Genomic DNA, 113,347 nt, shown 5'->3' with positions numbered 1-113,347 from the left:
CAGGCCGAGCGCCATCACGATGCCGCCCACGCACATGATCGGCGCCGACACCATCAGCGTGAACGTCATCAGGGCCAGCATCTGGACCTGCTGCACGTCGTTGGTCGTCCGGGTGATCAGCGAGGGGGCGCCGAAGTCGCCCACCTCGCGCGCCGAGAAGGACTGCACCCGGTCGAAGACGGCACCCCGTACGTCCCGGCCGAGGGCGGCGGCCGTGCGCGCGCCGTAGAAGACCGCGCCGATGTTGCACACCACCTGGGCCAGCGAGATGCCGATCATCAGGGCGCCGTAGCTCAGGATGTAGCCCGAGTCACCCTTCACGACACCGTCGTCGATGATGTCCGCGTTCAGGGTCGGCAGGTACAGGGAGGCGCAGGTCTGCAGGAACTGCAGCGCCACCAGCAGGGCGATGGGTTTCTTGTAGGGCCTGAGACAGGTCCGCAGGAGTCGTATGAGCACCGTGGGTCTCTCGGAGTCGGCGAAAGGGGCGGCGGTTGGTTGCCCCTGGCCCCTATCGTCGAACACTCCACCCGCGTTACCTCAACCGAATTAACCCAAGAGCGCGGCAAATTCCGGCCTACGAGGGGTGCGGCCCGCCCGCGCGGGCCGAGGTCACCCGCGCAGCGCCCCCGGATGCGTCTGCTCCCGCACCGCCACGAACTGCTGGCGCACCGCCTGCCCCACCGCCAGCTCCTCGCCCGGCTCCAGCACCTGCGCCACCGCGCCCTGCCAGACCGGGGGAGTGCGCGGGTCCAGCACGCCCTGGGAGACGCCCAGCGCCCAGGCCGCCTGCCGGGCCGAGCCGATCGCCGCGTAGTCCGCGGGCTGCGGCACGACGACCTGCGTCCCGAACAGCGCCGGCGCCGCCGCCTGCACCGCGGGCAGCTCGGCCGCCGCGCCCAGCAGGAACACCCGGCGTACGTCCACGCCCCGGCCGCGCAGCACGTCCAGGGCGTCGGCGAGACCGCACAGCATGCCCTCGAACGCGGCCCGCGCCAGGTGCTCCGGCCTCATCGACTCGCGCCGCAGACCGGCCAGCGTCCCGGCGGTGTGCGGCAGGTTCGGCGTCCGCTCGCCCTCCAGGTAGGGCAGCAGCACCAGCCCGTGCGACCCGGGTGTCGACTTCATCGCCAGCTCGGACAGGCCCTCCAGGTCCGCCGCGCCCAGCAGTTCGGCGGCGCCGCGCAGGGTCCGTACGGCGTTCAGGGTGGTGACGACCGGCAGGTGCATGCCGGTGGCGTCGGCGAGGGCGGTGATCATGCCGGACTGGTCGACGAGCGGCTCGTTGTGCACGGCCATCACGGACCCGGACGCGCCCAGCGACACCACCGCGTCGCCGAGGCCGATCCCCAGTCCGAAGGCGGCGGCCTGGGTCTCGCCGGTCCCGGCGGAGATCAGCAGCCCCTCCGGCGTCGTACCGGCGGCCTCGGCCGGGCCGATCACCTCGGGCAGCATCACCTGGTGGCCGAGCGCCAGCTCGACCAGGTCGGGCCGGTAGCCGCCGGTCGCCGCCGACCAGTAGCCGGTGCCGGACGCCCCGCCCCGGTCCGTGGTCCGCCGCGCCGGCCGCCCGAGCAGCTGCCACACCAGCCAGTCGTGGGCCTGGAGCAGGACGGCGGTGCGCGCGGCGGCCTCCGGTTCGGCCCGCGCCAGCCAGCGCAGCTTCGTCACCGGCTGCGCGGTCTGCGGCACCGAACCCACGGCCTGCGCCCACGCCTCGCGGCCGCCGAGCGCGTCGATCAGGTCGGCCGCCGCCACCTGGGAGCGCCGGTCGCCGCCGACCAGGGCCGGACGCACGGTGTTGCCCTGCGCGTCCAGCGGCACGACCGAGTTGGCCTGCGCCGACACGCCGATGGCCTGCACGCCCTCAAGGAGGCCGCCGCCGGCCGCCTCCCCGAGGGACAGCAGCCAGGCCTGCGGATCGACGTCCGCGGGACGGCCCCCGCCCTCGGGGCTCTCCAGCGGGTGCGGCGCGTAGCCCTGGCGCAGCACGGCACCCGTGTCCGAATCGCAGACGACGATACGAGTGAAATCGGGCGAACTGTCCAACCCGGCGACTATCCCCATACCCGAAATTCTGCCGCACCGAGGCGGTGACCGTACCCGGTGGGGGCACAGGGTCCGGCGGGCGGCCGGGACCCCGGGTGCCCCCTCAGGTGTTGCTGGTGCCCCAGTCGTCCGGGCCGCTGCCGTTCGTACCGCGTTCCCGCAGCGAGCGGACCCGGTGGGCCACCGAGTCGGGCATCCGGTCACCGACCTTGTCGCTCACCACGTGGTACGCCTTGTCGGCGAAGTGCCTGCCCTGCTGGGCCGCCGACTCGGCGGTGTTGCGCACGGCCGGGTTCTGCGCGACCTGCCGCGCGGACTTCCGCAACTGCTCGTAGCGCTCCCGCCCGGCCTTGGTGCCGAGCACGTAACCCACCGCTACTCCGACGACGAACGTGAGCCGGTAACGCATGTCGGCCACCCTTCCCTTCACTGGCTCCGGGGTGCTGGCGAGTACCGATTGGCGGAGCACCCCCCTGCTTGCGCTAATGTATGTGTCGCAGCGAGCGCGCGCCCCCTGGCGAATACCCAGGCAGACGCGTTCGATGCGACACGAGACCTTCCTCGGTAGCTCAATTGGCAGAGCAGCCGGCTGTTAACCGGCAGGTTACTGGTTCGAGTCCAGTCCGAGGAGCTCGGTCCTCCGTAGCTCAATTGGCAGAGCAGCCGGCTGTTAACCGGCAGGTTACTGGTTCGAGTCCAGTCGGGGGAGCACGGTGAACGAGGGCCCTCAGGGGCCCTTTTTCATGTCCGCCCCCCGCCCGGGAACCATGCGGCACGCTGCGGAGTCCTCAAGGTCATGAAGGCAGCCGTGGAAGCCGACCATCCGAGGCAGCAGATCGTATGAGCGGCTATGCTGCGGCAGACGGCGCGCACACATGTACGCGACACGCCGCTATGGGGCGGTAGCTCAGCCGGTTAGAGCAGCGGACTCATAATCCGCCGGCCGTGGGTTCGAGTCCCACCCGCCCCACCATGGCCTCTCGGCCGCAGGAACGTTTTTCACTTGCGTGTCCGCTCGAAACATCGCCGGGCGCGGAGTCCCTCGACCGTCGTCGGCCCGCGGCCCTCCCCTCGAAGCGGCGTGGGGCGATCGGTGCCGGAGGCTCACCGGGCACCTCGGGGCGGGGCGGGGTCTCATCGGGAGGTGGGGCAGGCGTCGTCGTCGATGCCGATGCTGACGAACTCGTAGCCCCTCGCCGACTTTCGCTTGGCGGCCGTGACGTCGAGGCAGAAGGAGGCGTCCGTGCCGTCGGCGGTGACCGTGTAGTCGGCCTGTTCCAGGCCCCCGTCGATCAGGCCGGAATCCGCCGGTTCAGAGGCGAGCGAGACGGTCGGCGCGGCCTTGGAACCACCGCCGTGTCTGGCGATGGCGGCCTCCAGGACGTCCTCGAACGCGGTGCCCCCGGGCCCGAACTCGGACTCGCGTGACAGTTCGGCCGTGGCGTCGGTCACAGCGGACCGCAGTTCGCTCCCCTCCCAGCCGTCGCTGCTGCTGAGAAGGTCCGGATGACGGATCAGGTAGACGCCGCCGACGACGAGCAACAGGGAGCCGACTATGAGTGCGCGGCCGACGGGGCTGTGCGGGTTGTAGACGTAGCGGTTCGTGCCCCATTTGCTGCGGATGAATGGGCGGTCCGCGTCATCGTCGCCGGTGGTCATGACGGCATTCTGGACGCCGGAGGCCCCTCGTGGCCAGGAAGGGGAACCTGGCGCACCGGGCGCAGGTCCTGCCTCTGAGGGGCGCCGCGTCAGGGGCTGACGGACGCCGGCAGCCGGACGACGGAGCCGGTCAACCCGGATGACAAATGGATCACCCGATTGGTTACAGTGGCCGTTGGTCATGGCCGAAAACTTCACGGGGGCGAAGAACGTGGCTTGGGGCGAACAGGACCGGAGCGAAGCCGACTCGGGTACGCGGACGCGGCTGAATCAACTGGCTCCCGCGGGTGGCGGCGGGTCTCTCCCCGACCTGGCGTCGTCACCCGCGCAGAAGAAGGCCGCGGCCAAAGCCATCGAGGAGCATCTCGAGCCCGACACCAAGAAGGCCGGCGACACGGCCGAGGAGGACACGGGCGCCGCGGTCAGGGAGTTCAGCGGCAAGGACGGGGAAGGCTGGGACACCTCGGCGGCGCTGAAGAAGGCGCACGAGGCGTGGGAGAAGCAGGTCAAGGCCCTGATGGACAGGCTGGCATCGGAGAAGGGCGCCCTGCGCCAGACCTCGCTCCTGTTCCAGAACAACGACCTCGGCATCGCCGCCCAGGTCCGTCGGTCCTCCGTGCTCGACACCCTCTGAGTCCGACGAGGCCAAGCCCGCCCATCCACCGGCTCCAGGGGGACCCGTGCCGACCTACCACGAAGTGATGACCACAGACCTGTCCAAGCTCACCACGGCCGCGGGCAAGTGGGACGACATGGCGGCCGAGTTCAAGAAGCTCGAAGCTCAGTACAGACGTGACGTGCACGGGATCACCTTGGGGCAGACGTGGCTCGGCGTGAGCGCGAACGCCGCGAACGGCCGGTTCACCGTGACGCTCAACGAGTACAAGGCCGCCCAGAAGGAGGCCAAGGCCATCGCCTCCCTGCTGCGCGACGCGCATACGCAGTTCGCCGACTTGCGGAACAAGGTGGAGAGCGTCCGCGACGACGCCGTCAAGGCCCGGATGAAGGTCTCCGAGCAGGGCTACGTCTCCTTCGACACCTCGCGGCTCAGCGAGGGCGAACGCACCGCCTATGTGCACGACCCCAGTTACCAGGAGTCCGCACGCAAGGCGGCAGGCGAGTGGAACCAGGCCATCACCGCGGCGGTCAAAGCGGTTTCCGATGCCGATGACGGCGTCCGGATCGCCCTGGAGGCGGTGGTCGTCGACGCCAACCCGATGGACGGCACCTTCAACGGCTTCAACGGCCAAGCGAAGGACGACGTTGAGGAGTACGAGGCGGAGCACGCGAAGGACATCGCCACCAGGATCAACGGCGGTGAGAAGGTCTCGGCGCAGGACCTGGCCGAACTCAAGCGATCGTTCCGGGACAACGCCGGCAGCAAGGAGTTCAGCCGGACCTTCCTCGACGGCCTCGGCGCATCCGGCACCCTCAAGTTCACCAACAGCCTGAACGACTTGGCGTACGGCGGCGACCCGGGCCGCAAGAAGGACTATCTGGGCCTTCAGAAGAGCCTCGCGAACACGCTCTCCGTCGCGACGCGGGACACCGGGTCCGAGTTCTACAAGAAGTTCCGTGACGACCTCCGGAAAGCGGGCGTCCAGAAGTTCGACCTGGACGTGGCCGGTGACAAGATCCCGGTCGGCACCGGTCACGGACAGCAGGTGCGCGGATATCAGAGCCTGATCACTCTCATGCAGCAGGGGGACGGGTACTCCGGCCGGTTCCTGGCGGACGTCGCCGACGACATCCGCGCCGCCGAGGACAAGAAGCAGGGGGGCGACCCGGACATCTGGGACCTGCGGGGACGGTTCGAGGGCAAGGAGGACGGCTGGTTCGCCAACGATCCCCTCGACGGTGTCCTCGGCATCATGTCCAGGGATCCGGAGACGGCCACCTCCTACCTGGACCCGGGGCCCGGCGACAAGAACGACAACCTCAAGTACCTGCTCACCGAGCGGGACTGGAACCACGTGGACACCAGCACCTGGACGGGGAACATCGAGAGGACCGGGAAGGACACCTTCGACCAGGATGTCCGTGCGGGGCTCGGACTCGCGCTGGAGGCGGGAACCACCGGGAACAGGCCCGGCGCCGAAGGGACGGAGTTCGGCCGGCACTCGGCCGAGCAGGCGCGCATCATGCACGACGCCGTCAACTACCTCGACTACGGGGCGGCCGACGGCAAGAGCGGTGAGGACAAGGACCACCCGCGCGTCGGCAAGGCGGACGAGTTGCTCGCGACCGACGAGTACGCGGCCGTACGCGAATCACTCGCCAACGCCCTGGCCGACTACTCGCCCGACATGGTGGACATCATCGACGGCGACGCGCCCGGAGGCAGGGCCGGCGAGAAGGACGCCTACGCTCAGGGCGACGACGACTCAAGGATCCAGAACAGCAGGAGCAGTCTGCTGCGCGTCATGCGGGGCGTCTCCGAGGCGGACGACGTCAGCAATTTCGAGCGGATGTACCAGGCACAGCAGGGGTACATGTCGCAGGAGCTGATGAACGGGGAGTTCACCAGCGACACCGCGGTCACCAACCAGGCACGCAAGGTCGGAGAGGTGACGGGCGCGCTCAACGCCGTCGGCGGCGACGTCAGGATGGACGTCCACGACGAGAAGATCAGCGACGCCACGGACAAGCGGTTCTACGGCTACCACCTCGGCGGTGGCCTGATCACCGGAATCCCGGTCATCGGCGACGGGGCCCAGCGTCTGGTGGACATCTCCCTCAACGAATGGCTCTCCGGCGTACAGGCGGAAGAGGGCTCGCTGTCCAAGGAAGAACTCAGCCGGGGCAACGACGTCGCCGAGGACAAGCTCGACGCCTACTTCGACAAGTGGGGCGAGGAGCGCCACATGAACCCCGACTGGACGGATGCGGCAGCGGGAGAGGCCGGGCAGAGCTACTACAAGGGCCGCGAGACAGCGTACGAAGCTCTGCGCTCACGCACCTGAGCTCAGCAGTCCCCGACGCAAGGAATCGGTAAGCACACGACCATGGGTACCCAGACGCGAAGGAAACGGCCGACGATCATCGGGGCCTGTGCTCTTGTCGTGATCGCCGTTCTCGTCTCCCTGTACTGCTGGTGGAACACGAACGTGCTGGGCGCGGAGTCCTTCTGCGACGGTCGGGTGGACTCCGGGGACGTGCGGCAGGCTCTCGACTCGCCCGGCCGGGTTTCCGAGGTGCTGGTCCGGGCCGCGTCGAGCGGGCCCGAGTTCGAGTGCTCCGTCGAACGGACCAGCCGTTTCGTCGGGGGCGAGGACCAGCGGCTGAGCCTGACGACCGCGGCCGAGAAGGGGGCCTTCCCCTTCACCACCGGCGTCTGGAAGAACCCGGCGGCCAGGTCCTACTTCAAGGACGGTGTCGCGGGGGCCGTGTCGGAGACAGGCGGCTACGTCGTGCTGCCCCGGGCCTGCTGGGAGACAGTGGGCGGGCTCCGGGGCAACCGGGTCGCCGGGCAGGGCGAGGGCACGGTGGCCGCTGTCGAGGCCACCGTGGAGCGGGGATCGGCCGACCGGGCGGGCCTGGCGCACCTGCTGAGGCAGACGGCCCGGAAGGTGGCCGAGGAGGCGGGCTGCGGCACGCCGGAGCAGGCTCGGAGCAGCGGCCTCTCCGCGCCCTCGGGCCCGCACGACACCGCTGCGCGGAGCGTGTGCGGCCTGCCCGGTTTCTCGCTTCCCGCGAACGCCCTCGTCAAGGGCGTGGCCGACGTGGGGCGGGAACAGGTGAACAGCGGCACCTCGCACACCTGGGCGTGCGACCTGGACCTCGCGGGGACGGGCAACGCCGGGGTGTCGTTCGTGGCGACGTCCGATGCCGCAGTCGTCGCCGCGGCGCTCCAGGATCCGGACGCCCTGAGGAAACTCCCCGGGAACACCGGCTCCGCGGCCACCGGACAGGCCGTTCTCCACTGCGAGGGCGGCGACACCTACTTCGGCGCCCGTTGGAACACCGGGTACGAGGGCGCTCTCCTGGACAGCACGCATCACTCCGCGGCGGAGTACGCCCAGGTCAGACGGGCCACATTCCAGAGTTTCCTGGACGCGGCCGCCGAATCCCGCGCCTGCCCGCGGGTGGACCTTTCCGCGGTTTAGGGGCCCCGTGTCTCCTCCGCGGATCCCTCCACGACGTCCTCGGTCCCGTCGTCGCGTTCGCCCTCGGCCTGGGACGGCGTGGTGTGCGGCACGTCCGGGGTGTCCGGCTCGTCGTCGCGTTCGCCCTCGGCCTGGGACGGGGTCGGCTCGCTCATCGTGGTACCTCCTCCTGCCGGGCGGGCGGGTCGCGCTCCGGGTACCCCGTCCCGGCCGCCGGCACCACCGGATGCGGGCCGGGTCAGCGTCCGAGGCGGGCCAGTGCCGTCCGCAGGGCCCTGCGCACCTCCGCAGGCGGGGGCGGTCCGTCGCTCTCGGCGCCCGCGGTGACGGCGGCGGCGACGTCGCGGAGCTTTGTGTTGGACAACTGGGACGTCTCGCGCAGGAGGTGCCACGCCTCGTCCGAGGTGCAGGCGTGCAGCGCCATCAGCACGCCCCGCGCCTGGTCGATGACGGGACGGGAGGCGATCGCCCGGCGCAGCTGGGCCACCTCCTCCTCGAGGACGTGCAGCCGCTCGGCGGGCGCCTCGGGGGTCTCGGGGGCGGGCCGGGGGTCCGGCCGGGGCCGGTGGACCGCGGTGTTCAGGGGGTCGGCGGGGTCCAGGCCGGCCAGTTCCAGGACGCGCAGCGGCTGGCCGTGCCAGTTCGTGGCCGTCACCGGCACCGCCTGCCGTCGGCCGTAGCCGCCGAGCTGGTCCAGGAAGCGCAGACCGGCCGTGTCCATGAACACCACGTGTCCCATGTCCAGGTTCACCCGGTCCACGTCGGCGGGCAGTTCGGCCAGCGCCTCGGCGAGGACGTCCGCGCACCCGTGGACGAGCTCTCCCCGTGGGACGAGCAGCGCCCGGCCCGCCTCCACCCGGCCCTCGACGGCCAGGGCGGCCGGCTCACCCGCCGGTCGTACTGGTGCCGCTGGGGTCATGTCACCGCCCTGTCCGTCCATTGCTTCGTTCCCCGACAGACGTCAGCGGCGTCGCACGGGCCTCGCCGGCCCCGCCGCTGCGGGTGCGCCTGCCCGCCGCCGAACGGAATACACCCGGCCGCGGGGAATGGCCAGGCCAAGGGTGGGTAATGTCTATCGCCGCTCACCGGTCCGGGCCCCCGCCGCGCCCGGGCCGAGCGGCGCCCACCAGCAGACCGTCGTCCCCCGGCCCTCCCTGCCGCCCCCGTCCTTCTCACCGTCGTCGAAGACCGTCAGACGTACCCCTTCCCGCCCCTGCGGCGACCGGGCGGGCGTGTCGACGACGACCTCGACGCGGGAGACGCCCGCGCGGGCGGACGCGTCGGTCAGGGCGCGGCGCAGGACGGTGAGGAGGCGGTCGGCGACCCGGTCGGGTACGCGGGTGTCGACGGCGCCCCGGAAGTGCGTGGACGGTGCGACGCCGAGCCGGGCGGCGGCGGACGCGGTCTCGCGCAGCACCCGGCCGCGCAGCCCCGTCGGCGGGTCGGCCGGGGGCTGCTGCAACGCGAAGATCGCGGTACGGACCTCCTGGACCGTGGACCGCAGCTCGTCCACCGCCCGGCCGAGGATGTCGCCCACGTCCCGCGCCCCCGGCCTCCGCTGCGTGGACTCCAGCATCAGACCGGTGGCGAACAGCCGCTGCACCACCAGGTCGTGCAGGTCCCGGGCGATGCGGTCACGGTCCTCGTACACCGCGAGCCGCTCCCTGCCGCGCCGGGCGTCGGCGAGCACGAGGGCGAGGGCCGCCTGGGAGGCGAACTGCGTCGCGAGCAGCCGTTCCACGTCCGTGTAGGGCGGCCCGCCGCGACGGCGGGGCAGGGCGAGGGTGCCGATCAGGCGGCCACCGGCCTGCAGCGGCAGCATCATGCTCGGCCCGAACCGGTGCCGCACGTGCGTGGTCATCCGCGGATCGGTCGCCGAGTCGGCGATGAACACCGGCTCGCCGCCGAGCAGTTGCTCCAGTACAGGACTGCCCGGTGCGATGGTCGCGCCGACGATGCCGTCCGGGTCGTCGGGCGTCGAGGCGGTCACGATCTCCATGCCGCCCTCGGCGGTCGGGTGCAGGATGACGCCCGCGGAGGCGCCGGCCAGCAGCCGGGCCCGTTCGGCGACCGTCGTCAGGGCGTCGTCGGCGCCCTCCTCGGTGAGCAGCGCGGTGGTGACGGCCGCCGCGCCCTCGATCCAGCGCTCGCGCTGCCGGGCCGTCTCGTGCAGCCGGGCGTTGCCGATCGAGATGCCGGCCTGCGTGGCCAGGACCCGCAGCAACTGCTCGTCCTCGGTCGTGAACGGGCCGGCTCCGGGCCGCCCGGTCAGCCGCAGCTCGCCGAACTCCGCGTCGTGCACGTGGACCGGCACCCGCAGCCGGGGCGCCGCCTCCGGCGCGGGGCCCGGGCCCGGGGTGCGGATCCCGGCGAGGCCCTCCACGTCGGGGCCGGTGAGGGCCAGGGCCGCGCAGCGGGCGCCGGTCAGTTCGGCGGCGCCGTCCACGATGCGCTGCAGGACGCCGCGCAGGCCCCGGTCGGTACCGGCCTCCAGGACGACTTCCAGCAGGCGGGTCAGTCGGGGCGCGGGGCGCGCGGTCATCCGTCCGGCTCCGTCGGCTTCCTCGGTTCCCGCGGGCGGCGGCTCAGTCCGCGGACGTCGGGTGCAGCACCAGCGGCTCGACCCGGCCCTCCAGCATGCTGCCGAGGCCCTGGACCGCGCACACGTCGGGCCGCTCCGCGATGTGCACCGGCATGCCCGTGGCCTGACGCAGCATCTGGTCGAAGCCCGGCAGCAGCGCGCTCCCGCCGACCATCATGATCCCGCGGTCGGCGAGGTCCGCGACCAGATCCGGCGGGCAGTCCCGCAGCACCTTGCCGATGCCGTCGAGCACGGCCGTCAGCGGCGTCTGGATCGCGTTGCGCACCGTGGCCGTGTCGACCCGCACACTGCGCGCGAGGCCGGTCGCCACGTCCCGCCCGTGGATCTCGGTGGTGGACGGCCCCTGCGGGGTCAGCCCGTTGCCGGACAGGGCGAGTTGCAGCGGGCGCACGGACTGGCTGGGAAGCACCAGTTCGTGCTGGTGGCGCAGGAGCTGCACGATCGCGTGGTCCACGGCCTCACCGCCCACCGGGATGCGTACGGCGGTCACGATCGAGCCGAGGGAGAGCACCGCGACCTGCGTGGCGTGCGCCCCGCACACCATGATCATGGTCGCCTCGGGCTGTTCCACGGGCAGTCCGCAGCCGACCGCCGCGGCGATCAGCGTGTCGACGAGTTCCACCCGGCGCGCGCCGAGCCCGACCAGCGTCTCGATCGCCGCCCGCTGGGACAGCGGGTCCGCGTCGTGCGGAGTGCAGACCGCGGCGCGCAGCCGGGGCTTGCGGCGCAGGGCCCGGCGGACCCGGTCGCCGAGCAGGTGCCGCAGCATGCGCTGGGCCATCTCGATGTCGACGACCGTGCCGCCGGAGACGGGCCGTACGACGCGGATGTAGCCCGGGGTGCGGCCGGTCATCTTCTCCGCGAACTCGCCGACCGCGATGAGCGCGCCGGTCCGGGTGTTGATCGCCGCGGCGGACGGCTGGTCGACGACGAGCCCGGCACCCTTCACGTACACGCGGGTCCGCGCCGCGCCCAGGTCGACGGCGAAGTGGCAGCGGCGCAGCGCCTCCAGGCTGGGGGTACTGGCGGTCATGGCGAATCCTCCCGAGAGCGCGGACCGTGCGGGGCCGTCCGGAGTCCGGCCTCTTGGGCATCCTGCGCGCCGCGGGGGAAGGGCGCCCCCTGGAGGGGGCCGGGCGGGGGGCCGCCGAACGGGCGGTGTGCGGGCGGTCTGCGGTCCCGGGCGGGCGCGCGCGGCGGACGCGGCTCCGGTACGAGGGGTACGCCGCCGTCCGCCTCGTCCGCTTCGTCTGCCGCCGTCCGCCGCGGTCAGCTCCCGCCGGCCCCGTCCGCCGGGCCCTCGCCCGGGGCGCCGGCGCCGGCGCCGTCGACCAGGCGGTACCAGCCGGTGTCGTCGGGCAGCGGCCGGAAGAGGTCCGGCGGGAAGGCGGGCCCGTCCTGGCCCTCCTCGCACACCTCGTCGTAGTAGAGGGAGTCCGAGAGGGCGACGACCGCCTGCGCGGGGGAGGCGTCCAGGACCGCGCCGACCGACTCCTCGGCGGCGCGGAAGGCCTGCTCCCCGGTGCCGTCCAGCCAGAACTCCGTCTGCCAGAACTCCGCCCGCAGCCGCCGGCCTCCCAGGTGCGGCAGCAGCCCGGGCAGACCCGCCACGGTCGCCCTCAGCAGCGGGGCGGCCTCGGCGCGCGGCGACAGCAGCACCAGCAGGCCGCCGTCGTCGTCCAGGAGCTGGTAGGAGGCGCCGTCCATGCCGCTGTCCGCCAGCAGGTCCGTGACCACGCCGTGCAGGGCCGCGCGGGCGTCGTGGTCGGCCGGGTTTCCCGGGCTGCGCGGGCTGCCCCGGCCCGCCGGCTCCGCGGCGAAGGCGTAGCGGGCGCAGCCACGGAAGGCGGTGTCGAGGTCGTCCTCCGGGTCGTCCGGCTCCCCGGCCGCCGGGCCGGGTCCTGGCTCCTCGTCCCGTTCGGGTTCCGGTTCCGGTCCCTCGTCCCGCAGCGCGTCCCGCCGCGCCGCGCGTTCCTCCCTCTCCTCCCGATCCTCCCTCGCCGCCCTGCGCTCGTGGGCCCGTGCCGTGTCGTGCTCCGCGTCGTCCGACAGCAGCGGCGTCCACAGACGGTCCTCGGTGGGGAAGGGGCCCTCCGGCAGCTCGTCCGGCGCGGCCACGACGGACTCGGTGCCGTCCGGGCCCTGGGGCCGCTCCTCGTACTCCGACCACGGCGCGTCGTCCACCGGCCCGGCGTGCTCCTCGCGCAGCTCTTGGCCCAGTGCCGTCAGGGCCGGACTGCGCCCCCCGGACAGCTCGTACTCCTCGTACACCTCCAGGGCCTCCTCGCCCCGGCCCTGGCGGCGCAGCGCGATCAGGTACAGGCGGCGGAAGTCCTCCCGGTGGGGGTGGGCCCGCAGCAGTCCGGACAGTTCGGTGGAGGCCCGGTCGTACTCGCCGAGGGCCAGGTCGAGTTCGGCGCGCTTGGTGTGCAGGGCGAGCCGCAGCCGCAGCAGGCGGGTGCGGGCGGTACGGGCGGCGGGACCGGGCACGTCCGCGAGGGGCTCGGTGCCGCGCCACAGCGCCAGCGCCTCGGTGAACAGGCGGTGGGCCTCGGCCGGCGCGTCCTGGAGACCGGCCGCGTCGGCGCGGCGCACCAGTTCGTCGCAGCGCACCAGGTCCAGGTCGTCGGCGCTGGTGTGCAGGGCGTAGCCGTGGGCGGACTTCGCGAGGACGCCCGGGCCCAGGACGTCCGCCAGGCGCGTCGCCAGCCGGGTCACCTCGGCCTTCGGGTTGCGGGGCTCGTCGCCCGGGTCCCACAAACCCCACCGCAGCTCCTCGTGCGTCACCGTGCGGCCGTGCTTGAGCAGCAGCATCGCCAGCAGCGCGCGCACGTCCGGGTCGGGGCGGGGCGGGGCGTCCAGAAGGTCGACGCGCAGCGGGCCCAGGGCACGGTACCGGCGCGGCGTGTACGCCTCCTTCGCCCGGGCCAGCAGCCGCGGGTCCGCGAGCAGTTCGAGCCCCCGGGCCTGCGCCGCCGACGAGGTGGACATCAGCTGGTCGAAGGCGTGCGCGTAGTGGATGCGCAGGTCGGCGGGGAGCCGGTCCAGGCGGCGGGAGTCGATCGGGGCGGTCGGGTGCGAGGCCCCCGAGGTCAGGTGCAGCATGAGGGCGCACAGACCCCTCAGGTCCGCGGAGCGACCCGCGGGGCCCGAGGCCCGTCCCGGTTCGAAGAGGCTGAGCCGGACCGTGCCGTCCGGCAGCAGGACCACCCGGGACGCCTCCAGACGTCCGTGCGCGACGCCCGCCCGGTGCAGGGCGGTGAGTGCCCGTGCCAGCTGCGCCCCCGCCGACACCGTCAGCGGCAACGGCAGCCGCCGTTCACCCGACCGGGTGAGGGCGCTCAGCGCCATGCCGTCGAGGTGCTCCATGACGACGTACGGCACGTCGTCCTCGATACCCGCGTCGAGGACGGTCACGACGTTCGGGTGGGCGATCCGCGTCAGGTGGCGCGCGTCCCGCAGGAACGCCCGGCGCGAGGCCGGGTCGGCGTCCGTGTCGTGCAGGCGGATCGCCACCGTCCGGTTCGCGGCCGTCCGGTCCGCCGTGGTGTCCTCCGCCAGCCACATCCTCCCGGCCGGCGCGAGCCGGCGCGTCGGCCGGTAGCGCGCGCCGAGGGCGGCCGGGAAGGGCGAGGGGGGCGAGGGGGGCGAGGGCCGCTCCCGCACGGCCAGCTGCCGGGCGCTCTCCTGGCTGATCGCGGCGAACGACTCGCTCGCGTCGGCCCGCTCGGTGCCCTCCCGGGACGGGATCAGCGCGCGGAACTCGCCGGGCGAGCGCCCCGCCCGTTCGTCGATCAGGCCGCCGGTGCGCAGCAGTAGTTCGTGTGTGCGGTTGCGGGCGGTGCGGGGCAGCCCGCGCAGCAGGAGGTCGCGCACGCCGGGGCGGAAGGCGTAGGAGCCGGGCGGCCCGGCGACCGCGGTGAGCAGTCCGCCGAGGATGACCTCGGCCAGGTGCTGGGGCCGCGGGTCGGGCTCGACCGCGGCCTGCACCAGCCGCATCACGGGCAGGTCGGGGCGCCCCAGCGCGAGGTGTCCGGCCAGCCGGTAGGCCTGTGGGGACGCGCTCGCGCGAAAGCGCAGGACGAGTTCCTCGGCGGACAGCCGCGCCGGGTCGGCACGGTCGTCGGCGTCGGCGGGCAGCGGGCGCCGCAGCGTGGCCGCCGCCCCCGGGTACCGGGTGCCGCCCGGGCTCGCGACCAGCGCGGCCCAGTTCGCCAGCCACTCGGGGCCCGGCTCCAGCACGGGCACGTGCACCGCCCGTCCGGGGTCCCGGGGCGCCCCGTCGTCGTAGGGGGTGAAGGCGAGCGAGGCGCTGGGCGCGGCCCGGTGCGGGGCCGACAGCCGGCCCGGCACCGGCGGCAGGGCGGTGTCCCGCCACAGCTGCTCGGGCAGCGGTTGCAGGACGGCCAGGGGCGTGCGGTGCGCCCAGCGGCGCAGGGTGGCGAACCAGCGGGTCCCGGCCCGCCCCTCGCGCCACTGCGGGCCCATGCAGTCGCTGATCAGCAGCGTGACCGTACGGCCGTCGGCGGGGACCTCGGCGCCGTCGCCGCGGACGGTGCCGTCGGGTTCCGCGCGGTGCAGGGCGACGGTGCGGAAGACACCCGACTGGGCCAGCGCGGCGTGCAGTTCGCGGACGAGGGGCTGCCAGACGGGCATCGTGGGACCCGCGTCGTGCACCAGGTGCAGGCGCAGCCACCGCTCCCGCACGGGGCGCAGTACGGGCAGCCAGTGCTCGGGGTCCGCACCCAGGCGCGCGATGCGGTCGGCGGTCGCGGACTCGTCCACCTCCCGGCCCACGGGCGCGTCGGTACGGCGCTTCAGCGGACGCAGGGCACGCTGCAGCGCCAGCGTGCGGCGCAGCATCGGCGGTGCGGGCGCGAGCAGGGCACTGTGCGGCTGGGCCGCCGAGGTGCCCGGGGCGGGGGCCGGGGAGGGCAGGCGCAGCGGGGTGCGGGGCGCCTCGGCCCGGTGCGGGGTCTTCGACGGGCGGTCGCCCCCGGACCGGCGGCCCTGCCACGGCTCCCCGTCCTCGTGCCGGTCCCGGTCGTCGTGCCGCTCTCCGTCCTCGTGCCGGTTCCGCTCCGCACCGTGCCGACGCCCCGGCTCCCGGTCCCGCTCCGGTGCGGCCCCCGGCGGTCCCTCGGGCCGGGCTGCGGACGCCGGGCCGTCCGGCGGGTCCTGCGCCGGGGGCTCCATGTGGCCGGCGAGCCACAGGAGTTCGGCCAGTTCGAGCGGGGTGGGACGGTCGCCGGAGGCCGCCGTCCTGCCGAGGATGCCGGCCAGGCGGGGCAGCGGAGGGGGCTCCGGTGGGCCGGTGCGGCCGGTGCGGTCGGCGGGCATCAGAAGGCGTCGGGCTGCGCGGACCTGCCCAGGTACGGCATCAGCTGCTCGGCCAGCTCGTCCAGGGAATCGGTGCCGAGGCCGGAGGAGCGGGCCAGGTAGATGGCGTTGAGCAACTGGTCCGTGGCCAGTTCGCCGCTGCCCACCCGGGACAGGAACCGGTGGATGAGCTGCTGCGCGTACCCGTCCGGCTCGCCCAGGTGGGCGCGGACGATCTCGGCGAGGTGGTCGTCGTCGGGCTGCCGCAGCCGCAGCGAGACGCAGCGGCGCAGGAACGCGGGCGGGAACTCGCGTTCGCCGTTGCTGGTGAGGACGACGAAGGGGAAGGCCTTGCAGCGGACCCGGCCGCGCTCCACCGGCACCCGCCGGTCGGTGCCGTCGATCAGCACCTCGGCCCGCCCGCCGGGGATCTGACGGGAGGCCCGGACGAGTTCCGGGATCTCGTACTGGCCCTCCTCCAGGACGTGCAGCAGGTCGTTCGGCAGGTCGAGGTCGCTCTTGTCGATCTCGTCGATGAGCAGGGCGCGCGGCCGGGCGTAGGGCAGCAGGGCGGTGCCGAGCGGGCCCAGCCGCAGGTGGTCCTCGACGCCCGGTGCCTCCGCCGCGGCGTCGTCCCGCTGCGGGGCGTGGCGGGCCGCGTACAGCCGGGAGAGCGGGTCGTAGGTGTAGAGGCCGTCGCCCAGCGTGCTGCGGCTGGTGATGTTCCACCTGAGGACCGGGCCGAGCCGCAGCTCACGGGCGACCGCGTAGGCCAGGGAGGACTTGCCGGTGCCGGGCGGGCCGGTGACCAGCAGCGGGCGCCGCAGGTACAGGGCCGCGTTGACCAGTTGCACCGTGTCCTCGGTGGCCTGGTAGGTCGCGGCGCGGTGGACGCGGTCGGGCGAGGCGGCCGGGGCCTCGCCGTCCGTGCCGGGCGGATCCAGTACGGGGCCGCCGTCGAAGTCCCGCCAGGGCGGGGGCGCGGGCAGCCGGGTGATGCCGTCGTGGGGGGCCGGCGCGCCGGTGTAGACGGGCCACAGGGGCATGGGTTCTTCTCTCCGAACGATCGGTACGGCGGTCGGTTCGTCGCGTGCACGGCGGGGGCGGGGGCGGGGGCGTCCTCGTGGCCGCGGCTCATCCGACGGGGGAGTGGAGCAGGGCGGGGGGCTCGGTGAAGCAGCGGGGGTCGTCCCACAGGAGCTGGACGTCCCGCGCCCAGTGCCGCTCCGGGGTGTCGGACGCGTCCGCCGTCTCGCGCAGCTCCATGACCAGGCGGGGGAGTTCGGCCGGGGGCACGCCCGCCACGGACAGGGCCAGTTCGTCGAGGAACTCCGCGCCGGAGCACGGGCCGTCGGGGCCGTCGGGCCCGTCGTGTCCGTTGCCGTGGCAGCCGTGACGGGGCCACAGCAGGACGGGGACGGGGAGGTTGAGGCCGACCTCGAAGTACTCCGGTGCCGCCGTGGGCGCGGTGGCGAAACCGGCCAGCTCCGCGTCGTCCCGCAGCCGCTTGCGCAGCCCGGCCGGCCGCTCGCGGGTGCCGCAGTCGACGCGGTGCAGCGTGCCGCCCGGACTGGCGCCGAGCTTGCGCCACTTCTTCCGGAGCTGGTGGCGCAGGCGTCCGCTGCGGTGCCGGTACCGGTCGGTCACCACGAGCGGGTAGGCGCAGCCCAGCGGCGTGGAGTCGTCCTCCCCGCACGCCCAGTGCGCCACCGGCTCGTTCAGCCACTCGCGCGGGAGGACGAAGGTGAGCAGTTCGTCGGCGCCGGGGTCGAGCTGCGCGAACGCCTCGTCGATGCACTCCTGTACGTAGGCCCGCACGGCGCCGCGGGCCAGTCGGCGCGAGCCCACCGGGCGGCGCTGCCCGTCCCGGTAGGCGGACACCTCGACGGTGACCTGGTCGGCGCCGGCACCGCTGTGGTCGATCTCCACGACGATGGGCGACCAGGCCGCGGCGGGCGGCGGCGGCGCGTGCAGCCGCCGCTCCAGCCGGTCGGCGAACCGGGCCACGGCCGCCGGCTCCGGCACCTCCCACTGGACGTACGCGGCGACCTCCCGCAGGGAGGCGAACCCCCCTTCCGGGGGCGGCGGGTCGAACGCGTCCATGGCGGAGACGTACAGCCGGTTCGGGTCGCAGTCCAGGCCGGTCTCCTCGGCCCGCCGCACCAGCGCGTACAACCGTCTGCGGGCGTCGGCCCGATGGCCGGGCGTGGGCACCAGCTCGCCCAGCTCCGGCCAGTAGCGGGCCATGACCTCGACGGGCAGCATCCTGCCGACGCGCACGTCACGGGCGCCCGCGACCGCGGAGACCATCCCGACGACCGTGCCGTCGGCCAGCGTCAGCGCCGCGCCGCTGAACCCGGCCGCCAGCGGCTGCCCGTGCCCCGTGAGCGCCTCCAACTGCACCCACTCGTCCGAGATGAGCGGTCCGGGCAGGGCCCGGTAGGAGGCGAGCATGCCCTCGTCGTACCCCTTGGGGAAGCCGTAGGCGATCAGTTCGGGGGCGGGCGTGGTCCGTTCGGCGCCGGGCGGGGCGAAGGCGGCCGGGGCGAGCGGCACCTCGCGGTCCAGTTCCAGTACGGCCAGGTCGCCGGGGTCGGCGGGGCCGTCCCGCCAGCCGCCGTGCACGGCGACGGTGCCGGACAGCTCGCCCAGCTCCCGGCGGCCGGGGAAGGACACCGTCACCGGCGCACGGTCGGCCCATCGGACGACGTGGGCGCAGGTGAGCAACCGGCGGGCGGAGACCAGGAATCCGGCGCCGACCTCCTTGCCGCACTCCACGCGGGCGTGCCACGCGGCACCGCTCATGACAGCGGGGCGGCGTCCGGGGTCTCGGGACGCGTCGAAGCGGGCTCCGGCTCGGAGCGGGTCGGGGACGGCTCGGGCGACCAGCTCAGCTTCACGACCAGATGGCCCTCCGCCGAGCCCTTCGCGATCACGGCCCCGGCCTCCGCGCTCAGCTTCACCCCGAACTCCAGCTCCACCGAGTCGGGTCGCAGCGAGCCGTCCCTGAACACCCGCAGCGCGGAGGCGGCCGCCGCCCGCACCCCGTCCAGCGACTCCTCGAACGTGCGGGCCGCCCGGGCCGGTCCGTCGCCGCGCGAGACCAGCCGCGCGCCGTCCTCGTCCTCGACGCCTTCCACGACCACCCGTACGCCGTCCTCGGTCTTGAACTCGACCAATCCGTCCATGACGTCGCTCGCTCCCCGTGTGCCGTACGTGTCCGTGCGCAGCACCATTGTGACGGACGGTACTCGGCCGTGTCCCGCCCCATGCCGCCGGAGCGCCGGGCCACTGGCGGGAACCCGCCAGGGCGACTAACCGCCGCCTCCGCCCAACTCCCTTGTCCCACAGGGCCCCTGAGACTGCTCACAGCACTCGTCACAGCACTCTACGACGACACGAAGAGAGACGTGGATGAGCACAGGACCAGTCAGACGTGGGGCGGCCCTCCTGTCGGCGGGGCTCGTGATCGCGCTGCTGCCCGCCTGGACGGCGGCCGCGCGGGAACCGGCCCCGCACCCGGCGGACACCCCGGCGGCCTCCGTCCGCACGGCCACCGCGGCAGGCGCCGCCCGCACCGTCACCCTCGTCACCGGCGACCGGGTGACCGTCACCGACCTCGGCGGCGGCCGAAAGACCGTCACGGTCGACCGGCCCGAGGGCGCCACCGGGGCCGTGCGCACCAGCGGCTCCGGCGGCCGGACCACCGTCGTACCGGACGAGGCCGTGCCCTACCTGCGCGACGGCAGCCTCGACGAACGGCTCTTCGACGTCGGTGAGCTGCTGGACCAGGGACTCGCCGACACCGAGACCGGCGAACTGCCGCTGATCGTGACCTACGGCGGGAGCGCACGGGCCGCCACCCCGAGGGGGACCGAGCGGACCCGGGCGCTGCCCAGCGTGCGCGGAGCGGCCGTGGAGGCCGACAAGAGCCGTGAATTCTGGCGGGAATTCACCCGTGGCGGCGCCGGTGTCGACCGTGTGTGGCTCGACGGGCGGGTCACCGCGGACATGGCCGAGTCCAACGCCCAGATCGGCACGCCCGAGGCCTGGGAGGCGGGGCTGACCGGCAAGGGCGTCACCGTGGCCGTCCTGGACAGCGGCGTGGACGCCGGGCATCCCGACCTGGCGGGGCGGATCGCGCGGAGCCGGAGCTTCATTCCCGGCGAGGAGGTCGCCGACCGGCACGGTCACGGCACGCACGTCACCTCCACCGTGGGCGGCAGCGGCGCGGCCTCCGACGGCAAGGAGAAGGGCGTCGCCCCCGGTGCCACGCTCGCGGTCGGCAAGGTCCTGGACGACGAGGGCTTCGGCAGCGAGTCGGAGATCATCGCGGGCATGGAGTGGGCCGCCCGGGACGTGGACGCCGACATCGTGTCCATGAGCCTCGGCTCGACCGAACCCAGCGACGGCACCGACCCGATGGCCGAGGCCGTCAACACCCTGTCCCGCGAGACCGGCGCCCTGTTCGTGATCGCGGCCGGCAACACCGGCGCCCCGTCCTCCATCGGCTCGCCCGGCGCGGCCGACGCCGCCCTCACCGTGGGCGCGGTCGACTCCGCCGACCAGGCCGCCTGGTTCACCAGCGCCGGGCCCCGTTACCGGGACAACGCCCTCAAGCCCGACCTGTCGGCCCCGGGCGTCGGCATCCTCGCCGCCCGCTCCCGCCTCGCCGAGGGCAGCGGCGACTACACGTCCATGGACGGTACGTCGATGGCGACGCCGCACATCGCCGGGGTGGCCGCCCTGCTCGCCGAGGAGCACCCCGACTGGACGGGCGCCCGGCTCAAGGACGCGCTGATGTCCACGTCGATGGAGCTGGACGCCTCCGCCTACCAGCTGGGCGCGGGCCGGGTCAGCGTGCCGGACGCCGTCCACGCCGACGTCACCGCCACCGGCAGCGCCGACCTGGGCTTCTACTCCTGGCCGTACGACGGCAACGAACCGGTCACCAGGACCGTCACCTACACCAACTCCTCCGACACGGACGTCGAGCTGACCCTGTCCGTGCGGGGCGCTCCCGAGGGCGTCGCCACGCTCGCCGACACCTCCCTCACCGTGCCCGCGCACGGCACCGCCGCCACGACCCTCACCGGGGACGGGGCCAAGGCGCCGGTCGGCAGCACCAGCGGGCAGGTCGTGGCGGCCGACGCGAGCGGGACCACTCTCGCGCACACCGCGTTCGGCCTGGTCAAGGAGGACGAGCGGTACACGCTCACCGTGCACGTCAAGGACCGCTCCGGCGCCGCCGCCCCGGCCGACCTGACCGTCCAGCGGCTCACCGAGGGCGTCGACCCCTTCCCCGCGCACGTCGGTGACTCCGGCACCCTGGAGCTGCGGCTGGCGCCCGGGACGTACAGCCTGGCGTCCTTCCTCGACGTGCGCGGCAGCCACGGCGCCGACTCGCTCGGCCTCGGCTTCCTCGCCGCCCCGGAGGTCGTCCTCGACCGCGACCGCGAGATCACCCTGGACGGCCGCGAACTGCGCGAGATCAGCGCGGACGTCGGCCGGCGCACCGAGACCCGGCAGCTCCTCATGGAGTACGACCGCGAGGCGAACGGCTCCGACCTGTTCGGCGCCGTCCAGGTGCCCCTGACGTACGACAGCGTCTTCGCCGCACCGACGGAGAAGGTCACCGAGGGCGGCTTCGAGTACCGGACCGTGTGGCGGCTCGGCAAGCCGCTCCTCGACGTGAAGGGGATCGACGAGGCCGTCGTCCAGGCCGGCGGCACCCTGCTCGAGGGCCGCACCCGGCTGCCGCTGGTCGACGCGGGTGACGTCGGGGACGGGGCCCTCCCGGACGGCGTACGCGGCAAGGCGGTCCTCGCCCGGCTCACCGACGGGAGCGCACCGACGGCGCTCGCGCGGGCCGCGCAGGACGCGGGCGTCAAGGCGCTGTTCGTGACCGACGACACGCCAGGACGGCTGACGTCGTGGTGGGGCACGGACGACAACGCCGACCGGCCGCTGCAGATCGCCACGGTCGACGCGGCCGACGCCCGGCGACTGCGCGAGGCCGGGCGGGTCGACATGACCGGCACCCGCGACACGCCCTACGTGTACGACCTCTCCGAGGGGCACCCCGGCGCCGTGCCCGACCGGGACCTCACCTTCGAGCCCGGACACCGCGACCTCGCCGTGCTGCGCACCAGGTACCACGGCGACGCACCGGCGAGCGGCGGCGAGTTCCGGTACTCGATCACCGACACCTTCCCGATCGGCCTCGGCTTCCGCGAGCGGATCGGCTACCCCGTCGAGCGCACCGAGTACGTCTCCACCGGACCCGGCCAGCGGTGGCACGAGACCGTGACCAGCGCGGGTGACGCGCTGGAGGAGCGCGGCGGACTGGTCGAGTACCGGGGCGGCTCGCACACGGAGCTGAACTGGTTCAAGCCGGTGTGGCACCCCTACCTCGGCACCGGGCTCGGCTGGGGCCAGCAGCGTGCCGGGAACCGGCTCCAGTTCAACGCGCCCGGCTGGGGCGACTCCGGCCCCGACCACACCGGCTTCGGCGACGTGTGGAACGAGGACAGCGGCATGACGCAGACGACGTCGGTGTACCTGGACGGCGAACTGGTCGACCAGGGACCGAGTTCCGCCGCCTACGTCTCAAACGCGCCCGCCGACGAGCACACGTACCGGCTCGTCACCGACACCGCGCTCGACGCGGCGCGCTGGCCGTCGGCGACCGAGGGGCACGCGGAGTGGACCTTCCGCTCGGCGGCCACACCGCAGGACCGGTGGACCTACCTGCCGCTGATCAACCTCTCCTTCGACGTGGACACCGACCTCGCGGGGAAGGTGCGCGGGGGGAAGAAGCTGCGCGTCGGGCTCGGCGCGCGGTACGTGGCGGGCGCCCCGGACACCGGGACCCTCGGCGGCGGGAAGCTGGAGGCGTCCTACGACGACGGGAAGAGCTGGCACCAGGTCCGGCTGCGCGGCGGTGGCACCGGAGGGAAGGCGTCCTGGCAGGGGACGCTGAGCGTGCCGCGCGGCGCGGAGCACGTCTCACTGCGGGCGTCGGCGCGCGACGACCGGGGCGGCTCGGTCACCCAGGAGATCGTGCGGGCGGTGGCCGTGCGGTAGGCCCGCGACCGCTTCCGTGCGACGGCACGCGGACGGCGCCGCCTCCCTGGGACGGGGAGGCGGCGCCGCCTGGGTTCTCGGACCGTCAGACCAGCCAGCCGACGAAGTGGACGATGCCGGCGAGGATGTCGGTGAGAAGGTTCATGATCGTGCAGCTCCTTGCGCTGTTCATGTGCGGGACCCGCCGGGCCCCGCCGGGACTACTCGGGACATGTGCGTCAACTACGGTCTGCAGCCCGTCGCTTGCACACCGTAAGTATCGTTGGTCTCGGCAGTCACATACGCTCTTCAGAGCGACGATCACCTGTTCCAGGGAACAACTGCTCGTTTGTTCGGATCACGCCAAGTTCGGCCAAGTCCTGCGGACGCAGCCGCAGTTGGTCGGCCGTCTCCTCCACCTCCGTCGGCGGGCGCTTCAGGATCGCCGCCGCCGACTCGGGTGCGATGACGGAGAAGTAGCTGTCCGGGGTGGCCCAGGTGCGGCCCGGTGCGGCCAGCGCCAGCGCCCCGCCCGAGCCGCCCTCGCCGATCACCAGCGTGGTGACCGGCGTGCGCGCCGAGGCCACGGCCCCGAACAGGTCGGCGATCGCCGGGCCCACCCCCTCCCGCTCCGCCGCCGCGTCGTTGGCCGCGCCCGGCGTGTCCACCAGGGTCAGCACCGGGATGCCGAGCCGGTCCGCGAGACCGATCAGCCGGGTCGCGGTGCGGTACCCGGCGGGCCGGGTCGCCGTCCCGGTCTGGGCGGCGTACGCGACGGCCCGCCCCGCGTGCGTGCCGAAGCCGCACAGCATGCCCTCCGGGTCGGTGCCGCCGCAGCGGTCGCCGGACAGGGCGACGCGGTCGGTGAAGTAGGCGTCCAGGTACGCCCCCGCGCGCGGACGTCCGGCGGCGCGGGCCCGCCGGACCGCGTCCCAGCCGCCGGCCGGCAGGTCCCGCGCGCCCAGCGGCTCCGGCACCGGCGCCGGACCGCCGGACGGCGCCGTCAGCAGCCGCAGCCAGCGCCCCAGCGTCGCGCGCAGCTCCCCGGCCGGTACGACGGCGTCCGCGCTGCCCGCCGCCACCTGCGCCTCGGCCGTGTACGCGGCGGGGTCGGCGTCCGGCGGCCGGACCCGGGAGCCGGCGAAGCCGACCTGGGCGCCGGGCAGGGCGAGGACCACGTCGGCGCCCGCGCCCAGCGTCGCCCAGCCGCCCCCGGTCGCCGGGTCCCGCACCACCGCGATCTGCGCCAGCCCGGCCTGCCGGGTGAGCGCCGACTGCCGCGCCACCCGCTGGAGCTGGGTCAGTGCGAGCATCCCCTCCTGCATCCGGCTGCCCCCCGTCGCGACCAACGGCACCACGGGCAGCCGCTGTTCGCGCGCGTGCGCGTAGGCCGCCTCCAGCCGGTCGCCGGTGCGGCGGCCCAGCGAGCCGCCGAGGAACCCGAACTCGAAGGAGACGAGCACGGCCCGGACGCCCTCGACCAGACCGGTGCCGCAGACGACGGACTCCTCCTCACCCGTGCGTTCGGCGGCGCGGGCCCGCAGGGCGTCGTAGCCGGGCCAGCCGAGGGGGCCGTCGGGCCGCCACGCGCCGTCCGGGTGGGGGAGTTCGGCGAAGGAGGCGTCGTCCGTGACCAGGGCGAGGAACTCCCGGGCGCTCAGTCGCTCAGCCACGGTCCAGCGCCCGCTTCATGATCTTCCCCATGTCGTTGCGGGGCAGCGCCTCCAGGTACCGGACGACGCGGGGCCGCTTGTGCGGGGCGAGCCGGCCCGCGACATGGCCGGCCAGCGTGTCCAGGGCGGGCGGCGCGGCGGGGTCGGCCGGCACGATCCACGCCACGATCCGCTCCCCGAGGTCCGGGTCGGGCTCCCCGGTGACCGCGGCCTCCCGCACCCCCGGGTGTTCGAGCAGGGCGTTCTCGATCTCACCCGCCCCGATCTTGTACCCGCCGCTCTTGATCAGGTCGGTGGCCTTGCGGCCGACGATGCGGACATAGCCGTCGGGGTCGCGCACCGCCATGTCGCCGGTGCGGAAGAAGCCGTCCTCGGTGAAGGCGGCGGCCGTGGCGTCGGGACGGTTCAGGTACTCGGTGAACAGGTTCGGGCCGCGCACCTGGATCTCGCCGACGCTCTCCCCGTCCAGCGCCGCGATCGGCGTACCGTCCTCCTCCACCAGCCGCAGCTCCACGCCGGGCAGCGGCACGCCCACCGCCCCGGCACGCGGCTCGCCGTCGGCGCGCACGCTGGTGTTCATCAGCGTCTCCGTCATGCCGTACCGCTCGATCACCCGGCGGCCGGTGGCGGCGGCGATGCGCTCGTGGTCGTGCACCGGCAGCGCGGCCGACCCCGACACCAGCAGCCGCGCCCCGGCGAGGGCCTTCGCCAGCTCCGGGTCGCCGGGGAGCGTCTCGGCGATCCGGTGGTACATCGTGGGCACGCCGAACAGCATGGTCGCGCCGTCGTTCAGCTCCCGCGCCGCGCCCTCGGTGGAGAACCGGCCCAGGTGCCGCACGGACCCGCCCCGGCGCAGCGGACCGAGGATGCCGAGGACCAGCCCGTGCACGTGGAACAGCGGCAGCCCCTGCACCAGGACGTCGTCGCCGGTCCACTGCCACGCGTCCGCCAGCGCGTCCAGGGTCGTCGCGAGCGCGCGCCGGGGGATGACGGCGCCCTTGGGCGGTCCGGTGGTGCCGGAGGTGTAGACGACGAGCGCGGGGTCGCCGTCCCCGGCACGGTCCTCGGGGACGGCGCCGCGGGCGCGCACGTCGACGTCGACGCGCTCCAGGGCGCCCAGGGCGGGCGGGAGTTCGGCGCCCGGGGGCGCCAGGACGAGGGAGGGCGCGCTGTCGGAGAGGATGTGCGCGAGTTCCTTGTCGCCGGACTTCGGGTTGAGGGGCACGGCCGCGACTCCGGCCAGCAGCGTCGCCACGACGCCCACCGCCGTCTCCATCGCCGGGGTCGCCCAGACGGCGACGCGTCCGGCGCCGCCGATCCTCCCGGCCGTGGCGCCCGCCGCGGCGGCGAGTTCCGCGTACGTCAGGGAGCGCTCGCCGAACCGCAGCGCGGGCCGGTCGGCCGGAGCGCCGACAGGGGCCGGGGAGAGGGCCGGGAAGAGAGAGGACACGCGTCGTACTCCTTAGCTGTTGCCCGAGAGCTGTCGCTCAAGGCTGCCGGATCCTGCCGGATTTCCACTGGCGTCTACCCGAAGCCGGGCACCACCAGGACGAGCCAGGCCAGCGCGGGCACGGCCGCCACCACGATCCCTCCGTACACCATCAGCTGCCGGAAGAAGCGGTCGCGGTCCACGTCCGGCGCCGCCGCCAGCACCAGCGCGCCGTTGGTCGAGAACGGGCTGACGTCCACCACCGTCGCCGACACCGCGAGCGCCGCCACCATGCCGACCGCCCCGATCTCGCCCTGCGCGAGGAACGGCACCGCCAGCGGGATCAGCGCGCCCATGATGCCCACGGAGGACGCGAAGGCCGACACGATCGCGCCGATGTAGCAGAGCAGTACGGCGGCCAGCAGCGGGACGCCGATGCCGCCGACGCCCTCACCGGCCCAGGTGATGGTGCCCATCTCCTCCAGTACGCCGACGTAGGTGAGGACGCCGCAGATCAGCAGCACCGTGGACCAGGCGATCTCGCCGACGGCGCGGCGGCTGTCGTCGGGCCAGGCGGTGCTCAGCACGACGGCGAGGCTGACCGCGGTCAGACCGGCGTCCAGGTCGAAGCCGAGGACGGCCACCACCAGGGCGACCAGGGCGGCGAGGGTGGCGATGCGGGCGGGGGTGAGGCGGACGCCGGTGCCGTCGGCGTCGCCGGTCTCCCGGTCGGGACGGACGGCCACCGCGGTGGGCGCGGTGCCGCCGCCGGCGGGGGTTGTGCTGGGGCCGGTGCCGGTGCCGTCCTTGCCCGTGCCGTCCTTGCCGGTGCCCGTCCCGCTGCCCCGCTCACTGCTGCTGCCGCCGCCGCTCGGCTCCGCGCCCTCGCCGAGGCCGCCGCCCGCCTCCGGCGTCACCGCCCCGCGCGCCCACAGCTTCCGCCCGCCGAGCACCGCGAACAGCACGGCCGCGATGAGCAGGTTGGCGACCAGCGAGGCGAGGAACAGGCCGACCTCGCTGCCGGGGAGCTTCTCGCGCTCCACGATGCCGTTGACGATCGAGCCGTAGATGCTGATCGGCGAGAACCCGCCGGCCTGCGCGCCGTGCACCACCATGGTGCCCATCAGCAGCGGGCTGATCGAGTACCGGGTGGCGAAGCTCAGGGCCACCGGCGCGACGATCGCCACCGCGGCCGGGCTGACCGCGCCGATCGCCGTGAGCGCGCCGGTGAGCGCGAACATCACCCACGGGATCAGCGCGACCCGGCCCCTCACCAGCCGGACGGCCGCGTGCACCAGCCAGTCGGTGGTGCCGTTGGCCCGCGCGATCGCGAACAGGTAGGTGACGCCGACGAGGACGACGAACAGGTCGCCGGGGAACCCGGCGAAGATGCCGTCCGCGTCGAGGTCGGCGACGAGCGTGCCCACCCCGAACGCGGCGGCGAAGGCGAGCGCGCCCATGTTGACGGAGCGGGTCGTGGCGATGACGAACACCACGACGAGGACGAGGATCGAGATGAGTTCGGGGGACATGCGGGGGCTCCCGAGTGCTGACCTGACTGCCGATAGGAGTGGCTGAGTGGCTGAGCCACTTGGATGGTGCGGTTGGCAGGTCAGCGTGGGCCCGGCCCGGTCCGGCGTCAAGGGGTCGCGCAACAATTGGCTCAGCCACTCGTCCATCGGCCCGCCGTCGGCCCGGTGTTACGCTCCCGTCGAGAGGGGGGACCTCATGACCGACGCCCTGCGCCCCATGACCAGGCAGCGCCTGTACGAACAGGTGCTGGAGCGGCTGCGTCAGTACGTCACCGACGGCGGCCTGCGGGCCGGCGACCGGCTTCCGCCCGAACGGGACCTCGCCCAGCGCCTCGGCGTCAGCCGTGCCTCGGTCAAGCAGGCGATCGTGGTCCTGGAGGTGCAGGGCCTGGTGGAGGCGCGGCACGGCGGCGGGACCTATCTGGTCCGCGACAGCCTGGACGTCGAGCCGGTCGAGAAGATGGTCGAACGCCGCCGGCGCCTCCCGGACGTCCTGGAGGCCCGCGAGGCCCTGGAGACGAAACTCGCCGAACTGGCCGCCGAGCGCCGCACGGACGACGACCTCACCGCGATGCGGTCCGCGCTGGACGTGATGGCCGAGGAGATCGACCGGGACGGGCACGGCGTCGAGGGCGACCGGCTGTTCCACGCCGCGGTGACGGCGGCGGCGCACAGCAGCCTGCTCGCCGAGTTCATGCGCTCCATCGCCCACCAGATCGCCGAGAGCCGCACCGAGTCGCTGCGCCAGCCAGGCCGCCCCGGCCGCTCCCTGGCCCAGCACCGGGCGATCCTGGACGCCGTCGCCGCCCGGGAGCCCCGGCAGGCCGCCGCCGCGATGCGCCGCCACGTCCGTACGGTCGCCAAGGTCCGCCTGCTGGACTGGGACCCGGAGGACGAACGCTGACCGCCCGCCCCCGCCGGACGGCCCACCCCCGCGGGGCCCGCGTCAGCCGCCGACCGCCGTGCGCTGCAACAGCCCCCAGGTGAACTCCGCGACCACCTCGTGCCGTACGCCGTCGCGGTCCGGGGCGGTGAAGGCCAGCCCCCAGCGGGTCGGGGCCGAGCCCTGGAGCGGCCGGGCGGGGGCGAAGGCGCGGGCCGCCTCGTCGACCGTGCACGACCAGGGCGTGAGGTCGTCCAGCGTGCGCAGCTCCGGACCCCGCGCGCCGGGCGCGCGCACCAGCCACTCGTTCCAGACCACGCCCCTGTCGGCGACGAGCACCTCGAACCGCAGGTCGGGCCAGAGCGGCAGCGCCCACTGCCGGGCCTCGCACTCCAGGTCGCCGATCCGGCGGGGCGCCACCGACTCCGGTTCACCGAGGACCGAGCGGTACCGGGAGGCGGCCGAGCGGGAGCGGGGGGAGCGGAGCATCGCCTGCCAGCGCCTGTTGGCCTCGCGCATGTCCGCGACCGAGGCGCCCAGCGCCCGGCGGGCGTCCTCCACGGGGCCCGGGTTGTGGTCGGCCATGCGGCGCAGCAGGACCAACTGGAGGTCGCGCGGGGTGAACGGCCCCGCGGGCCGGTTTCCGGTGGGCATGGGCACCATCATCGTGGACCACGGCGGATCACGCGGGCCGCGGGGAGCGGAGCGGCGCCCCGCCCGCCCATTGCCCAGGCAAACGCGATGTGAGTAGCCTGTGTTCGCGATTCCGATCGACTGTTGAAATTTCGAACACACCTAGGGAGGGGGCTGGACATGGGACGTCTCGTGCCGGCCGTGACCCGGGCTCTCGACATACTGGAGCTCTTCCTCGACGGGGACGGCACGCTCTCCGCCCCCGACATCGTGCGCCGGCTCCAGTTGCCGCGCACCACCGTCCACGAGCTGGTCACCACGCTCGCCGCCCGCAAGTACATCGTCCCCGTCGCCGGGCAGCCCGGACGGTACCGGCTCGGCGTGCGCCCGTACCAGCTCGGGGCGCGCTACGCCGAGCACCTCGACCTCGCCGCCGAGGGCCAGCAGGTCGCCCGCACCGTCGCCGAGACCTGCGACGAGACGGTGCACGTGGCGATCCTGGAGGACACGGACGTCATCTACATCGCCAAGGTCGACTCCACGCACGCGGTGCGCATGGTGTCCGCGGCCGGACGCCGACTGCCCGCGCACTGCACGTCCGTCGGCAAGATGCTGCTCGCCTCCCTCCCCGGGCCGGAGGTCGCCGCGCGCTTCCCCGACGGCGCCGAGCTGACCGCGATGACGCCGAACAGCATCACCGACCCCGCCGCCCTGCGCGAGGCGCTGGCCGCGATCCGTGAACGCGGCACCGCGGTCGAGAGCCGCGAGTCCAACCCCGACGTCTCCTGCGTGGCCGCCCCGGTCCGCGACCGCACCGGCCGTGTCGTCGCCGCGCTGTCGATCTCGGTGCCTATGATCCGCTGGAGCGAGGAACGCCGCGCCGAACTGGAGCAACTGGCCGTCAAGGGCGCCGCCGACCTCTCCGAGCGGCTCGGCCACAGGAGCGCGGCATGACGACGACCGGCACGGCCTTCGAGGTGGCCGTCCACCACGAGGCGACCCTCGGCGAGGGGCCCACCTGGGACCCGGCGACGGAACGCCTCCTGTGGCTGGACATCCTGAACTCCCGCGTCCACACCTACGACCCGGCGACCGGCCGGCGCACCCTGCGCCGCACCGACCAGCACGTCGGCGCCGTCAAGCCCCGCGCAGGCGGCGGCCTCGTCCTCAACCTGCGGGACGGGATCGGCCTGCTCGACGCCGACGACACCTTCCGCTGGCTGCACCGGGAGCCCGTCCCCGGCCGCCGCGGCAACGACGCCGCCGTCGCCCCCGACGGCAGCCTCTGGGCCGGCACCATGCGCTACGACGAGGCGCCGGGCGGAGGCACGCTCACCCGCTTCACCGGCGACGGCACGGCCGACACGGTCCTCGACGACGTGACGGTGAGCAACGGCAACGGCTGGAGCCCGGACGGCCGGCTGATGTACTACGTCGACACCCCGACCCGCCGCATCGACGTCTTCGACGTCGCCGCCGGGGACGGCCGGGTCACCGGGCGCCGCCCCCTGGCCGTCGTCGAGGAGGGCGCGGGCTTCCCCGACGGCCTGTGCGTGGACGCCGACGGCTGTGTGTGGGTCGCCCTGTGGGACGGCGGAGCGGTACGCCGCTACACCCCGTCCGGCGCCCTGGACCGGGTGATCGCCCTGCCCGTCCCCCGGGTCACGGCCTGCGCCTTCGGCGGCCCGGACCTCACCGACCTGTACATCACCACGGCCCGGGTCGGCCTGGCGGCCCCGCACCCGCTCGCGGGCTCGCTGCTGGTGGTACCGGACGCCGGTCGAGGGCTGGCGCAGCCGGCGTTCGCGGGCTGAACGCCGCCGCGGCCAACCAGGCACCGAGTCCACCGGGCACCGAGCCCGCCGGGACCGGCCCCGTGCCGCGCGCTCGGCGCCGTCCGGCCGCGCTCACACCCCCGTGCGGTCGAGACCGGTGAGCACCTCGCGCTCGGCCGGGGTCAGGGGCGGGCCGGTCAGCAGCGGCAGCGGGGGGCCGGTGAGGGCCGCCAGGACCGCGGCGGGGTGGAACACACGGGTCGGCGGCGTGCGCATGCTGGTGACGTCCCAGAGCGCCGACGCCGCCGCGAAGGAGCCGGTGGCCGCCCTCGTCATGCGCCGCGTGTACGCCGTCACCGCCCGGTCGGCGACGCCCGGCCGCCCACCGCGCACCCCGGGGTAGAGGACGTCCTGGCCGACGGCCACCGACCAGGCCGCGTCCACCGGGCGTGCCGCGCCCCGCAGCACCCGCCGGGCGAGACCGGGCGCGTCGGGACCGCCGGCCCGCTCCAGCTCGCGGGCGAGGACGCGGGCGCCGAACGCGGCCACCGACATGCCCTGCCCGTAGGCCGGGTTGAAGGTGCCGAGCGCGTCGCCGAGGACCACGAGGCCCTCCGGCCACTTCCGTGCCTTGTCCACGTAGTGCCGCACGTTGCTGGTCGAGCGGCTCAGACGCACGTCGGTGAGCGGCTCGGCGCCGGAGACCAGCCGGCCGACGATCGGGTCGGGCAGGTCGAGCGTGTACCGCAGGAAGCCGTCCGGGTCGGCGGGCGGCTCACCGCCGCGCGTGCCGCCGCAGCTCACCAGCCAGCGGCCCCCCTCGACCGGCATGACCATGGCGCTCCGCCCCGGCCGCGACACGTACGGATCGGCGTGCACGACCGTCAGCGGGAACCGCTCCGCCCCGGCCGGTACCCGGTACAGGCGCGACGCGTTGACCAGACCCGAGTCCACGGTCCGCGTCCGGACGCCGGACAGCCCGAGCCCGTCCAGCCACGGGACGATCCGCGTACCGCGCCCGCTGGCGTCGACGACCAGGTCGGCGTCGAGGACCGCCTCGCCGTCGGGCCCCGAGACCCGCACGCCCCGCACCCGCTCCGGGGACCCGGCCAGTGCGACCACGGCCGCCCTGCGCACCTCGACCCGCGTGTGTCCGAGCACCGCGGCCCGCACCGTCCAGTCCAGCAGCGCCCGGGTGCAGGTGAGCATGGTGGGCCCCTCGCGCCGCCACCTGCGCAGCCAGCCCTCGGGGGTGAGGGCCAGCATGCCCGAGCTGAGGGACACCTCGTGCGCCCCGGCGGCGAGCAGCGCCGCACGCAGGCGCGCGCCCGGCACCGTCTCCTCCATGGCGCTCAGCCCGCCGGCCATCAGCAGGTGCGCGTGCCGTCCCTGCGGCAGCCCCCGGCGCGGACGGGGCCCGTCGGGCAGCTCGTCGCGGTCCACCACGACGACCTCCACGCCCGCCCGGGCCAGCACGGCCGCGGCCAGCATGCCGGCCAGTCCGGCGCCGACGACGACAGCTCTACGCGACATGGGGCTCCTCGGGTTCGGAAACGGTACCGGTCAGGGAGGACGGACGCGCGCCGCCGGACGCGGTGCCCCGGCCCGGCGGACGGCGCAGTGCCTGGGCCAGCTCCACCAGGCCGCTCGGGCCGGGCACCTCGGTGGCGTGCAGGCGGTAGCTGCCGGCGGTGTCGGGCGGTTCCTCGCGGGCCGCGGCCCGGCGCGCGGCGTCGGCGAGCATCGCCGCCTCCGCCGCCAGCCGGGCCGCGTGCGCGGAGCGGCCCGCGCCCAGGGCCGCGTCCCGCACCCGGGTGCGCAGGTCGTGGTCGAAGTACGGCGCCAGGGTGAGCAGGGCGTCGTGTATGGAGACCTCGCGCCACTGGAGCCGGGCCCGGGGGAGCTGCCACCAGGAGGCGGGCGGCTTCGGCGCGGTGGAGACCGACCGCACCAGCGACCACAGCGGATCCAGCCGCCGGTAGTCGTCCAGTCCCCGCCAGTGGGCGAGCACGGGCGGCAGCAGCCGGGGCAGCACGAACCCGGCGGAACACAGCAGCGCGGCCAGCGAGGCCATCGGCGGGGCCACCGTGGTGGACAGGAAGTCGAGGTCGTGCCCGGCCCAGCGCGCCACGACGGCCGTGTACTTGGTGAGCTGGAACCCCACCACGTCCAGCAGCGCGCCCAGCAGGATGAGCCGCAGCCCGGCCCGCAGCAGACCGCCCACCTCACGGCCCCACTTGACGCAGACGGCGCACATCACCAGCATCGCCGCGCTGTGCCCGAGCAGGTACAGCAGGATCATCTCCCGCATGAACGGCGTACCGGCGTAGTACGTGTCGAGGTCGGTCAGCCGCTCGGTGTCCGCGTCGGCGAGCAGGAACAGCACGACGACGGCGGCCACCAGCAGACCGTAGGCGGCCATGCTCCGCAGCACCATCCGCCGCACCAGCGGCCGCGGCCCGCCGCGCCAGTTGATCAGCAGCACCAGCACCGCGCAGCTGTACGCGGAGAGCATGCCGTACGTCAGCGGCGCCCCGAAGTTGGGCACTCCGGTGAGGTCGTTGACCGTGCGCAGGGTGGCCGGGGCGGCGCACACGAAGACCAGGGCGCCGAGGAGGACCGCCGCGCAGGTGGACAGGGTCAGCGGATCGCGCATGGCGGTGCGGGGGCGGCGGAACAGCAGCACGGAGGTCATGCCGAACACCAGGGCCGCCAGGTAGACGACGAGACTCACGCCGGACCACTCCTCTCGTGCGGGGCCGCCCCGCCGGGGCCCCGCCGGTCGCCCGTGCGGCGGGGCCCCGTCACGCGGTGCCCGCCGTACTCGTCCCGCTCGGCACGGCCGGGGCGGCCGGTACGCGTACGGCGTCCGCGAACACGTCGGAGATCCGCGCCAGGTCGGCCGGGTCCGGGGACGGAGCGGGCAGCGGCCCGGCGCCGGGGGCCGACGGCGCCGCCCGCCCCGGGCCGGCCTCGTGCCGGAGCGCGTCGGTGATCACCGCGGCCCAGGCCCGCGCCCCGGCCAGGGCCGGGTCGCCCGTCGCCGTCAGCGCGTCGGCGCGGGTGCGGTCGTACAGGTCCCGGTCGGCGTACGCCTCCAGGTGGCTCAGCGCGTTGTGGATGCTGGTCCGGCGCCACATCAGGAGGGTTTCGGGCGAGGCCAACCGCGGGCGCGGCAGCCGCAGCGCCCGCCGGACGAGCAGGTCGTCGAGCGCCCGCTCCAGCGGCTCCAGCCGGGCGTACGCCCGTACCGCCCGCCGCCGCCCGGCCAGCCGCGGCGCCACCAGCGGCACGAGCACCCCGACGACCGTCACCAGCGCGCCGAGGCCCGCGGCGGCCGGGGAGACGGTGGTGCCGAGACGCGACCAGTCACGCCCGGACCAGCGGGCGCCCACCGCGACGAGCTTGGTGACGCTGTACCCGGCGCCGCACAGCGAACCGGTCCCCAGCAGCAGCAGTCCCGCCCGCAGTCCGCCGCGCACCCGCCGGGCCCAGCGCAGCGCCGACACCGTCGTGACACTCGCCGCGGTGAGGTGGGCGAGCAGGTACAGCACGATCATCTGGGCGAGGTACGGGGTCGTCGCGTAGTAGGTGTCCAGGTCGGTGCGGCGTTCCGCGGGCGCGTCGCCGAGCGCGAAGGCCACCGCGATGCCCAGGACCACGGCGGCGTAGGCGAGTGTCCACCGGCGGGCGGTGCGCCGCACCCGGGGTCCGCCGCGCCAGTGGACGACGAGGACCTGGGAGGCGGCGCAGTAGCCGGTGATGGCCGCGTAGGTGAGCGGAGCCGCGAGGTTGGGCACGCCGCTCAGCCGGTTGACGGCGCCGACCGTGGGCGGCGCCCCGAGCAGGAAGCAGAGCCCGGCCAGCCCCAGGACCGCGCAGATCGCCCGCAGATACGGATCGTGCCGGTGCCGCAGCAGGTCGGGGGCGCGCACCGCGAGGCCGAGCCACAGGGCGCCGCAACTCGCGTAGTTGATCACGCTGTTCATCTGGTCGTCCCGCGGTAGTTGAGCGCGGCCCCGATGCGCCCGGCGAGGTCCCGGGGGCTCTCCGGGCCGCCGCCCTCCGCGGCGAACACCGAGTCGGTGGAGGCGTCCAGCCACACGCGCAGCCGACTGCCCATCAGCATGCCGAAGCGGTCCGCCTCCTGCTCCTCGGCCAGGGAGAAGTCGGTGCGCGCGGCCACCGGCCGCGGACCGCCGGCGTCCCCGGCGCCCGCTTCCGCCGCCGCCCGGCGGTTCATGTGCCACACCTCGTGGCAGAGGATCACGATCTGGTGCCACACTGCGGCGCGTTCGTCCACCACCACGTCGTCGTGGCTCTCGCGCTCCAGCCACAGGCCGCTCGCGGTGTGCGGCGGGAAGGCCGCCCGGTGCACGACCACCTCGCGTCCCCGCCACGCGCCGACGGAGGCCACGAGTGCCTCGAACAGCACCTCGGGATCGGCCGGCACGGTCACCCGGATGGGGTCGATGAGGGCGTCAGCGAGGCGACGCATCTCCTTCCTGGTCCGCACCGTCGTCTCCTCGTTCCCCCGGCCGCCGTTCGGTCACCAGTGCAATATGCCAAGAGGGTTGCCGTCCCGGCCAGTTCCCGGGGCCGCCCGGTGCCGCGGCCCCCCGGTTTCCGGAGAGTCCTGCCGGAGTTCCTGCCCGAACCATTGACGCGCAAGCGCCGCACACCTACGTTTCCCGTCCGAAGTCACGGGCGCCGTCCGGAATTTCGGACAACATGTCGCCCGCACGGGCCTGGCCGGCCAGTGGAGCGCCCCGCAGGACGCCCCCGTCGAAAGGAACAGATGCGCGCCGCCCGCTTCACCCTCGACCCCGCCTTCACCGTCGGCGAAGTCAACCCCCGTCTCTTCGGCTCCTTCGTCGAACACCTCGGTCGCTGCGTGTACACCGGCGTCTTCGAACCCGGCCACCCCGCGGCGGACGCCGAGGGCCTGCGCCAGGACGTGCTGGAACTCGTCCGGGAACTCGGCGTCACCGCCGTCCGCTACCCCGGCGGCAACTTCGTCTCCGGCCACAGGTGGGAGGACTCGGTCGGCCCGCTGCGGGACCGCCCGCGCCGCCTCGACCTCGCCTGGCGCTCCACCGAGACCAACCGCTTCGGCCTGTCCGAGTACATCGCCTTCCTCAAGAAGATCGGCCCGCAGGCCGAGCCGATGATCGCCGTCAACCTCGGCACCCGGGGCGTGGCGGAGGCCCTCGCACTCCAGGAGTACGCCAACCACCCCGCCGGCACGGCGCTCTCCGACCTGCGCGCCGAGCACGGCGACAAGGACCCCTTCGGCATCCGGCTGTGGTGCCTCGGCAACGAGATGGACGGCCCCTGGCAGACCGGCCACAAGACCGCCGAGGAGTACGGCCGCGTCGCCGCCGAGACCGCCCGCGCCATGCGCCGGATCGACCCGGACGTCGAACTGGTCGCCTGCGGTTCGTCGAGCCGGGCGATGGATACCTTCGCCGCCTGGGAGGCGACCGTCCTCCAGGAGACCTACGACCTGGTCGACCACATCTCCCTGCACGCCTACTACGAACCCCACGACGGGGACGTCGACTCCTTCCTCGCCTCCGCCGTCGACATGGAGTCGTTCATCGAGAGCGTCGTCGCCACCTGCGACCACGTCGGCGCCCGACTCAAGTCGACGAAGCGGATCGACCTCTCCTTCGACGAGTGGAACGTCTGGTACATGTCCAAGGCGCAGGCCGAGGTCAGCGCCCTGGACTGGCCCGAGGCGCCCCGCCTCCTGGAGGACAACTACAGCGTCCTGGACGCCGTCGTCCTCGGCTCGCTCCTGATCGCCCTGCTGAGGCACGCCGACCGCGTCACCGTCGCCTGCCTCGCCCAGCTCGTCAACGTCATCGCCCCGATCATGACCGAGCCGGGCGGCCCGGCCTGGCGCCAGACGACGTTCTTCCCCTTCTCCCAGGCCTCCCGGTACGGCCGCGGCGAGGTCCTCGACGTCCGCGTGGACTCACCGACGTACGGGACGGCGAAGTACGGCGAGGCCGACCTGCTGCACGCCACCGCCGTGCGCGCCGAGGACGGCTCGGTCACCGTCTTCGCCGTCAACCGCTCCCGCACCGGGGCCCTCCCGCTGGAGGTCGCCCTCAGCGGCCTCCACCTGACGGACATCGTCGAGCACAGCGCCCTCGCGGACGCCGACCCCGACGCCCGCAACACCCTCGCCGACCCCGAGCGCGTCGCCCCGCACCCGGTGGACGGCACCGCGCTGAGCGGCGGCAGGCTCACCGCCGCCCTGGAGCCGCTGTCCTGGAACGTGATCCGGCTGCGCTGAGCGACCGCCCGGGTCAGCGCGCCCCGGGGGAGGGGACGGGCTCCACCGGCACCCCTCCGGCCGCGCTGCCCAGCGCCTCCAGGCGCACCGCGCCGGGCCCCGGCGCGCTCTCGCCGTCGGACAGCACCGCCAGGGCCAGGGTGTTGGCGGCGGCACGGGTGCGCAGGACGCCGTTCGGCAGCACGAAGGTGTGCGGGGCGCCGCCACCGACGTACTCGCCCAGGTTCCAGCCGTTCAGGAAGACCTGGACGCGCGAGGCGCGGCCCGGGCCGTCGTCGAGGAGCAGCCCGACCGAGGCGTCCACCTCCGGCGGGACGTCCAGCCGGAACCCGGTCCGGTACCAGGTCACGCCCTGGCGCCGGTCCCCGCGGGACGGCGACGACACCGGCTCCCAGCCGCCGTCGTCGTAGCCGGGCAGGTGCCAGCCGTGGCGCTCCCCGTACAGCCCGCCGTTGTTGAGCGGCCCGCGCACGGGGTCGGCGGCGGCCGCGCCCATGATCCGCCAGCTCACCCGGGGCGAGGCGCCCTCGAACCGGGCCGCCGTCAGCCCGCGGGCCGCGCGGGGGTCCTCCTGGGCGTGCTGGGTGCGCCGGACCAGGACGGAGAGCACGGCCGCGGTGTCCTCGCCGCGCCGCTCGCCCAGCGCCTCGCGCACCGCCGCCGGAAGCCGGAGGTCCGCCGTGCCCGTCCAGGTGCCCTTCCCGTCCCCGTCGTCCCCGTCCCCCGGCCGGTGCGTGCCCAGCGGCTCCCCGTCCAGCCAGGCCATCAGCAGCCCGTGCGCGCCCGTGCTGTACGACAGGGACACCGACTCCAGGCCGGCGGCGCCGGTGAGCCGGCCCCGGTACCAGACGTCGCCGTAGTGGAAGCCGTAGTCGTCGGCGAAGAGCACCGGCTGCCCGTCGGGGACCGGTGTCGTACTCGCGGACGTGCGCCGGTCGGCGGCCGTCCAGCCCTCGTCGCCGTACTCGGGCCGGGACTCGAAGTTCTCGGTCCGCTGCCGCCAGCCGTCCAGCGCGGGCAGCTCCGGACCGGCCGCGCCGGGCAGCGGCCACACGGTCATCAGGCTCAGGGCGCGGCCCAGGCCCGACTGCACCGCCTCGCCGTTCCAGGTGACGTCGGTGATGCCGGGCGGCGCCCACACCTCCAGTTCGCGCTCGTCGACGGTGTCGCCGGTCAGCCGGATCACGGCACCGTCGAGGGCGGCCTCGCGCAGCAGCTCGGGGCCCCGCACCAGGACGCGGCCCGACGGGGTCTCGTACGGCCACAGCCGCAGGGAGGCGGCGTCGTCGGCGACGATCAGCAGCAGGGTGCGGTCGGTCTCGCCGCTGCGCACCCGCACCCGGGTCAGCCGGTCCTCCTTCAGCGGCACCGACACGTGCAGCCTGCCGTCGTCGAAGGCCCAGGCCGCCTCCTCGTCCAGCCGGGTCGGCCACGGCTCGTTCGGGCAGTCGAGGACCACGTGCGCCATCTCCCCGGCCCGGCCCACGAACGCGGCGACGTCCAGCCGCCCGACGCTCATCGTCAGCATGGGCTGCACGGTGGCGTGGGCGAGCTTCCGGCCCGCGCCCAGGTGCAGCCCCGTGGCGAACAGCTTCGCGTCCCGGGCGGGGACCGCGACCTCCACGTCGGTCCCGCCCATCGGCAGCGTCGAGGTGACGTCGGCGGCGGAGTCGTTGCGCACGACGTACGCGTGGGCGCCGGTGTCCGGGTTGGCCAGATGCCGCACCCGCAGGCGGGCGTCCGCGGCCCGGACCGCCGGCGCCCCGGTCATCCGTGTGAAGTCCGGAACGTGGCGCAGCAGGTGCCCGAGCTGGTGGAGCGGGGCGAGCTTGTCCGTCGGCCGGCGTGCCTCGTCGATCGCCGCCGTGGGGTCGTACGTCGGCGACGGCGCGGACGGCGCGGGCAGCCACCCCCAGGAGGTGCCGCCGAACGCCATGTGGACGTTGTGCAGCGTGCTGCCCCGTGCCAGCCGGGCGAGGTGGAGCCGCCGCGCCTCGGCGGCGTCCCGGGTCCGCTCCGGCTCCTCCCAGGCGAGCGGGGCGCCCGCGTGGAGCAGGGGCACCTCGATGCCGTCGGCGCGGAGCCTGGTGCGCAGGTGGTCCAGGTCGGCGCGTTCGGGGGTGTCGGCCCGGTAGAGCAGGACCGTGCCGGTGCCCCGGGTGAACTGGTGGCGGGCGACGACGGCGTTGACCCGGCTCAGCCACTCGTCGGCGTGCCGCAGGTACGCCGGGTCGGCGGCCCCGGCCCCGGCCCCGACGGTCGTCAGCCAGCCGGGCAGGCCCCCGGCGTCCACGTCCGCGCCGATGTACGGGCCGGGGTGCAGCACGACGTACAGCGCGCACTCGGCGGCCGTGCGCAGGAACAGGTCGAGGTCGCGGACGCCGGAGAAGTCGTACACGCCGGGCGCGGGGGAGTGCTGGTTCCAGGCGAGGCGGACGCTGACCGCGTTGTGGCCGTACGCCCGCATCTTCTGCAGCACGTCCCGCCACAGGGAGGGGCTCGGCAGCCGGAAGGGGTGCAGCTCGCCCGACCACAGCGCCAGCCGCCTGCCGTCCACCAGCAGGGAGTGCCGGTCCATGGCGACCTGGTGGCGCACCCCGTCGGCGGCGGGCGGCCCGGGCGGCGGCCCGGTGGGCACGGGGCCGGGAGCACCGGAGGCGGGCAGCGCCGCGCTGCTCACGCTGCCGCCCAGCGCGAGACCGAGGACGGTGGTGCCCGCGAGGGCGCTGAACGCTCGTCTGCTGAACCCGCTGTGCTCCAAGGGAGCCTCTCCTGTTGCCTGTGCCTCCGGTCCCGTCGCCGTGCGCGGGACCGCCCGTGCCGGGCCATTGTCCCAGCGGACGCCACAATGGTCGGCATGAGGATCTCGGCGCGTGCGGACTACGCGGTACGGGCGGTAGTGGAACTGGCCGTGCGGCAGGGCCGTTCCCAGGTCGGTTCCCCGGAGGGTTCGCAGGCCGGCTGCCCGGCCGGTGCCCCGGTCAGGGCGGAGGACGTGGCCGCCGCACAGGACATTCCGCACAAATTCCTGGAGGGGATCCTCGGGGACCTCAGGCGCGGCGGCGTCGTCGAGAGCCGGCGCGGCGGGGGCGGCGGCTACCGGCTGGCGCGCGAGGCGACGGGCATCACGGTGGCGGACGTCATCCGGGCGGTGGACGGCCCGATCGTCTCGGTGCGCGGGGAACGGCCGACGGGCCTGGTGTACACGGGCACGGCGGGGCCCCTGCTGCCGCTGTGGGTGGCGCTGCGCGCCAATGTGCGCGAGATCCTGGAGGGCGTGACGATCGCCGACCTCGCGGCGGACGCCCTGCCGGACCCGGTACGGCGGCTCGCGGCGGAACCGGCCGCCTGGGAGAACCCGTAGCCGCGGGCCCCGCGAGGGCTCACCTCCCGTCCGGCCGGCACAGCAGCGGCTCGTCCAGCTCGGCGCAGGGGCGGTGGCCCTGGGAGCGGATGACGTCCTTGCCGACCTCGTCGGCGAGGTAGCGCAGGAAGCCCGCGGCGATCGAGTCGGCCGGCGGTTCGCCGTAGGTGTAGGCGATCTCGGTCTCCCAGTAGGGGTACGCGCCCTGGTCGGCGCCCTCCAGCGTCGCCGGGAAGCCGTCGATGCGGACCTGCCGCACCCCCCGGTGGGCGGCCGCGGCGCCGACCTCGCTGTGCCCGAGCGCGCCGGGGACCGAGGCGACGGTGTCCAGCAGGACCGGGGTGTCGGCGACCTCGCAGCGTCCGGCCCGGCCGGTGTCCAGGCTCCGGCAGTCGTTCGCCGTGACCGCGGGCAGCGGCCGGTCGTCCAGCACCCGCCGCTGCAGGGCGGTGCGGGTGCCGGAGCCCGGGTTGCGGCTGACGAGCCGGACGGGCAGGTCGTCGCCGCCGACCTGCCGCCAGTTGGTGATCCGCCCCGCGTAGAGGTCCCTGACCTGCCGCAGGGAGAGGTCCCGGACGCCGGTGTCCGGGTTCACCACCAGCGTGAACAGGGACAGGGCGACGGGCCTGGGCAGCAGCCGAGGGCGGCCGTCGGACTTCGGCCCGTCGCTGAACGCCAGCCGGTCGCCCAGCCCCGCACCGTCCGCCGGGGCGGCCGCGTCCCCGGCCGCGGCCAGCGTGTCCAGCCCCGGGACACTGCCCTCGAAGGAGCCGTCGGACAGCGGGATCCGCGCGTTCGGACAGGTCTTCGTGTACTGCTCGGCGGCCAGTTCCAGGACCGGCCGGAACGCGGTGGAACCCGACAGGCGCAGGGTCCCGGCGGCGCAGTCCAGCGGCGCGGCCGCGGCCTCCTCGCCCCGCGCGAACGTGGACACCGACTGGGCGACGCTCACCAGGACGAGGACGGCGAGCAGCCAGCGGACCGGCCGGGAGGCGAACGGGGAGTACTCGGTCTTCCTGGCGGTCCCGCCCCGCACCCCGCCGACGACGCCCGCGGTGACCTCCGGATCGGGGAACTCGGTGTCGTCGAACCCCGCCTCGCGGTCCAGGACCGCCAGCACCTTGTAGTGGGCCCGGCGGTTGAGTATCACCTTGGGCAGCCTGATCACGCCGTCGGTGGCGGCGAATCCCGGCCGGTCGGGCGTGAAGAAGCTGCGCGGCACGTTCCGGCTGCGCTCCGTCACGGCCATGCCGACGACCCGCCGGCCCGGGAAGGCGATGCTGACGCCCACCGGATCGGTGGCGGGCGCCACGTAGTCGCTCTCCACGATCGGGGACCAGCCCGCGTTCTCGATCCGCAGCAGCACCACGGACGGGTCGGTCAGCGTCCTGCCGTCCCACTGCATCCGCTGGAACACCCGGGTCTCGGGCCCCGAGGTCGACGAGTCCCGGACGGTGGTGTCCATCTGGACGCGGTAGCCGAGCCGCTTGCGCCCGGCGAGGAAGAACTCCCACAGCGCGGCGGTCACCGGCACGGCGAGGCCGAGCACGGCGATGACCGACTCCCACGAAACACCCTTCACGCGGCCCATGGTGGCGGCAGCGGGACACGGCCGGGGGCGGGAGCGCCGACCGTCCGCCAGGAGTTCACCGGTGCGTCATCCGCGGCGGGTCACGTCGCGTCGTCGTGGCCGCGCAGGTGCAGCGAGCGCAGGGCCACCTCGATGGCGAAGCGGTGGTCGGGGTCGGCGAGCCGGTCGCCCAGGTAGGCGTCCAGCGTCCGCAGCCGGTAGCGGACGGTCTGGGCGTGCACGCCCAGCACCTCGCCGACCTGCTCCGCGGGCGCCCGGGTGGAGACGTGGACGCGGAGGGTCTCCACGAGCCGGTCGCGCCGCCTGGCGGGCAGGTCGTCGAGCGGGGCCAGTTCACGGGCCGCGACACGGTCCACGAGGGCGGAGTCGGACAGCAGCCACAGCGTCGTCAGGTGGTCCTCGCAGCGGATCAGCGGGGCGTCGGTGATGACATCGTCGTCAACGAGCTGGAGGATCCGGCGGGCCCAGCGGACGGAGTCGGCGGCCTGTTCGAGCGGGACGGTCAGGCCCACCGCGGCGCGGGTGCCGGCCAGGGCCGTGCGGATCATGTCGAGGCGGGCGGGGGTGAGATCCCCGGGGACCAGCAGATGCGGCTGCGGGATGTCCAGGTCGGCGAGGACGTCGCGGTCGAGCCCCAGCTGGATGTGTTCCGGCACCGGAGGGCGCAGGGCGACGAGGAAGCACGACCGGGGCAGTTCCCAGGCGGCGGCCTTGCACAGCTCCGAGACGGTCGTCCGGGGCAGCGGGGAGGAGGCCAGGAGGAAGTGCAGTAACTGTCTTCGTAACGCGGACTCCTCGGAGGCCGCGCGCTCGCGCACCTCCGCGTACCCCTCGCGGGTGATCGCCTCCAGCTCCTCGACGTAGGCGAAGAGGGCGTCGGCGAAGGCGAGGATGAGGGTGGGGGAGAGGCTGTACTGCCGTCCCAGTGTCTTGGCCCGGCGCAGGGCGATGCGGGCGCCGAGCCGGTAGGCGCCCTGGAGCACCTCCAGGTCGCGGCCCTCGTAGGCCTCCACCCGGCCGAACCTGCGCAGCAGTTCGTCCCGCAGCTCGGAGCTGCTGGAGGGGTCGGCCACCCGGTCCACGAAGGCGGTCAGCGCCTGCTCGACGCCCTGGCGGATCGCGTCGCCGTCCGGGCCGTTGAGCAGCCTGCCGTAGACCGGGTAGGTGCGGGTGACCTCGGTCCGTATCTCGTTGAGCAGTCCCGGAAGCAGCGGTCGCATGAAGGCGGCGAACTTCTTGGGGAGCGGGTCGAGCGGTTCACCGAGCACCGAGGGACGCGCGATTGAGGGCATGAGTGATCCCTTGCCGTCGACATGTCCGGTGGGGTGGCCGGCCGGGCCCCGCCCGCGACGGGCGGGGCCCGGACCGGTCCACCGGGCGTTCACCGGTCTGGCAAAGCTGACGGTAAATCAACTTTGGTGCGGTGTACATCTCTTGGGGAGGAATCGTGTCACGGTTGTGTGTGCCCGTGACCGTTACTTCACGGCGGAGTGCCAGTTCTCGGCCATGGTCTTCCCGGCGTCGGGGACGACGGTCCCGGGAGCGTTGAGACCGGTGAGGTGGGTCCGCGTGTCGTTGAGGGTCAGGCTGTTGTCGCCGGCGGCGGAGGGCAGCCCGGTCTTCGCGTTCACCGCCAGGTTGATCAGTCCGACGTTCAGGCCGCAGCCGGTGGCGCCGGGCACCGCGAAGGTGCTGTCGTTCTGGGTGGCGCCGCTGAGGTTGATCCGGCTCATCTCGCCGGCCGCGTTCACGGTGCCGTCACCGTCGTAGAAGGTCATCCCGAACTCCGGGTAGTTCCGGTTCTCCGGGCGCAGCACGATCGGGTTGGCCGCCGAGCCGATGTAGCAGTTGGAGCCGAGCAGCGGGTTCTCCAGGTGGATGCGGACCGGCAGGGCGACGATGGGCATGTCGGTGAGGACACCCGCGGTCTGGTCGAAGGCGTAGGGGGCGCCGGCGGACTCCATGGTGGCGGTGATCTTGTTGAGGCTGGAGTTCTCCAGCGACTCGCAGATGCCGGTGATCACGAATATGTCGCTCGGGCACATCAGGCCGAGCAGTCCGCCGGGCACGGTGGCGGGCTCGGCGACCAGCGCGCCGGAGGCCGGGGCGACCACGCTGCTGGTGCCGTCCGCGTTCTGGACGACCCCGATCTGGAGGTTGGTCCTGCCGGTCGTCACGGTGGTGTCGCCCAGTTTGATGGAGCCGCTCGCCGAGGTGGACACCACGCACTGCGGGGTCTTGTCGAAGCCGTCGGCGGCCAGCATCGCCGGGGCGTCCACGGGACAGCGGGTGAAGGGGGCCCACTCGCCGTTCAGCGCGGGGTCGGCGGCGGTCGCCGTGCCCAGGGAGGCGAAGGCGCCGAGCGCGGTCAGCGCGGAGACGGTGGCGAGCCGGGTGCGGGCGGAGATCGGGCGCATGGTGGTGGCCTTCCGTGGAGGTGGGAGGGGAGGTGCGGGGCTGGGTGCCGGGTCAGCGCTCGGCGACCGGGATCTCGAGGGGCTGGAGGTCCTCGGTGCACTCCTGCACGTTGACGTTCATGACCGCGCACGTCTGGCCCTGGACCTGCTTGATGTAGTTGCCGGGGCCGGAGACGGAGGCGGTGAGCAGCCGGTCGAGATCCTCGCCGTCGGTGCCGCAGCCGGTGAAGGCCGGGATGGACACCTCGCCGGACAGCACACCGCCCGAGGTGAGCTGGTAGCCGACGACGACCTGGCCGTAGACCTGCTCGCCCCGCCCGAACACCACCAAGTGATCACCGGGGAAGTTCGCCGGGTCCGGCTCGGCGGAGGTGAGGGACGTCTCGGTCCGGCACTCGGAACCGACGTCCAGGGGTGTCCCGTTGACCTCCAGGGCGGTCACCTGCAGGGTCAACGGAGCGCGGATGTAGGTGTCCATCGTGGTCACCGAACCCTCGAACGGGATCAGCGGCGTCTTCAGGAGCGAGTCGATCCTGACGGGGCCCGTCTGCTTCAGCACCATGGTGGCCTTCACCGGGACGAAGTCGAAGGTCAGGAAGGTGCTCTGGAAGGGTGGTGTCTCCTGGCGCTCCCGGTAGTGGAAGTTGCCGTACGACACCGTGTTGAAGACCATCGACTCCGCGTCGATGGAGACCAGTTCGGGGATACCCTGCTCGATCAGCATGCAGGACACCGGGAGGTACGAGGCGCCCTTCATCTTGTTCACGTTGGTGTAGCCCGTGATGTAGGCGTTCAGCGACTGCGACGCGGGCGGGTGCTGCTCGTCGTAGCGGCACGGCGGCACGTCGCGGTCCGCGGCGGCACCGGGCGAGTCCTCCAGCACCTTCGGCGACCGCTCCCCCTGCCGCTCCTCCGCCTGGCCCCCCTGCCCGTCCCGCGGTGGGCCCGACGCCGTCGCGGACCCGGACGGGGAGGGCGAACCGCTCGCCCCGGGGCCGCCCGTGCCGACCGGCACGGTGGCCAGCAGCCCCTGGTCCGGGGCGTCATCGGCGAGGGAGCAGTCGACGGTCAGCGAGCCGGGGGCGTCGGCGGCCGTGTCGGTGGCGGCCCCGTCCGCGGCGCCGAGTGCCAGGTCGATCGAGAGGTCGCCCGCCGAGAAGGCCAGGTCGCCGTCGCTCTGGCCGGCCACCGAGGGGACGTCGCCCTTCGAGACCAGCGTCAGCGGTCCCGACGCGGGCAGTGCGACGGGCCCGCTGCCGCCCCGCCAGGTCGCCGCGGCCGTGGCCGCGTTCTGGGTGAGGCCGATGCCGAGCCGCGTGGCCGCCCGCACCTCGGTCGCGTCGGGCGCGGTCGCCGTGAGGTCCGCGACCGCCTCCGCGGGCAGCTCCACGGTGGTGGTGACGGCGTCGGGCGTGAACGTCTCGCCCCGGTCCGCGCGTTCCGGGAGGTCCGCCGAGATCCGCACCGTCGCCGGCAGCCCGCCCGAGGGGAGGGCGCAGACGTAGGGGAGTTCCGCCTCGGCCTGCTGGGTGCCCGAGGCGGAGGCCGTGGTCGGGATCAGCGCGGCGAGCACGACGAACGCGGCGATCGACGTGGTCCGGGCGCGGATCCGGGGCGGCCGCGGGGCGGCGGTTCCTTGGGCTTTCATGCGACTCCGCTCGGGTGGCTTGGACGGGGCGCCGGTGCCGGGAGGCGGCACGGGCTCGCGAACGCCCGGCCGGGATGCCGGCCGGGCGGACATGAGCGGGAGCGGTCTACGGGTTGGAGCCGACGATGGTCGGGATGACGCTGCTGCCCGCCTGCTTGACGGCGTAGTTGCCCTTGAAGGTGGGCTTGGTGGTGGGCGTGACGATCGCGCCGCAGTTGACGGGGTTGGTGACCGCCAGCTCACCGGAGACGCTGTTGACCGCGAGGACGCCGGTGGAGTTGGTGTAGGTGGCCGAGGCCTTGCCCGTCACCGTGAACTTGCAGGCGCCCGCGGTCACGTTGGCCTTGACGTTGCCGACGTAGCCGGTGGTGACACCGGTGGAGGCGTTGTAGTCCTGCGCGACGACGTCCCAGGGGGTGACCGAGGTGGTGGTGACGTTGCCCAGGACGCTGGTGCACGGCGAGCCGGAGGCACCGAAGTTCATGGTGTTGATGTCGGCGACGTCCCCGGGGTTGCCGGTCGCGCTGTTCATCACACCGGTCGCGTTGGAGGCCGTGCAGGTCATCGGGATGGTGGCGGTCAGCACGATGTTGCCGACGTTCGCGGCCTGGAACGAGGCCGGCGAGGGGGTGACGGTCCACACCGTGGACGGCACCGCGGAGGACGGCCCGGCGGCGAGACCCAGCGCCGACGCGGCCGCACAGACCACGATGGCCGACCTTCTCGTGTTCTTCTTCATGACTCGGGACTCCTTGAGGGTTGACCGGCAGTGAGCGGTGACGTTACTCGCCGGAAACTTAGCCGAACAATGAGCCCGTCCATGATTCTTTTAAAAGTGGAACAAGCTGTTTCCCCAGTGAGTGATTCGCGGTTCGCCTTAGTCACGCGCTGCCAAGACCGAAACGTCCGGCCGACGGCGGTCCCGTTTCCCGCACGCCGCGTGTTTGAGGGTCGGAATGCTCACCTGCCGACAAGGTTCCGGCCGGTTCTTGTGTCCTCCGTGACAGGTTCCGGATGGCCGGAGTCGGTATCCCGGAAAACTCGGATTCCGGTGTTGCCCGCCGAGGTTACTCGGCCGTAACGTGCCGTTGCGGTGCTCGGTTCCAGGTCGGTGGCCCCCGTCGGCCGGAACCATGACGGATGCTTTTTGGCCCACCCTTCCATCGGGCTCGGGTGTCCGTCGGCGGGGTATCGCGGGACCACACCCCCCGGAACCGCGAGACCCCGCCCTGTCTCGGCGGAGACAAGTTCGGGGCCGGCGTGTTGTCTGCGCGGTGACAAGTTCCGGAGGGCTGCCGAAGATCCGGTGCACGCCCGTTGTCACTGCGCTCCGTGCCGACTTAACGTGCGCCCGCGGCACATATCCGATTGACGTCCGCTGGAGGTGATATGGGAATCGAAGTGGTGGTCGAGGGCCTGACCAAGTCCTTCGGTAAGCAGAGCATCTGGCGGGACGTGTCACTCACTCTTCCTGCCGGTGAGGTGAGCGTGATGCTGGGCCCGTCCGGCACCGGGAAGACCGTTTTCCTGAAGTCGCTCATAGGGTTGCTCAAGCCGGAGAAGGGCCGTGTCCTCATCAACGGAGTGGACATGGTGAACAGTCCCGAAAGGGACATCTACGAGACCCGGAAACTGTTCGGCCTCATGTTCCAGGACGGAGCCCTCTTCGGGTCCATGTCCCTCTTCGACAACATCGCCTTCCCGCTGCGCGAGCACACCCGCAAGAAGGAGTCCGAGATCCGCCGCATCGTCATGGAGCGGATCGAGGTCGTCGGACTGCTCGGCGCGGAGGGCAAGCTTCCGGGAGAGATCAGCGGCGGCATGCGCAAGCGGGCCGGACTGGCCCGCGCGCTCGTCCTCGACCCGCAGATCATCCTGTGCGACGAACCGGACTCCGGACTCGACCCGGTCCGCACCGCCTACATCTCGCAACTGCTGATCGACCTGAACGCGCAGCTCGACGCGACGATGCTGATCGTCACCCACAACCTCGACATCGCCGCCACCGTGCCCGACAACATGGGGATGCTCTTCCTGCGCGAACTGGTCACCTTCGGCCCGCGCGAGGTGCTGCTCACCAGCGAGGAGCCGGTCGTCTCCCAGTTCCTCGGCGGGCGGCGCGAGGGCCCGATCGGGATGTCCGAGGAGAAGGACGCGGCCACCCTCGCCGCCGAGGCGGACGCCGCCCCCGCCGTCCCCACCGCACCCCGGGCGATCGTGCCGCAGCTGGAACCGTCGCCCGGCCTCCCGCCGCGCCGGGCCGTCGCCCGCCGGCGTGAGCGCGTCCTGGGCGTGATCGACACGCTGCCGCCCGCCGCGCGCTCCGCCATCCGGGAGACCTACGCGAAGGACGCCGAGGCGGCCACCGTGCCGATGCCCGCCGCCGGGAGCGGCGCGTGATCACCGGCGCGCTGCGGCAGACGGGCCGGCTCTTCGCGCTGGCCCTCGAAGTCGGCCGTGCCGTCTTCCGAAGACCCTTCCAGTTCCGGGAGTTCGTCGAGCAGTTCTGGTTCGTCGCGAGCGTGACCATCCTGCCCGCCGCCCTCGTCTCGATCCCCTTCGGCGCCGTCATCGCCCTCCAGGTCGGCTCCCTGACCGAGCAGCTCGGCGCCCAGTCGTTCACCGGGGGCGCCAGCGTCCTCGCCGTCGTCCAGCAGGCCAGCCCGCTCATCGTGGCCCTGCTGATCGCCGGCGCGGGCGGCTCGGCCATCTGCGCCGACCTCGGCTCCCGCAAGATCCGCGAGGAACTCGACGCGATGGAGGTCATGGGCGTCTCCCCGGTGCAGCGACTGGTCGTGCCCCGGGTCCTGGCCGCCATGGGCGTCGCCGTCCTGCTCAACGGCCTGGTCTCCGTCGTCGGCATCCTCGGCGGCTACTTCTTCAACGTCATCATGCAGGACGGCACCCCCGGCGCCTACCTCTCCAGCTTCTCCGCCCTCGCCCAGCTGCCCGACCTGTACGTCAGCGAACTCAAGGCGCTGGTCTTCGGGTTCATCGCCGGCATCGTCGCCGCCTACCGGGGCCTCAACCCGCGCGGCGGCCCCAAGGGCGTCGGCGACGCCGTCAACCAGTCCGTCGTCATCACGTTCCTGCTGCTCTTCTTCGTCAACATGGTGATGACGGCCGTCTACCTCCAGATCGTCCCGCCGAAGGGAGGCTGAGGACCGATGGCCTCCCCGCTCGTCTGGCTCGACCGCTCCGGCGACCAACTGCTCTTCTACGCCCGGGCCCTGCTCTGGATCCCGCGGACCCTGCGCCGCTACCTCAAGGAGGTGCAGCGCCTGCTCGCCGAGGTGGCCTTCGGCTCCGGCGGTCTCGGCGTCATCGGCGGCACCATCGGCGTGATGATCGCGATGACGCTCTTCACCGGGACCGTCGTCGGACTCCAGGGCTACGCGGCCCTCGACCAGATCGGCACCGCCGCGTTCACCGGATTCGTCTCCGCCTACTTCAACACCCGCGAGATCGCCCCCCTCGTCGCCGGACTCGCCCTCTCCGCCACCGTCGGCGCCGGCTTCACCGCCCAGCTCGGCGCCATGCGCATCAACGAGGAGGTCGACGCCCTCGAAGGCATGGGCATCCGCTCCATGCCCTACCTCGTCACCACCCGCATCATCGCCGGCGTCGTCGCCATCATCCCGCTCTACGCCATCGGCCTGCTCTCCTCCTTCCTCGCCTCCCGCTACGTGACCGTCCTGTTCAACGGCCAGTCCCGGGGGACGTACGACCACTACTTCAACCTGTTCCTGTCCCCGACGGACGTACTGCTGTCCGTACTGAAGGTGCTGATCTTCAGCGTCATGGTGATCGTCGCCCACTGCTACTACGGCTACCGCGCCTCCGGCGGCCCCGCCGGTGTCGGTGTCGCCGTCGGCCGCTCCGTGCGCAACGCCATCGTGCTGATCAGCGTCACCGACTTCTTCCTGTCGCTGGCCCTGTGGGGCGCGACCACGACCGTGAAGGTGGCGGGGTGAGATGAGCCGACCGAGAGGACAGGCGCTGCGCCACCGGCTGGCCGGGGTGGTGTTCGTGCTGGTGCCCGCCCTGCTGATCTGGCTGGCCGTCGCCGTCTACGACAAGAAGTTCACCGACTCCGACCCGGTGGTCGTCGAGACCGGCAGCGCCGGCAACCAGATGCACCCGGGCGCCGAGGTGAAACTGCGCGGCGTCGTCGTCGGCGAGGTCCGCGCCATCGACGCCACCGGCGACGGCGCCCGGCTCACCCTCGCCATGAAGCCCGGGACGCTGGACGACGTACCGTCCGACGTCCGCGCGCAGATGCTGCCGACCACCCTGTTCGGCGAGCGCTTCGTGGCCCTCGTACCGCCCCCGGACCCCTCGCCCGACCCCCTGCCCGCCGGGTCCGTCGTCCCCCAGGACCGGTCCGCGAACGCCATCGAACTCCAGCAGGTCCTCGACAACGTGCTGCCGATGCTCACCGCCGTCCAGCCGCAGAAGCTGTCCGCGACCCTGTCCGCCGTCTCCCAGGCCCTCGAAGGACGCGGAGAGCGGCTCGGCGACACGCTCACCCTGCTGGACGAGCACCTGGCGGAGTTCAACCCCCACCTGCCCGCCCTCAACCGCGACCTCAGGGAACTCGTGAAGGTCAGCCACGTCTACGCGGACGCCGCGCCCGACATCATCACGGCGCTCACCGACTTCACCACCACCAGCGGCACCCTGGCCGAGCAGGAGGCCCAGCTCGCCTCCACCCTCGGCGCCACCACCCGCACGGCCGAGGACGTGACGGCCTTCCTGCGCAAGAACGAGGACAACATCATCCGGCTCAGCGCCACCAGCCGGCCCACGCTGGAACTGCTCGCCGAGTACTCCTCCGCCTTCCCCTGCACCCTGCGCACCCTCGCCGAGTTCGTGCCGGCCATGGACAAGGCGCTCGGCAAGGGCACCGACCGGCCCGGCATCCACGTCGACGTCACCACCGTCGCCTCCCGCGGCGCCTACCGCCCCGGCCGCGACACCCCCGCCTACGACGCCGGCGGCGGCCCCCGCTGCCCCACCGTGCCCTACGTCGGCTCGCTGCCCCGGCCCACCGTGCGGGCCGCCTCCGCCGCGGCCGACCAGGACCTCGGGCCCGCCAACTCCCCGCAGGAGAACGACCTCGTCAACGAACTCCTCGCCCCCGCCGCCGGCGAGAGCCCCGCCGACCTGCCCGACTGGAGCAGCCTGCTGGTCGGCCCCGTCTACCGCGGCACGGAGGTGACGCTGCGATGACCCGGGCCGACAACGCGCACACCCGGCGCCGCCCGCTGACCGGGCCGCTCGTCAAGTCCCTCGTGTTCGTGGTGGTCACCGCCCTCGCCACCACCGTGCTCGGCCTGAGCGTGGCCGGCACCGGCGTCGACTCCGGCACCGGCACCAGCACGTACAAGGCGCTGTTCACCGACGTCACCGGGCTCATGGACGGGGACAGCGTGCGGATCTCCGGAGTGACGGTCGGCGAGGTCACCGACGTACGCGTCGTCCAGCGGCGCACCGCGCAGGTCACCTTCACCGTCCGCGACGACCGCGGCCTGCCCCGCTCGACCACCGCGGCCGTGAAGTACCTCAACATGGTCGGCCAGCGCTACGTCTCCCTCGGCCGCGGCAGCGGCGACCTCACCGGCACCCTGGAGGAGGGCGGCACCGTCCCGCTGGACCGCACCACGCCCGCACTCGACCTGACCCTCCTCTTCAACGGCTTCAAGCCGCTGTTCGAGGGGCTCTCCCCGAAGGACGTCAACGAACTCGCAGGGTCGATCGTGCAGGTGCTCCAGGGCGAGGGCGCCACCGTCGACAGCCTGATCCGCCACATCGGCTCGCTCGGCACGACCGTCGCCGCCAAGGACAAGGTGATCGGGCAGGTCGTCCAGAACCTCACCACCGTCCTGGACACCCTCAACGACCGCGAGGACAGCTTCGACGACCTCGTCGTCACCCTCCAGGAACTGGTCACCGGCTTCAACGAGGACCGCAAACCCCTCGGCAGGGCCGTCGCGGCCATGGGCGACCTGACCACCGTCACCGCCGACCTCTTCAAGGACGGACGCGCCCCCCTCAAGCAGGACATCGGCGAACTCGGCCGGCTCTCCACCAACCTCGGCGAGCACACCCCGCAGATCGAGGACTTCCTCGAGAAGACCCCCGCCAAGATGACCGCCCTCGCCCGACTGTCCTCCTACGGCTCGTGGTTCAACCTCTACCTCTGCGAGGCGCGCGTGAGCCAAGTGACCACCTCCGACGGCTCCGAACCGCCGACCGGCATCGCGATCACCGAATCGAGGTGCCGCGGATGAAGCGCCCCCGCCCCCGTCCCCGTATCAAACCGGTCAAGGAACGCAACCCCGTCGCCGTCGGCGTCGCCGGACTCGTCGTCCTCGCCCTGATCGCCCTCCTCGCCTACAACGTGGACCGCCTGCCCTTCGGCGGCGGCACCTCCTACAGCGCCGACTTCTCCGAGGCCGCGGGCCTGGACGAGGGCGACGAGGTACGCATCGCCGGCGTCAAGGTCGGCCAGGTCACCGGCGTCGCGCTCGACGGGGCCAAGGTGAAGGTCGTCTTCGAGGTCGAGGACGCCTGGCTGGGCGACCGCACGACCGCCGCCATCGCCATCAAGACCGTCCTCGGCGACAAGTACCTGGCGCTCGACCCGCTCGGCTCCGGCCGCCAGGACCCCGGCAGCCGCATCCCCCTGACCCGCACCACCTCCCCCTACGACGTGACCCAGGCCTTCCAGGACCTCAGCGGCACCGTCGACGCCATCGACACCGGACAGCTCGCGGAGAGCTTCGAGACCATCTCCGAGACCTTCAAGGACTCCCCGCCGCACGTGCGCAAGGCGGCCACCGGACTGTCCGACCTGTCGAAGTCCGTCTCCAAGCGCGACGCGGAACTCGCCGAACTCCTGGGGGGCAGCGCCCGGTTCACCAAGACACTGGAGAACAAGAAGTCCAGCTTCGAGACCCTCATCGAGGACGGCGGCCCCCTGCTCGGCGAACTCCGCGACCGCCGCGCCGCCATCAGCGCCCTGCTCAAGGGCAGCCGGGACCTGGGCACCGAACTCGGCGGCCTCGTCAAGGACAACGAGAAGCAGCTCGGGCCCACCCTCAAGGCCCTCAGCCGCGTGACCGGCGTCCTGGAGAAGAACAACACCCAGCTCGGCAAGACCCTCGCCCTGGTCGGCCCCTACTACCGCCTGGTCGGCAACACCCTCGGCAACGGCCGCTGGTTCGACAGCTACCTCTGCGGTGTCGTGCCCCGCTCCTACCTGCCCAAGACCTCCCAGCCCGACACCGGATGCGAGCCGCCGAAACAACCGGCGGCGGCCCAGGGGAGCGGTGAGTGATGAACCGACGCAGAAAGATCCTCACCGGGGTGCTCGCCTTCGCGGTGCTCGCCGCCGCCGGCCTGGTCACCGTGCGCGTCCTCGCCTCCGACGGCGTCCGCCTCACCGCCTACTTCGACCGCGCCATCGGCGTCTACGCCGGGTCCGACCTGCGCATCCTCGGGGTACGGGTCGGCGAGGTGGAGTCGGTACGGCCCGAGGGCACCACCGTCCGCGTCGGACTCCGCCTCGACGAGGGGGTGAAGGTCCCCCGGGGCGCGCGGGCCGTCGTCGTCGCACCCAGCGTCGTCGCCGACCGCTACGTGCAGCTCACCCCCGCCTACAGCAAGGGCCCCGACCTCGCCGACGGAGCCGTACTGCCGGCCTCCCGCAACCGGGTCCCCGTCGAGATCGACCAGATCTACGACTCCATCACCCAACTCGGCGACGCCCTCGGCCCGGACGGCGCCAACTCCGACGGCGCCCTGTCCGAACTGCTGAAGACCGGCGCCGCCAACCTCGACGGCAACGGCGAGGCCATCGGCGACAGCGTCGAGCAGTTCGGCAAGGCCGCCAAAACCCTCGACGGCAGCAGCGACGACCTGTTCAAGACGCTCGGCAGCCTCCAGACCTTCACCACCATGCTGAAGGACAAGGACACCGAGGTGCGCACCGCGCAGGAACGCCTGGACGAGGTCGTCAGCTTCTTCGCCGACAACAAGGACGACCTCACCGGCGCGCTGGAGGAACTCGGCAAGGCCCTCGGCCAGGTCAAGACCTTCATCGAGGACAACCGGGGCGAACTGAAGAAGAACGTCGACCGGCTCGTCCCCCTCACCCGGACCCTGGTCGAGCAACGGGCCTCCCTGGCCGAGGCCCTGGACGTGGCACCGCTGGCCGCGGGCAACGTCGTGGGCGCCTACAACCCCGACACCCGCACTCTCGACGGCCGCGCCAACCTCAACGAGATCAGCATGGGCGGCCCGCTGCTGCCCCTGCCCGTCGCCGGAGCGGCCGACCAGGGCGAGGGGGACGGCCGATGAAGCGCGGCGCGTTCACCACGGCCCGGGTGGCCGGGCTCACCGCGGGCGGACTGATCGCCCTCGGCCTCGGCTTCACCCTCGCCCTCGGCGGCGTCTCGGCCGGCGTGCCGGGCTTCGACGGCATCGAGGACCTGCCGCTGCCCGGCGGCGCCGACCTCGGAGACCACCCCTACACCGTCACCGCGGAACTCCAGGACGTGCTCAGCCTGGTCCCGCACTCCGCGGTGAAGGTCAACGACGTCTCCGTCGGCCGGATCACCGGCATCGACCTCGGCCGCGACGACTGGTCGGCCCGCGTCACCATGGAGATCAACGGCGACGTGCGGCTGCCCGCCGACGCCACCGCACGACTCGAACAGTCCAGCCTGCTGGGCGAGAAGTACATCCAGCTCGTGGCACCCGCCGAGGAGACCGGGTCCGCCCGGCTGGCGGACGGCAGCGTCATCCCGCTGGCCCGCACCAGCCGCAACACCGAGGTCGAGGAGGTGTTCGGCGCGCTGTCCCTGCTCCTCAACGGCGGCGGCGTCAACCAGCTCAAGACCATCACCCGGGAACTGAACTCGGCGCTTGGCGGCCGCGAACCCGAGGTCCGCTCGATGCTGAAGCGGGTCAACACCCTGGTCGGCGACCTCGACGACCACCGGGGAGACATCACCGACGCCCTCGACGCCGTCAACCGCCTCTCCTCGACCCTCGCCACCCGCAAGGAGGACGTCGGCACCGTCCTCACCGACCTCTCGCCCGGACTGAAGACGCTGGAGAAGCAGCGCGGCTCGCTGCTGACCATGCTGCGCTCCCTCGACACGCTCTCCGGCGTCGCCGTCTCCACCATCGACGCGAGCAAGAAGGACATGATCGCCGACCTCAAGGCCATCGCGCCGACGCTGCGGGCACTCGCCGACGCGGGCACGGACCTGCCCGACTCGCTCCAGGTGCTGGTGACCTACCCGTTCACCGACGAGGTGCTGCGCGGAGTGAAGGGCGACTACCTCAACGCGTACCTCACCATGGTCGCCGTGCCCGGCACCGAGGTGATCCCGCCGCTCGTACCCGGGGGCACGGCCTCCCCGTCCCCGTCCGCCCCCGCACCCGGGGACGCGGCGGCGGACGCGGGGGCGGACGCGGGGGCGCAGGCGCGGGCCGGCGCGGCCGCGAAGCAGCGGTCCGCCTCGCCGCTGCCGCTGCCGTCCGTGTCCGGGCCCGGAGGTGAGCGCGGATGATCACCCTCGCCGTACGGCTGAAGAACCTCGCCTTCCTCCTCATCGCCGTCCTCGTCCTCGCCTTCCTCGGCATCCGCTACGCCGACCTCGGCCGGTACGTGGGCGTCGCCGACTACTACACCGTCGACGTCCAACTTCCGCGCACCGGAGGGTTGTTCACCCACTCCGACGTCACCTACCGGGGCGTCTCGGTGGGGCGCGTCGGACCCATCGACCTCACCGCCGAGGGCGTGGTCGCCGAGCTGCGCATCAAGAAGTCCGCTCCCCGCATCCCCGCCGACACCAAGGCCGTGGTCGCCGGGCTCTCCGCCGTCGGCGAGCAGTACATCGACCTGCGGCCCGAGAGCGACGGCTCCCCCTACCTCGCCGACGGCACCCGCATCGAGCAGTCCGACACCCAGGTGCCCGCACCCGTCACCGACGTCCTCACCAGCGTCGACGACCTCGTCAGCTCGGTCCCGCTGGAGGACCTGCGCACGGTCGTCGACGAGTTCGGCAAGGCCTTCGAAGGGCACGGCGACGACCTCCAGGTGCTGATCGACAGCGGCAGCGACTTCGTCGAGGCCGCCGACCGCGCCCTGCCGTCCACCACCCTGCTCATCAACGACGGCGAGACCGTCCTGCGCACCCAGGCCGAGGAGTCCGAGGCCATCCGCGACTTCGCCGTCGGCGCGAAGGAACTGGCCGTCGCGCTCAAGGGCTCCGACGCCGACCTGCGCCGCCTCCTCGCGGTCACCCCCGAGGCCGCCACCCAGGTCAGCGGCCTGCTGCGGGACCTCGACCCGAGCCTCGGCGTGGTCCTCGCCAACCTGCTCACCACCTCGGAGGTCGCCGTCACCCGGCAGCGCGGCATCGAGGAACTCCTCGTGAAGTACCCGGCGGCCGTCGCCGCCGGCGCCACCGCAGTCGACGGAGGGAAGCTGAACCTCGGCATGGCCGTCACCTTCTTCACCCCCCTGCCCTGCACCGACGGGTACGGCGGCACGCGCTACCGCAACGGCCTCGCCCTCGGCACCGCGCCCGCCCTCAACACCGACGCCGCCTGCACCGCCCCCGCGTCGAGCGGCTCCAACGTGCGCGGCTCGGCCAACGCCCCCAAGGGCGGCGCGGTGCCCGACCCGGCCAGACCCGGCTCCCTGCCCTCCGGGAGCGGGACCACGAAGAGCGGCGGGAGCCCGGCAAGCGGCGGTACCGCGGCCGCGGCGGCCCTCCCCGGCGCGCTCGCCCTGCCGGGACAGAGCGGCGAGGCACCGTCCGGCCTGACCGGCCTCCTCGCCCCGGCCACCGGCGGCGCGCGATGAGGCGGGCCCGGATCCTCACCGGGGCGGGACTCGCGCTGGCCCTCGGCTTCTGCGGCACCGGCGCGTGGACGTACGCGCAGGCACGCGCCGACGACTCGCTGGCGTACGGCAGGGAGCGGGACGAGGCGCTCGCCGACGGCCGCGACGGCATCGCCGTCCTCACCACGCTCGACGCCTCCACCCGGCAGCGGGCGGAGCGGAGCATCCAGGACTGGCGCACCGCGTCCACCGGTCCGCTGCGCGGCGAACTGGGCGACACCGAGGCCAAGGCGGGCGACTCGGCACGCGGCACGGTCACCGAGGCCGCCGTCACCGCGCTCGACACCCGGGCCGGCACGGCCAAGCTCATCGCCACCGTCCGCGTCGAGGTCACCCCCGCCGGGACGAAGAAGCCGACCACCGACCGCAAACGCCTCGAAGCGGTCCTGGCCCGCACGGGCGAGGACCAGTGGAAGGTGAGGGCGCTGAGCGCGGTGCCGGTCGAGGAGGAGAAGGGCGGCGAGCAACGATGACGCCGACATGGCTGCTGCGCGGAGGGACCCCGAGCGACCCCGCCCCGGACGAGGGGGAGGCGCCCTCGTCGGCGGCCCCCGCCCCCGCACCTCCCGACGCCGAGACCGAGGCCGCCGAGGACACACCCCCCGACGACGAGGCCGCCGAGGGCGAAAGGGCCGGGGAGGACTCCGAGTCCGGCGTACGGCGTCCGGCCGGCGGGCGTTGGCGGCGGGTCGCTCTGGGCGGGGTCGCCGCGGCACTCGTACTCGGCGGCTGCGGCTTCTTCTACGGCGCCCACCAGCTGCGGTCGGCCGCACCCGCCCAAAACCACGCGCTCACCGACACCGAGGCCACCTCCCGCGTCGCGGGCGACGTCGGCAACGCCCTCGCCCGCGCCTTCTCCTACACACCCGACGGCACCGCGGCCGCCGAGCGCTCCGCACAGACCGTCCTCGACGGCCGGGCCGCCCGTCAGTACGAGACCCTCTTCGCCCGCGTCCGCGACGACCTCACCGCACAGCGCGTCACCCTGAGCACCCGGGCCGTCCGCATCGGCGTGATCGAACTCGACGGCGACAGGGCCCGCCTCCTGGTCTTCCTCGACCAGACCTCCCACCGCGAGGACAAGTCCAGGGAACAGGACGGCAAGCAGCACAAGGCGACCACCGCGGCGGCCCAACTCACCGTCACGGCACGGCTGGAGGACGACCGGTGGCGGATCGTCGACATCAAGGCCCGCTGACCGTGCGCGGGAGACTGGAGCACCCCATGGAACGCGTGGCCCGCCGCCTCACCGCAGGCCGCCTCCGGCCGCTGCCGGCCCTGGCCCTCGCCCTCACCCTCGTCGCCGGCGGCTTCGCCGCGTGGGCGGGCCAGGACTGGTACCGGGCGGCCCACGACGGGCAGGCCGAGTACGCCGCGCAGCGCGACGCCGCACTGGTCGCCGGGGAGCAGGCCGTGCAGAACCTGAACACGCTCGACCACCGCGACCTCAAACAGGACCTCGACCTCTGGGAGTCCTCGACGACCGGCGACCTGCACGAGCAACTCTCCTCCGGCCGCACGGAGTTCGCCGAGCAGGTGAAGGAGGCGAAGACGGTCAGCACCGCCCGGGTGCTGTCGGGCGCCGTCACCGAACTCGACGACCGCGCCGGCCGCGCCCGGGTGCTGGTCGCCCTGCGCGTCACCGTCAAGGCGGCCGACGGGGCGACGAGCGACAAGGACAGCCGCATGCTCGGCGAACTCACCCGGACCGACGGCCGGTGGAAGCTGAGCGCCCTCGGCCAGGCACCCGTGGGCGGCACATCGGACGGCTGACCCGGTCCCGTACCGCAGAAGCCGGCCGCAGCGAGGAGGACACCGCACCATGTCGACGACCCGACACCACATCAACCGCCAGCGCCGCCGCCAGGCCCGCGAGACGCGACCCGCCGGGACCGCCGGTACCACCGGCACCGCCGCTACGACTGGCGCCACCGGTACCACCGGTACCACCGGTACCACCGGTACCACCGGTACCACCGGGAGTCCGGAGCACGCCGAGCGTACGGCGGTCCGGGCAGGTACGCGCGGCGCCACAGCCGTCCTGGAGCCCGCGGAGGCAGCGGGCCCCGCGGAGGCCGTCGCCTCCGACGCACCCCCGACCGGCGCGGAGACGAAGCCCACCCGGGTCCGGCCCCGCCGCCGCACCCTGGGCCTCGTGCTGCTCTGCGCGCTGACCGTGCTCCTCGGCACCTTCGCGGGCTGGGCGCACGCGAAGGCCGAGGGACTCCGGGACACCCCGGCACGCAGCAACACCGCCCTGACCGACCTGGCCCGCACCAGCGAGGTCAAGGGACAGGCGGCCAAGGCCGTCGACCGGCTCTTCTCCTACGACCACGCCGACCCCGGCGCCCTCGACAAGGCCGCGAAGGAACTGCTGACGGGGAAGGCCGTCGCCCAGCACCGCGAGCTGCTCGCCGACGTCCGCAAGCGGGCCGACGCGCAGAAGGCGGTGATCACCACGACGGTCACCGAGAGCGCGGTCGAACGCATCGACGGCGACCGGGCCCGGGTCCTCGTCTACGCGGACCAGAGCAGCGTCGCCACCGCCGGTGCCGGAGCGACGACCGGCAAGGGCGACAAGGCGGCCGACGGCGCCGCGCGGGACGAGGGCGTGTACGCGGCGGCCATGGTGGCCGTCGACGTCGTGCACCGCGACGGACGCTGGTTCGTCTCCGGCATCGACACCTTCGGCCGCTGAGCACCCCCCGGCACCCTCGGAACCCCCGGCGCCCCCGCCCCGCCCCTCCGCCCCGCCCCGCATCTCCGACGGATCCGACAGGAGTGACGACCATGTCCGTACGCCGTGCCCGCAGGGGACTGCGCACGACCGCCCTCGCCGTCGCGGCCATGGCGGCGCTCACCGCGTCCCAGGCGCCCGGCCTCACCGGGAACGCGCAGGACGCCCTCGCCACAGCCGCCGCCGACGACGACGCGTTCGTACCGGCGGCGGACAGCCCGTACGCCGAACTGGACCCGCCGGGTGACGGCTCCTACCACACCGAGCTACCGCCCCTGAGAACCCCGGACGTCGCATCCGCCGCCCCCGTGCTCCGGCGCGACTACCGCGCCCAGTCGGGCATCCCGGCCACCGTGCTGCGCGCCTACCGCGCCGCCGAGACCGCCGTCGCCCGGACGGACCCCGGCTGCCGGCTGCCCTGGGAACTCCTCGCGGCGATCGGCAAGGTCGAGTCCGGCCAGGCGCGCGGCGGCGCGGTCGACGGCAACGGCACGACCCTGCGCCGCATCACCGGGCCGCCCCTCGACGGCCGGGGCTTCGCCCTGATCCGGGACACGGACGGCGGCGCCCACGACGGCGACACGGTCTACGACAGGGCGGTGGGCCCGATGCAGTTCCTGCCGTCCACCTGGGCCCACTGGGGTGCGGACGGCAACGGCGACGGCCGTGCCGACCCCAACAACATCTTCGACGCGGCGCTGGCGGCCGGGCACTACCTGTGCGCGGGCGACCGCAACCTGGCCCGGGCGGCGGACCTGGACCGCGCGATCCTCAGCTACAACAACTCCGGCAGCTACCTGCGACTGGTCAGGCACTGGCTGGAGTTCTACAGCCGGGGAGTCCACACCGTCCCCGACGGCAAGGGCGTCGTTCCGAAGAGCCCGGGCGCGGGCGGCGACACCCCGGCGACCGAGCCCGTGGACGGCGGCAGCGGCCGGGGCGGCGACGGTGGCGGCGACGAGGGCGGTGGCATCGTCGTCGGCCCGGACCCGAGCACCACGCCGGGCACCCCGGGACCGTCGCCCTCCGTCCCGCCGACCTCGCCGACACCGGACCCGGAGCCCTCCTCCCCGACGGCCCCTCCGACGAGCCAGGGCCCGTCCCAGCCGCCCGGCGAGACTCCCACCGAGAGCCCGACCGGGACGGCGTCACCGTCGCCGGACCCGACCGACCCGAGCCCCTCGCCGACCGCCACGGACGACTGCTCCGACGGCCCGGAGACCACGACCCCCGGCCCCGCGGCGACTGAGACCACCTCCCCGTCCCCCTGCCCGACGCCGTCGACGGCCTCGGTCGGGTAGGGGAGTACGACGGGGTTCAGCCCGCCCGGTCCATCCCGGCCGCGTTCGGCCAGCCCGCGGCCGGGACCGACTCCAGGCCGTTCGTCCCCCTGACCTGGGCGGCCGTGAGGCCGCCGCGGGCCGGGACACCGGGCGGGGTGGGGCCCGCGGGAGGCAGGTACGCGGCGGGCGGCGGATACGCGGCGGCCGGAGCAGGCATCGCCACCGGAGCAGGTTCCGCAAGCGGGGAGGGCACGGGCGGCGGGACCGGTGCCGGCTGGGGGACCGGCACCGGCCCGCTGTACGGCGCCGGGTGGGGGACCGGCGCCGGGCCGACGGCCGCCGCCGCCGGAGCGACGGGCACCGCGGCGGGGAGCGGCATGCCGGTGCCGATGCCGGTGCCGGGGACGGCCGCAGCGGCGGCGAGCCCCGGGGCATCGGCACCGGCGGTCGGTGCGGTGATCGCACGCATGCCGGAGCCGTTGGTCTCGTACATCAGGCGGTCCACCGCCGCCGTGCCCGAGCTGTAGCCGGTCCCTGCGGCGGGCCCGGGCGCGGCGGCTCCCCGCCCGGCCCCGTAGAGCACCTGTTCCAGGCCGGACACCAGGCGGCGTACGTCCGCCTCGGGGCGCACCACGAGACGCAGGAAGCGGCTGGACGAACCGATCTTGTTGCCGCACTCCCGGACCAGAACGCGGTGCTCGGTGAGCATGCGGTCCCGCACCGAGGTGCCCTCCGCGCCCACGGGAAGGCGGACGAAGAGGAAGTTGCCCTGGGACGGGTAGACGGTCAGGCCGGGCAGCGACGCGAGCCGACCGGTCATCTCCAGGCGGTCGCGGCGCACCTGTTGCAGGCTCCGCGCGTACTCGGGACCGTGGTCGCGCAGCATGAACACCACGTGTTCCGCGAGGGAGTTGAGATTCCACTTGGGCAGCATGGAACGCACCCGGCCCGCCAGCGCCGGGTTGGCGACGAGGTAGCCGAAGCGGATGCCGTGCAGCCCGAAGTTCTTGCCGAGGCTGCGCAGGACGACGACGTTGGGGCGCAGCATCGCCTCCTGGACGACGCTGGGGTCCGCCTCGGCGTCGGCGAACTCCAGGAAGGACTCGTCGATCACGACCAGGTCCCGGTCGGCCATCGTGTCCATGAACCGCACGAGCGCCTGCTTGTGCAGATAGCCGCCGTCGGGGTTGTTGGGGTTGCAGACCACCACGGCCCGGGTTCCCCTGGCCCGGACGAACTCGGCGTACCGGGCGAGGTCGAGGGCGAAGCCGCCGGCCTCCTGGAGCGGGAACATGTCGACCCGTTTGCCGGTCTCCACGGGCTGGTCGGTCCAGCGGCCGAAGGTGGGGACGGGGACGGCGAGGGACTCCCGGACCAGCAGGTGGTCGATCCAGGTGATCAGCTCGGTGGAGCCGTTGCCCATCGCCACGCACTGCGGCGGGAGCTGGAGCAGACCGCACAGTTCGGCGGTGATGGTGTCGGCGCTGCTCGGGTAGTACGTGATGATGTCGCGCAGCCGGCCGGCCATCTCCTCGAACATCGCCGGGGTGGGGAAGTACGGGTTGCAGGGGACGCAGAAGTCCACCGGACCGGCGCCCGCCGCCTCGCCGCTCTCCCGCGTCAGCGCCGCCATCGACGGACTGTGTGCCGCGGTGCTGCGGAACAGCGAGGTGACGTTGCCGGACAAGTGGACCTCCGTAGGTGGGCGGCCCGTGCGGGAGCACGGGCCGCCCTTGCATACGGAGCCGGGCGGGGCGCTGTTCAACGCGTGTGAAGGAAGTGTGCCTTCCCCGGCCCGGGTCTCAGGCGTCGAAGGAGTGCACCGTCGACGTCCGGTACGTCTGCCCCGGCCGCAGCACGGTCGACGGGAAGGACGGCTGGTTCGGCGAGTCGGGGAAGTGCTGCGTCTCCAGGCACAGGGCGTCGCCCTGGCGGTAGAGGGAGCCGCCGGTGCCGGTCAGGGTGCCGTCGAGGAAGTTGCCCGAGTAGAACTGCAGGCCCGGCTGGTCGGTGGCGATGCGCAGGGTGCGGCCCGACGCCCGGTCGCGCAGGGTCGCGATGTGCTCGGGCCGGTCGGTGATGCCCTTGTCGAGGACCCAGTTGTGGTCGAAGCCCTTGGCGGTGACCAGCTGCGGGTGGGCGTCCCGGATGTCCCGGCCGACCGGCTTGCCCCGGCGGAAGTCGAAGGGCGTGCCGGACACCTTCGCCAGCTCGCCCGTGGGGATGAGACCCGCGTCGGTGGGTGTGTAGCGGGAGGCGGCGATCGACAGCTCGTGGTCCTCGATCGTGCCGCTGCCCTCGCCGGCCAGGTTCCAGTAGACGTGGCTGGTGAGGTTGACGACGGTGGCCTTGTCGGTGGTGGCCTCGTAGTCGATGCGCCAGTCGCCGCGCCGGGTGAGGGTGTACGTCACCTTCGCCCTGAGCGTGCCCGGGTAGCCCATCTCGCCGTCGACGCTGGTGTAGTGCAGGACCAGTCCGACGTCGGAGCCCGCGGTGAACGGCTCGACGTCCCACACCCGGTAGTCGAAGCCCAGGGCGCCGCCGTGCAGGGAGTTCTCGCCGTCGTTGACGGAGAGCTGGTACTCCTTGCCGTCCAGGGTGAAGCGGCCCTTGGCGATGCGGTTGCCGTACCGGCCGATCAGGGCGCCGAAGTGCGGGCTGCGGGCGACGTAGTCGTCGAGGTTGTCGAAGCCCAGGGAGACGTTCTCGTGGCGGCCCCGGCGGTCGGGGATCTCCAGGGACTGCACGACGCCGCCGTACGACAGCACCTTCATCCGCGTGCCGCCGTTCTCCAGCGACCAGCGGTACACCTTCGTCCCGTCGGCCAGCTTGCCGAAGAGCTCCTTCACCGGCTTCCTGCCTCCCGTGGCGTGTGCGGTGCCGCCGACCGCGGTGGCGGCCACGCCGGCCGCGGCCGCCGACGCGATGACCGTTCGTCTGCTCAGTTCCATGTGCCCGGCTCCTGTACGTCCGTGAAAGGAGCGGGCCCCGCCGTGGGTGGCGGGGCCCGAGGTGCGTTACGAACCGACCTTGCGCTTGTTCCACACGTCGAACCCGACCGCCGCCAGCAGCACCAGTCCCTTGATGACCTGCTGCCAGTCGGTGCCGATGCCGACGAGGTTCATGCCGTTGTTCAGCACGCCCAGGACCAGACCACCGATGATCGCGCCGAGGACCGTGCCGACGCCGCCGCTCATCGACGCGCCGCCGATGAACGAGGCGGCGATGGCCTCCAGTTCGAAGTTGAGGCCCGCCTTGGGCGAGGCCGCGTTGAAGCGGGCGGCGAAGACCAGACCCGCCAGGGCCGCGAGCATGCCCATGTTCAGGAAGACCAGGAAGGTGACCTTCTTGTCCTTCACACCCGACAGCTTGGCCGCGGGCAGGTTGCCGCCGATGGCGTAGATGTGGCGGCCGATGATCGCGTTGCGCATCAGGTAGCCGAAGCCGACCAGGAGCGCGGCCAGGATGAGGAGTACCACCGGAGCACCCTTGTAGCTGGCGAGGAGCAGCGTGAAGATCACTACGACGGCGGTCAGGGCGGTCAGTTTGACCGCGAACAGCTTGGCCGGCAGGACCTCCAGCGAGTACTGCTGCTGGCGCTTGCGGTCGCGGACCTCCTGCCAGACCACGAAGCCGATCAGCACGATCCCGAGCAGCACCGTGAGGTTGTGGTAGTTGGTGTTCGGACCGACCTCGGGCAGGAACCCGTTGGAGATCTTCTGCAGGCTCTCCGGAAAGGGGCCGAGCGTCTGCCCCTTGAGGAACACCTCGGTCAGGCCGCGGAAGACCAGCATGCCGGCGAGTGTGACGATGAACGACGGCATGCCCGCGTAGGCGATCAGGAAGCCTTGCGCCGCGCCCGCGGCCGCGCCTATGGCCAGGCAGAGCACCACAGCCAGTGGCCACGGTATGTCGTGCTGCACCATCAGCACGGCCGCCACACCGCCGGTGAAGGCGGTGACCGAACCGACCGACAGGTCGATGTGCCCGGCGATGATGACGATCATCATGCCGATCGCGAGAATCAGGATGTAACTGTTCTGGAGAACCAGGTTGGAGACGTTGCGAGGCAGCAGCAGGTCGCCCCCGGACCATACGGCGAACAGCGCGACGATCACGCCGAGCGCGATCAGCATGCCGTACTGCCGCATGTTCTGCCGCATGCCGTCCAACAGCAGCCTGAGGAGGCCGTCGGCCTCGCCCGTTCTGCTGCCGCCCGGTGGCGCGGGCGCCGGGTTCTTGGCGGTCACATCGGTGCTCATCGCGTTACCTCTTTGTCCTTCGTCATCTGGCGCATCAGCACGTCTTGTGTGGCCTCGGCCCGGGAGAACTCGCCCGTCAGCCGCCCCGCGGCCATGGTGTAGATGCGATCGCACATGCCGAGCAGTTCGGGGAGCTCGGAGGAGATGAAGAGGACCGCCTTGCCTTCGGCGGCCAGCTTGTCGATGACCGTGTAGATCTCGAACTTGGCACCCACGTCGATACCGCGGGTCGGCTCGTCCAGGAACAGCACGTCCGGTTCCACGAATATCCACTTGCTGAGGACAACCTTCTGCTGGTTGCCGCCGGACAGCTTGCTCACCCGTTCCGCCACATTGGGTGTCTTGATGTTCATGGACTTGCGGAACCGCTCGGCGACCTTGCGTTCCTCGTGCTCGTCGACGATCCCGCGCCGGGCCACGTTGCCCAGTCCGCTCAGCGAGATGTTGCGGCCGATGGTGTCGTCCAGGTTGAGCCCGTAGTGCTTGCGGTCCTCGGTGACGTACGCGATACCGTGCGCGACCGCTTCCGGCACCGTCTTCGTTCGTATCTCACGGCCGTCCTTGAGAACCGTGCCGCCGGCGTATCGACCGTAGGTGCGGCCGAAGACACTCATGGCGAGTTCGGTGCGGCCGGCCCCCATCAGCCCGGCGATGCCGACGATCTCGCCGCGCCGTACGTTGATCGACACTCCGTCGACGACCCTGCGCTGCTGGTCGATCGGATGGTGGACGGTCCAGTCGCGGATCTCGAGCGCCGGTGCCGCGCTGGTCTCCGACCGGTGCGGGGTGCGCTCGGGGAACCGGTGGTCGAGGTCGCGGCCGATCATGCCGCTGATGATCCGGTCCTCGGTGGTCTCCGCGGCCTTCACGTCGAGGGTCTCGATGGTGCGGCCGTCCCGGAGGATGGTCACGGAGTCGGCGACCCTGCGGATCTCGTTGAGCTTGTGGGAGATGATGATCGAGGTCATCCCCTGCGACTGCAACTCCGCGAGTAGTGTCAGGAGTTCGCCGCTGTCCTCGTCGTTCAGCGCGGCCGTCGGCTCGTCGAGAACGAGTAGCTTCACCTTCTTCGACAGCGCCTTCGCGATCTCCACGAGTTGCTGCTTGCCGACGCCGATGTCCGCGACTCGGGTGTGCGGGTGCTCGTGGAGCCCGACCCGGCGCATCAGCTCGGTGGCCTTGCGCAGGGTCTCGTTCCAGCTGATGACGCCGCGCGTCGCCTGCTCGTTGCCGAGGAAGATGTTCTCCGCGATGGACAGGTACGGCACCAGCGCCAGCTCCTGGTGGATGATCACGATGCCGTGCTGTTCGCTCGCCCGGATGTCCTTGAACCGGCAGGTCTCGCCCTCGAAGAGGACGTCACCCTCGTAGCTGCCGTGCGGATGGACTCCGGAGAGCACCTTCATCAGGGTCGACTTGCCGGCGCCGTTCTCCCCGCAGATGGCGTGGACCTCGCCCTGGCGAACGGTCAGCGTGACGTCCGACAGTGCTTTGACACCGGGAAAGGTCTTGACGATCGAGCGCATTTCCAGGACGGGTCCCGCCATGGTCGTGCCTTCCAATCTCTGAGGGAGCCCGGTTACTTGAGGTCGTCCGCGGAGTAGTAGCCGCCGTCGACGAGGACCTTCTCCCAGTTGCTCTTGTCGACGCTCACCGGCTGCAGCAGGTAGGCGGGCACGACCTTGGCGCCGTTGTCATACGACTTGGTGTCGTTGACCTCGGGCTTCTTGTCGTTCAGCACCGCGTCGACCATGTTCGAGGCGACCTTGGCCAGCTCGCGCAGGTCCTTGAAGACGGTCTGGGTCTGCTGGCCCGCCTTGATCGACTTCACCGAGGCGATCTCGGCGTCCTGGCCGGTGACGACGGGCATGGCCTTGCTGCCGGAGCCGTAGCCGTCCGACTTCAGGGCGGACAGGATGCCGATGGAGATGCCGTCGTACGGGGAGAGCACCGCGTCGACCCGGGCGCTGCGGTAGCTGGAGGTGAGCAGGTCGTCCATGCGCTTCTGCGCGGTGCCGCCGTCCCAGCGCAGGGTGGTGACCTGGTTGAGGTCGGTCTGCTTGGACCGCACGACCAGCTGGCCCTGGTCCATGTACGGCTTCAGGACCTTCATCGCGCCGTTGAAGAAGTACCGGGTGTTGTTGTCGTCGTTGGAGCCGGCGAACAGCTCGATGTTGAAGGGGCCCTTCTTGCCCGCCTTCAGGCCGAGCTTGTCGACGATGTAACCGCCCTGCAGCTCGCCGACCTTCTCGTTGTCGAACGAGGCGTAGTAGTCGACGTTCTCCGTGCCGAGGATCAGCCGGTCGTAGGAGATGACCGGGATGTCGGCGTCCTTGGCCTGCTGCATGACGTTGCCCAGGGACTTGTTGTCGATCGCGGCCACGATCAGCGCGTCCACGCCCTGCGTGATCATGTTCTCGATCTGCGAGACCTGCTGGTCCGGGTCGTCCTCGCCGTAGACGAGCTTGGTCTCGAAGCCCTTGGCCTTCAGCTCCTTCTCGACGTTGGCGCCGTCGGTGATCCAGCGCTCGGAGGACTTGGTCGGCATCGCGATGCCGACGGTGGCGCCGTCGCTGCCTCCCTTGTCCTCGTCGCTGCCGCCCTCGCTGTTCTGGCCGCAGGCGGTCAGGGCGAGGGCGAGCGAGGCGGCGGTGGCTGTCGCGGCGAGTGCGGCTCTGCGGTTGCGCATGGTCATCATCCTTGAGGTGAGGGCTGTGTCGGCGACGCAGGTGTGTGGGATTGTGCGCGGTCGTGTCGTCTTTTGAGAAGGGAGTTTCCGGAACGTTATGACGAGATCTCGAACCGGTTGAGCGACCTCGGCAGCCGGGTGCCGAGCGGCGCCATGTCACCGTCCGCCCCGTGCCGGGCGAGCAGATCGAGGGCGAGCCGTCCGCGCCGCACCCGCTCCTTCGCGGTGGCCAGCGTCAGTTCCCGCAGATGGTGGCCGTACGGATAGATCCCGGGCGCCTTGGAGAGGCCGAACTTCAGGTACAGCGGGGCACCGCGCCGGATCAGCTCGGCGACCTCGTACATGCGCACGTAGCCGCCGAGGTCGTCGGGAGCCTCGATGTACATGTCCATCGGCGCGGCCGAAACCCGACGTATTTCGGTCAGGTGATCCGGCGTCAGGTCGCTGGGGACGTTGATGGAGTCGGCGCCGAGCCGCTCGTACACCGCGTACGAGGCCGGGTTGACCGGTCCCACCAGTGCCGAGAGCTTCAGCGTGGTGTCGGCCGGGACGAGGCCGGCGCTGCGGGCCCGGTGCAGCGTCCACAGCACGCCCTCGTCGGCGACGAGCAGGCACTTCACGCCCAACTCGACGGCGCGCACGGCGTCCTCGACGCACCCGGCGACCGCGTCGTGGCCGCGCGCCCGCAGGCCCGCGCCGCCCGAGTCGGTCCGGGTGGAGCCGCCGATGTCCCAGGTGCCGCGGGGGCCGGTGAACAGGCAGAGCTCGATGTCGCGTTCGGCGGTCGCCTCGACCATCTCGGTGATCTCGGCGTCGGTCAGCATCCACACGCCGCTGCCCTGGCTGATCCGGTGGATCGGCACGTCCAGCCGCGAGGACTCCTTGAGCACCACCCCCAGCGCCTCGGGCCCCTCGCAGGAGGGGATCTCGGTGCGCCAGCGGCCACCACCCGGGAAGGAGTGCGGCGAGGCGTCGGCGGGATCGGGGGCGGGCGCGGCCAGGCCGAGAGCGGTGAGCGCCTGCTCACCGGGCCTGCGTGCGGCGGCCGTGGCGGAAGCGTCGGTCACAAGCTGTCCTTAGTGTTCGGTATTTCGGACGAAGTTCGCGGCGTTGGGCAGGAGCGGCTCGGGCTGCGAGCGGCTCCGGACGGCGAGACGTCCCGTCCGGTGGGTGTACGCCGGTACGGAGGCCGTCAGGTCGCCCCCGTACCGGCGTACGGATCAGGGGAGGGCGTCCGGGTGCAGCAGCACCTTGCCGACCGCCGGGTCGCCGGAGCCCACCAGCTCGATGGCCTCCGAGAACCGCGCGAGCGGCAGTTCGTGCGTCACCAGCGGCCGGGGGTCGAGCAGTCCGGCCGCGAAGACCCGCACCGTGTGCGCCCAGGCGTCCGGCGGCGCACCGAAGACGGTGTGCACCTCCAGCTGCCGTACGACCAGGTCGGTCGGGTCGAGGCCGTCGGCGCCCGGTGCCGGGATGCCGGTCAGCACCAGGCGTCCGCCCCGGCGCAGCAGCGCGGCGGCCGTGCGGGCGGCGTCCGCGGACCCGGCGGTCTCGATCACGACGTCGAAGTCGTCCGGGAGCGGCCGGTCCTTGGTGCGGAAGTCACTCGCGCCGAACCGCCGCGACAGCGCCTCCCGGTCCCCCCGCGTCCCGACGACCAGCAACTCGGCCGGGGAGGCGGCGCGCAGGAACTGCACGGCGAACATGCCGAGCGTGCCCGTGCCGACGACGGCGACCCGCTCGCCGGGCCGGGCGTTCGCCTTCAGCGCGGCGGCGGCGACGCACGCCGCGGGCTCCAGCAGGGCGGCCGCGGTGAGGTCGGCGCCGTCGGGCAGGACGTGCAGCAGCCGGGCGGGCAGCGTCAGCGTCGGGGCCATGGCCCCCGGCTGGGTGAACCCGGTCTCCTCGTACCCGGCCGTGCACAGCGTCGTCTCGCCCGCGTGGCAGCGGTCGCACACCTGGCAGTTGCGGAACCCCTCGCCCACGACCTTCCGGCCGGCGAGCGAGTCCGGCACCCCGGCGCCGACCCGCTCCACGGTCCCGGACCACTCGTGCCCGGGGGTGAGCGGGTAACGCACGTACCCCTTAGGCCGGTTGCCCTGGTAGACCTCGCGGTCGCTGCCGCAGATCCCGGCGGCGTGCACCCGCACCAGCGCCTCGCCGGGGCCGGGTTCGCGCGGCTCGTGCGGCACGAGCCGGTGTTCGCCCGGCGCCTCGACGACGACCGCGCCGCTCATGCGCCGGTCCCCTTGGGGGCGCGCTTCTCCCAGCCCTCGGCCCACAGGTCGAACCGGGCCTGCTGCTGCGGGAACTCGGCCGCCGCGTCGGTGTCCAGCTCGACGCCGAGACCGGGCGCGTCGGAGAGGTGGAAGCAGCCGTCCTCCGGGTCCACCTGCGGGGCACCCTTCACGACCTTCTTGATCTCCGCGTCCGCGAAGTCGTTGAAGTGCTCCAGGATCTTGAAGTTCGGGGAGGTGAAGCCGACCTGGAGGCTGGCGGCGGTGAGCACGGGCCCGCCGACGTTGTGCGGGGCGACCAGCGTGTAGTGGGTCTCGGCGGTCGCGGCCAGCTTCCGCGTCTCCCAGATGCCGCCGATGTGGCCGACGTCGGGCTGGATGACGTCCACCGACTGGTCCTCGAACAGCTCGCGGAACTCGATCCGGTCGTGGATGCGCTCACCGGTGGCGACCGGGATGTCGACCTTCTCGGCGACCTTGCGCAGTGCCTTGAGGTTCTCCGGCGGGACCGGCTCCTCCAGCCAGGCCGGCTTGAACGGCGCCAGTTCGCGCGCGAGCCGGACCGCGGTGGAGGGCGAGAACCGGCCGTGCATCTCCAGCATCAGCTCGGCGTCGGGACCGATGGCGTCCCGCACGGCCTCGATCAGCGACACCGCGTAGTTCGTCTGCCGCTGGTCCAGCTCGAAGTGCCCGGTGCCGAACGGGTCGATCTTCAGCGCCCGGTAACCGCGCTCCATGACCCCCTGCGCGGCCTTGTGGTACGCCTCCGGCGTCCGCTCGGTCGTGTACCACCCGTTGGCGTACGCCTTCACCCTGTCGGTGACCTTCCCGCCCAGCAGCTGCCAGACGGGGACACCGAGGGCCTTGCCCTTGATGTCCCAGCACGCCATCTCGACGACGGCGATGCCGGACATCACGATCTCGCCGGCGCGGCCGTAGTCGCCGTACTTCATGCGGCGGAACAGGTCCTCGACAGCGAACGGGTCGGAACCGAGAATGTGGTTGGCCTCGGCCTCCTTCAGATAGCCGACGAGGGCGTCGGTGTGCCCCAGCATCCGGGTCTCGCCGACTCCGGTGATGCCCTCGTCGGTGTGCACCTGGACGTAGGTCAGGTTGCGCCACGGCGTCCCGACCACGTGTGTGCTGATTCCGGTGATGCGCACGGCGGCTGCCCTTCGCTGTGTTCGATATTTCGTCACTCGTTCGAAATGCTGGCGTGACAGTAAGGACGGGGTGCGCGGAGTGTCAATGGGTCGGACACATAACGGTTTCGGCAGTTTCAGGTCGGGGGAGAAAGTGAGGTCGCGTGCTTCCCCACACAACATTCACAGTGACCTCTAGGAACGCGCCCGTCCCGGAACTTAGCCTTCCCGCGTCATGGACTACTGCCTCCCGTGCCGACGGCACCTCAACGGCGCCCTCGCCTGCCCGGGGTGCGGCACGCCCGTCGAAGAACTCCGCTCGCCCCACGCCCCGCTGACGGCGCGTGAGGAACAGCCGTCGATGACCTCCGGGGGAGCGGGCGGCGCGGTCGACGGGGCCCCGGACGACGACCCCGGCGACGACCCTCGCGAGAGCTCGCCCGGCGCCCGCTCCGGCCGCCGTGACCGCAAGGCCGCCGCACACCGCAGGCGCCGCCGCCGGACCCTGCTCGTCACCGCGGGCTTCGTCCTGGCGGCCGGCGGACTGAGCCTCGCCGAACTCGGCATGGACGCCCCGCACCCCCCGCGGAAGCCGGCGGCGGCGGGCGGCGAGACGGCGGACGGGGAGGCGGCCCAGGAGGTGGGGGAGGCGTCGGCGGTCCCGCTCGACGGCACCCCGGGAACGCCCCGGACCCCGGGCACACCGTCGACCGGCGCGTCCGCGTCGACAACGGTGTCGGCGTCGCCGTCGAAGTCCCCGGAGGCCGGGGAGTCGGAAACGGCGACCGGATCCGGTACCCCCGAGCCCTCCCGCTCCCGGCCCACGGACCCCACCGGTTCGCCCACGGCCCCGGATCCGTCGTCCCCGGAGTCCGGCGACGACCCGCCCCCGACGACGACTCCCGCCCCGCCGGACTCCCCGGACCCGGACCCGACGCCGACGGAAACCTGCGACCGCTTCCTGTGGTGGTGCACGTAGGCCGAGTGGCCGCCGCGGCGTCCAGGGCGGCGGTGACGAAGGAAGTCACGGGGCGGCGGCGGTCGTCCCGCTGGGGTCAGGTGCCGAGCAGGCTGGGGACGAAGATGTCCTCGGAGGTCAGCAACCGCTTCGACAGGCCCTGCTCGTAGTGGTAGCGCAGGAAGGTGTCGACGGCCTTGCGGTTGGCGCCGACGCCGTAGGGCCACCAGTCCTCGCCCAGCAGCGCACGGTTCTCGGCGAAGAGCTCGCTGAACCAGGGGGTGATCACGGACATGTGCTGCTTCGCGGCGTTGGCCCGGTACCGGTCCTGCACGATTTCCTTGGCCTGGCTGAACGCGCGGTAGACCGACTCCACCAGGCCGGGCTCCGCGACCAGTTCCCGGCGGATCGCGACGACATGCATCATCGGGAAGATGCCGGTGCGGCGGTAGTAGTCGCGCTCGACGGCCTCGTAGTCGGGGAAGAGCCGGCGGATCTTCTTCGTCGAGCCGTCGAGCAGGCGCCGCGGCACGTCGACGGACAGCAGGGCGTCGATCTCCCCGCCCTCGAGCATGGCTGCCAGGGTCTGCTCGCCCTCGGTGTGACGGACGCGCACACCGTCCGGGACGGGCTGGGGGATCCAGCCGAAGGGCGGGACGGGGTGGTCGGTGCCGCCGATCACCCAGTCCATCCGGTCCGGTGTCACCCCGAAGTCGTCGGCCAGGACACCCTTGTTCCAGACACCCGGGTCGTGGCCGTACAGCGCGAACTCGCCGACGGTCCTGCCCGCCAGGTCCTCCGGCCGCTCGATTCCGCTGTCGGTGTTCACGAACCACGCCGAGTGGCGGAAGTTGCGGTTCGGGAAGATCGGCAGCGCCAGGAACGGCGAGTCGTCCAGGTCGAAGGTGCGCAGGAAGTAGGTCAGCCCGAACTCGGCGATGTCCAGCTCGCCCCCGGCCATGCGGTGGAAGAGGTCGGAGACGAGCGGCGAGGTCTCCAACGTCGTGCTCGCACCCTCGATCGTGACCCGCCCGTCGAAGAGGGGTTCGGTGTGCTCGTAGCGGTAGACACCCACGGAGAGGTTGTGATCGGCCATGACGGGTCACCCCTTCTGTATACGCGAATGACCTTTCACTTTTAGACTGGAACCGTGCCTCGCCCATGTCAAGGCGAATGACCGTTCACGTTTGAAGGAGGGTCCGCCCGTGCCCCGCATCACCCCTGCTCGCCGGGAGGCGAACCGTGCGCAGATCATCGCCGCGGCGCGGCGCTGCTTCGCCCGCGACGGTTATCACCAGACCTCGATGCCCGACATCGCCGCCGAAGCGGGCGTGGCGGTCGGCGCCCCGTACCGCTACTTCACCGGCAAGGACGAACTGATCCTGGAGATCGCCGGGGAGGCGTTCCGGCTGATCTTCGATCCGATCGGGCGCATCGTCGACGCGGCCGAGAGCGTCACCGCTGCCGATCTGGTCGAGGCGGCGACGGCCCCGGTGAGCGGTGACGAGGCGGTCGACGGAGCGGGCAACGCCGTTCCCGTCGACGAGCTCCTGCGCTGCGCGGTCCAGTCGTGGGCCGAACTCCTGCGCAACGAGGGGCTGCGACAGCGCGCCAACGCCGGCTTCGAGCGGGTCCGCGGGCGGGTGGCCGACGCGCTGCGCGCCGGTCGACGGGCGGGCACGGTGCCGGCCGAGCTCGATCCCGACCGCGGATCGCGGGTGGTCATGGCGCTCCTGCACGGGTTCGTACTGCAACGCACGGCGTTCGGGCTCGAAGACACCGTCGGCTTCGCACACGAGGTCCGCCTCGCCCTCGGGGACGCGGGCGTGCTGAAGGAGGACCGACGACCGGACGGCGAGTGAAACGAGGGCGCGGTGCGTTCTTGCTACCGGCCCGTGGAGCGTGGTCGCCGTCGGCGAGCCGATCCGTGCGTCAGTAGGCCTCCCCGGCCCTTTCGCCCGGCGACGCGGTCTTCAGAACCACCCAGACGCTCTTGCCGACAACTTCGGGTGAGATCCCCATGTCGTCGGCAACCTCCCGGACAATGCGTAAACCGCGCCCGGAACACGCCTCCGGGCCGGCCTCCGGGATGTCGACATCGAGCTGTCGGTCGCCGCTGTCCCGCGCGAGGCGGATCACCGAGCCGTCGAGCGTGAGACTCACGCAGTACTCCCTGCCGGGCGGCGCTCCGTGGAGGAGCGCGTTGGTGGCCAACTCCGAGACGCAGAGCGTTACGTCGTCCAGCCGATCGGTGTGACCCCATCCCGTCAAGACCTGACGAACGAAGGCGCGGGCGTCGCGCACCGAGGCGCGCGAGCGTGGGAAACGACGGTGTCGCGACAAGGACACGAGGGGCCACCTCACGGAGTTGGGGTCCAACGAGGGGCAACCTTATCGCTATTCGCGAAAGGCGGCTAGGTGGCAGGATGGTGAAGAACACACGGGCGAAGTCGCCTAACGTTGGCCCCCGATGGGCGTAAGCGTCGGCCGCGAGGAGGGCCTCATGAGTGCGAGTAGTTGGGTCAGCACGTCTCTTCCGTATCTGACGCCGCAGGAGAAGGGTCACGGCGACGCCTGGAGTGCGGAGGCCAAGGCGCAGGGCCGCCGGGGAACCCAGCGCGTCCTGCAGGCCGGCGAGGTGCCCGCGCCCGCCGCGGTGGCGAAACTACTCGGCCTCGCCGAAGGAGAACCGGTCGTCGTACGTCGGCGCCTGATCCTCCTCGACGAGGTGCCGAACGAGCTGACCGACACGTACTACCCACTGGCCGTCGCCCAGGACACCGCCCTGGCGCGCACTGCCAAGATCCGCGGCGGCGCCGTCACATTGCTCGCCGAACTCGGCCACATCGGCGTCCTGGTGCGCGAGGACGTGACGGCCGCGATGCCGGACGAGGGAGAGTGCCGGACCTTGGAGGCCGCCCCCGATGAGCCGGTGTTGCGGCTCACCCGGGTGACGCTCGACCGGGACGACCACCCGATCCAGGTGGATCGTATGGTGATGCCTGCCCTGCGGCAGAGGCTGCGCTACGAGATCGAGATCGGATGACCGTGCCCCAGGTGGAAACGGAAGGCGTCGACCGTCGCTCGCTCCATGAGCGCATCGCCGCCGACCTGCGCGACGACATCATGAGTGGCGAACTGGCGCCAGGCGCGAGCCTCCCCTCCACGGCGCGGCTCAAGGAGCGCTTCGACGCGTCGAACGCCACGGTGCAGAAGGCGTTGCACCTCCTCAAGGAGGAGAGCCTCGTGGTCGGCAGGGCGGGAGCCTCCGTCACCGTCCGCGAGCACCGGCAGCGTACGGTCTCACCGGCCGCGCTCCCGACTGCGGACCGCTGGCTCTCGGAGGCCGCCAAGCACGGCACCCAGGCCCGCAGCGTCCTCCGTGATGTCGCGGAGGTCCGCCCGCCCGCCGACGTGCGTTCCGCCTTCGGCCTCCCCGTGGACGGTACGGCGTTGCTGCGCAGTCAGATTCTCCTGATCGACGACGAGCCTGCCGAACTGGTCGACTGCTACTACCCGCTGGGCATCGCCCGGGACACGGCGCTCATGGAGCGGCGGCGGATCAAAGGCGGCGCGCTCGCGCTGCTGGCGCAACTCGGCCACCCCGGGCACCGCAGCGTGGACCGGGTCTCCGCGCGGATTCCGACGCAGGAGCAGTATCAGGCACTCCACCTCACCAGCAGTACGCCGGTCCTGCGCACCCTCCGGGTCGTCCACGGCGACGGAGACGGCCCGGTCGAGGTCACGGTCATGGTGAAGGCCGGGCACCTCTATGAGTTGCAGTACGAGTTCGACATGCCGTGAGGGTCAGCCCTCCGGCGAGCCCTCCCCGACCATCAACCGCAGCGCGTCCCGCAGGGCCACCCGCTCCTCCTCCGACAGCCCCGCCAGCGGCTCCCGCGCGAACCGCAGCGACTCCCGCAGTCCCCGGGCCACCCGGCGCCCCTCCTCCGTCGCCGCCGCGACCTTCACCCGCCGGTCGCCCGGATCGGAACGCCGCTCGACCAGGCCCCGCGCCTCCAGCCGGTCCACGATCCCCGTGACGTTCGACGGCTCGCACTTCAGCTTGTGGGCCAGCTTCCGCATCGGCAGCGGCTCCAGTGACAGCAGGCTGAGCAGCTTGGCCTGCGCCCCGGTCAGGGCGCGCTCCGCGGCCGCCTCCTCGTAGTCCGCGTGGAAGCGGGCCACGACCTCGCCGATCAGCTCGACGACTTCGAGGGTGAGAGCGTCGGGGCGGCGGGTCGTGTCGCGTGGTGTGGCCATGGAATCCAGGGTACCCATTTGTTTGACAACCTGAAATGTTCAGCCGCATGGTTGTTTCAGAGCCTGAAACATTCTCGCCCTGCAACATCCCGAGCAAGCGCCAGGAAAGGTGCCCCATGACCGACTCCCCCGCCCTCCCCGCCGTCAACCGCGAATGGCACCTGGTCACCCGCCCGGTCGGCTGGCCCAAGCCCGAGGACTTCGCGCTCGTCGAGGCGGAGGCCCCCACCCCGGGCGACGGACAGGTGCTGGTGCGCAACCTGTTCGTCTCCGTCGACCCCTACATGCGCGGCCGCATGAGCGCCGCCAAGTCCTACGCCGCCCCCTACGAGCTGGGCGAGGTCATGCAGGGCGGCGCGGTCGGCGAGGTCGTCGCCTCCAACGCCGAGGGCATCGCCGTCGGCGACCACGTCCTGCACTTCCTCGGCTGGCGCGAGTACGCCGCCGTGGACGCGGAGAACGCCGTCAAGGTGGACCCGCAGGCGGCGCCGCTGTCGACGTACCTCGGCGTGCTCGGCATGACGGGCCTCACCGCCTACGCCGGTCTGCTGCGCGTCGCCGCCTTCAAGGAGGGCGACTCCGTCTTCGTCTCCGGCGCCGCGGGCGCCGTCGGCAGCCAGGTGGGGCAGATCGCGAAGCTCAAGGGCGCCTCCCGGGTCATCGGCTCGGCCGGCTCCGACGAGAAGGTCAGGCTGCTCGTCGACGAGTACGGCTTCGACGCCGCCTTCAACTACAAGGACGGCCCGGTGAGCGAGCAGCTGCGCGCCGCCGCCCCGGACGGCGTCGACGTGTACTTCGACAACGTGGGCGGCGACCACCTGGAGGCCGCCGTCGGCTCCCTCAACCTCAAGGGCCGCATCGCCGTCTGCGGCATGATCTCGGTCTACAACAACACCGAGCCCGCGCCCGGCCCGCGGAACCTCGCCCGCCTCATCCAGACCCGCGGCCGCATCGAGGGCTTCCTGGTCGGCGACCACTACGACCTCCAGCCGAAGTTCGTCGAGGAGGTCGGCCCCTGGGTCCGCTCCGGCGAGCTGAAGTACCGCGAGACGGTCGTCGAGGGCATCGAGAACAACCTGGAGGCGTTCCTCGGCGTCCTGCGCGGCGACAACACCGGGAAGATGATCGTCAAGCTCTGACTTCCCGAAGATTCCGGCATGCGGTAGCGTCTTTCCGAAATCCGTCGTGATCGTGGGCGCGAGTCACGGCGGACCGAGGAGGAAGACAACCGCATGCCGATTCAGCAGTCCGAGGTCCTCTACACCGCCGTAGCCACCGCCGAGAACGGTCGCGACGGACGGGTGGCCACCGATGACGGCAAGCTCGACGTGGTCGTGAACCCGCCCAAGGAGATGGGCGGCAACGGCGCCGGCACCAACCCGGAGCAGCTCTTCGCCGCCGGGTACAGCGCCTGCTTCCAGGGCGCGCTCGGTGTCGTGGCCCGCCAGGAGGGCGCCGACATCACCGGTTCGACCGTCACCGCGAAGGTCGGCATCGGCAAGAACGCCGACGGGTTCGGCATCATCGTCGAGATCTCCGCCGAGATCCCGTCGGTCGACGCCGCCACCGCCCGGTCCCTGGTGGAGAAGGCCCACCAGGTCTGCCCGTACTCCAAGGCGACCCGCGGCGACATCACGGTCACGCTCGCCTGACTGTTTCCGGCCGCGGCGGCGCGCGCGGCCGGCCGCGCGCGCAACTGCCCCGGCGGGACGGGCGGGTTCGACCCGATCGGGGCGCAGGCGCGACGGCGGCGACCGGTAGAGTGCCGCCCATGCGTGATCTTGGGGCGGGATTCGGTCATCTCCTGAAGGGCCAGCGCTGGGTGGCCCGGCACGGCAGGAGCTACGGCTTCGGACTCGTCCCGGGCCTGATCACCCTGGTCCTGTACGTGGGCGTACTGATCGCGCTCGCGCTGTGGGGCGACGACTTCGTCGGCTGGGCGACCCCCTTCGCCGACGACTGGTCCAGCCCCTGGCTCGGACTCTTCCGCGGCTTCCTCACCGCCGTGCTCTTCGCCCTCGCGCTGCTCCTGGCCGTCCTCACCTTCACCGCGGTCACCCTGCTGGTGGGCCAGCCGTTCTACGAGGCCCTCTCCGAGCGCGTCGACCGCGACGTCTCCCCGGACGGCACCGCCCCCGGGTCCGGCCTGCCGCTCTGGCGCGAGCTGTGGATCTCCGGCCGCGACAGCCTGCGGATCCTGGTCCGCGCCGCCGTCTGGGGCGTACTGCTCTTCGCGCTCGGCTTCATCCCGGTCGTCGGCCAGACGGTCGTCCCGGTGGTCGGCTTCTTCGTCACCGGCTTCTTCCTCACCGAGGAGCTGGCCGCCGTCGCCCTCCAGCGCCGCGGGGTCGAACTGCGCGACCGCCTCGCCCTCCTGCGCTCCCGCAAGACGCTGGTCTGGGGCTTCGGCACCCCGCTCGGCGTGGCCTTCCTGGTGCCGTTCGTCGCGGTGTTCCTGATGCCGGGCGCGGTGGCCGGCGCCACGCTCCTCGCCCGCGAGCTGCTGGGCGAGGAGACCCGCGACGGCGCCGACGACCCGTCCGAGGGCGACACGGCCGAAGGCGGTACGCCCGACCCTGAGGTCAGCCCCGGCCCGGCCCCGGGGCACTGACCGCCACGGCCACGATCGCCCGCGTCTGCGCCACGATGTCCAGCCGGTCGCGCACGAACGCCGGGTCGGTGACCGACCCCGTCTCCGGATCGGTGTTCCCGGCCCCGAACTGCAGTACCGGCGTGTGCACATGCCCGCCCGGCAGCGTGCCGTGCAGCCCGAGCCGGTCCCGCAGCAGCGTCGCCCGGTAGGCGATCTCGTTGGAGAGGTAGTTCCCGCCGCCGCCCTCCCGGGCCGTCGACCCGGGCGTGGGCCCGTCCGGCCGTACGACCGGCTCGTCGCCGCCCGCCGGGACCTCCGTCACGCGCGTGTTGTCGTACACCGGGAAGCGGCCGGTGTCCGCCGCCGTGATCGCCGCGTACGGCAGCGTGGTCGTCGTCCACTGCGGCTGCGAGGCCGGGTCGGCCACCGGGACCGTCTCCGTGCGGGAGACGTTGTCGTTGTCCGGGAAGCCGCCCCGCCAGGCCCCGTTGGTCCGCTCCACGTCGAACCGCCCGACGCGGCCCTGACTCACCGTGGTGAACAGGTCCACCCGCGGCAGATACGGCCGCAGCGCCCGCTCCACCGCCCCCTCGGCGAAGTCCGCCCAGCGCACCGGGAACACGGCCGTCTCCACCCGCGCGGGACCCTCCGGTGTGTCGATCACCGTGCCGTCCAGGGCGAGCGCGACGGCGCCGGACGGGTTGGAGATCCGGATGTCCCGGTCCAGCGTGAAGGGGTCGAAGCCGGTGAGCAGCACCCGCTTCACACCCTTCCCGCCCTCGCCGTGCCCGCCGCGCGGCAGGCGCAGGTCGGCCTGACCGCGCGAGGCGCGCTCCAGCTCCGTCAGCAGCGCGGCCCGCTGCCGCCCGCTCAGCCCGAACCCCGGCTCCCAGGCGCGCAGTTCCCGCGTCATCCCGAGCCGCGCCCAGTACAGCGGCCGGTCGTCGTCCCGGCTGAGGTCCCCGCGGGCCGGCCCGCGCCCCTGCACCCGGTCCACCGCCCGCCGCCACAGCGCCGCGCCCTCGTGCGCCACGACACGGCGGGCCTCGCGGTAGGAGTCCGCCCGCCCGAGCCCCCGGGCGAACGCCGGTGCCACCGCGGCGAACCCGGAGCGCCGCAGGATCTCCCGCGGCACCTCCCCGTCGAGCCGCCGCTCCTCCACGGTCGGGGCACCGGCGGTGCCCGCCCCGGGGGCCGCCGTCGCCGTCGTGGGGGCCGCGAGCCCCGCCACCAGGGCCAGTCCGAGTACGCCGATCCGAACACGTATGGGTGTCAAGGGAGTCCAGGTCCTTCCGTCGCCGTGGGGTGCTGCCGGAACGGCGGCAGTATCGCGTGACGGAAGGGGTACGCGCCATGGCGCACGGCCGACCGGCTCGTGGCCGCTTGTGAAGGGTTCGTACGAACTCCTGATCGGGCGCCCGATCACCGACCGCCGGATCACCGCGACGATTAACGTCTGACCCGGGACACCGCGCGAGCGGGCCCCCGCGAACAGCCCCGGCCCGGGACCTGACGGCCGGGCCGGGGCTCGGCCGTCCGGCCGCCCCCTACCGCACCGAGAAGCCGTACACCGTCTCCGAGCGGAACACCTCACCCGGCCGCAGCACCGTGCTCGGGAAGTCCGGCCGGTTCGGGGAGTCGGGGAAGTGCTGGGTCTCCAGCGCGATCCCGTCGCCGGGGGCGAAGGGCTCGCCCAGGTGGTCGGCGGTGTACAGCTGGAGGCCAGGCTCGGTCGTCGCCACCGTCAGCACCCGCCCCGACGCCGGGTCGTACAGCTCGGCGACCTCCTCGGCGGCGCCGGTCACGCCCTTGTCGAGGACGAAGTTGTGGTCGTAGCCCGAACCGACCTTGCGCGCCCGCCGGAAGTCGAAGCGCGTGTCCGCCACGTCCTCCAGACCGCCCGTCGGGATCAGGCCGGCATCGACCGGGGTGATCCGGGAGGCGGCCAACCGCAGTTCGTGCCCGCCCGCGTGCCCGGAGCCGCCCAGGTTGAAGTAGCTGTGGTTCGTCGGGTTCAGCACCGTCGGCGCGTCCGTGACCGCCTCGTACGCGATCCGCAGCGCGCCCGACTCCTCCAGCGTGTACGTCGCCGACATCTCCAGGCGGCCCGGGAAGCCCTCCTCGCCGTGCGGGGAGACCCGGCTCAGCCGGACGCCCTCCGCGATCACCTCCACGTCCCACACGCGCTTGTCGAAGCCGCGCTCGCCGCCGTGCAGCGAGTTCGCCCCCTCGCTGCGCGTCACCGCGTACGTCCGCCCGTCCAGCGGGAAGCGCCCGCCCGCGATCCGGTTGGCGTACCGCCCGACCAGCGCGCCCAGGTACGGCTCCGGGTGCGACACGTAGCCGTCCAGGTCCGCGAAGCCCAGGACCACGTCGGCGGTGTTCCCGTCCCGGTCCGGAACCTCGGCCGACTGCACGATCCCCCCGTACGACAGGACCCGCACCCGTACACCGGCCCGCTCCAGGGTCCAGCGGCGCACCGCGGTGCCGTCGGACAGGGTGCCGAAGTGTTCGCTCATGTGCGGAACTCTAGGACACTCCAGGTCAGCGGCCGGTCAGGAAGCCCGCGTCAGGAAGCCCCGTGTCACGAGGACTTCGCGGTGACCGCGCGGTAGGCGATCTCCGCCAGCCGCGCCTGGCCGTCCACACTCGGGTGGAACCAGTCCCAGTGGCTCAACTGGCCGGTGCCGAACCGGTACGCGTGGACCGCGCCGTCGTCGGTGCGGCACCGCCGGTCCTTCGCGCAGACCTCCCGCAGCACCGCGTTGTAGTCCTCCACCCGGTCCCGCACCGTGTTGCGCCGCAGCGTCGCCGCCGCGTCCAGCGAGTCCGCGTCGCCCAGCATCGACGGGCACAGGCCCAGCTTCCACACCTGCTTGCCCAGCGCGTTGGTACGCCCCTGGGACCACAGCCGCTTCAGGTCCGGAATGCTCGACACGTACACCTGCGCCCTGGGCAGCCTCTCGCGCAGGGTGGTCATCGCCTCCTCGAACTGCGTCCGGAAGTCCGCCACCGGCGTCATCTGCGAGGTCGTGGCCCGGCACGCGTCGTTCGCCCCCGCCATCACCGCGACCAGCTCCGGCTTCCGCTCCGCCGCCCGCGTCACCTGCGCGGTCAGATCGGCCATCCGGGCCCCCGTCACCGCGTAGTTCCAGCTCCGCTCGGCCGCCCCGTCCTTCCCCAGCAGCCGCACGGCCAGCGAGTCGACCTCGGCGCTGCTGCCGGTCGCCCACGACACCTCGGGGCAGTCCGACAGGACCGTACAGGCGTCGAAACCGCGGGTGATGGAGTCGCCCACCGCGGCGACCGACGCCGGACCGGTGTCCCAGGACGGGCCGGACCCCGACCGCTTCGACGCACTGCCGGAGGGGCCGGGGGAGTCGCCGCCCGCGGCGTCGCAGCCCGCCACGCCCAGCACGGTCGCGGCGGTCAGGACGGCGAGCGCGGCGCGCACCCGGCGCGGTCCGCGGCGACGGCCGTACCGCGTCCCCTGGTCCGTCCCTCGGCTCATACCGGTCCCGCCCCTCGCCTCGCGTGCCTCCAACGTCATCAACCCATGACACCGCGCGAGGGTTCCCGGGGGCACGGATGCAACGGCTCACACCCGTACAAGCGTCCTGCCGGGTGAATGACGCGGGTTTGTCGGCGGCGGGACCGACGGTACGTCACACTCCTTGCGCCGTCGCACGGTAGCCTCGCCCTCATGTGGCCCGCCGGCCACGCAGTTCCACCCCGTTCCGAGATGTCCCGCTCAGCCCGGAGGTTCCGGTGACGACCCGTGGAGTCCTGTACGTGCACTCCGCGCCGCGCGCGCTGTGCCCGCACGTCGAGTGGGCCATCGCCGGGGTGCTCGGCACCCGCGTCGGCCTGGACTGGACCCGGCAGCCCGTCGCGCCCGGCACCTGGCGCTCCGAGTTCTCCTGGCAGGGCCAGGCCGGCATCGCCTCCAAGCTCGCCTCCGCCCTGCGCGGCTGGCAGCTGCTGCGCTTCGAGGTCACCGCGGACCCCTCCGCGAACGCCGAGGGCGAACGCTACAGCTGCACCCCCGACCTCGGCATCTTCCACGCCGTCACCGGCATCCACGGCGACATCATGATCCCCGAGGACCGGCTGCGCGCCGCCCTGGTCCGCTCCCAGCGCGGCGAGACCGACCTCGAGTCGGACATCGCCAAGCTCCTCGGCAAGCCCTGGGACGACGAACTGGAGCCCTTCCGCCACGCGGGCGAGGGCGCCCCGGTCCGCTGGCTGCACCAGGTGGTCTGACCCCCCGTCCCGTCCTCCGCATGCGTGAAGGGCCCCCACCGGCCGGGGGGGCCCTTCACGTACGTACGGCGGTCGCTCAGACCGACCGGAACGCGAGAACCACGTTGTGCCCGCCGAAGCCGAACGAGTCGTTCAGCGCGGCGATACGGCCCTCGACCGGCAGCTTGCGGGCCTCGCCGCGGACGATGTCCGCGTTGGCCTCGGCCTCCGGGTCGATGTTCTCGAGGTTGATGGTCGGCGGCGCCACCCGGTGGTACAGGGCGAGCACGGTCGCCACGGACTCCACGCCGCCCGCGCCACCGAGGAGGTGACCGGTCATCGACTTGGTGCCCGAGACCGCCATGTGGTCGACGTCGTCGCCGAGGACCTTGCGCAGCGCCTTCAGCTCGGCGATGTCGCCGGCCGGCGTCGAGGTGGCGTGCGCGTTGACGTGCACGATCTCCGCCGGGTCCAGGTCGTTGCGGTCCAGCAGGTTCTGCAGGGCGGCGGAGATGCCGCGGCCCTCCGGCTCCGGCTGCACGATGTCGTGGCTGTCGGCGGAGATGCCCTGACCGACCGCCTCCGCGTAGACCCGGGCACCGCGCGCGGCGGCGTGCTCGGCGGACTCCAGGACCAGGACGCCGGCGCCCTCGCCGAGGACGAAGCCGTCACGGCCCGTGTCGAAGGGCCGCGAGGCACCCTGCGGGTCGTCGTTGTTCTTGGACATCGCCATCATGTTGCCGAACGCGGCGATGGGCAGCGGGTGGATCGCCGCCTCCGTGCCACCCGCGACGACGACGTCGGCGCGGCCGGTGCGGATCATCTCGATGGCGTAGCCGATGGCCTCGGCGCCCGACGCGCAGGCGGAGACCGGCGTGTGCACGCCCGCGCGGGCGCCCACGGCCAGGCCCACGTTGGCCGAGGGGCCGTTCGGCATGAGCATGGGGACGGTGTGCGGGGAGACGCGGCGAACGCCCTTCTCCTTGAGCACGTCGTACTGGTCGAGGAGGGTCGTCACGCCGCCGATGCCGGAGGCGATGACCGCGCCGAGCCGGTCGGGGTCGACGTGGGCCGCCCCCTCGTCGGCGGGGCTCTCGCCCGCCTTGCCGGAGTAACCGGCGTCCTTCCAGGCCTCCCGGGCCGCGATCAGCGCGAACTGCGCCGAACGGTCCAGTCGGCGGGCCTGCGGCCGCGGGATGACCTCGGAGGGGTCCACCGCGGCCGGCGCGGCGATGCGGACCGCCTGGTCGGCGGCCCACTCCTGCTCCAGGGGCTTGGCGCCGGACTTGCCGGCGACCAGGCCCTCCCAGGTCGAGGCTGCGTCGCCACCCAGCGGTGTGGTTGCGCCGATACCGGTGACGACCACGGTGCGATTGGTCGAGCTCACGGGAATTCTTTCTCCAACGGGATACGGATTCGTACGGCGCCACCGCCGGGTGGCGGGGCAGTCTGCCCGGATACCCGGGCGGGCCCGAGGGCTTGCCCGAGTATCGGCGGATCAGGCCTGGTGGTCGAGGATGTACTTCGTCGCGTCGCCGACGGTCTTGAGGTTCTTGACGTCGTCGTCCGGGATCTTGACGTCGAAGCGCTCTTCGGCGGCGACGACGACCTCGACCATGGACAGCGAGTCGACGTCCAGGTCGTCGGTGAAGGACTTGTCCAACTTGACGTCCTCAACCGGGATGCCGGCGATCTCGTTCACGATCTCCGCGAGACCTTCGACGATCTCGTCCTGAGTGGCGGCCATGATGGCGCTCCTTCGTTGTTGTCCGGGGTGTGGCGGCCCGCCGCGTCGACGGCGGGCGTTGCTGCTCTCCGCTCCGGACCGAATGATCCGGCACGGAGTGCCTAGGGGAGGGTAACGACCGTCGCGGCGTAGACGAGACCCGCCCCGAAGCCGATGACGAGCGCGGTGTCGCCGCTCTTCGCGTCCCCGGTCGCCAGGAGCCGCTCCATCGCGAGCGGAATCGAGGCGGCCGAGGTGTTGCCGGTGGTGCGGATGTCACGGGCGACCGTGACGTGCTCCGGCAGCTTCAGTGTCTTCACCATCGAGTCGATGATCCGCACGTTGGCCTGGTGCGGGATGAAGACGTCCAGGTCGTCCGGGCTGATCCCGGCCGCGTCCAGCGCCTGCTGCGCGACCTTCGCCATCTCGAACACGGCCCAGCGGAACACCGCCTGGCCCTCCTGCGTGATCGCAGGAAACTTGACGTTGCCCTCGGAGTCGAGGGGCAGCTCGGCGACGTCGCCGATCGCGAACCGGTCCCAGGTGACGGTCTGCTTGATCGTCTCGGACTTGTCGCCCTCCGAGCCCCAGACCGTCGGGCCGATCGCCGGCTCCTTGGACGGGCCGACCACGACCGCGCCGGCGCCGTCGCCGAAGAGGAAGGCCGTGGCCCGGTCCTCCAGGTCGGTCAGGTCGGACAGCCGCTCCACGCCGATGACGAGGACGTACTCCGCCGAACCCTCGACGACCATGCCCTTGGCCAGGGTCAGGCCGTAGCCGAAGCCCGCGCAGCCCGCCGAGATGTCGAAGGCGGCGGCCTTGTCCGTGCCGAGCTGGTCGGCGATCTTCGTGGCGATGGCCGGGGTCTGGCTGAAGTGCGACACGGTCGAGACGACCACGGCGCCGATCTGCGCGGCGTCGATCCCGGCGTCCGCGATCGCCTTGCCGGACGCCTCGACCGACATCGCGGCGACGGTCTCCTCGGGGCCGGCCCAGTGCCGGGTCTCGATGCCGGAGCGCGAGCGGATCCACTCGTCGGACGAGTCGATCTTCTCGAGGATCACCTCGTTCGGCACCACCCGCGTCGGACGGTAACCGCCGACGCCGAGGATGCGCGCGTACGGGGCGCCCTTGCTGGGCTTGATCTTCGACATGCTCTCGCGCTCCTTGTCAGGCCTGGGTGTGCTCGGCGACGAGCTCACGGGCCGCGTCGAGGTTGTCGGGGGTCTTCAGGGCCAGCGTCTTCACACCGGGCAGCGCCCGCTTGGCCAGCCCGGTCAGCGTGCCGCCCGGGCACACCTCGATGATCGCGGTGACGCCCAGCTCCTTGAACGTCTCCATGCACAGGTCCCAGCGGACGGGGTTGGCCACCTGGCCGACCAGCCGCTCCAGCACCTCGGCGCCGGTGGCGACGGTCCGCCCGTCCTTGTTGGAGACGTACGCCACCTTCGGGTCGGCCGGCGTCAACGCCTTCGCGGCCTCGGCGAGCACGTCCACGGCGGGCGCCATGTGGCGCGTGTGGAACGCTCCGGCCACCTTCAGCGGCACGACCTTGCGCACGCCCTCGGGCTTGTCCTCGCTCAGCGCCGCCAGCTGCTCCATCGTGCCGGCGGCCACGATCTGACCCGCGCCGTTCACGTTCGCCGGGGTCAGGCCGAGCTTCTCCAGGTGCGCGACGCTCACCTCGGGGTCGCCGCCGAGCAGCGCCGACATGCCGGTCTCGGTCACCGCGGCGGCCTCGGCCATGGCCAGGCCCCGACGGCGTACGAGGGTCAGCGCGGCGGTGTCGTCGAGGACGCCCGCGAAGGCGGCGGCGGTGATCTCGCCGACGCTGTGGCCCGCGACCGCGCCGGGCGCGAACCCGGGGCCCGTCGCGTCAGCGACAGATGTCTGCGTACCGAGTGCCGCGGCGGACAGGAGACCGGCGGCGACCAGCAGCGGCTGGGCCACGGACGTGTCTCGGATCTCGTCCGCGTCGGCCTTGGTGCCGAAGTGGGCGAGATCGAGTCCGACGGCGTCGGACCACGCGGCGACGCGGTCCGCGGCGCCGGGAAGGGCGAGCCAGTCAGTCAGGAAGCCGGGCGTCTGGGCGCCCTGGCCGGGAGCGACGAGTACGAGCACTCTCACACTCTCTCTTGAGGACGGCCGGGACCGCCCGTGGGGACAGGGACGAAGAACACGAGGGGGTTTTGTGGACCCTCCACAAAAGCTTAGAGTTGCGGATCTCCATCGGCCAGACGCCCCAGGATGAGGGCGATGCGCAGTGTGAACGCAGACCGTACATCAGAGGGTGACCACCCGGTGACGTCAGTCACACGTCGGAGCCGGTAGCGCACGGTGTTCGGGTGAACGAAGAGCATCCGGGCGGCGCCCTCCAGACTGCTCGCCTGCTCCAGGTAGACGCTGAGCGTCTCCAGCAGCGCCGCCCCCGCCTCCTCCAGCGGTCTGTAGATCTCCTCCACCAGTTGGTCACGGGCCGAGGGGTCGGAGGCGATCGCGCGCTCCGGCAGCAGATCGTCGGCGAGCACGGGACGCGGAGCGTCCTGCCAGGCGGTGCCGGCCTTGAGCCCGGCGGCGGCGGCCTGCGCGGACCGGGTCGCGGCCTGCAGGTCCGGCACCACCGGTCCGGCCACCACCGCACCCGGCGCGAACGGGCCGATCAGCGACTTCGCGACGGCCAGCGGATTGTCGCTGCCCCCCGCGATCACCACGAGCCGGTCCCCGAGCACCCCGGTCAGCACCTGGAGCTTGGCATGCCGCGCCGCACGCCGAATGGCCTCCACGGTCAGCTCGGAATCCCCGTCGGGAGCGGTGCCCAGCACGACGCACACGTGCTCCGGCGAGTTCCAGCCCAGCGCGGCGGCCCGCGACACGGCCCCCTCGTCGGCCTCGCCGCTGAGCACGGCGTTCACCACCAGCGACTCGAGCCGCGCGTCCCAGGCACCGCGTGCCTCGGCGGCCTGCGCGTACACCTGGGCGGTCGCGAAGGCGATCTCCCGCGCGTACACGAGCAGCGCCTCGCGCAGCACGGACTCGTCCCCGGGCGCCGCGACCTCGTCGATCGCGGACTCCATCACCTCGATGGTCGTCCGCACCATCTCCACGGTCTGCCGCAGCGTGATCGCCCGGGTCAGCTCGCGGGGCGCGGTGCCGAAGACGTCGGTGGAGATGGCCTGGGGCGCGTCCGGCCGCCGGAACCACTCGGTGAACGCGGCGATGCCGGCCTGGGCGACCAGCCCGATCCAGGAACGGTTCTCCGGTGGCATCGCCCGGTACCACGGCAGTGTCTCGTCCATGCGTGCGATGGCCTGCGCGGCGAGCGACCCGGAGGACTGCTCCAGCCGCTTGAGCGTCGCGGTGTGCTGGTGGACGGGCTGGGCGGAGGCAGCGGGCTTGCCGGTTTCGGGTTCGGGCACGGGGACAAGACTGCCTTATCGGGCCGGGCGGGTGTGCCGCCGGGGGCGGTACTGGACGGCACGGCCGCCCTCCAAACCCCGCCGCGCCGGGTCTACGGTGAACGACGTGATGGACGTACGCCGCGCCGACGAGCGCTACCCGGGCGGTGATCCGGCAGCCGGGATCGCCTCCCGCCACGCCTTCTCCTTCGGCCCCCACTACGACCCCGGCAACCTCCGCTTCGGAGCCCTGCTCGCCTGCAACGAGGAGCGCCTCGCCCCCGGCGCCGGCTTCGACGAGCACCCGCACAGCCACACCGAGATCGTCACCTGGGTCGTGGAGGGCGAGCTGACCCACCGCGACAGCACGGGCCGCGAGACGGTGGTTTGCGCCGGGGACGTGCAACGCCTCAGCGCGGCGGGCGGCGTCCGCCACGTCGAGCGCAACGACGCCGCCGTCCCCCTCACCTTCGTCCAGATGTGGCTGGCCCCGCTGGACCCCGGCGGCGACCCCGCCTACGAGATCGTCCGGGGCATCGCGGACTCCACCCCGTACGCCGTCCCGGAAGCGGGCGCGATGCTCCATGTGCGCCGCCTGGCCGCGGGGGAGCGGACGGCGGTGCCGGACGGTGCGTTTGTGTACGTCCATGTGGTGCGGGGCGAGGTGACGCTGGGCGGGGAGGTGTTGGCTGCGGGGGACGCGGCCCGCATCACGGACGCCGAGGGGGTGGAGGCGGTGGCGGGGACGGGGGCCGAGGTGCTGGTGTGGGAGATGGCGACGGGGCCGTGACGACGTCGGGTGATCTCGACCTCAGTCGCCCTGTTGCTGACGCCCTGTCAACCATGGTGAAAGGACAGCACGGAACTCCTCGTCAGTTATATGCGTGTCTCCCCATCCGAATCGCTCCCATGCCTGAGCACGCTGCAACACGGGGAGGGGGACGTCGAACGCATGACGGAAGGCGGCGATGAATGAGATGACGCCGAACGTCGCTCCCATTTTCTCTCGGGAAAGCAGAGCAAGTTCCACCGCGTCCATCCCTCCGGCATGGGCCGCTTGCAGCTCGCCCGCCACCTTTTCCAGCTCGGTCATCTTAATATTTTGCCTCATCTTGTGTGCTCTTGGGTGATTCCGAAGTGTGCCGGGGTGGGCTCCGTGTGAAGCCCATCCCGGCACATGTGCGGCAGTTCGTGATCGGTTGCTCTCTACCGGAAGGCCGCGCCCACGTTCGTGTAGTGGCCTGGCATGCCCCGGAGCTCAGTTATCTCCACATGGGAGAAGCCCGCTCTCTGGGACATCTTTCCGGTGAACGTCGCCAATGCCGCCTCTTCGAGTGACGCGCCGCCTCGGACGGCGGCGTTGAAGGAATCGAGATTGTCGCTCAAGTCGCCGCCATTCTGCCAGTAGGCTTTGACTCCCTTCACGTTGCTGCCGTAGTGGGCAAGTGCGGCGTTGAACATTTCACTTCCCCTCGGTGTGTCGCTGCCCGCCTTGATGACGAACGAGACGAGCCCGTCCTTGTCGATGTCGGCGACGATCCCAAGTCCGCTGGGATAGACGTCGATGTAGGTGGGACAGCTGACGTTTCGAACGAGAGCGGGAGTCTCGCCCGCGGGGCTGTGAACGGGCTGGCGACCGCGTGTCTTGGCGGCCAAGCCGCTTTTGAGGCAAAGATTCCTCAGCTGCTGGAAGGACGCTCTGGTGATGCCTGCGACGGCGGCTTCGGGCAGACCGAGTGAACGCAGGGCCTTGTAGGCGTCGGTGAAGCGGATGCCGGTCTTCGCGGCGGCGTCGACCGCCTTGACCGCGTCCGCGATCGGCCTGATGAACTTGCCCGCGAACAGGCTCGCGACGTCCACGGCGGCCCATCCGCAGCCGCCCCAGCTGCCGCTCGCGCCGCCCGGGACGATCTTCTGGGCGCACTTGATCCAGCTGCCGAAGAGGATGTCGACCGGGTCGACGCCCTCTTGGTACTCGGCGATCGTGATGTTGTGGGTGACCTCGGTGGACAGCACGTCGGAGGTGTATTCACCGAGGTAGACCGTCGCGCCGGACGGGCACATGTACTGCGACGCGTCCAGGTCCTCCGCCGTGCACAGGTAGAGGTCGAACACCTCCTTGTAGCGGAGCTTCGTGGTCATGGTGCAGTCGCCGTTGTAGAAGAGCTCGTCGATCCAGCCCTCGCAGCCGTCCGACTGCTTCACGACTTCCGGTTCGCCGATCTTCTCGATGTGGTCGACCACGTAGAACACGTCGCCGATGGGAGCTCCGGCCTGGTCGACAACCGTTCCCTTGTCGATCTGTTCTGCGTTCGCTTCCTTCTCGGCCTGCTCGGCTGCCTGCTGAGCCGATTCGGCGTACTTCTGGGCGTCCTTGGCGGCCTCCTCCGCCGCCGCAGCCTCGGTGGCGGCGTGGTCGGCGGCGTCCCGGGCGTCCTTGGCCGCCTGTTCCGCCGTGTCCGCAGCACTGCGGGCGGCCTCGGCGTCCAGGGCTGCGGCATCGGCGGAGTCGCGGGCGTCTTCCGCGTGGCCCTCGGCCCGGCCGGCCGCGCTGTCGGCCGCTGCCGCGTCCTTGGTGGCCTGGGTGTCGTAGGCGATGGTGCGGGTGAGTGACTCTGCGGCCTGGGCCGCGTACGAGGCTGCTTCTGCCGAGTACCCCAAGGCTTCCTTGGCGGAGTTGCGTGCGTCCGCCGCGTAGCCGAGGGCTTCGGCGGCCAGTGTGTAAGCGGCCTTGGCGTCACCGCTTGCCGCGTTGGCCACGCTCTGCGCCTGGGCGGCCGACTCCACCGCGTTCTGCGCGTGCGCCTCGGCGACGGCCTGCTGCTGTTCGGCGATCGTCTTCGACGACTGTCCGGTCAGTACGGCGAGTCCGGCGGCCGAGTCGGTGGTGACATACGGCGATCCGAGCTGGATGGCGTCGTTGGCCGGTGCGACGACCTGCGCGGCCGAGTTGCCGGCGTCCACCGCCGCCTGCGCGGTGGTGTAGGCGTAGCCCGTGGACTCGTTGGCACCGGCGAGCGCGGTGACCGCCTCGGCCTTGGCCGCGTCCGCCTCCTTCTTGGCGTCGGCGGCGTGCTGCTCGGCGTCGTCGGCCAACTCCACCGCCGTACGGGCCGCCGTCGCGGCGGTCTTGGACGCCTTGATGGCATCCGCCGCCGTACTGGTCGCGGTCCTCACCGCGGCGTCCGCCGTCAGCTTGGCGGCCTGGGCGGCGTCGGAGTCGGCCCGGGACCGCTTCGCCGCGGCCTCCGCCCGAGTGGCCGCCGCGTCGGCATCGGCTGCTGCCTTGGTCGCCTTGTCCGCCTCGGAACGGGCGGCGACGGCCGCCGTCTCCGCGTCGTCGGCGGCGGCATCGGCGTCGTTGGCCGCCTTCCGGGCCTCCTGCGCATTGTCCTCGGACGCGGACGCCTGGGCATAGGCCTCCTTGGCGTCGGCCTTGGCCCGGGCGGCGTTCGCCTTCTGCTCGGCGTCCCAGGCGTCGTCGCGCAGGGCTTTGGCCTTGTCGCGGGCGGCCTCCGCGCCCTTGCGCTTCTCGGTGGCCGTGGTGTCGGCGGTCTCCGCCCGTTCCTTGGCGTCCTTGGCCTCGGTCGCGCGTTGCTGAGCCTTGTTCTTGTGCTCCGCGGCCTCGGCCTGCTTCTGTGCCGCGGTCTCCTTCTCGGCCTTGGCGGTGGCCTCCTCCTTCTCCGCGGCGAGTCGCTTGGCGTGGGCCGTGGCCGCGGCGGCCTTCGCGTCGGCTTCGGCGTTCTGCGTCTCGGTGAGTTTGGCCTTCGCGGTGTCGCGGGCGGCCTTGGCGTTGCTCGCCTGGACGGCGGCGGCGTCGGCTGCGGCCTTCGCCTGTTCCTTGGCCGCCCGGGCGGCGGCGGTACGGAAGGCAGCCTGCGTACCGGCCGCCTGCGTCACTGCCCGTGCGGCGATCGTCGCGCTGTCACCGGCGGAGGCCTTGGTGGCGGCCAACGCCGTTTCACCGGCCTTGATCATCGCGTTCAGCGCGGCGGAGGACGCCTTGGTGACCTGGTCCTTCTGCTGGCCGACGAGCAGAGCCCGGCCCCGGGGCGCTCCCATGCTGTCGGCGATGCCGTAAGCGGTGTTCAGAAACTCCTCGGAGTCCGCTGCCGCCACGCCCGCGATCTGGGCCTACCGCCTGATCACGCCAAGCTGCTCGGCGGCCTTGGCACGGGCGTTCGTGATGCCCTTGGTCGCTTGGGTGAACTGACCGGATGTCGGGTAGTCCAGAGCGTCCGTCCCGTTGTGCCCGGACGCCACGATGTCGAACTTCTGTGGGTCGGTGCCGTTGCACTGCCACAGCCACGCGTCCTGGCTGTTGGCGTAGGTGTGCAGGTCCAGGCACTTGCCGCTGCCCGTGTTCCGCAGATGGGTGGTGCGGTTGGGGGTGAACTCCCAGCCCTGGGCACCGTTCTGCTTGCACGTCCACTGCTGGATGCGGGTGCCGTCGGCCGTCCCGTCGCGGTTCACGTCCAGGCACTTGCCGGAGTTGACGTTCACCAGCGAGTCGCCGTCGACCCGCCACTTCTGGTTGGCGCCGCCGTTGCAGGTGTACATCTGCACCACGGCGCCGTCGGCCTTCGAGTTGCCCGCGACCTCCAGGCACTTGTCGGAGGCGGCGTGGATGTGGACGATCATCGGGCTGTCCCCGATCCAGCCCGCTCCACCCGGCGACCAGTAGTCCTGCCAGCGCGCGAGGTGGTCGGCAGTCCAGGACTGGCCCAGCATCTCGCCCAGCGCCTTCGCGCCCGTGGCCAACGCCTTCGTCGCGTCCCGGTTGGCGTCGATGATCTGGTTGCGGGGAATGGCCTGTTCGGCGACTTCCCGCTGCCACTCCACCGATGCCGTTGCCACTTCCTGGCCGAGGACCTTGCCGGGGTCGATCGGATTGGTCCACGTGCAGGCCGCGAACCGTGTCTTCAGGTCCTCGACAGCCAGACGGAACGCCAGACTTCCGGGCTCCGGAGGGGAACTGGGGAATCCGCCGACGGACAGGAACAACCGGGCGTCGTCCTCGCGCATGCCGGAGAAGAGGTCACCGGTGAGCAGATCGTCGAAGGCATGTTCCTGCTCGACGGCAAGTGCCCACTCCTCCGACGACATCGAGGGGTCGTACACGGCGTCGCCGTAGAGCGGGGTACCCAGGTCCGTGACCGCCTTGACGGTCGCGTCGTCGGCCTTGGCGGAGGGATCCTCGTAGAAGCGGGCCTCTTCCTTCCACCACTGCTCTCCAAGCCATGTCGAGTAGCCGACTTGGTCGAAGAAGTCAGCACCGCCGCCGGAGCCGGGCGGCCAACTGAAGTCGGTCACGGATTTGAAGCCGCCCGGAGTCGAGAGACCGGACAACGCGTCCTGCCAGGCCTGCACCCGCGGGTCCAGCGTCGCGCTCTCCAGGTCGATGAGCTCCCTGTCCTTGACGTAGGCCAACGCCAGAGGGGTGTCGTTCCAGTACTCCTGGTCTGCTGCGACGTGCAGTTGTTCGGGAGTCTGGTTCAGGGCTGTCTGGGCGACGTCGCCCATTTCCGGGCCGCCGAGCCGCAGTGCACCGGCCATCAGGCACTGGTCCTGCCGCAGTTGCTCGGCGGCGTCGGCGTCGAAACCGTCGTAGCTGTCGGCGACGGCACTGGTGCCGGGCAGAGGGCCGTCGGAAGGGGGTTCGGGGCCGATGAGTCCGGCGACCACGGCGCCGATCACCGTTAGGGGTATGAGGGGCGCGGAGGCGACACGCAGTCGTCGGGCACCGGATCTGCCGGGCGGGCCGTCAGATGGTCTGCGGGGACGTCTGAGACGCACAGGAGCATCCTTCGTCGATGACGGAGACGGACGAAGACGCCCCGGACGAAGGAACGGAAGGCACGACGAATCCCGTCACCACGCCTGCGGCAGTCCACGGCCGTCCTGTGACCGCGCACCGGAGGAGGGGCTCCCCACCCGGCACGTCGGGTCACTGTAGGCATGCGCCATGATCACGTCACAAGATCGCGAACGGCGTCCGGCTGAAACGCAATTGTGGAGAAGTAGTGGTGATTATGCGCGGATTCTGCGTGCCACCTGCGGGGATGTTGTGCTGGTCGGTGGATTCGATTGATGGAGGTTGACCCGAATACGCCTCTCGGTACTGTCGGCCGACAGGTGCTCTGCGGACTACCGCAGGCCGTCGACGAACGCCTGCCAAGCGTGTGGGCCGAGGGTGACGACCGGACCGGCCGGGTTCTTGCTGTCGCGCACGGGGACGGTGCCGGTAGGGCAGTTCTCGGCGACCTCGACGCATTCGCCGCCGTTGCTTCCGCTGTAACTGGACTTGCGCCACTCAACATTGCTCAGTGCTGTGCGGGACCGCATAGCGTTCCTCCATCACGCGGGTGATCAGTCTCGCCGAGTCCTCGGGGGAGAGGGCTGAGGCTTGCAGCCGAGCGTAGCCGAATGAACGTTCCTTGATCACGTCCGGACTGGCGGTCATGTGCCCGCAGTCGTAGCCGTCCTTGTAGAAGAGGTCAGGGTCGGCGTCGAACCTCAGCAGCGTGAACGTACCCATCATGCCCGCGTGTTGGCCCACGGCAAGGGGAAGGACCTGGATCTGAACCCAGGGGGCAGCCGCGAACCCCAGCAAGTGGGCGAGTTGGTCGCGCATGACCTCCGGCCCGCCGATCTCGCGCAGCAGTGCCGCCTCGTCCAGGATGACCCACAGTGCGGGCGGCTGGTCGCGCTGGAGGATGCGCTGGCGTTCCAGCCGGGCGGCGACCATCTCGTCCACGTTGCCGCCCTCGACGCCGAGCACTGCCCGCGCGTACTCCTCCGTCTGCAGCAGCCCGTAGACCAACTGCGCCTGGTACGTGGAGATGTACGCCGCCTTCGCCTCCATCTCCGCGTACGGCTGGAACCACGTGGGGAGTTGGCTGCGCAGGACGAGTCCGATCAGCCGGGAGAACAAGCCGTCCGTGCCCAGCGCGGCGTCCACCCGCTCGGAGAAGTCCCGCGTCGGGACCTTCTTCGTGGTCTCGATCTGGCCGATCAGCGAACCGGTGCAGAAGATGATGTCGCCGAGCTGGCCCTGCTTGAGGCCGTGGGCCTCGCGCTGGCGGCGCAGCTCCCAGCCGTAGTAGTCGAGCGGGGACGCGGTCGGGTCGAGGGACTGGATGTTGGCCACTGCGGCACCTCACTCCGGGACTGCCGGGACTGCGGACGGCAACACCTCGCGGCGTTCGTCTCCGTGCGTAGTCGAGCGTACGCAGCGCGACGCAGTGTTGTGGCGCGAATCACGCAACCGGTCCGCGGGCGACGGACGCCGAGAGCCGGCACCGCGCCGAGCGCAGTCTGCTCGGCCCGGTGAGGCGCGTCAGCCCCGTACCTCCGCCAGCACGGCGTCCGTGAACGGCGGCCACGCCTCGACCGCCCAGGGGCCGAACGCCCGGTCGGTGAGCGCCACGCAAGCGAGTGCGGCGTCCGGGTCGAGCCACAGGAACGTACCGGACTGGCCGAAGTGCCCGAAGGTGCGGGGCGAGGAGGACGCGCCCGTCCAGTGCGGGGACTTGCCGTCGCGGATCTCGAAGCCGAGACCCCAGTCGTTGGGGTTCTGGTGGCCGTAGCCCGGCAGGACGCCCTTCGTGCCCGGGTACTGGACCGTCATCGCCTCGGCGACCGTGCGCGGGTCCAGCAGCCGCGGTGCCTGGACCTCGGCGGCGAAGCGCAGCAGGTCCCCGACCGTGGACACGCCGTCCTTCGCCGGGGAGCCGTCAAGGGAGGTGTGCGCCATGCCCAGCGGCTCCAGCACGGCCTGCCGCGCGTACTCGGCGAACGGCATGTCCGCCGCCTTCGCGATGTGGTCGCCGAGCTGCTCGAAACCGGCGTTGGAGTACAGCCGGCGGTCCCCGGGCGGGGCCGTCACCCGGTGTTCGTCGAAGGCCAGGCCCGAGGTGTGGGCGAGCAGGTGGCGGACCGTCGCCCCGGGCGGACCGGCGGGCTCGTCCAGCTCGATCGCGCCCTCCTCGTACGCCACCAGCGCCGCGTACGCCGCCAGCGGCTTGGTGACCGAGGCGAGGGGGAAGCGGTGGTCGACGGGGCCGTGGGTGCCCAGGGCCGTGCCGTCGGCCCGTACGACGCCCGCCGCCGTGGTGGGAACCGGCCAGTTCTCGATCAACGCCAAGCTCTTCAGGGACATGCCGTCGAGCCTAAGCGGCTCAGAGGTACAGCCGCATCGAGGGGGTCGCGTCGCGCGTGAAGCCCATCGACGCGTACAGGGGCTCGGCGTCGGGGGAGGCCGTGAGCATGACGTGCCCGGCGCCGCGCTCGCGGAACCAGGCCAGCAGCTCGTCCATGCACGCGCGCGCGTACCCGCGACGCCGGGCGTCCGGGTCCGTGGCCACGCTGAAGACGTACCCGAGCAGCCCGCCCGGCCTGCCCGGCCCGCCGATCCGGTACTCCAGCGTCCCCACCACCAGCGCCGCCAGGGCGCCGGGCCGCTCCGGGTGGTCGACGACGAACGCGGCGAACCCCCCGTCCGGGCCGGCCAGCCGGTCCCGCAGCGCGGGCAGGGAAGCGGCCTGCCAGTCGGTGGGCGAGTCGGGGCTCATCGCATCGATCATCACCTGACGCAGACGGAGCACTTCCTCCGCGTCATCGGCCGCGGCACGGCGTACGGGACTCATGACGCGCACGCTAGCGACCGGCCCGGCCGGTGTCCCGCGGATTTCCCACCGGCCGTTTCTTACCGGAGCCGCTTGCCTGGAGTGCACTCCAAGGTCATAGCGTTGAGGTCATGACGGTGATGCAGACCACGGCCGGGACCCTCGGCCCGAACGCCACCACGAACGCCACCAGGACGGACGTCTGCTCGGCCCCGCCCCGGCGCCACCCGTGCCCCGACGGCCAGGACCGCTACACGATCAGCGAGGTCGTCGCCTTCACCGGACTGACGGCCCACACGCTGCGCTGGTACGAGCGGATCGGCCTGATGTCCCACATCGACCGCTCGCACACGGGGCAGCGCCGCTACAGCAACCGCGACCTGGACTGGCTCGACTTCGTCGGCAAGCTGCGGATGACCGGCATGCCCGTCGCCGACATGGTGCGCTACGCCGCGATGGTGCGCGAGGGCGAGAGCACGTACCTCGACCGGCGGGAACTGCTGGAGTCCACCCGCCGCGACGTGCTGACCCGGATCGCCGAACTCCAGGACACCGTCGCCGTACTCGACCGCAAGATCAGTTTCTACGGGGACGCCGGACGTGCCCGTGAAGGGGAGAGGAACCGATGACCGACAGCAGGATCCCGACGGCACGGCTCGGCGACGGCGGCCCGGAGGTGGGCATCCAGGGCCTCGGCTGCATGGGCATGAGCTTCGCGTACGGCCCCTCGGACGCCGACGCCTCGCGCGCCACCCTGGAACGGGCCCTGGAACTGGGCGTCACGCTCTACGACACGGCCGACGCGTACGGCGACGGCGACAACGAGCGCTTCCTCGCGCCCTTCTTCGCCGCGCACCGCGACGAGGTCGTCGTCGCGACCAAGTTCGCCCTGTCGATCCCGCCCGACGACCCGACCCGGCGGATCATCCGCAACGACGCGCCGTACGTCCGAGAGGCGGTCGAGGCCAGCCTGCGCCGCCTGGACCTCGACGCGATCGACCTCTACTACATGCACCGGCGCGACGTGAACGTGCCGATCGAGGAGACCGTCGCCGTCATGGCCGACCTGGTCCGCGAGGGCAAGGTCAAGCACCTCGGGCTGAGCGAGGTGACGGGCGAGGAACTCCGGGCGGCGCAGGCGGTGCACCCGATCGCCGCCGTGCAGTCGGAGTGGTCGCTGTTCAGCCGGGACATCGAGGCGGGCGTGGTACCGGCCGCCCGCGAACTCGGCGTGGCCCTCGTCCCGTACTCGCCGCTCGGCCGGGGCTTCCTCACCGGCTCCTTCGCCAACGCCGAACAGGACCTCACCGACGGTGACTTCCGCCGCCAGCAGCCCCGCTTCACCGGCGACAACGCGGCGGCCAACGCGGCCCTCCTCGACCCGGTCCGCACCGTCGCCGAGGCCCACGACGCCACCCTCGGCCAGATCGCTCTGGCCTGGGTCCAGCAGCGCGCCGAGGTCCACGGCCTGCCGGTGATCCCGATCCCGGGCACCCGGAAGCCGACCCGGGTGGAGGAGAACACGGCGGCGACCGGCATCGTCCTGACGGAGGCCGAGCTGTCCCTGCTGGAGCCGATCGCGGACAAGGTCGCGGGGGACCGCTACGCGGACATGACGTTCACGTCAGCCGGACGGGAGTAGAGAAGCGCCCTGGGGGGGCGTACCCCGAAGGGGCGCGGGGAACTGCGCGACCAGCCACGAACAACCGGCACCCGAAAACGAAAGAGAACCCGGCAGACGCCAGAGCTAAACCCGGCAGACGCTAAAGCTCCGCCAGCAACTCCGCCTTCTTCGAGGAGAACTCCTCGTCCGTCACCAGCCCCTGCTGGTGCAGCTCCCCGAGATGCCGGATCCGCTCGGCGATGTCGGCCGGGTCCCGCCGGGGCGCCGGCACCGGAACCGGCACCGGGGCGCTCGCGCCCCGCTCCCGCACCGCCGCCAGCACCGCCGCGGCGAACGGCAGCGACTCGTGCACCGGCCCGTACCCGAGCCCGAACACGACCGCCGCCGGATCCTGGTCGGCCTGGGGGAGGGCGGGGGCGGCGGCCGACGCGTCGGCGTCGCGGGGCAGCAGCCGCAGGTACCCCTCGAGCAGCTCGGGGGACCGCCACTCCACCCCGCCCAGGTCGGTGACCGGGAAGCTCTGGTCACCGGCCTTCCACTTCGCCGACGAGGCGCCCGTCCACGACCACCGGAAGGACACCGCCTTCCCGTCGAAGGCGGCCTTCCCGTCGTATGCCTTGAAGTGCAGCGGCGCCTCGGGCGCGGCCACCAGGTACCGCTCGGACCGGCCGGACCCGGTCAGCAGGGCCCGCAGCTCGTCGGCGTAGTACTCCGCGAGCGTCTCCCGTTCGGCCGGCAGCACGAGCCGGTAGGGGTCGCCGCTCTCCTTCAGCTGCCCGGCCGCCGCCTCGATCAGCGGATCGGCGCCCGCACGCGGTGCGACGCGCAGCACGACGGTGCCGCGCCTGCCGGGCGTGAGGGTCACGCCCTCGATCGCCTCCAGGGGCACACGGCGTTCCCCCAGGGCCTGGAACAGCTTGGGTGTTCGAATCCCCCGTTCGTAACGGATGAGCACGGAGTCGGACTCGAACTCCCAGGCGGCATGAAATCCGGCCAGTACGTCACCCATGCGGCTCATCGTATGCGGCACGAGCCTCTTCGTCCCCTCCCCGTGCAAACCGGAGTTTCTACGCCTCTACGCGCGTCCGGCCGCCGTCGCCACGGACAAACCCGCCCGGCATGTGTCGCCTTCTCCGGCGCAGGCCACCGTGCGGTATGCGCCAACGCCGATCCCCGCGAAGTTCCGCAGGCTGTCCGTGCCGGGGACGAAGTAGCCGCTGTGCCCCTGGGCGTCCCGCGCCGACAGCACCCGCGCCCCGAACGCGGCGGACACCGGATCGGCGCCGTGTCCGAGGCCGCCGACCTCCAGGTAGGGCACGTCCTGGATCCAGTCGTCGGCGTCCCGCATCGCCCAGACGCGGGCGGAGGTGTCCAGGCGGGAGGCGGTCTCGGCCCGCATCCCGGGGCTGCCGGCCACCGCTATGTCGGTCACCCGGCCCGGCAGCGAGTCGGCGGCGACCCCGCACACCACCGAGCCGTAGCTGTGGCAGAAGAGGGAGACGGGGGCCCGGCCGGGCAGCGCGCGCAGCAGGGCGTTCAGCCGCACGGCCCCGTGTTCGGCGCGGTTGGCGGTGGCGGCCTCCATGCCGAGGCCGCTGGGGGAGGTGTAGTCGGCCCAGGCGATCACGGCCGTGCCGGTGCCGGGGCTCGCCGCGCGCTCGGCCGCGTACAGCGACTCGGCCATGCCGACGGGCGCCGCGTACTTCTTGCGGTCGGTGCGCTGGAAGGTGAGCAGTTCGGTGTCCACGCCGGGCACGACGACGGACACCCGGTCGGCGCGGTTCAGGTCCCCGAAGACCTCGGCGACCTTGCCCGAGCCCGCCGGGTCGAAGGCGAGGACGTGCCGGTCGGGGTCGAGCAGCGCGTCGTAGTTGTGCACGCGCCGGCCGGCCTCGCGCTGACCGGCCGGGGACAGCCGCTCGTCGTGCACGCGCGTGCGCTCCACCGACCGGGCCTTGTGCAGGGCGGCGCGGTTGGCGAGGTAGCGCAGCTGGACGGGGGCGCCGTTCATGTTGCCGACGGCCAGGGGGTAGCGGCGGGCGAGGCTCGCGCGCTGGCGTTCGGTGAGCGAGGCGAAGAAGCGGGCCAGCCGGGCGGGCGCCGCCTGCGCGTCGGGAAGCCGCCGGCCGTCCATCCGGCCGTGCTCCCAGGCCGTGACCGACGCTTCGAGTGCCGTCGGGCCCCGATGGTTGCGCAGGGCGGTCCAGCCGGTGGTCGCCAGCATCACGAACACCACGGCCAGGGCGAGCAGTGCGCGCCAGACGTTCAGCTGCGGGGAGGTGTCGAAGGAAGTCACTGGGAGGACACCCTAGGAGAACGGGAGTGTCTCGCGTGAATCCAGTGACACGGATCACGTTTCGTGCCAGTCCCCGGTGAGCGCGGGTGCCACCTGATCCAGGTAGGAGGCCGTCAGGTCCCGCAGCGCCGCGAGGCCGGCGTCGTCCCGCGCCGACCAGATCCGTTCGGTCACCCGCATCACCGCCCCGAAGACGGCCACGACCACGCGGGGCCGCGGGTCCGCGTCCACGTCGAGGCCCTCGCGGTCGGCGACGACGCGGGCGATCTCCTCCTCCAGCTCGGTGGCGCGGCGCAGATGGGCGGCGAGCAGCGCGGGCGTCGACTCGATCACCCGGTAGAACCGCATGTGCAGCTCGAGCGGGATCAGCTGCTCGACGGCCCCTCCGATGGTGTTCCAGCTCTCCGAGAGGGCCAGGCGCAGCGCGTCCAGGGGCGCCTCCTCGGGCGGGCGGGCACGTACGGTGTCGACGAAGTGCGACTCCGCGAGCCGCGACACGAAGAAGGCGGCGTCCTCCTTGGAGGCGAAGTAGCGGAAGAAGGTGCGCTGCGAGACGTCGGCGGCCTCGGCGATGTCGTCGACGGTCGTCTCCTCGTAACCGTGCGCGGTGAACAGTTCGAGGGCGGAGCGCAGCAGCAGGTCCCGGGTGCGCTGCTTCTTGAGTTCGCGCAGGCCCGGACGGGGGGCCGACGGTGGGGTCTCCACCGTCGCCGACGCGCCGACCACCTTCAAAACTTCTCTCCTTCGTGCCGTTTCCGCAGTTCAGGCTATACGGGGATGTCGTGTCAGTTACTGACTGGTGAATTGGTTTGTCAACTGTCAGTGGCTGTCATTAGCCTCGCGGTATGACTAGTCAGACCACCATGGACAAGACGGGACCGGGTGACGGCACCCCGGCGGGTTCGACGCCCGCCACGGGATGGCGGGGCCATCCGTGGGTCACCCTCGTCACCGTCGCGGTCGGGGTCATGATGGTGGCCCTGGACGGCACCATCGTGGCGATCGCCAACCCGGCCATCGGCAAGGACCTCGGCGCCAGTTGGTCCGAGCTGCAGTGGATCACCAACGCCTACTTCCTCGCGCTCGCGGTCTCCCTGATCACCGCGGGCAAGCTCGGTGACCGCTTCGGCCACCGGCAGACCTTCCTCATCGGCGTGGCGGGCTTCGCCGCCTCCTCCGGTGCCATCGGACTGTCCGACAGCATCGCGATGGTCATCGTCTTCCGGGTCTTCCAGGGCCTGTTCGGCGCCCTGCTGATGCCGGCCGCGCTCGGCCTGCTGCGGGCCACCTTCCCGGCCGAGAAGCTCAACATGGCCATCGGCATCTGGGGCATGGTCATCGGCGCCTCCACCGCGGGCGGCCCGATCCTGGGAGGCGTGCTGGTCGAGCACGTCAGCTGGCAGTCGGTGTTCTTCATCAACGTGCCCGTCGGCATCCTCGCCGTGGTGCTCGGCGTGCTGATCCTGCTGGACCACCGGGCCGAGAACGCCCCCCGCTCCTTCGACCTCCTCGGCATCTTCCTGCTGTCGGCCTCGATGTTCTGCCTCGTCTGGGCGCTCATCAAGGCGCCGGAGTGGGGCTGGGGATCCGGTCAGACCTGGTTGTTCATCGGTGTGGCGGTCGTCGGCTTCGTCGCGTTCTCCTTCTGGGAGACCAAGGTGCGGGAGCCGCTGATCCCGCTGGCGATGTTCAGGTCGGTGCCGCTGTCGGCGGGCGTCGTGCTGATGGTCCTGATGGCCATCGCCTTCATGGGCGGCCTGTTCTTCGTCACCTTCTACCTGCAGAACGTGCACGGCATGAGCCCGATCGACGCCGGCCTGCACCTGCTGCCGCTCACCGCCATGATGATCGTCGCCTCGCCGCTGGCAGGCGCGATGATCACCAAGTTCGGTCCGCGCGTCCCGCTCGCGGGAGGCATGGTGTGCACCGCGGTCGCCATGTACGGCATGTCCACCCTGGAGACGGACACCGGCAGCCTGGCGATGTCGGTCTGGTTCGCGCTGCTCGGTCTCGGTCTCGCGCCGGTCATGGTGGGGGCCACCGAGGTCATCGTGGGCAACGCGCCGATGGAGCTGTCGGGTGTCGCGGGCGGCCTCCAGCAGGCGGCGATGCAGATCGGCGGCAGCCTGGGCACGGCGGTGCTGGGCGCCGTGATGGCCTCCAAGGTCGACAGCGACCTGGCGGGCAACTGGGCCGACGCGGGACTGCCCGAGCTCACGCCGGCCCAGGAGGAGCTGACCGGCCAGGCCGTGCAGCAGGGCATCGCGCCGGTGCCCGAGGGCACCCCGGCCGAGGTCGCCGGGAAGATCGCGGACGTCGCACACGACACCTTCATCTCCGGCATGAGCCTGGCCTCGCTCGTCGCGGCCGGTGTCGCGGTGGTGGCGGTGTTCGTCGCCTTCCTCACCAAGCGCGGTGCGAACGCCGACGCGGGCGCCGGCGTCGGTCACATCTGACCGACTGACCGACTGACCGACTGACCGACTGATCCGCCGATCGGTGCCCGCGGAGTTCTCCGGCCCTGTCACCCGGTTCGCCCATCAGGGTGACAGGTGCCGAGAAGCCTCGCCCGCGCCGGACGTCGCAGGTCACAGTGGGTCAAGTCCTCCGCAGGGCACGGAGGCGAGAGGCTGCTGCGCGCCGCTGGAGGGGGGCGGCGCGCAGGCAGCACGTGCGAAGCAGGCATGACACGCCGCACGGGGGTACCCGAACTCCACGGAGAGTTCAGGGAGTTGATGATGACGAGCTTCGGACAGGGATCGCGCGGAAACCCCCGCTCACGTGGCCGGACGTGGTCACGGACCGGGCCGGACCGCGCGACACTCGCGGTCGTCGGAGTCGTCTGCGCGGTCGCCGGTTTCTTCGCGCTGGGCATCGTGCTCGGCCCCGCGGCGATCCTCTGCGGCTGGCTCGCGATGGGCCGCAGCTGGGCGGGTTCCCACCCGGTACCGGCCGTGGTCGCCGTGGCTCTGGGAGCCGTCGACACGCTCCTGGCACTCGTCGGGCTCGTCGGAGCGACGACTCCGGGCTACGGCATGTTCTAGCCCCTGCGGCGGCATCACCCGTCGCCCGGATGTTCCCACCCCCGTCCACCGCGGACGGGGGTGAGCCGTGTGCGCGACCCTGGCCGGCGTGTGTCGCACCGGCCCGGCGTACGCCCCGCACCCGGCCCTGCGTACGTCACAGGCGCCCGGCACAGTCGCGCCCGGCCCGGCGCACATCACCGGCGTACGGCACAGGCGTCCCGGCGTACGCGCACCGGCCGGGGCTCCGCGCGCCGCACCGGCCGGCAGACGTACCACCGCCCGGTGCCGCGCGTCCCTCGCCCTACGCGTCCCGCGCCCTACGCGTCCCCGCCGGCCGGCCCCGGGTCCGCCGCGGTCACGTCGAGCAGCCGGTACCGGTCGATCGCCTGCTTCAGCACCGACCGGTCGACCTTGCCCTCCCGCGCCAGCTCACTCAGCACGCCGACCACGATCGACTCCGCGTCGATGTGGAAGAACCGCCGCGCGGCCCCCCGGGTGTCCGCGAACCCGAACCCGTCCGCGCCCAGCGACTGGTACGTCCCCGGCACCCACCGCGCGATCTGGTCCGGCACCGACCGCATCCAGTCGGACACCGCCACGAAGGGCCCCTGCGCACCGGCCAGCTTCCGCGTCACGTACGGCACCCGCTGCTCCTCCTCGGGGTGCAGCAGGTTGTGCTCCTCGCAGGCCACGGCCTCGCGCCGCAGCTCGTTCCAGGAGGTCGCCGACCAGACGTCGGCGCGCACGTTCCACTCCTCGGCGAGGATCCGCTGGGCCTCCACGGCCCACGGCACCGCGACGCCGGACGCCATGATCTGCGCCGGGATGGAGCCGCCCGTGCCCTCACTGAAGCGGTACACCCCCTTGAGGATGCCCTCGACGTCCACGTTCTCGGGCTCGGCCGGGTGCCGGATGGGCTCGTTGTAGACGGTGAGGTAGTAGAAGACGTCCTCACCGTGCGGATGCCGCTCGTCGGCGCCGTACATGCGGCGCAGACCGTCCTTGACGATGTGCGCGATCTCGAAGCCGAACGCCGGGTCGTACGCCACGCACGCCGGGTTGGTCGACGCCAGCAACTGCGAGTGCCCGTCGGCGTGCTGGAGACCCTCACCGGTCAGAGTCGTACGCCCCGCCGTCGCGCCCAGGACGAAACCGCGCGCCAACTGGTCGCCCATCTGCCAGAACTGGTCGCCGGTGCGCTGGAAACCGAACATCGAGTAGAAGACGTACACCGGGATCAGCGGTTCCCCGTGCGTGGCGTACGCCGATCCGGCCGCGATCGCCGAGGCCGTGCAGCCCGCCTCGGAGATGCCGTCGTGCAGCATCTGGCCGTTCGGCGCCTCCTTGTAGGCGAGCAGCAGATCACGGTCGACGGACTCGTACTGCTGACCGAGCGGGTTGTAAATCTTCGCACTCGGGAAGAACGAGTCCATGCCGAACGTGCGGTACTCGTCCGGCGCGATCAGCACGAACCGCTTGCCGATCTCCTTGTCCCGCATGAGATCCTTCAGCAGCCTCACAAAGGCCATCGTCGTGGCGATGGACTGCTGACCCGACCCCTTCTTCACGGTCGCGTACGTCTTGTCGTCCGGCAGCGCGAGCGGCTTCGACCGAACGACGCGGGTCGGCACGTACCCGCCGCAGCCCAGGCGCCGGTCGTGCATGTACTGCATCTCCTCGGTGTCCCGGCCCGGGTGGTAGTACGGCGGCGGGCCGGACTCCAGCTCCTTGTCGGAGATCGGCAGGTGCAGCCGGTCGCGGAAGCGCTTGAGGTCGTCGACCGTCAGCTTCTTCATCTGGTGCGTGGCGTTGCGGCCCTCGAAGTTCGGGCCCAGCGTCCAGCCCTTGACCGTCTTGGCCAGGATCACGGTCGGCTGGCCCTTGTGCTCGAGCGCGGCCTTGTACGCCGCGTAGATCTTCCGGTGGTCGTGACCGCCGCGCCCCAGGTGCTGGATCTGCTGGTCGGTCATGTTCTCGACCATCGCGCGCAGCCGGTGGTCGTCGCCGAAGAAGTGGTCGCGGATGTACGCGCCGGACTCGGTGGCGTACGTCTGGAACTGACCGTCCGGGGTCGTGTTCATGCGGTTGACCAGCACGCCGTCGCGGTCCTGGGCGAGCAGCGGGTCCCAGGTGCGGTCCCACACGAGCTTGATCACGTTCCAGCCGGCGCCGCGGAAGACCGACTCCAGCTCCTGGATGATCTTGCCGTTGCCGCGCACCGGGCCGTCCAGGCGCTGGAGGTTGCAGTTGACCACGAAGGTCAGGTTGTCCAGGCCCTCGCGGGCGGCGATGGACAACTGGCCCAGCGACTCCGGCTCGTCCATCTCGCCGTCGCCGAGGTAGGCCCACACGTGCGACTTCGAGGTGTCCGCGATCCCGCGCGCGTGCATGTAGCGGTTCATCCGCGCCTGGAAGATCGCCCCGATCGGGCCGAGGCCCATCGAGACCGTCGGGAACTCCCAGAAGTCCGGCATCGACCGCGGATGCGGGTACGACGACAGCGCCTTCGGCGCCTTGGACTTCTCCTGCCGGAAGCCGTCCAGGTGCTCCTCGCTGAGCCGGTCCAGCAGGTACGCGCGCGCGTAGATGCCGGGCGAGGCGTGTCCCTGGAAGAAGACCTGGTCGCCGCCGTCGCCCTCGTCCTTGCCCCGGAAGAAGTGGTTGAAGCCCACGTCGTACAGGGAGGCCGAGGAGGCGAACGTCGCGATGTGGCCGCCGACGCCGATCCCGGGCCGCTGCGCGCGCGAGACCATCACCGCCGCGTTCCACCGGGTGGCGTTGAGGATCTTGCGCTCGATCTCCTCGTTGCCGGGGAAGAACGGCTCGCTCTTGGTCGGGATGGTGTTGACGTAGTCCGTGCTGCGCATCTCGGGGACGGCCACGCGCCGCTCGCGGGCCCGCTCGATCAGCCGCAGCATGAGAAAGCGGGCCCGCTCCCGGCCGCGCTCGTCGACGGCGGCGTCGAGCGAGTCGAGCCACTCCTGGGTTTCCTCGGGATCGAAGTCAGGAACCTGACTCGGAAGGCCGCCAATGATGATCGGACTGCGATCGGATGCGGAAGCCACGCTGTTCCTTCGCTCTCGGAGGGCCGATTCTGCCGGTTGTCTGCGCCGGACACCCGCTGGTTCCCCATCGTGGACCTCGCGGGGACAATCGTCATCTGTACCGTGGGGTAACCGGTTCTCCCTGGGGAATCGGGGGCACGTTCATTCGAGTCTCGTACCCACACGTGGTTCCCAAATACGCAAACGGGGCAGAAAGGTGTGGTGTACATCACCTTCGGGCTGAACGGCATAGCTGGAGTTGCGGCGACACGGCCGGGATCGTCACCGTTTCGGCGGTCCCAGACGCCGGGTACTTGCGCGATCCGTCCCGCCCGTGTGGACTACGGCCAACGCTTCGCGCACGCGCGAGGCTGAAGACATCTACCGAAACATGATCAGGAGGCAACCCGTGAGCGCGACCGCGGACCACGCGGAGGAGCGGACGAACCCTGCCGCCAGGCTGGGGTTCCAGCCCGGGCAGGTGGTCCAGGAGATCGGCTACGACGACGACGTCGACCAGGAGCTCCGCGAGGCCATTGAGGGCGCCGTCGAGGGCGAGCTGGTGGACGAGGACTACGAGGACGTGGCCGATGCCGTCGTGCTGTGGTTCCGTGACGACGACGGCGACCTGACGGATGCGCTGGTGGATGCCACCACGTACATCGAAGAGGGCGGTTCGATCCTCCTTCTCACGCCGAAGACCGGCCGTGACGGGTACGTCGAGGCCAGCGACATCTCCGAAGCCTCGACGACCGCCGGACTGACGGCGTCCAAGAGCGTCAGCGTCGGAAAGGACTGGAGCGGCAGCCGGCTGGCGACGCCCAAGGCCGCCAAGTCCAAGCGGTAGCCCCCAGGGCTCCGCATGACCCGGACTCCGGACGGGCCGGCCTCGGTCGGCCCGTCCGCGGGTTCGCGACCGTCCCTGCGTAGGGTGTTTCCAGCGAACCACCCTCGGAAGGGATGAACGGGACATGACGATCCAGGTCGGCGACAAGGCCCCCGACTTCGAACTCAAGGACAACCACGGCAGGACCGTCCGGCTGTCCGACTTCCGCGGCCAGAAGAACGTCGTGCTGCTCTTCTACCCCTTCGCCTTCACCGGTGTGTGCACCGGCGAGCTGTGCGAGGTGCGCGACAACCTGCCGCAGTTCTCCGACCGTGACACCCAGGTGCTCGCCGTCTCCAACGACTCCATCCACACCCTGCGCGTCTTCGCCGAGCAGGAGGGCCTGGAGTACCCGCTGCTGTCCGACTTCTGGCCGCACGGCGACGTCTCGCGCGCGTACGGCGTCTTCGACGCGGACAAGGGCTGTGCCGTACGCGGCACCTTCGTCATCGACCAGGAGGGCGTCGTGCGCTGGACCGTGGTCAACGGTCTGCCGGACGCCCGCGACCTGACCGAGTACGTGAAGGCTCTCGACGCCCTCTGACCGATGCCCGCCGACCGGCGTCACGGGCCGACACCACGTGATTCGCCGGCTCCGGGGACTGCGGGGGACGGGAACCCGTCAGTAGGATCGAATCGTTGATCCGATATCCACGCACTACGGGGCACCCGGCCCCTGGACACCAATGGAGGACTCGTGGGAGTCAGCCTCAGCAAGGGCGGCAACGTTTCGCTGACCAAGGAGGCCCCCGGCCTGACCGCGGTCATCGTCGGTCTGGGGTGGGACATCCGCACCACGACCGGCACCGACTTCGACCTCGACGCCAGCGCGCTGCTGCTGAACAGCGGCGGCAAGGTCGCCAGCGACGCGCACTTCATCTTCTTCAACAACCTGAAGAGCCCGGACGGATCGGTCGAGCACACCGGTGACAACATCACCGGTGAGGGCGAGGGCGACGACGAGCAGATCAAGATCAACCTCGCCACCGTCCCCGCCGACATCGAGAAGATCGTCTTCCCGGTCTCGATCTACGACGCCGAGAACCGCCAGCAGTCCTTCGGCCAGGTCCGCAACGCGTTCATCCGCGTCGTCAACCAGGCCGGCGAGGCCGAGATCGCCCGCTACGACCTGAGCGAGGACGCTTCCACGGAGACCGCCATGGTCTTCGGCGAGCTGTACCGCCACGGCGCGGAGTGGAAGTTCCGCGCCATCGGCCAGGGCTACGCCTCCGGCCTGCGCGGCATCGCCCAGGACTTCGGCGTGAACGTCTGAGCGACTGAACCATCGGGGCGTCGAGCCGCCGCCGACCGCTCCACCGGGGCGGCGGCCTCGACCGCCCGGCGAGGCCACGGTCTCGATACGTCCGGCGCCGCACGGTTTACGTGCGGCGCCGGACGCGCAGGAAACCCGAGAACCATCACCCGGGGAGGGACCATCACCATGGGCGTCACGCTTGCCAAGGGCGGCAACGTCTCCCTGTCCAAGGCCGCACCGAACCTCACACAGGTACTGGTCGGGCTCGGCTGGGACGCGCGTTCCACCACCGGAGCACCCTTCGACCTCGACGCCAGCGCACTCGTGTGCAGCAGCGGCCGGGTGCTCGGCGACGAGTGGTTCGTCTTCTACAACCAGCTCAAGAGCCCGGACGGCTCGATCGAGCACACGGGCGACAACCTCACCGGCGAGGGCGACGGCGACGACGAGTCGCTGCTGGTCGACCTCTCCAAGGTGCCGGCCCACTGCGACAAGATCGTCTTCCCGGTCTCGATCCACATGGCCGACGAGCGCGGCCAGACCTTCGGCCAGGTCAGCAACGCCTTCATCCGGGTCGTCAACCAGGCCGACGGCCAGGAACTGGCCCGCTACGACCTCAGCGAGGACGCCTCCACGGAGACCGCGATGATCTTCGGCGAGCTCTACCGCTACCAGGGCGAGTGGAAGTTCCGTGCAGTGGGGCAGGGGTACGCGTCGGGGCTTCGCGGCATCGCTCTAGACTTCGGAGTCAACGTTTCGTAAAGCCGAGTACGGCGCGGGGGAGCCCCGTACACACACGATTGGGTAGCCAGTGCTTCTGAAAACCTTCGGCTGGTCGTTCGCGGTCACCGCGCTCGGCCTGGTCGCGGCGGTCTTCTACGGGGGGTGGACCGCCTTCGGCATCGTCGCGATCCTCTCCATCATGGAGATCTCGCTGTCCTTCGACAACGCGGTGGTCAACGCCGGGATCCTGAAGAAGATGAATGCCTTCTGGCAGAAGATCTTCCTCACCATCGGCATCCTCATCGCCGTGTTCGGCATGCGCCTGGTCTTCCCGGTCGTCATCGTCGCGATCAGCGCCCAGCTCGGGCCGATCGAGGCCGTCGACCTCGCGCTCACCGACAAGGACCGCTATCAGGAGCTGGTGACGGACGCCCACCCGTCCATCGCCGCGTTCGGTGGCATGTTCCTGCTGATGATCTTCCTCGACTTCATCTTCGAGGACCGGGACATCAAGTGGCTGGCCTGGCTGGAGCGTCCGCTGGCCAAGCTCGGCAAGGTCGACATGCTGTCGGTCTGCATCGCCCTGATCGTGCTCCTCGTCTCCGCCATCACCTTCGGCGCCCACGCCCACCAGCACGGGGGCGCACACGCCGACAAGGCGGAAACCGTTCTGCTCGCGGGTATCGCCGGGTTGATCACCTACATGATCGTCGGCGGACTCTCCGGCTACTTCGAGGACAAACTCGAAGAGGAGGAGGAACGCGAGCACGAGGAGGAGGAGAAGGCCGCGCGCACCGGCAAGCCCAAGTCGGCCGTCGCGCTGGCCGGCAAGGCCGCGTTCTTCATGTTCCTCTACCTCGAGGTCCTGGACGCGTCCTTCTCCTTCGACGGTGTCATCGGCGCCTTCGCCATCACCAACGACATCGTCCTGATGGCCCTCGGCCTGGGCATCGGCGCCATGTACGTCCGGTCGCTCACGGTCTACCTGGTCCGCCAGGGCACCCTCGACGACTACGTCTACCTGGAGCACGGCGCCCACTACGCCATCGGCGCCCTCGCCGTGATCCTGCTGGTCACCATCCAGTACGAGATCCACGAGATCATCACCGGCCTCGTCGGCGTCGCCCTGATCGGCTGGTCCTTCTTCTCCTCCGTGCGCCGCAACCGCGCACTGGCGGCGGCCGGGGGAGACGGCGACCAGGAGAAGGCGGAGGTCTCCTCCGGGGTGTGAGACCCCTTCGATCCCGGGTCGGGTGCGCCCCCGGTGCGCCCGTACCTCTGGTGTGAACGGGGCCCGGGCGAGGAACGCTCTGTGCGGGGCGGCCGACGAGGACGACTCCTCGGGGCCGCCCCGTCGGCGGTGACGGGAAGGTGGGGGCGGGAATGGGCTTCTTGGACGGGCTGTGGCGCGGCCGCGAGCCCGAGTTCGACTCGGGCAGTGCGGCGACCAACTCCATACAGCTGACCAAACGGCACAGCCAGGTGTCCCTGACCCGGCAGGGCGCGGCCACCGGGCATCTGCGCATCAACCTGAGCTGGCGCATGCGCACCTCCGACATACAGGGCATCCAGCGCGAGAGCCTGCTGCGGCACCCCTTCAAGGCGCTCAAGCCTCCCGAGGTCGTCGCCCACAGCCAGAGCATGGTCAACGTCGACCTCGACCTCGGCTGCCTCTACGAACTGAAGGACGGCACCCGCGGGGTGGTCCAGCCCCTCGGCGGCTTCCTCGGCGACGTCAACGACCCGCCCTACGTCAAGCTCAGCGGCGACGACCGGTTCGGCTCGGCCTCCGGCGAGACGATGTACGTCAACCTCGACCACAAGGACGCCATCAAGCGCCTCCTGGTCTTCGCCTACATCTACGACCAGACCCCCGCCTTCGACCGGACGCACGCCGTCGTCACGCTCTACCCGAGCAACGGCCCCCGCATCGAGATCGGCCTCGACGAGCGGCACCCGCAGGCCCGGTCCTGCGCGGTGGTGATGATCGAGAACGTCAAGGACGAGATACTCGTCCGCCGCGAGGTGAAGTTCGTGTACGGCTTCCAGGGCGAACTGGACCGGTTGTACGGATGGGGCCTGCAGTGGGGCCGGGGGCACAAGAGCAAGGCCGAGCGATAGGCCCCGGCGGCTACCTGCCGATGAACTGCGGCCCCTGCGGGGGCAGCCGGAAGTCCGGATCGGGTGCCCCGGCGACCGGCTGCGGATAGCCGTAACCGGACTGCGCCCCCGTGGCCCCGGCCGCGGCGGGCGCCTGCGGATACCCGTACCCGGGCAGTCCCGCGGTCGCCTGCGGATAGCCGTAGGCGGGCTGGGTCGCCGGAGTCTGCTGCGGATAGCCGTACGCGGGCTGCGCCGGTACGCCGGCGGGCTGCTCCGGCGGCAGCGGCCGTGAGGCCCCCGGGAGTGGCTGCACGGTCGTCGGGTGGTCGGGACCGACCACCGGCGAAGCGGGCGCGGGCGAAGCGGGCACGGGCGGGGCGGGCATGGACGATGCGGGCATGGACGGGGCCGGATCGGGGCGCCGGGCCGACACGGGGTCGTCCGCGCCCTCGGACTCGTCCACCGAGATGCCGAAGTCGGTCGCCAGGCCCCTGAGCCCGTTGGAGTAGCCCTCGCCCAGCGCCCGGAACTTCCAGCCGTCCCCGCGCCGGTACAGCTCGCCGCAGATCAGCGCCGTCTCCTGGCCGGTCTCCGGTTTCACGTCGAAGTACGCCAGCGGTTCCACGTCGGTCGTGGCGTCGTGCAGCAGGATGCGCAGCGACCGGACCCGGTCGAAGGCCACACCGTCGGCCGAGGCGACCAGCAGGATGCGGCCCACGGAGGGCTCCACCCCAAAGAGGTCTGTCTGGATCGTGTCGGTCAGCCCCTCGGCGACCCGCTTCTTGCCCAGTCGCCAGACCTGGCCGGAGGGGTGCCGGGGCTGGTTGTAGAAGACGAAGTCCTCGTCGGAACGCACGCGGCCGTCCGGACCCAGCAGCAACGCGGAGGCGTCGACGTCCGGAACCCCCTGCCCGGGTGTCCAGCGCAGCACGGCGCGTACCGTGGTGGCTTGCAGCGGGACGTTCGACCCCTTCAGCATCGCGTGCGTCATGCCGTCATCCTGCCCTCTCGGTCCTGGTCACGACAATGCGGGGGCGGGTACTCGACTCGTGTCCGCCCACCCCGGGTCGCCGTTGCCGACATGGCCGGGTTACCTGGAATTCATGCCCGGTGGGAACCTCCGACACGGATGCGTACGTACTATTACCGGCCACCTTTCGACGGTTCACAGGCCGCCCAGACACCACGGGGGAGTTTAAATGCGTCACTTCGGACAGATAGCCCCTGATGTGCGCGAGCGTCTCTTTCATCAGGAGCCCTGCT

Annotated in this window: 100 protein-coding genes and 3 tRNA genes (2 of these 103 only partly in view); 46 read left to right on the top strand and 57 right to left on the bottom strand. The window is 72.2% G+C overall.

The genetic code is table 11. The features are described from left to right. From BJ961_RS29130 to BJ961_RS29120, 3 genes are all read right to left on the bottom strand, one after another. Positions 1-459, bottom strand: the beginning of a protein-coding gene (locus BJ961_RS29130; protein ID WP_271415767.1) for an ABC transporter ATP-binding protein. The gene continues 1,275 nt to the left of window position 1, outside the view; only the first 459 of its 1,734 coding nucleotides appear in the window; the start codon lies at positions 457-459; its stop codon lies beyond the left edge, outside the window. 153 nt (positions 460-612) lie between these two features. Then, positions 613-2,067: a xylulokinase gene (locus BJ961_RS29125; protein WP_271415766.1), complete on the bottom strand. Its 1,455-nt coding sequence runs from the start codon at positions 2,065-2,067 to the stop codon at positions 613-615. Positions 2,068-2,152: 85 nt separating this feature from the next. After that, the gene (locus BJ961_RS29120) at positions 2,153-2,458 is read right to left on the bottom strand and encodes a YtxH domain-containing protein (RefSeq protein WP_271415765.1); all 306 of its coding nucleotides are present in this window, start codon (positions 2,456-2,458) and stop codon (positions 2,153-2,155) included. Between the two features lie 149 nt (positions 2,459-2,607). Between BJ961_RS29120 and BJ961_RS29115 the strand changes: the two genes are divergently transcribed. From BJ961_RS29115 to BJ961_RS29105, 3 genes are all read left to right on the top strand, one after another. Continuing rightward, positions 2,608-2,680, top strand: a tRNA-Asn gene (locus BJ961_RS29115). A gap of 5 nt (positions 2,681-2,685) precedes the next feature. Beyond that, positions 2,686-2,758: transfer RNA gene (locus tag BJ961_RS29110), tRNA-Asn, on the top strand. 187 nt (positions 2,759-2,945) lie between these two features. Then, a tRNA-Ile gene (locus BJ961_RS29105) sits at positions 2,946-3,022 on the top strand. Positions 3,023-3,183: 161 nt separating this feature from the next. Here the strand turns inward: BJ961_RS29105 and BJ961_RS29100 are convergent. Further along, positions 3,184-3,708, bottom strand: a complete 525-nt coding sequence (locus BJ961_RS29100) for a hypothetical protein (RefSeq protein ID WP_271415764.1) — start codon at positions 3,706-3,708, stop codon at positions 3,184-3,186. A 181-nt stretch (positions 3,709-3,889) separates the two neighbouring features. On the opposite strand from BJ961_RS29100, the gene BJ961_RS29095 reads away from it, so the two are divergent. From BJ961_RS29095 to BJ961_RS29085, 3 genes are all read left to right on the top strand, one after another. Then, positions 3,890-4,342 (top strand): hypothetical protein, encoded by a 453-nt coding sequence (locus BJ961_RS29095; protein WP_271415763.1) that lies wholly within the window; start codon positions 3,890-3,892, stop codon positions 4,340-4,342. Positions 4,343-4,409: 67 nt separating this feature from the next. Continuing rightward, the gene (locus tag BJ961_RS29090) at positions 4,410-6,671 is read left to right on the top strand and encodes a DUF6571 family protein (protein WP_271415762.1); all 2,262 of its coding nucleotides are present in this window, start codon (positions 4,410-4,412) and stop codon (positions 6,669-6,671) included. Positions 6,672-6,770: 99 nt separating this feature from the next. Further along, the gene (locus tag BJ961_RS29085; protein ID WP_271415761.1) at positions 6,771-7,814 is read left to right on the top strand and encodes a hypothetical protein; all 1,044 of its coding nucleotides are present in this window, start codon (positions 6,771-6,773) and stop codon (positions 7,812-7,814) included. Here BJ961_RS29085 and BJ961_RS29080 read toward each other — a convergent pair. The 8 genes from BJ961_RS29080 to BJ961_RS29045 form a co-directional block, all read right to left on the bottom strand. Next, positions 7,811-7,969: a hypothetical protein gene (locus BJ961_RS29080; RefSeq protein WP_271415760.1), complete on the bottom strand. Its 159-nt coding sequence runs from the start codon at positions 7,967-7,969 to the stop codon at positions 7,811-7,813. The two genes, BJ961_RS29085 and BJ961_RS29080, sit on opposite strands and share 4 nt — an antisense overlap. 83 nt (positions 7,970-8,052) lie before the next feature. Next, positions 8,053-8,733 carry an ANTAR domain-containing protein gene (locus BJ961_RS29075; protein ID WP_271415759.1) on the bottom strand — a complete coding sequence of 227 codons (681 nt, stop codon included), beginning with the start codon at positions 8,731-8,733 and terminating at the stop codon, positions 8,053-8,055. A gap of 153 nt (positions 8,734-8,886) precedes the next feature. Further along, the gene (locus BJ961_RS29070; RefSeq protein WP_271415758.1) at positions 8,887-10,356 is read right to left on the bottom strand and encodes a sensor histidine kinase; all 1,470 of its coding nucleotides are present in this window, start codon (positions 10,354-10,356) and stop codon (positions 8,887-8,889) included. 43 nt (positions 10,357-10,399) lie between these two features. Next, positions 10,400-11,449, bottom strand: coding sequence for a rod shape-determining protein (locus tag BJ961_RS29065; RefSeq protein ID WP_271415757.1), 1,050 nt, complete (start codon positions 11,447-11,449; stop codon positions 10,400-10,402). 236 nt (positions 11,450-11,685) lie between these two features. Then, a complete protein-coding gene (locus BJ961_RS29060; protein WP_271415756.1) occupies positions 11,686-15,756 on the bottom strand; it encodes an SAV_2336 N-terminal domain-related protein in 4,071 nt (1,356 codons plus the stop codon). Then, the gene (locus BJ961_RS29055; protein ID WP_271415755.1) at positions 15,756-16,781 is read right to left on the bottom strand and encodes an AAA family ATPase; all 1,026 of its coding nucleotides are present in this window, start codon (positions 16,779-16,781) and stop codon (positions 15,756-15,758) included. Before BJ961_RS29055 ends, BJ961_RS29060 begins: the two co-directional genes overlap by 1 nt. Before the next feature lie 88 nt (positions 16,782-16,869). Continuing rightward, entirely contained in the window at positions 16,870-18,540 is a 1,671-nt protein-coding gene (locus tag BJ961_RS29050) for a VMAP-C domain-containing protein (protein WP_271415754.1), read from the bottom strand. Beyond that, a complete protein-coding gene (locus BJ961_RS29045; RefSeq protein ID WP_271417199.1) occupies positions 18,537-18,923 on the bottom strand; it encodes a CU044_2847 family protein in 387 nt (128 codons plus the stop codon). The genes BJ961_RS29050 and BJ961_RS29045 overlap by 4 nt, the downstream gene beginning before the upstream one ends. A 226-nt stretch (positions 18,924-19,149) precedes the next feature. On the opposite strand from BJ961_RS29045, the gene BJ961_RS29040 reads away from it, so the two are divergent. After that, a complete protein-coding gene (locus BJ961_RS29040; RefSeq protein ID WP_271415753.1) occupies positions 19,150-22,821 on the top strand; it encodes a S8 family serine peptidase in 3,672 nt (1,223 codons plus the stop codon). A 275-nt stretch (positions 22,822-23,096) separates the two neighbouring features. Here BJ961_RS29040 and BJ961_RS29035 read toward each other — a convergent pair whose 3' ends face one another. The 3 genes from BJ961_RS29035 to BJ961_RS29025 form a co-directional block, all read right to left on the bottom strand. Then, positions 23,097-24,473, bottom strand: coding sequence for a carboxyl transferase domain-containing protein (locus BJ961_RS29035; protein ID WP_271415752.1), 1,377 nt, complete (start codon positions 24,471-24,473; stop codon positions 23,097-23,099). Beyond that, the gene (locus BJ961_RS29030) at positions 24,466-25,923 is read right to left on the bottom strand and encodes an acyl-CoA synthetase (RefSeq protein WP_271415751.1); all 1,458 of its coding nucleotides are present in this window, start codon (positions 25,921-25,923) and stop codon (positions 24,466-24,468) included. Before BJ961_RS29030 ends, BJ961_RS29035 begins: the two co-directional genes overlap by 8 nt. A 74-nt stretch (positions 25,924-25,997) precedes the next feature. Continuing rightward, the gene (locus BJ961_RS29025; RefSeq protein ID WP_271415750.1) at positions 25,998-27,434 is read right to left on the bottom strand and encodes an SLC13 family permease; all 1,437 of its coding nucleotides are present in this window, start codon (positions 27,432-27,434) and stop codon (positions 25,998-26,000) included. A 196-nt stretch (positions 27,435-27,630) separates the two neighbouring features. On the opposite strand from BJ961_RS29025, the gene BJ961_RS29020 reads away from it, so the two are divergent. Further along, complete coding sequence (locus BJ961_RS29020) at positions 27,631-28,338, top strand: FadR/GntR family transcriptional regulator (RefSeq protein WP_271415749.1); 708 nt, start codon at positions 27,631-27,633, stop codon at positions 28,336-28,338. Positions 28,339-28,380: 42 nt separating this feature from the next. Here BJ961_RS29020 and BJ961_RS29015 read toward each other — a convergent pair whose 3' ends face one another. Continuing rightward, positions 28,381-28,983, bottom strand: a complete 603-nt coding sequence (locus BJ961_RS29015; RefSeq protein ID WP_271415748.1) for a hypothetical protein — start codon at positions 28,981-28,983, stop codon at positions 28,381-28,383. Positions 28,984-29,130: 147 nt separating this feature from the next. On the opposite strand from BJ961_RS29015, the gene BJ961_RS29010 reads away from it, so the two are divergent. Further along, positions 29,131-29,904, top strand: a complete 774-nt coding sequence (locus BJ961_RS29010) for an IclR family transcriptional regulator (RefSeq protein ID WP_271415747.1) — start codon at positions 29,131-29,133, stop codon at positions 29,902-29,904. Next, complete coding sequence (locus BJ961_RS29005) at positions 29,901-30,764, top strand: SMP-30/gluconolactonase/LRE family protein (RefSeq protein WP_271415746.1); 864 nt, start codon at positions 29,901-29,903, stop codon at positions 30,762-30,764. Before BJ961_RS29010 ends, BJ961_RS29005 begins: the two co-directional genes overlap by 4 nt. Positions 30,765-30,857: 93 nt before the next feature. Here the strand turns inward: BJ961_RS29005 and BJ961_RS29000 are convergent, their stop codons facing one another. From BJ961_RS29000 to BJ961_RS28985, 4 genes are all read right to left on the bottom strand, one after another. Further along, entirely contained in the window at positions 30,858-32,258 is a 1,401-nt protein-coding gene (locus tag BJ961_RS29000; protein WP_271415745.1) for an FAD-dependent monooxygenase, read from the bottom strand. Next, the gene (locus BJ961_RS28995; RefSeq protein ID WP_271415744.1) at positions 32,248-33,459 is read right to left on the bottom strand and encodes an MAB_1171c family putative transporter; all 1,212 of its coding nucleotides are present in this window, start codon (positions 33,457-33,459) and stop codon (positions 32,248-32,250) included. Before BJ961_RS28995 ends, BJ961_RS29000 begins: the two co-directional genes overlap by 11 nt. Positions 33,460-33,529: 70 nt before the next feature. Next, positions 33,530-34,714, bottom strand: coding sequence for an MAB_1171c family putative transporter (locus BJ961_RS28990; RefSeq protein WP_271415743.1), 1,185 nt, complete (start codon positions 34,712-34,714; stop codon positions 33,530-33,532). Beyond that, complete coding sequence (locus BJ961_RS28985) at positions 34,711-35,241, bottom strand: toxin (RefSeq protein ID WP_271415742.1); 531 nt, start codon at positions 35,239-35,241, stop codon at positions 34,711-34,713. Before BJ961_RS28985 ends, BJ961_RS28990 begins: the two co-directional genes overlap by 4 nt. Before the next feature lie 282 nt (positions 35,242-35,523). Here BJ961_RS28985 and arfA point away from each other — a divergent pair, with 282 nt between their 5' ends. Then, positions 35,524-37,029 carry an arabinosylfuranosidase ArfA gene (gene arfA, locus BJ961_RS28980; RefSeq protein ID WP_271415741.1) on the top strand — a complete coding sequence of 502 codons (1,506 nt, stop codon included), beginning with the start codon at positions 35,524-35,526 and terminating at the stop codon, positions 37,027-37,029. 13 nt (positions 37,030-37,042) lie between these two features. On the opposite strand, the gene BJ961_RS28975 is transcribed toward arfA, so the two are convergent. Beyond that, positions 37,043-39,607 carry a beta-galactosidase gene (locus BJ961_RS28975; RefSeq protein ID WP_271417198.1) on the bottom strand — a complete coding sequence of 855 codons (2,565 nt, stop codon included), beginning with the start codon at positions 39,605-39,607 and terminating at the stop codon, positions 37,043-37,045. A gap of 279 nt (positions 39,608-39,886) precedes the next feature. Between BJ961_RS28975 and BJ961_RS28970 the strand changes: the two genes are divergently transcribed. Further along, positions 39,887-40,393 carry an RrF2 family transcriptional regulator gene (locus tag BJ961_RS28970; protein ID WP_271415740.1) on the top strand — a complete coding sequence of 169 codons (507 nt, stop codon included), beginning with the start codon at positions 39,887-39,889 and terminating at the stop codon, positions 40,391-40,393. Positions 40,394-40,412: 19 nt separating this feature from the next. Here BJ961_RS28970 and BJ961_RS28965 read toward each other — a convergent pair whose 3' ends face one another. The 5 genes from BJ961_RS28965 to BJ961_RS28945 form a co-directional block, all read right to left on the bottom strand. Next, positions 40,413-41,975, bottom strand: coding sequence for a substrate-binding domain-containing protein (locus BJ961_RS28965; protein WP_271415739.1), 1,563 nt, complete (start codon positions 41,973-41,975; stop codon positions 40,413-40,415). A gap of 89 nt (positions 41,976-42,064) precedes the next feature. Continuing rightward, on the bottom strand, positions 42,065-43,276 hold the full coding sequence (locus tag BJ961_RS28960; RefSeq protein WP_271415738.1) for a helix-turn-helix domain-containing protein: 1,212 nt from the start codon (positions 43,274-43,276) through the stop codon (positions 42,065-42,067). Between the two features lie 183 nt (positions 43,277-43,459). Further along, entirely contained in the window at positions 43,460-44,401 is a 942-nt protein-coding gene (locus BJ961_RS28955) for a hypothetical protein (RefSeq protein ID WP_271415737.1), read from the bottom strand. Between the two features lie 52 nt (positions 44,402-44,453). Beyond that, positions 44,454-46,049 (bottom strand): DUF6801 domain-containing protein, encoded by a 1,596-nt coding sequence (locus BJ961_RS28950; protein WP_271415736.1) that lies wholly within the window; start codon positions 46,047-46,049, stop codon positions 44,454-44,456. Positions 46,050-46,155: 106 nt separating this feature from the next. Then, positions 46,156-46,788 carry a hypothetical protein gene (locus tag BJ961_RS28945; protein WP_271415735.1) on the bottom strand — a complete coding sequence of 211 codons (633 nt, stop codon included), beginning with the start codon at positions 46,786-46,788 and terminating at the stop codon, positions 46,156-46,158. Between the two features lie 650 nt (positions 46,789-47,438). Between BJ961_RS28945 and BJ961_RS28940 the strand changes: the two genes are divergently transcribed. The 14 genes from BJ961_RS28940 (at position 47,439) to BJ961_RS28875 (ending at position 61,011) form a co-directional block, all read left to right on the top strand. Next, positions 47,439-48,449 carry an ABC transporter ATP-binding protein gene (locus BJ961_RS28940; RefSeq protein WP_271415734.1) on the top strand — a complete coding sequence of 337 codons (1,011 nt, stop codon included), beginning with the start codon at positions 47,439-47,441 and terminating at the stop codon, positions 48,447-48,449. Further along, positions 48,446-49,210 carry an MlaE family ABC transporter permease gene (locus BJ961_RS28935; RefSeq protein WP_271415733.1) on the top strand — a complete coding sequence of 255 codons (765 nt, stop codon included), beginning with the start codon at positions 48,446-48,448 and terminating at the stop codon, positions 49,208-49,210. The genes BJ961_RS28940 and BJ961_RS28935 overlap by 4 nt, the downstream gene beginning before the upstream one ends. Before the next feature lie 6 nt (positions 49,211-49,216). Then, a complete protein-coding gene (locus BJ961_RS28930) occupies positions 49,217-50,023 on the top strand; it encodes an MlaE family ABC transporter permease (RefSeq protein ID WP_271415732.1) in 807 nt (268 codons plus the stop codon). A 1-nt stretch (position 50,024) separates the two neighbouring features. Next, the gene (locus tag BJ961_RS28925) at positions 50,025-51,281 is read left to right on the top strand and encodes an MCE family protein (protein ID WP_271415731.1); all 1,257 of its coding nucleotides are present in this window, start codon (positions 50,025-50,027) and stop codon (positions 51,279-51,281) included. After that, entirely contained in the window at positions 51,278-52,342 is a 1,065-nt protein-coding gene (locus tag BJ961_RS28920; protein WP_271415730.1) for an MCE family protein, read from the top strand. The genes BJ961_RS28925 and BJ961_RS28920 overlap by 4 nt, the downstream gene beginning before the upstream one ends. Further along, entirely contained in the window at positions 52,339-53,391 is a 1,053-nt protein-coding gene (locus BJ961_RS28915) for an MCE family protein (RefSeq protein ID WP_271415729.1), read from the top strand. The genes BJ961_RS28920 and BJ961_RS28915 overlap by 4 nt, the downstream gene beginning before the upstream one ends. Continuing rightward, positions 53,391-54,413, top strand: a complete 1,023-nt coding sequence (locus BJ961_RS28910; RefSeq protein WP_271415728.1) for an MCE family protein — start codon at positions 53,391-53,393, stop codon at positions 54,411-54,413. The genes BJ961_RS28915 and BJ961_RS28910 overlap by 1 nt, the downstream gene beginning before the upstream one ends. Further along, a complete protein-coding gene (locus tag BJ961_RS28905) occupies positions 54,410-55,633 on the top strand; it encodes an MCE family protein (RefSeq protein WP_271415727.1) in 1,224 nt (407 codons plus the stop codon). The genes BJ961_RS28910 and BJ961_RS28905 overlap by 4 nt, the downstream gene beginning before the upstream one ends. Beyond that, entirely contained in the window at positions 55,630-56,934 is a 1,305-nt protein-coding gene (locus tag BJ961_RS28900; RefSeq protein WP_271415726.1) for an MCE family protein, read from the top strand. Before BJ961_RS28905 ends, BJ961_RS28900 begins: the two co-directional genes overlap by 4 nt. Further along, positions 56,931-57,446: a hypothetical protein gene (locus BJ961_RS28895; RefSeq protein ID WP_271415725.1), complete on the top strand. Its 516-nt coding sequence runs from the start codon at positions 56,931-56,933 to the stop codon at positions 57,444-57,446. The genes BJ961_RS28900 and BJ961_RS28895 overlap by 4 nt, the downstream gene beginning before the upstream one ends. Further along, entirely contained in the window at positions 57,443-58,171 is a 729-nt protein-coding gene (locus BJ961_RS28890; RefSeq protein ID WP_271415724.1) for a hypothetical protein, read from the top strand. The genes BJ961_RS28895 and BJ961_RS28890 overlap by 4 nt, the downstream gene beginning before the upstream one ends. Positions 58,172-58,197: 26 nt before the next feature. Beyond that, complete coding sequence (locus BJ961_RS28885) at positions 58,198-58,746, top strand: nuclear transport factor 2 family protein (protein ID WP_271415723.1); 549 nt, start codon at positions 58,198-58,200, stop codon at positions 58,744-58,746. A gap of 49 nt (positions 58,747-58,795) precedes the next feature. Next, on the top strand, positions 58,796-59,671 hold the full coding sequence (locus tag BJ961_RS28880) for a hypothetical protein (protein ID WP_271415722.1): 876 nt from the start codon (positions 58,796-58,798) through the stop codon (positions 59,669-59,671). A 92-nt stretch (positions 59,672-59,763) separates the two neighbouring features. After that, complete coding sequence (locus BJ961_RS28875) at positions 59,764-61,011, top strand: lytic transglycosylase domain-containing protein (RefSeq protein ID WP_271415721.1); 1,248 nt, start codon at positions 59,764-59,766, stop codon at positions 61,009-61,011. Positions 61,012-61,027: 16 nt separating this feature from the next. Here BJ961_RS28875 and BJ961_RS28870 read toward each other — a convergent pair whose 3' ends face one another. The 8 genes from BJ961_RS28870 to BJ961_RS28835 form a co-directional block, all read right to left on the bottom strand. Next, on the bottom strand, positions 61,028-62,680 hold the full coding sequence (locus BJ961_RS28870; RefSeq protein WP_271415720.1) for a pyridoxal phosphate-dependent aminotransferase: 1,653 nt from the start codon (positions 62,678-62,680) through the stop codon (positions 61,028-61,030). 115 nt (positions 62,681-62,795) lie between these two features. Continuing rightward, positions 62,796-63,944 (bottom strand): aldose epimerase family protein, encoded by a 1,149-nt coding sequence (locus BJ961_RS28865; protein WP_271415719.1) that lies wholly within the window; start codon positions 63,942-63,944, stop codon positions 62,796-62,798. 66 nt (positions 63,945-64,010) lie between these two features. Then, complete coding sequence (gene mmsB / locus BJ961_RS28860; RefSeq protein ID WP_271415718.1) at positions 64,011-65,255, bottom strand: multiple monosaccharide ABC transporter permease; 1,245 nt, start codon at positions 65,253-65,255, stop codon at positions 64,011-64,013. Continuing rightward, entirely contained in the window at positions 65,252-66,802 is a 1,551-nt protein-coding gene (gene mmsA / locus BJ961_RS28855; RefSeq protein ID WP_271415717.1) for a multiple monosaccharide ABC transporter ATP-binding protein, read from the bottom strand. The genes mmsB and mmsA overlap by 4 nt, the downstream gene beginning before the upstream one ends. Before the next feature lie 32 nt (positions 66,803-66,834). Then, positions 66,835-67,944 carry a multiple monosaccharide ABC transporter substrate-binding protein gene (chvE, locus tag BJ961_RS28850; RefSeq protein WP_271415716.1) on the bottom strand — a complete coding sequence of 370 codons (1,110 nt, stop codon included), beginning with the start codon at positions 67,942-67,944 and terminating at the stop codon, positions 66,835-66,837. 95 nt (positions 67,945-68,039) lie between these two features. Beyond that, positions 68,040-69,011 (bottom strand): hypothetical protein, encoded by a 972-nt coding sequence (locus BJ961_RS28845; protein ID WP_271415715.1) that lies wholly within the window; start codon positions 69,009-69,011, stop codon positions 68,040-68,042. Positions 69,012-69,164: 153 nt separating this feature from the next. Beyond that, the gene (locus BJ961_RS28840; protein WP_271415714.1) at positions 69,165-70,181 is read right to left on the bottom strand and encodes a zinc-dependent alcohol dehydrogenase; all 1,017 of its coding nucleotides are present in this window, start codon (positions 70,179-70,181) and stop codon (positions 69,165-69,167) included. Then, positions 70,178-71,344 carry a mandelate racemase/muconate lactonizing enzyme family protein gene (locus tag BJ961_RS28835; RefSeq protein ID WP_271415713.1) on the bottom strand — a complete coding sequence of 389 codons (1,167 nt, stop codon included), beginning with the start codon at positions 71,342-71,344 and terminating at the stop codon, positions 70,178-70,180. The genes BJ961_RS28840 and BJ961_RS28835 overlap by 4 nt, the downstream gene beginning before the upstream one ends. 214 nt (positions 71,345-71,558) lie before the next feature. Here BJ961_RS28835 and BJ961_RS28830 point away from each other — a divergent pair, with 214 nt between their 5' ends. Further along, positions 71,559-72,302, top strand: a complete 744-nt coding sequence (locus BJ961_RS28830) for an SCO2400 family protein (protein WP_271415712.1) — start codon at positions 71,559-71,561, stop codon at positions 72,300-72,302. Positions 72,303-72,378: 76 nt separating this feature from the next. On the opposite strand, the gene BJ961_RS28825 is transcribed toward BJ961_RS28830, so the two are convergent. After that, positions 72,379-73,377 (bottom strand): substrate-binding domain-containing protein, encoded by a 999-nt coding sequence (locus BJ961_RS28825; RefSeq protein ID WP_271415711.1) that lies wholly within the window; start codon positions 73,375-73,377, stop codon positions 72,379-72,381. A gap of 109 nt (positions 73,378-73,486) precedes the next feature. On the opposite strand from BJ961_RS28825, the gene BJ961_RS28820 reads away from it, so the two are divergent. Next, on the top strand, positions 73,487-74,143 hold the full coding sequence (locus tag BJ961_RS28820; protein WP_271415710.1) for a TetR/AcrR family transcriptional regulator: 657 nt from the start codon (positions 73,487-73,489) through the stop codon (positions 74,141-74,143). 70 nt (positions 74,144-74,213) lie between these two features. Here the strand turns inward: BJ961_RS28820 and BJ961_RS28815 are convergent, their stop codons facing one another. Next, positions 74,214-74,630, bottom strand: coding sequence for an ATP-binding protein (locus tag BJ961_RS28815; protein ID WP_271415709.1), 417 nt, complete (start codon positions 74,628-74,630; stop codon positions 74,214-74,216). 154 nt (positions 74,631-74,784) lie between these two features. On the opposite strand from BJ961_RS28815, the gene BJ961_RS28810 reads away from it, so the two are divergent. Next, positions 74,785-75,327: a GntR family transcriptional regulator gene (locus BJ961_RS28810; protein ID WP_271415708.1), complete on the top strand. Its 543-nt coding sequence runs from the start codon at positions 74,785-74,787 to the stop codon at positions 75,325-75,327. Further along, positions 75,324-76,085 carry a GntR family transcriptional regulator gene (locus BJ961_RS28805; RefSeq protein ID WP_271415707.1) on the top strand — a complete coding sequence of 254 codons (762 nt, stop codon included), beginning with the start codon at positions 75,324-75,326 and terminating at the stop codon, positions 76,083-76,085. Before BJ961_RS28810 ends, BJ961_RS28805 begins: the two co-directional genes overlap by 4 nt. Before the next feature lie 3 nt (positions 76,086-76,088). Here BJ961_RS28805 and BJ961_RS28800 read toward each other — a convergent pair whose 3' ends face one another. Then, positions 76,089-76,544 carry a MarR family winged helix-turn-helix transcriptional regulator gene (locus BJ961_RS28800; RefSeq protein WP_271415706.1) on the bottom strand — a complete coding sequence of 152 codons (456 nt, stop codon included), beginning with the start codon at positions 76,542-76,544 and terminating at the stop codon, positions 76,089-76,091. 116 nt (positions 76,545-76,660) lie between these two features. On the opposite strand from BJ961_RS28800, the gene BJ961_RS28795 reads away from it, so the two are divergent. From BJ961_RS28795 to BJ961_RS28785, 3 genes are all read left to right on the top strand, one after another. Then, on the top strand, positions 76,661-77,683 hold the full coding sequence (locus tag BJ961_RS28795; protein WP_271415705.1) for an NADP-dependent oxidoreductase: 1,023 nt from the start codon (positions 76,661-76,663) through the stop codon (positions 77,681-77,683). A gap of 93 nt (positions 77,684-77,776) precedes the next feature. Next, positions 77,777-78,196, top strand: a complete 420-nt coding sequence (locus tag BJ961_RS28790; RefSeq protein ID WP_271415704.1) for an organic hydroperoxide resistance protein — start codon at positions 77,777-77,779, stop codon at positions 78,194-78,196. A 119-nt stretch (positions 78,197-78,315) separates the two neighbouring features. Then, positions 78,316-79,155 (top strand): EI24 domain-containing protein, encoded by an 840-nt coding sequence (locus BJ961_RS28785; protein ID WP_271415703.1) that lies wholly within the window; start codon positions 78,316-78,318, stop codon positions 79,153-79,155. Here BJ961_RS28785 and BJ961_RS28780 read toward each other — a convergent pair. The 3 genes from BJ961_RS28780 to BJ961_RS28770 form a co-directional block, all read right to left on the bottom strand. Further along, the gene (locus BJ961_RS28780) at positions 79,127-80,413 is read right to left on the bottom strand and encodes a C15 family peptidase (RefSeq protein WP_271415702.1); all 1,287 of its coding nucleotides are present in this window, start codon (positions 80,411-80,413) and stop codon (positions 79,127-79,129) included. The two genes, BJ961_RS28785 and BJ961_RS28780, sit on opposite strands and share 29 nt — an antisense overlap. 271 nt (positions 80,414-80,684) lie before the next feature. Beyond that, positions 80,685-81,656 carry an aldose epimerase family protein gene (locus tag BJ961_RS28775; RefSeq protein ID WP_271415701.1) on the bottom strand — a complete coding sequence of 324 codons (972 nt, stop codon included), beginning with the start codon at positions 81,654-81,656 and terminating at the stop codon, positions 80,685-80,687. 65 nt (positions 81,657-81,721) lie between these two features. Then, the gene (locus BJ961_RS28770; RefSeq protein WP_271415700.1) at positions 81,722-82,648 is read right to left on the bottom strand and encodes an SGNH/GDSL hydrolase family protein; all 927 of its coding nucleotides are present in this window, start codon (positions 82,646-82,648) and stop codon (positions 81,722-81,724) included. Positions 82,649-82,905: 257 nt separating this feature from the next. Between BJ961_RS28770 and BJ961_RS28765 the strand changes: the two genes are divergently transcribed. Then, positions 82,906-83,400: a DUF3145 domain-containing protein gene (locus tag BJ961_RS28765; protein ID WP_271415699.1), complete on the top strand. Its 495-nt coding sequence runs from the start codon at positions 82,906-82,908 to the stop codon at positions 83,398-83,400. A gap of 76 nt (positions 83,401-83,476) precedes the next feature. On the opposite strand, the gene BJ961_RS28760 is transcribed toward BJ961_RS28765, so the two are convergent. The 5 genes from BJ961_RS28760 to fasR all read right to left on the bottom strand — a co-directional run bounded on the left by BJ961_RS28760 (position 83,477) and on the right by fasR (position 88,521). After that, positions 83,477-84,766: a beta-ketoacyl-[acyl-carrier-protein] synthase family protein gene (locus BJ961_RS28760; protein ID WP_271415698.1), complete on the bottom strand. Its 1,290-nt coding sequence runs from the start codon at positions 84,764-84,766 to the stop codon at positions 83,477-83,479. Positions 84,767-84,877: 111 nt separating this feature from the next. Next, positions 84,878-85,126, bottom strand: a complete 249-nt coding sequence (locus BJ961_RS28755; protein ID WP_271415697.1) for an acyl carrier protein — start codon at positions 85,124-85,126, stop codon at positions 84,878-84,880. Positions 85,127-85,227: 101 nt separating this feature from the next. Beyond that, a complete protein-coding gene (locus tag BJ961_RS28750) occupies positions 85,228-86,259 on the bottom strand; it encodes a ketoacyl-ACP synthase III (protein WP_271415696.1) in 1,032 nt (343 codons plus the stop codon). A gap of 16 nt (positions 86,260-86,275) precedes the next feature. Next, positions 86,276-87,226 carry an ACP S-malonyltransferase gene (locus BJ961_RS28745; RefSeq protein ID WP_271415695.1) on the bottom strand — a complete coding sequence of 317 codons (951 nt, stop codon included), beginning with the start codon at positions 87,224-87,226 and terminating at the stop codon, positions 86,276-86,278. Between the two features lie 89 nt (positions 87,227-87,315). After that, positions 87,316-88,521: a fatty acid biosynthesis transcriptional regulator FasR gene (fasR, locus tag BJ961_RS28740; protein ID WP_271415694.1), complete on the bottom strand. Its 1,206-nt coding sequence runs from the start codon at positions 88,519-88,521 to the stop codon at positions 87,316-87,318. Between the two features lie 109 nt (positions 88,522-88,630). On the opposite strand from fasR, the gene BJ961_RS28735 reads away from it, so the two are divergent. Further along, complete coding sequence (locus BJ961_RS28735) at positions 88,631-89,290, top strand: pirin family protein (protein WP_271417197.1); 660 nt, start codon at positions 88,631-88,633, stop codon at positions 89,288-89,290. 21 nt (positions 89,291-89,311) lie between these two features. On the opposite strand, the gene BJ961_RS28730 is transcribed toward BJ961_RS28735, so the two are convergent. The 7 genes from BJ961_RS28730 to BJ961_RS28700 form a co-directional block, all read right to left on the bottom strand. Beyond that, entirely contained in the window at positions 89,312-89,593 is a 282-nt protein-coding gene (locus tag BJ961_RS28730; protein ID WP_271415693.1) for a hypothetical protein, read from the bottom strand. Between the two features lie 113 nt (positions 89,594-89,706). Beyond that, entirely contained in the window at positions 89,707-92,619 is a 2,913-nt protein-coding gene (locus BJ961_RS36315) for a coiled-coil domain-containing protein (protein WP_271415692.1), read from the bottom strand. 15 nt (positions 92,620-92,634) lie between these two features. Continuing rightward, the gene (locus BJ961_RS36310) at positions 92,635-94,197 is read right to left on the bottom strand and encodes an RICIN domain-containing protein (RefSeq protein ID WP_271415691.1); all 1,563 of its coding nucleotides are present in this window, start codon (positions 94,195-94,197) and stop codon (positions 92,635-92,637) included. 450 nt (positions 94,198-94,647) lie between these two features. Next, positions 94,648-94,845 (bottom strand): DUF397 domain-containing protein, encoded by a 198-nt coding sequence (locus BJ961_RS28715; RefSeq protein WP_271415690.1) that lies wholly within the window; start codon positions 94,843-94,845, stop codon positions 94,648-94,650. Next, on the bottom strand, positions 94,814-95,650 hold the full coding sequence (locus BJ961_RS28710; protein ID WP_271415689.1) for a helix-turn-helix domain-containing protein: 837 nt from the start codon (positions 95,648-95,650) through the stop codon (positions 94,814-94,816). The genes BJ961_RS28715 and BJ961_RS28710 overlap by 32 nt, the downstream gene beginning before the upstream one ends. Positions 95,651-95,839: 189 nt before the next feature. Continuing rightward, positions 95,840-96,661, bottom strand: a complete 822-nt coding sequence (locus tag BJ961_RS28705; protein WP_271415688.1) for a serine hydrolase domain-containing protein — start codon at positions 96,659-96,661, stop codon at positions 95,840-95,842. 19 nt (positions 96,662-96,680) lie between these two features. After that, positions 96,681-97,148, bottom strand: a complete 468-nt coding sequence (locus BJ961_RS28700; RefSeq protein WP_271415687.1) for a GNAT family N-acetyltransferase — start codon at positions 97,146-97,148, stop codon at positions 96,681-96,683. A gap of 110 nt (positions 97,149-97,258) precedes the next feature. Here BJ961_RS28700 and BJ961_RS28695 point away from each other — a divergent pair, with 110 nt between their 5' ends. Together BJ961_RS28695 and BJ961_RS28690 are read left to right on the top strand one after the other, a co-directional pair. Next, a complete protein-coding gene (locus tag BJ961_RS28695; RefSeq protein WP_271415686.1) occupies positions 97,259-97,756 on the top strand; it encodes a MerR family transcriptional regulator in 498 nt (165 codons plus the stop codon). Further along, complete coding sequence (locus BJ961_RS28690; protein ID WP_271415685.1) at positions 97,753-98,769, top strand: aldo/keto reductase; 1,017 nt, start codon at positions 97,753-97,755, stop codon at positions 98,767-98,769. Before BJ961_RS28695 ends, BJ961_RS28690 begins: the two co-directional genes overlap by 4 nt. A gap of 121 nt (positions 98,770-98,890) precedes the next feature. Here BJ961_RS28690 and BJ961_RS28685 read toward each other — a convergent pair whose 3' ends face one another. The 3 genes from BJ961_RS28685 to BJ961_RS28675 all read right to left on the bottom strand — a co-directional run bounded on the left by BJ961_RS28685 (position 98,891) and on the right by BJ961_RS28675 (position 101,779). After that, complete coding sequence (locus tag BJ961_RS28685) at positions 98,891-99,760, bottom strand: DUF4429 domain-containing protein (RefSeq protein WP_271415684.1); 870 nt, start codon at positions 99,758-99,760, stop codon at positions 98,891-98,893. A 66-nt stretch (positions 99,761-99,826) separates the two neighbouring features. Continuing rightward, the gene (locus BJ961_RS28680; protein WP_271415683.1) at positions 99,827-101,047 is read right to left on the bottom strand and encodes an alpha/beta hydrolase family protein; all 1,221 of its coding nucleotides are present in this window, start codon (positions 101,045-101,047) and stop codon (positions 99,827-99,829) included. Between the two features lie 54 nt (positions 101,048-101,101). After that, entirely contained in the window at positions 101,102-101,779 is a 678-nt protein-coding gene (locus tag BJ961_RS28675) for a TetR family transcriptional regulator (protein WP_271415682.1), read from the bottom strand. Between the two features lie 131 nt (positions 101,780-101,910). Here BJ961_RS28675 and BJ961_RS28670 point away from each other — a divergent pair, with 131 nt between their 5' ends. Beyond that, complete coding sequence (locus BJ961_RS28670) at positions 101,911-103,503, top strand: MFS transporter (RefSeq protein WP_381161298.1); 1,593 nt, start codon at positions 101,911-101,913, stop codon at positions 103,501-103,503. 279 nt (positions 103,504-103,782) lie between these two features. Then, positions 103,783-104,091 (top strand): small hydrophobic protein, encoded by a 309-nt coding sequence (locus BJ961_RS28665; protein ID WP_271417196.1) that lies wholly within the window; start codon positions 103,783-103,785, stop codon positions 104,089-104,091. 299 nt (positions 104,092-104,390) lie between these two features. Here BJ961_RS28665 and aceE read toward each other — a convergent pair whose 3' ends face one another. Beyond that, positions 104,391-107,138, bottom strand: coding sequence for a pyruvate dehydrogenase (acetyl-transferring), homodimeric type (aceE, locus tag BJ961_RS28660; RefSeq protein ID WP_271415680.1), 2,748 nt, complete (start codon positions 107,136-107,138; stop codon positions 104,391-104,393). Positions 107,139-107,526: 388 nt separating this feature from the next. Here aceE and BJ961_RS28655 point away from each other — a divergent pair, with 388 nt between their 5' ends. The 6 genes from BJ961_RS28655 (at position 107,527) to BJ961_RS28630 (ending at position 112,102) form a co-directional block, all read left to right on the top strand. After that, positions 107,527-107,964 (top strand): DUF3052 domain-containing protein, encoded by a 438-nt coding sequence (locus BJ961_RS28655; RefSeq protein ID WP_007449195.1) that lies wholly within the window; start codon positions 107,527-107,529, stop codon positions 107,962-107,964. A 124-nt stretch (positions 107,965-108,088) separates the two neighbouring features. Then, positions 108,089-108,547, top strand: a complete 459-nt coding sequence (locus BJ961_RS28650) for a peroxiredoxin (RefSeq protein WP_271415679.1) — start codon at positions 108,089-108,091, stop codon at positions 108,545-108,547. A 153-nt stretch (positions 108,548-108,700) separates the two neighbouring features. Then, positions 108,701-109,276 (top strand): calcium homeostasis/redox stress adaptation protein, encoded by a 576-nt coding sequence (locus BJ961_RS28645; RefSeq protein WP_003976436.1) that lies wholly within the window; start codon positions 108,701-108,703, stop codon positions 109,274-109,276. A gap of 168 nt (positions 109,277-109,444) precedes the next feature. Next, complete coding sequence (locus BJ961_RS28640) at positions 109,445-110,020, top strand: TerD family protein (RefSeq protein ID WP_003976437.1); 576 nt, start codon at positions 109,445-109,447, stop codon at positions 110,018-110,020. A gap of 49 nt (positions 110,021-110,069) precedes the next feature. Beyond that, positions 110,070-111,212 carry a DUF475 domain-containing protein gene (locus tag BJ961_RS28635; protein ID WP_271415678.1) on the top strand — a complete coding sequence of 381 codons (1,143 nt, stop codon included), beginning with the start codon at positions 110,070-110,072 and terminating at the stop codon, positions 111,210-111,212. A 152-nt stretch (positions 111,213-111,364) separates the two neighbouring features. Beyond that, a complete protein-coding gene (locus tag BJ961_RS28630; RefSeq protein ID WP_271415677.1) occupies positions 111,365-112,102 on the top strand; it encodes a TerD family protein in 738 nt (245 codons plus the stop codon). Between the two features lie 10 nt (positions 112,103-112,112). Here the strand turns inward: BJ961_RS28630 and BJ961_RS28625 are convergent, their stop codons facing one another. After that, positions 112,113-113,075 (bottom strand): TerD family protein, encoded by a 963-nt coding sequence (locus BJ961_RS28625; protein ID WP_271415676.1) that lies wholly within the window; start codon positions 113,073-113,075, stop codon positions 112,113-112,115. Positions 113,076-113,283: 208 nt separating this feature from the next. Between BJ961_RS28625 and BJ961_RS28620 the strand changes: the two genes are divergently transcribed. Further along, a protein-coding gene (locus BJ961_RS28620) for an HpcH/HpaI aldolase/citrate lyase family protein (RefSeq protein ID WP_271415675.1) crosses the window boundary here: on the top strand, positions 113,284-113,347 show its beginning. 1,103 nt of this gene lie beyond the right edge of the window; the window shows 64 of its 1,167 coding nt (coding positions 1-64); its start codon is at positions 113,284-113,286; the stop codon falls past the right edge of the window.

The organism is Streptomyces lienomycini (assembly GCF_027947595.1).
Classification (GTDB): Bacteria; Actinomycetota; Actinomycetes; order Streptomycetales; family Streptomycetaceae; genus Streptomyces; species Streptomyces lienomycini.
The sequence above is the reverse complement of the archived record's forward strand: the minus strand, read 5'-3'. Positions and strand labels throughout refer to the sequence as shown.

What these genes read in the sequence shown, in the direction of transcription:
- BJ961_RS29010 (WP_271415747.1), top strand. Translation starts at nt 29,131, where the DNA reads ATGGGACGTCTCGTGCCGGCCGTGACCCGGGCTCTCGACATACTGGAG.
- BJ961_RS28865 (WP_271415719.1), bottom strand. Translation starts at nt 63,944, where the DNA reads ATGGAACTGAGCAGACGAACGGTCATCGCGTCGGCGGCCGCGGCCGGC.
- BJ961_RS29075 (WP_271415759.1), bottom strand. Translation starts at nt 8,733, where the DNA reads ATGACCCCAGCGGCACCAGTACGACCGGCGGGTGAGCCGGCCGCCCTG.
- BJ961_RS28790 (WP_271415704.1), top strand. Translation starts at nt 77,777, where the DNA reads ATGCCGATTCAGCAGTCCGAGGTCCTCTACACCGCCGTAGCCACCGCC.
- BJ961_RS28630 (WP_271415677.1), top strand. Translation starts at nt 111,365, where the DNA reads ATGGGCTTCTTGGACGGGCTGTGGCGCGGCCGCGAGCCCGAGTTCGAC.
- BJ961_RS28650 (WP_271415679.1), top strand. Translation starts at nt 108,089, where the DNA reads ATGACGATCCAGGTCGGCGACAAGGCCCCCGACTTCGAACTCAAGGAC.
- BJ961_RS28700 (WP_271415687.1), bottom strand. Translation starts at nt 97,148, where the DNA reads ATGAGTCCCGTACGCCGTGCCGCGGCCGATGACGCGGAGGAAGTGCTC.
- BJ961_RS28795 (WP_271415705.1), top strand. Translation starts at nt 76,661, where the DNA reads ATGACCGACTCCCCCGCCCTCCCCGCCGTCAACCGCGAATGGCACCTG.
- BJ961_RS28945 (WP_271415735.1), bottom strand. Translation starts at nt 46,788, where the DNA reads ATGAAGAAGAACACGAGAAGGTCGGCCATCGTGGTCTGTGCGGCCGCG.
- BJ961_RS28960 (WP_271415738.1), bottom strand. Translation starts at nt 43,276, where the DNA reads ATGCCCTCAATCGCGCGTCCCTCGGTGCTCGGTGAACCGCTCGACCCG.
- BJ961_RS28785 (WP_271415703.1), top strand. Translation starts at nt 78,316, where the DNA reads ATGCGTGATCTTGGGGCGGGATTCGGTCATCTCCTGAAGGGCCAGCGC.
- BJ961_RS28970 (WP_271415740.1), top strand. Translation starts at nt 39,887, where the DNA reads ATGAGGATCTCGGCGCGTGCGGACTACGCGGTACGGGCGGTAGTGGAA.
- BJ961_RS28950 (WP_271415736.1), bottom strand. Translation starts at nt 46,049, where the DNA reads ATGAAAGCCCAAGGAACCGCCGCCCCGCGGCCGCCCCGGATCCGCGCC.
- BJ961_RS29090 (WP_271415762.1), top strand. Translation starts at nt 4,410, where the DNA reads ATGACCACAGACCTGTCCAAGCTCACCACGGCCGCGGGCAAGTGGGAC.
- BJ961_RS28715 (WP_271415690.1), bottom strand. Translation starts at nt 94,845, where the DNA reads ATGCGGTCCCGCACAGCACTGAGCAATGTTGAGTGGCGCAAGTCCAGT.
- BJ961_RS28890 (WP_271415724.1), top strand. Translation starts at nt 57,443, where the DNA reads ATGACGCCGACATGGCTGCTGCGCGGAGGGACCCCGAGCGACCCCGCC.
- BJ961_RS28915 (WP_271415729.1), top strand. Translation starts at nt 52,339, where the DNA reads ATGAAGCGCCCCCGCCCCCGTCCCCGTATCAAACCGGTCAAGGAACGC.
- BJ961_RS28735 (WP_271417197.1), top strand. Translation starts at nt 88,631, where the DNA reads ATGGACGTACGCCGCGCCGACGAGCGCTACCCGGGCGGTGATCCGGCA.
- BJ961_RS29080 (WP_271415760.1), bottom strand. Translation starts at nt 7,969, where the DNA reads ATGAGCGAGCCGACCCCGTCCCAGGCCGAGGGCGAACGCGACGACGAG.
- BJ961_RS29070 (WP_271415758.1), bottom strand. Translation starts at nt 10,356, where the DNA reads ATGACCGCGCGCCCCGCGCCCCGACTGACCCGCCTGCTGGAAGTCGTC.
- BJ961_RS28625 (WP_271415676.1), bottom strand. Translation starts at nt 113,075, where the DNA reads ATGACGCACGCGATGCTGAAGGGGTCGAACGTCCCGCTGCAAGCCACC.
- BJ961_RS28910 (WP_271415728.1), top strand. Translation starts at nt 53,391, where the DNA reads ATGAACCGACGCAGAAAGATCCTCACCGGGGTGCTCGCCTTCGCGGTG.
- BJ961_RS29045 (WP_271417199.1), bottom strand. Translation starts at nt 18,923, where the DNA reads ATGGACGGATTGGTCGAGTTCAAGACCGAGGACGGCGTACGGGTGGTC.
- BJ961_RS29050 (WP_271415754.1), bottom strand. Translation starts at nt 18,540, where the DNA reads ATGAGCGGTGCCGCGTGGCACGCCCGCGTGGAGTGCGGCAAGGAGGTC.
- BJ961_RS28755 (WP_271415697.1), bottom strand. Translation starts at nt 85,126, where the DNA reads ATGGCCGCCACTCAGGACGAGATCGTCGAAGGTCTCGCGGAGATCGTG.
- BJ961_RS29025 (WP_271415750.1), bottom strand. Translation starts at nt 27,434, where the DNA reads ATGTCCCCCGAACTCATCTCGATCCTCGTCCTCGTCGTGGTGTTCGTC.
- mmsB (WP_271415718.1), bottom strand. Translation starts at nt 65,255, where the DNA reads ATGAGCACCGATGTGACCGCCAAGAACCCGGCGCCCGCGCCACCGGGC.
- BJ961_RS28925 (WP_271415731.1), top strand. Translation starts at nt 50,025, where the DNA reads ATGAGCCGACCGAGAGGACAGGCGCTGCGCCACCGGCTGGCCGGGGTG.
- BJ961_RS28900 (WP_271415726.1), top strand. Translation starts at nt 55,630, where the DNA reads ATGATCACCCTCGCCGTACGGCTGAAGAACCTCGCCTTCCTCCTCATC.
- BJ961_RS29020 (WP_271415749.1), top strand. Translation starts at nt 27,631, where the DNA reads ATGACCGACGCCCTGCGCCCCATGACCAGGCAGCGCCTGTACGAACAG.
- chvE (WP_271415716.1), bottom strand. Translation starts at nt 67,944, where the DNA reads ATGCGCAACCGCAGAGCCGCACTCGCCGCGACAGCCACCGCCGCCTCG.
- BJ961_RS28825 (WP_271415711.1), bottom strand. Translation starts at nt 73,377, where the DNA reads ATGGCCGATCACAACCTCTCCGTGGGTGTCTACCGCTACGAGCACACC.
- BJ961_RS28905 (WP_271415727.1), top strand. Translation starts at nt 54,410, where the DNA reads ATGAAGCGCGGCGCGTTCACCACGGCCCGGGTGGCCGGGCTCACCGCG.
- BJ961_RS28640 (WP_003976437.1), top strand. Translation starts at nt 109,445, where the DNA reads ATGGGCGTCACGCTTGCCAAGGGCGGCAACGTCTCCCTGTCCAAGGCC.
- BJ961_RS29040 (WP_271415753.1), top strand. Translation starts at nt 19,150, where the DNA reads ATGAGCACAGGACCAGTCAGACGTGGGGCGGCCCTCCTGTCGGCGGGG.
- BJ961_RS28685 (WP_271415684.1), bottom strand. Translation starts at nt 99,760, where the DNA reads ATGGGTGACGTACTGGCCGGATTTCATGCCGCCTGGGAGTTCGAGTCC.
- BJ961_RS28885 (WP_271415723.1), top strand. Translation starts at nt 58,198, where the DNA reads ATGGAACGCGTGGCCCGCCGCCTCACCGCAGGCCGCCTCCGGCCGCTG.
- BJ961_RS28730 (WP_271415693.1), bottom strand. Translation starts at nt 89,593, where the DNA reads ATGACCGAGCTGGAAAAGGTGGCGGGCGAGCTGCAAGCGGCCCATGCC.
- BJ961_RS29015 (WP_271415748.1), bottom strand. Translation starts at nt 28,983, where the DNA reads ATGATGGTGCCCATGCCCACCGGAAACCGGCCCGCGGGGCCGTTCACC.
- BJ961_RS28895 (WP_271415725.1), top strand. Translation starts at nt 56,931, where the DNA reads ATGAGGCGGGCCCGGATCCTCACCGGGGCGGGACTCGCGCTGGCCCTC.
- BJ961_RS29065 (WP_271415757.1), bottom strand. Translation starts at nt 11,449, where the DNA reads ATGACCGCCAGTACCCCCAGCCTGGAGGCGCTGCGCCGCTGCCACTTC.
- BJ961_RS28920 (WP_271415730.1), top strand. Translation starts at nt 51,278, where the DNA reads ATGACCCGGGCCGACAACGCGCACACCCGGCGCCGCCCGCTGACCGGG.
- BJ961_RS28990 (WP_271415743.1), bottom strand. Translation starts at nt 34,714, where the DNA reads ATGAACAGCGTGATCAACTACGCGAGTTGCGGCGCCCTGTGGCTCGGC.
- BJ961_RS28955 (WP_271415737.1), bottom strand. Translation starts at nt 44,401, where the DNA reads ATGCGCCCGATCTCCGCCCGCACCCGGCTCGCCACCGTCTCCGCGCTG.
- BJ961_RS29125 (WP_271415766.1), bottom strand. Translation starts at nt 2,067, where the DNA reads ATGGGGATAGTCGCCGGGTTGGACAGTTCGCCCGATTTCACTCGTATC.
- BJ961_RS28805 (WP_271415707.1), top strand. Translation starts at nt 75,324, where the DNA reads ATGACCGTGCCCCAGGTGGAAACGGAAGGCGTCGACCGTCGCTCGCTC.
- BJ961_RS29055 (WP_271415755.1), bottom strand. Translation starts at nt 16,781, where the DNA reads ATGCCCCTGTGGCCCGTCTACACCGGCGCGCCGGCCCCCCACGACGGC.
- BJ961_RS29000 (WP_271415745.1), bottom strand. Translation starts at nt 32,258, where the DNA reads ATGTCGCGTAGAGCTGTCGTCGTCGGCGCCGGACTGGCCGGCATGCTG.
- mmsA (WP_271415717.1), bottom strand. Translation starts at nt 66,802, where the DNA reads ATGGCGGGACCCGTCCTGGAAATGCGCTCGATCGTCAAGACCTTTCCC.
- BJ961_RS28930 (WP_271415732.1), top strand. Translation starts at nt 49,217, where the DNA reads ATGGCCTCCCCGCTCGTCTGGCTCGACCGCTCCGGCGACCAACTGCTC.
- BJ961_RS28975 (WP_271417198.1), bottom strand. Translation starts at nt 39,607, where the DNA reads ATGGACCGGCACTCCCTGCTGGTGGACGGCAGGCGGCTGGCGCTGTGG.
- BJ961_RS28810 (WP_271415708.1), top strand. Translation starts at nt 74,785, where the DNA reads ATGAGTGCGAGTAGTTGGGTCAGCACGTCTCTTCCGTATCTGACGCCG.
- BJ961_RS28750 (WP_271415696.1), bottom strand. Translation starts at nt 86,259, where the DNA reads ATGTCGAAGATCAAGCCCAGCAAGGGCGCCCCGTACGCGCGCATCCTC.
- BJ961_RS28830 (WP_271415712.1), top strand. Translation starts at nt 71,559, where the DNA reads ATGGACTACTGCCTCCCGTGCCGACGGCACCTCAACGGCGCCCTCGCC.
- BJ961_RS28670 (WP_381161298.1), top strand. Translation starts at nt 101,911, where the DNA reads ATGGACAAGACGGGACCGGGTGACGGCACCCCGGCGGGTTCGACGCCC.
- BJ961_RS29120 (WP_271415765.1), bottom strand. Translation starts at nt 2,458, where the DNA reads ATGCGTTACCGGCTCACGTTCGTCGTCGGAGTAGCGGTGGGTTACGTG.
- BJ961_RS28880 (WP_271415722.1), top strand. Translation starts at nt 58,796, where the DNA reads ATGTCGACGACCCGACACCACATCAACCGCCAGCGCCGCCGCCAGGCC.
- BJ961_RS28940 (WP_271415734.1), top strand. Translation starts at nt 47,439, where the DNA reads ATGGGAATCGAAGTGGTGGTCGAGGGCCTGACCAAGTCCTTCGGTAAG.
- BJ961_RS29060 (WP_271415756.1), bottom strand. Translation starts at nt 15,756, where the DNA reads ATGCCCGCCGACCGCACCGGCCGCACCGGCCCACCGGAGCCCCCTCCG.
- BJ961_RS28775 (WP_271415701.1), bottom strand. Translation starts at nt 81,656, where the DNA reads ATGAGCGAACACTTCGGCACCCTGTCCGACGGCACCGCGGTGCGCCGC.
- BJ961_RS28800 (WP_271415706.1), bottom strand. Translation starts at nt 76,544, where the DNA reads ATGGCCACACCACGCGACACGACCCGCCGCCCCGACGCTCTCACCCTC.
- BJ961_RS28770 (WP_271415700.1), bottom strand. Translation starts at nt 82,648, where the DNA reads ATGAGCCGAGGGACGGACCAGGGGACGCGGTACGGCCGTCGCCGCGGA.
- BJ961_RS28705 (WP_271415688.1), bottom strand. Translation starts at nt 96,661, where the DNA reads ATGTCCCTGAAGAGCTTGGCGTTGATCGAGAACTGGCCGGTTCCCACC.
- BJ961_RS29005 (WP_271415746.1), top strand. Translation starts at nt 29,901, where the DNA reads ATGACGACGACCGGCACGGCCTTCGAGGTGGCCGTCCACCACGAGGCG.
- arfA (WP_271415741.1), top strand. Translation starts at nt 35,524, where the DNA reads ATGCGCGCCGCCCGCTTCACCCTCGACCCCGCCTTCACCGTCGGCGAA.
- BJ961_RS28840 (WP_271415714.1), bottom strand. Translation starts at nt 70,181, where the DNA reads ATGAGCGGCGCGGTCGTCGTCGAGGCGCCGGGCGAACACCGGCTCGTG.
- BJ961_RS29095 (WP_271415763.1), top strand. Translation starts at nt 3,890, where the DNA reads ATGGCCGAAAACTTCACGGGGGCGAAGAACGTGGCTTGGGGCGAACAG.
- BJ961_RS28875 (WP_271415721.1), top strand. Translation starts at nt 59,764, where the DNA reads ATGTCCGTACGCCGTGCCCGCAGGGGACTGCGCACGACCGCCCTCGCC.
- BJ961_RS28690 (WP_271415685.1), top strand. Translation starts at nt 97,753, where the DNA reads ATGACCGACAGCAGGATCCCGACGGCACGGCTCGGCGACGGCGGCCCG.
- BJ961_RS28695 (WP_271415686.1), top strand. Translation starts at nt 97,259, where the DNA reads ATGACGGTGATGCAGACCACGGCCGGGACCCTCGGCCCGAACGCCACC.
- BJ961_RS29100 (WP_271415764.1), bottom strand. Translation starts at nt 3,708, where the DNA reads ATGACCACCGGCGACGATGACGCGGACCGCCCATTCATCCGCAGCAAA.
- BJ961_RS28665 (WP_271417196.1), top strand. Translation starts at nt 103,783, where the DNA reads ATGATGACGAGCTTCGGACAGGGATCGCGCGGAAACCCCCGCTCACGT.